The organism is Kitasatospora sp. NPDC003701, assembly GCF_053587085.1.
In genome coordinates this window covers 1-111,767 of record NZ_JBSFNM010000002.1, presented here as the reverse complement: position 1 = coordinate 111,767, position 111,767 = coordinate 1, and the positions used below count along the sequence as shown (strand labels likewise).

The 111,767-nt window shown below is 73.6% G+C and carries 102 protein-coding genes, 2 tRNA genes and 1 pseudogene (1 of these 105 running past the window's edge); 44 read left to right on the top strand and 61 right to left on the bottom strand.

Annotated elements, in window-relative coordinates; translation table 11 throughout:
- Together ACWDRR_RS02645 and pyk are read left to right on the top strand one after the other, a co-directional pair.
- Positions 1–119 carry the 3' portion of a hypothetical protein gene (locus ACWDRR_RS02645; protein ID WP_449770343.1) on the top strand. Its footprint begins 274 nt before the window's first position, so the window shows 119 of its 393 coding nt (coding positions 275–393); its start codon lies off the left edge, out of view; its stop codon occupies positions 117–119.
- 159 nt (positions 120–278) lie between these two features.
- Positions 279–1,709 (top strand): pyruvate kinase, encoded by a 1,431-nt coding sequence (gene pyk / locus ACWDRR_RS02640; RefSeq protein ID WP_449770342.1) that lies wholly within the window; start codon positions 279–281, stop codon positions 1,707–1,709.
- A gap of 66 nt (positions 1,710–1,775) precedes the next feature.
- Here the strand turns inward: pyk and ACWDRR_RS02635 are convergent, their stop codons facing one another.
- Together ACWDRR_RS02635 and ACWDRR_RS02630 are read right to left on the bottom strand one after the other, a co-directional pair.
- Positions 1,776–3,098, bottom strand: coding sequence for a hypothetical protein (locus tag ACWDRR_RS02635; protein ID WP_449770341.1), 1,323 nt, complete (start codon positions 3,096–3,098; stop codon positions 1,776–1,778).
- Between the two features lie 11 nt (positions 3,099–3,109).
- Positions 3,110–3,871: a hypothetical protein gene (locus tag ACWDRR_RS02630; protein WP_449770340.1), complete on the bottom strand. Its 762-nt coding sequence runs from the start codon at positions 3,869–3,871 to the stop codon at positions 3,110–3,112.
- A gap of 60 nt (positions 3,872–3,931) precedes the next feature.
- On the opposite strand from ACWDRR_RS02630, the gene ACWDRR_RS02625 reads away from it, so the two are divergent.
- Complete coding sequence (locus ACWDRR_RS02625) at positions 3,932–4,762, top strand: glycosyltransferase family 2 protein (protein ID WP_449770531.1); 831 nt, start codon at positions 3,932–3,934, stop codon at positions 4,760–4,762.
- Here the strand turns inward: ACWDRR_RS02625 and ACWDRR_RS02620 are convergent.
- Entirely contained in the window at positions 4,759–6,255 is a 1,497-nt protein-coding gene (locus ACWDRR_RS02620) for an NAD-dependent epimerase/dehydratase family protein (RefSeq protein WP_449770339.1), read from the bottom strand. The two genes, ACWDRR_RS02625 and ACWDRR_RS02620, sit on opposite strands and share 4 nt — an antisense overlap.
- Positions 6,256–6,395: 140 nt before the next feature.
- On the opposite strand from ACWDRR_RS02620, the gene ACWDRR_RS02615 reads away from it, so the two are divergent.
- Both ACWDRR_RS02615 and ACWDRR_RS02610 read left to right on the top strand, forming a co-directional pair.
- Positions 6,396–7,622 (top strand): helix-turn-helix domain-containing protein, encoded by a 1,227-nt coding sequence (locus ACWDRR_RS02615; protein ID WP_449770338.1) that lies wholly within the window; start codon positions 6,396–6,398, stop codon positions 7,620–7,622.
- A gap of 8 nt (positions 7,623–7,630) precedes the next feature.
- Complete coding sequence (locus ACWDRR_RS02610; protein ID WP_449770337.1) at positions 7,631–8,101, top strand: hypothetical protein; 471 nt, start codon at positions 7,631–7,633, stop codon at positions 8,099–8,101.
- 203 nt (positions 8,102–8,304) lie between these two features.
- Here ACWDRR_RS02610 and ACWDRR_RS02605 read toward each other — a convergent pair whose 3' ends face one another.
- Both ACWDRR_RS02605 and ACWDRR_RS02600 read right to left on the bottom strand, forming a co-directional pair.
- Positions 8,305–9,081: a transcriptional regulator gene (locus ACWDRR_RS02605; protein ID WP_449770336.1), complete on the bottom strand. Its 777-nt coding sequence runs from the start codon at positions 9,079–9,081 to the stop codon at positions 8,305–8,307.
- A gap of 120 nt (positions 9,082–9,201) precedes the next feature.
- A tRNA-Leu gene (locus tag ACWDRR_RS02600) sits at positions 9,202–9,274 on the bottom strand.
- Positions 9,275–9,344: 70 nt separating this feature from the next.
- Between ACWDRR_RS02600 and ACWDRR_RS02595 the strand changes: the two genes are divergently transcribed.
- Positions 9,345–10,034, top strand: coding sequence for an ANTAR domain-containing response regulator (locus ACWDRR_RS02595; RefSeq protein ID WP_449770335.1), 690 nt, complete (start codon positions 9,345–9,347; stop codon positions 10,032–10,034).
- 86 nt (positions 10,035–10,120) lie between these two features.
- On the opposite strand, the gene ACWDRR_RS02590 is transcribed toward ACWDRR_RS02595, so the two are convergent.
- The 6 genes from ACWDRR_RS02590 to ACWDRR_RS02565 form a co-directional block, all read right to left on the bottom strand.
- A complete protein-coding gene (locus ACWDRR_RS02590; RefSeq protein WP_360633189.1) occupies positions 10,121–10,837 on the bottom strand; it encodes an ABC transporter ATP-binding protein in 717 nt (238 codons plus the stop codon).
- On the bottom strand, positions 10,834–11,679 hold the full coding sequence (locus ACWDRR_RS02585) for an ABC transporter ATP-binding protein (RefSeq protein WP_449770530.1): 846 nt from the start codon (positions 11,677–11,679) through the stop codon (positions 10,834–10,836). Before ACWDRR_RS02585 ends, ACWDRR_RS02590 begins: the two co-directional genes overlap by 4 nt.
- 8 nt (positions 11,680–11,687) lie before the next feature.
- Positions 11,688–13,622: a branched-chain amino acid ABC transporter permease gene (locus tag ACWDRR_RS02580; protein ID WP_449770334.1), complete on the bottom strand. Its 1,935-nt coding sequence runs from the start codon at positions 13,620–13,622 to the stop codon at positions 11,688–11,690.
- Between the two features lie 5 nt (positions 13,623–13,627).
- On the bottom strand, positions 13,628–14,557 hold the full coding sequence (locus ACWDRR_RS02575) for a branched-chain amino acid ABC transporter permease (RefSeq protein ID WP_360633186.1): 930 nt from the start codon (positions 14,555–14,557) through the stop codon (positions 13,628–13,630).
- A gap of 158 nt (positions 14,558–14,715) precedes the next feature.
- On the bottom strand, positions 14,716–15,945 hold the full coding sequence (locus ACWDRR_RS02570) for a branched-chain amino acid ABC transporter substrate-binding protein (protein WP_449770333.1): 1,230 nt from the start codon (positions 15,943–15,945) through the stop codon (positions 14,716–14,718).
- Positions 15,946–16,531: 586 nt separating this feature from the next.
- Positions 16,532–17,011: a PaaI family thioesterase gene (locus tag ACWDRR_RS02565; RefSeq protein ID WP_449770332.1), complete on the bottom strand. Its 480-nt coding sequence runs from the start codon at positions 17,009–17,011 to the stop codon at positions 16,532–16,534.
- Between the two features lie 376 nt (positions 17,012–17,387).
- Between ACWDRR_RS02565 and polA the strand changes: the two genes are divergently transcribed.
- The 4 genes from polA to ACWDRR_RS02545 all read left to right on the top strand — a co-directional run bounded on the left by polA (position 17,388) and on the right by ACWDRR_RS02545 (position 23,174).
- On the top strand, positions 17,388–20,087 hold the full coding sequence (gene polA, locus ACWDRR_RS02560; protein ID WP_449770529.1) for a DNA polymerase I: 2,700 nt from the start codon (positions 17,388–17,390) through the stop codon (positions 20,085–20,087).
- Positions 20,088–20,175: 88 nt separating this feature from the next.
- On the top strand, positions 20,176–20,868 hold the full coding sequence (locus ACWDRR_RS02555; RefSeq protein WP_449770331.1) for a hypothetical protein: 693 nt from the start codon (positions 20,176–20,178) through the stop codon (positions 20,866–20,868).
- 291 nt (positions 20,869–21,159) lie between these two features.
- On the top strand, positions 21,160–22,296 hold the full coding sequence (locus ACWDRR_RS02550; protein WP_449770330.1) for a DUF3103 family protein: 1,137 nt from the start codon (positions 21,160–21,162) through the stop codon (positions 22,294–22,296).
- A 116-nt stretch (positions 22,297–22,412) separates the two neighbouring features.
- A complete protein-coding gene (locus tag ACWDRR_RS02545; RefSeq protein ID WP_449770329.1) occupies positions 22,413–23,174 on the top strand; it encodes a GNAT family N-acetyltransferase in 762 nt (253 codons plus the stop codon).
- Positions 23,175–23,311: 137 nt separating this feature from the next.
- On the opposite strand, the gene ACWDRR_RS02540 is transcribed toward ACWDRR_RS02545, so the two are convergent.
- The 3 genes from ACWDRR_RS02540 to ACWDRR_RS02530 all read right to left on the bottom strand — a co-directional run bounded on the left by ACWDRR_RS02540 (position 23,312) and on the right by ACWDRR_RS02530 (position 27,355).
- Positions 23,312–23,788, bottom strand: coding sequence for a DUF7919 family protein (locus ACWDRR_RS02540; protein WP_449770328.1), 477 nt, complete (start codon positions 23,786–23,788; stop codon positions 23,312–23,314).
- Positions 23,789–23,844: 56 nt separating this feature from the next.
- Positions 23,845–26,394, bottom strand: a complete 2,550-nt coding sequence (hrpB, locus tag ACWDRR_RS02535) for an ATP-dependent helicase HrpB (RefSeq protein WP_449770327.1) — start codon at positions 26,392–26,394, stop codon at positions 23,845–23,847.
- A gap of 106 nt (positions 26,395–26,500) precedes the next feature.
- Entirely contained in the window at positions 26,501–27,355 is an 855-nt protein-coding gene (locus ACWDRR_RS02530) for a class I SAM-dependent methyltransferase (RefSeq protein WP_449770326.1), read from the bottom strand.
- Positions 27,356–27,769: 414 nt separating this feature from the next.
- Here ACWDRR_RS02530 and rpsA point away from each other — a divergent pair, with 414 nt between their 5' ends.
- Together rpsA and ACWDRR_RS02520 are read left to right on the top strand one after the other, a co-directional pair.
- Positions 27,770–29,260, top strand: coding sequence for a 30S ribosomal protein S1 (rpsA, locus tag ACWDRR_RS02525; RefSeq protein ID WP_329487183.1), 1,491 nt, complete (start codon positions 27,770–27,772; stop codon positions 29,258–29,260).
- 234 nt (positions 29,261–29,494) lie between these two features.
- Positions 29,495–31,729, top strand: a complete 2,235-nt coding sequence (locus ACWDRR_RS02520) for an MMPL family transporter (RefSeq protein WP_449770325.1) — start codon at positions 29,495–29,497, stop codon at positions 31,727–31,729.
- Between the two features lie 80 nt (positions 31,730–31,809).
- On the opposite strand, the gene zapE is transcribed toward ACWDRR_RS02520, so the two are convergent.
- Positions 31,810–32,871 (bottom strand): cell division protein ZapE, encoded by a 1,062-nt coding sequence (zapE, locus tag ACWDRR_RS02515; RefSeq protein ID WP_449770324.1) that lies wholly within the window; start codon positions 32,869–32,871, stop codon positions 31,810–31,812.
- Between the two features lie 116 nt (positions 32,872–32,987).
- Positions 32,988–33,473 (bottom strand): MarR family winged helix-turn-helix transcriptional regulator, encoded by a 486-nt coding sequence (locus tag ACWDRR_RS02510; protein WP_449770323.1) that lies wholly within the window; start codon positions 33,471–33,473, stop codon positions 32,988–32,990.
- 61 nt (positions 33,474–33,534) lie between these two features.
- Between ACWDRR_RS02510 and ACWDRR_RS02505 the strand changes: the two genes are divergently transcribed.
- From ACWDRR_RS02505 to ACWDRR_RS02495, 3 genes are read left to right on the top strand one after another with little or no spacing between them, the layout of a single operon-like run.
- Positions 33,535–34,176, top strand: coding sequence for an MBL fold metallo-hydrolase (locus tag ACWDRR_RS02505; protein ID WP_449770322.1), 642 nt, complete (start codon positions 33,535–33,537; stop codon positions 34,174–34,176).
- 48 nt (positions 34,177–34,224) lie between these two features.
- A complete protein-coding gene (coaE, locus tag ACWDRR_RS02500) occupies positions 34,225–34,821 on the top strand; it encodes a dephospho-CoA kinase (protein WP_449770321.1) in 597 nt (198 codons plus the stop codon).
- A gap of 38 nt (positions 34,822–34,859) precedes the next feature.
- A complete protein-coding gene (locus ACWDRR_RS02495; RefSeq protein WP_449770320.1) occupies positions 34,860–35,390 on the top strand; it encodes a GNAT family N-acetyltransferase in 531 nt (176 codons plus the stop codon).
- 68 nt (positions 35,391–35,458) lie between these two features.
- On the opposite strand, the gene ACWDRR_RS02490 is transcribed toward ACWDRR_RS02495, so the two are convergent.
- Positions 35,459–36,196: a CTP synthase C-terminal region-related (seleno)protein gene (locus ACWDRR_RS02490; RefSeq protein WP_449770319.1), complete on the bottom strand. Its 738-nt coding sequence runs from the start codon at positions 36,194–36,196 to the stop codon at positions 35,459–35,461.
- Between the two features lie 76 nt (positions 36,197–36,272).
- On the opposite strand from ACWDRR_RS02490, the gene ACWDRR_RS02485 reads away from it, so the two are divergent.
- Positions 36,273–37,154 (top strand): LysR family transcriptional regulator, encoded by an 882-nt coding sequence (locus tag ACWDRR_RS02485; protein ID WP_449770318.1) that lies wholly within the window; start codon positions 36,273–36,275, stop codon positions 37,152–37,154.
- A 47-nt stretch (positions 37,155–37,201) separates the two neighbouring features.
- Here ACWDRR_RS02485 and ACWDRR_RS02480 read toward each other — a convergent pair whose 3' ends face one another.
- The gene (locus ACWDRR_RS02480) at positions 37,202–37,618 is read right to left on the bottom strand and encodes a hypothetical protein (RefSeq protein WP_449770317.1); all 417 of its coding nucleotides are present in this window, start codon (positions 37,616–37,618) and stop codon (positions 37,202–37,204) included.
- A gap of 189 nt (positions 37,619–37,807) precedes the next feature.
- On the opposite strand from ACWDRR_RS02480, the gene ACWDRR_RS02475 reads away from it, so the two are divergent.
- Together ACWDRR_RS02475 and ACWDRR_RS02470 are read left to right on the top strand one after the other, a co-directional pair.
- Positions 37,808–38,074 (top strand): hypothetical protein, encoded by a 267-nt coding sequence (locus ACWDRR_RS02475; RefSeq protein ID WP_449770316.1) that lies wholly within the window; start codon positions 37,808–37,810, stop codon positions 38,072–38,074.
- Between the two features lie 182 nt (positions 38,075–38,256).
- Entirely contained in the window at positions 38,257–39,684 is a 1,428-nt protein-coding gene (locus tag ACWDRR_RS02470) for a hypothetical protein (protein ID WP_449770315.1), read from the top strand.
- A gap of 76 nt (positions 39,685–39,760) precedes the next feature.
- Here ACWDRR_RS02470 and ACWDRR_RS02465 read toward each other — a convergent pair whose 3' ends face one another.
- The gene (locus ACWDRR_RS02465) at positions 39,761–40,147 is read right to left on the bottom strand and encodes a hypothetical protein (protein WP_449770314.1); all 387 of its coding nucleotides are present in this window, start codon (positions 40,145–40,147) and stop codon (positions 39,761–39,763) included.
- A gap of 97 nt (positions 40,148–40,244) precedes the next feature.
- Between ACWDRR_RS02465 and ACWDRR_RS02460 the strand changes: the two genes are divergently transcribed.
- Positions 40,245–40,724 (top strand): MarR family transcriptional regulator, encoded by a 480-nt coding sequence (locus ACWDRR_RS02460; protein WP_449770313.1) that lies wholly within the window; start codon positions 40,245–40,247, stop codon positions 40,722–40,724.
- Positions 40,725–40,832: 108 nt separating this feature from the next.
- On the opposite strand, the gene ACWDRR_RS02455 is transcribed toward ACWDRR_RS02460, so the two are convergent.
- The 5 genes from ACWDRR_RS02455 to ACWDRR_RS02435 form a co-directional block, all read right to left on the bottom strand.
- On the bottom strand, positions 40,833–41,561 hold the full coding sequence (locus ACWDRR_RS02455; RefSeq protein WP_449770312.1) for a class I SAM-dependent methyltransferase: 729 nt from the start codon (positions 41,559–41,561) through the stop codon (positions 40,833–40,835).
- A 281-nt stretch (positions 41,562–41,842) separates the two neighbouring features.
- The gene (locus tag ACWDRR_RS02450; protein ID WP_449770311.1) at positions 41,843–42,502 is read right to left on the bottom strand and encodes an HAD family hydrolase; all 660 of its coding nucleotides are present in this window, start codon (positions 42,500–42,502) and stop codon (positions 41,843–41,845) included.
- Positions 42,503–42,571: 69 nt separating this feature from the next.
- Positions 42,572–42,775 (bottom strand): DUF397 domain-containing protein, encoded by a 204-nt coding sequence (locus ACWDRR_RS02445; RefSeq protein ID WP_449770310.1) that lies wholly within the window; start codon positions 42,773–42,775, stop codon positions 42,572–42,574.
- Positions 42,765–43,625, bottom strand: coding sequence for a helix-turn-helix domain-containing protein (locus tag ACWDRR_RS02440; RefSeq protein WP_449770309.1), 861 nt, complete (start codon positions 43,623–43,625; stop codon positions 42,765–42,767). The genes ACWDRR_RS02445 and ACWDRR_RS02440 overlap by 11 nt, the downstream gene beginning before the upstream one ends.
- Positions 43,626–43,694: 69 nt before the next feature.
- Entirely contained in the window at positions 43,695–44,135 is a 441-nt protein-coding gene (locus ACWDRR_RS02435) for a hypothetical protein (RefSeq protein WP_449770308.1), read from the bottom strand.
- A 96-nt stretch (positions 44,136–44,231) separates the two neighbouring features.
- On the opposite strand from ACWDRR_RS02435, the gene ACWDRR_RS02430 reads away from it, so the two are divergent.
- Entirely contained in the window at positions 44,232–45,152 is a 921-nt protein-coding gene (locus tag ACWDRR_RS02430) for a PfkB family carbohydrate kinase (protein ID WP_449770307.1), read from the top strand.
- Positions 45,153–45,182: 30 nt separating this feature from the next.
- Here the strand turns inward: ACWDRR_RS02430 and soxR are convergent, their stop codons facing one another.
- Positions 45,183–45,779: a redox-sensitive transcriptional activator SoxR gene (gene soxR, locus ACWDRR_RS02425; RefSeq protein WP_449770306.1), complete on the bottom strand. Its 597-nt coding sequence runs from the start codon at positions 45,777–45,779 to the stop codon at positions 45,183–45,185.
- A 56-nt stretch (positions 45,780–45,835) separates the two neighbouring features.
- On the opposite strand from soxR, the gene ACWDRR_RS02420 reads away from it, so the two are divergent.
- Together ACWDRR_RS02420 and ACWDRR_RS02415 are read left to right on the top strand one after the other, a co-directional pair.
- Entirely contained in the window at positions 45,836–46,537 is a 702-nt protein-coding gene (locus ACWDRR_RS02420) for a transketolase (RefSeq protein ID WP_449770305.1), read from the top strand.
- 123 nt (positions 46,538–46,660) lie between these two features.
- Positions 46,661–47,554, top strand: a complete 894-nt coding sequence (locus tag ACWDRR_RS02415) for a transketolase family protein (RefSeq protein ID WP_449770304.1) — start codon at positions 46,661–46,663, stop codon at positions 47,552–47,554.
- A 25-nt stretch (positions 47,555–47,579) separates the two neighbouring features.
- On the opposite strand, the gene treZ is transcribed toward ACWDRR_RS02415, so the two are convergent.
- From treZ to glgX, 3 genes are all read right to left on the bottom strand, one after another.
- Complete coding sequence (gene treZ, locus ACWDRR_RS02410; protein WP_449770303.1) at positions 47,580–49,325, bottom strand: malto-oligosyltrehalose trehalohydrolase; 1,746 nt, start codon at positions 49,323–49,325, stop codon at positions 47,580–47,582.
- The gene (gene treY, locus ACWDRR_RS02405) at positions 49,322–51,769 is read right to left on the bottom strand and encodes a malto-oligosyltrehalose synthase (protein ID WP_449770302.1); all 2,448 of its coding nucleotides are present in this window, start codon (positions 51,767–51,769) and stop codon (positions 49,322–49,324) included. The genes treZ and treY overlap by 4 nt, the downstream gene beginning before the upstream one ends.
- An 81-nt stretch (positions 51,770–51,850) precedes the next feature.
- Positions 51,851–53,983, bottom strand: a complete 2,133-nt coding sequence (glgX, locus tag ACWDRR_RS02400; RefSeq protein WP_449770301.1) for a glycogen debranching protein GlgX — start codon at positions 53,981–53,983, stop codon at positions 51,851–51,853.
- A 469-nt stretch (positions 53,984–54,452) separates the two neighbouring features.
- On the opposite strand from glgX, the gene ACWDRR_RS02395 reads away from it, so the two are divergent.
- The 4 genes from ACWDRR_RS02395 (at position 54,453) to ACWDRR_RS02380 (ending at position 59,102) form a co-directional block, all read left to right on the top strand.
- Entirely contained in the window at positions 54,453–55,730 is a 1,278-nt protein-coding gene (locus tag ACWDRR_RS02395) for an SAV2148 family HEPN domain-containing protein (RefSeq protein WP_449770300.1), read from the top strand.
- A 117-nt stretch (positions 55,731–55,847) separates the two neighbouring features.
- On the top strand, positions 55,848–56,876 hold the full coding sequence (locus tag ACWDRR_RS02390) for an N-acetyltransferase family protein (RefSeq protein ID WP_449770299.1): 1,029 nt from the start codon (positions 55,848–55,850) through the stop codon (positions 56,874–56,876).
- Between the two features lie 162 nt (positions 56,877–57,038).
- On the top strand, positions 57,039–58,307 hold the full coding sequence (locus ACWDRR_RS02385) for a Dyp-type peroxidase (protein ID WP_449770298.1): 1,269 nt from the start codon (positions 57,039–57,041) through the stop codon (positions 58,305–58,307).
- 93 nt (positions 58,308–58,400) lie between these two features.
- Positions 58,401–59,102, top strand: a complete 702-nt coding sequence (locus ACWDRR_RS02380; RefSeq protein WP_449770297.1) for an exonuclease domain-containing protein — start codon at positions 58,401–58,403, stop codon at positions 59,100–59,102.
- A 139-nt stretch (positions 59,103–59,241) separates the two neighbouring features.
- Here ACWDRR_RS02380 and ACWDRR_RS02375 read toward each other — a convergent pair.
- The 5 genes from ACWDRR_RS02375 to ACWDRR_RS02355 form a co-directional block, all read right to left on the bottom strand.
- Positions 59,242–59,314: transfer RNA gene (locus ACWDRR_RS02375), tRNA-Gln, on the bottom strand.
- Between the two features lie 78 nt (positions 59,315–59,392).
- On the bottom strand, positions 59,393–60,766 hold the full coding sequence (locus ACWDRR_RS02370) for a hypothetical protein (RefSeq protein WP_449770296.1): 1,374 nt from the start codon (positions 60,764–60,766) through the stop codon (positions 59,393–59,395).
- A gap of 101 nt (positions 60,767–60,867) precedes the next feature.
- Complete coding sequence (locus ACWDRR_RS02365) at positions 60,868–61,938, bottom strand: polysaccharide deacetylase family protein (protein WP_449770295.1); 1,071 nt, start codon at positions 61,936–61,938, stop codon at positions 60,868–60,870.
- Between the two features lie 135 nt (positions 61,939–62,073).
- Positions 62,074–62,967 carry a phosphotransferase enzyme family protein gene (locus ACWDRR_RS02360; RefSeq protein ID WP_449770294.1) on the bottom strand — a complete coding sequence of 298 codons (894 nt, stop codon included), beginning with the start codon at positions 62,965–62,967 and terminating at the stop codon, positions 62,074–62,076.
- 116 nt (positions 62,968–63,083) lie between these two features.
- On the bottom strand, positions 63,084–65,330 hold the full coding sequence (locus tag ACWDRR_RS02355) for an MMPL family transporter (protein ID WP_449770528.1): 2,247 nt from the start codon (positions 65,328–65,330) through the stop codon (positions 63,084–63,086).
- A 534-nt stretch (positions 65,331–65,864) separates the two neighbouring features.
- Here ACWDRR_RS02355 and ACWDRR_RS02350 point away from each other — a divergent pair.
- The 4 genes from ACWDRR_RS02350 (at position 65,865) to ACWDRR_RS02335 (ending at position 70,594) form a co-directional block, all read left to right on the top strand.
- Entirely contained in the window at positions 65,865–68,039 is a 2,175-nt protein-coding gene (locus ACWDRR_RS02350) for an MMPL family transporter (protein WP_449770293.1), read from the top strand.
- Positions 68,040–68,336: 297 nt separating this feature from the next.
- A complete protein-coding gene (locus ACWDRR_RS02345) occupies positions 68,337–68,540 on the top strand; it encodes a cold-shock protein (protein WP_329487154.1) in 204 nt (67 codons plus the stop codon).
- Between the two features lie 157 nt (positions 68,541–68,697).
- Positions 68,698–70,371 (top strand): DEAD/DEAH box helicase, encoded by a 1,674-nt coding sequence (locus tag ACWDRR_RS02340; protein ID WP_449770292.1) that lies wholly within the window; start codon positions 68,698–68,700, stop codon positions 70,369–70,371.
- A gap of 55 nt (positions 70,372–70,426) precedes the next feature.
- Positions 70,427–70,594, top strand: a complete 168-nt coding sequence (locus ACWDRR_RS02335) for a hypothetical protein (RefSeq protein WP_449770291.1) — start codon at positions 70,427–70,429, stop codon at positions 70,592–70,594.
- A gap of 24 nt (positions 70,595–70,618) precedes the next feature.
- Here ACWDRR_RS02335 and ACWDRR_RS02330 read toward each other — a convergent pair whose 3' ends face one another.
- The 11 genes from ACWDRR_RS02330 to ACWDRR_RS02280 form a co-directional block, all read right to left on the bottom strand.
- Positions 70,619–71,395, bottom strand: a complete 777-nt coding sequence (locus ACWDRR_RS02330) for a sirohydrochlorin chelatase (RefSeq protein WP_449770290.1) — start codon at positions 71,393–71,395, stop codon at positions 70,619–70,621.
- Positions 71,396–71,405: 10 nt separating this feature from the next.
- Entirely contained in the window at positions 71,406–72,308 is a 903-nt protein-coding gene (locus ACWDRR_RS02325) for an ABC transporter permease (RefSeq protein ID WP_449770289.1), read from the bottom strand.
- Positions 72,295–73,098, bottom strand: a complete 804-nt coding sequence (locus ACWDRR_RS02320; RefSeq protein WP_449770527.1) for an ABC transporter ATP-binding protein — start codon at positions 73,096–73,098, stop codon at positions 72,295–72,297. Before ACWDRR_RS02320 ends, ACWDRR_RS02325 begins: the two co-directional genes overlap by 14 nt.
- A gap of 202 nt (positions 73,099–73,300) precedes the next feature.
- Entirely contained in the window at positions 73,301–74,458 is a 1,158-nt protein-coding gene (locus ACWDRR_RS02315; RefSeq protein WP_449770288.1) for an aliphatic sulfonate ABC transporter substrate-binding protein, read from the bottom strand.
- 270 nt (positions 74,459–74,728) lie between these two features.
- On the bottom strand, positions 74,729–76,072 hold the full coding sequence (locus ACWDRR_RS02310; protein ID WP_449770287.1) for a sulfate adenylyltransferase subunit 1: 1,344 nt from the start codon (positions 76,070–76,072) through the stop codon (positions 74,729–74,731).
- Positions 76,073–77,005, bottom strand: a complete 933-nt coding sequence (gene cysD, locus ACWDRR_RS02305; RefSeq protein WP_449770526.1) for a sulfate adenylyltransferase subunit CysD — start codon at positions 77,003–77,005, stop codon at positions 76,073–76,075.
- A gap of 17 nt (positions 77,006–77,022) precedes the next feature.
- The gene (cysC, locus tag ACWDRR_RS02300; RefSeq protein ID WP_449770525.1) at positions 77,023–77,604 is read right to left on the bottom strand and encodes an adenylyl-sulfate kinase; all 582 of its coding nucleotides are present in this window, start codon (positions 77,602–77,604) and stop codon (positions 77,023–77,025) included.
- Between the two features lie 67 nt (positions 77,605–77,671).
- Positions 77,672–78,373 (bottom strand): phosphoadenylyl-sulfate reductase, encoded by a 702-nt coding sequence (locus ACWDRR_RS02295; RefSeq protein WP_449770286.1) that lies wholly within the window; start codon positions 78,371–78,373, stop codon positions 77,672–77,674.
- On the bottom strand, positions 78,354–78,551 hold the full coding sequence (locus ACWDRR_RS02290) for a hypothetical protein (protein ID WP_449770285.1): 198 nt from the start codon (positions 78,549–78,551) through the stop codon (positions 78,354–78,356). Before ACWDRR_RS02290 ends, ACWDRR_RS02295 begins: the two co-directional genes overlap by 20 nt.
- Before the next feature lie 150 nt (positions 78,552–78,701).
- A complete protein-coding gene (locus tag ACWDRR_RS02285; protein WP_449770284.1) occupies positions 78,702–80,426 on the bottom strand; it encodes a nitrite/sulfite reductase in 1,725 nt (574 codons plus the stop codon).
- A 198-nt stretch (positions 80,427–80,624) separates the two neighbouring features.
- Positions 80,625–80,708: a putative leader peptide gene (locus ACWDRR_RS02280; protein WP_329492070.1), complete on the bottom strand. Its 84-nt coding sequence runs from the start codon at positions 80,706–80,708 to the stop codon at positions 80,625–80,627.
- 177 nt (positions 80,709–80,885) lie between these two features.
- Between ACWDRR_RS02280 and ACWDRR_RS02275 the strand changes: the two genes are divergently transcribed.
- From ACWDRR_RS02275 to ACWDRR_RS02265, 3 genes are all read left to right on the top strand, one after another.
- A complete protein-coding gene (locus ACWDRR_RS02275; RefSeq protein ID WP_449770283.1) occupies positions 80,886–82,175 on the top strand; it encodes a YihY/virulence factor BrkB family protein in 1,290 nt (429 codons plus the stop codon).
- Positions 82,176–82,533: 358 nt separating this feature from the next.
- The gene (rsgA, locus tag ACWDRR_RS02270) at positions 82,534–83,664 is read left to right on the top strand and encodes a ribosome small subunit-dependent GTPase A (RefSeq protein WP_449770282.1); all 1,131 of its coding nucleotides are present in this window, start codon (positions 82,534–82,536) and stop codon (positions 83,662–83,664) included.
- Positions 83,665–83,773: 109 nt separating this feature from the next.
- Positions 83,774–84,352: a YdeI/OmpD-associated family protein gene (locus ACWDRR_RS02265; RefSeq protein WP_449770281.1), complete on the top strand. Its 579-nt coding sequence runs from the start codon at positions 83,774–83,776 to the stop codon at positions 84,350–84,352.
- A gap of 76 nt (positions 84,353–84,428) precedes the next feature.
- On the opposite strand, the gene ACWDRR_RS02260 is transcribed toward ACWDRR_RS02265, so the two are convergent.
- Complete coding sequence (locus ACWDRR_RS02260) at positions 84,429–84,884, bottom strand: ASCH domain-containing protein (protein ID WP_449770280.1); 456 nt, start codon at positions 84,882–84,884, stop codon at positions 84,429–84,431.
- A 299-nt stretch (positions 84,885–85,183) separates the two neighbouring features.
- Between ACWDRR_RS02260 and ACWDRR_RS02255 the strand changes: the two genes are divergently transcribed.
- Both ACWDRR_RS02255 and ACWDRR_RS02250 read left to right on the top strand, forming a co-directional pair.
- Positions 85,184–86,704 (top strand): DNA-3-methyladenine glycosylase 2 family protein, encoded by a 1,521-nt coding sequence (locus ACWDRR_RS02255; RefSeq protein WP_449770279.1) that lies wholly within the window; start codon positions 85,184–85,186, stop codon positions 86,702–86,704.
- Entirely contained in the window at positions 86,701–87,210 is a 510-nt protein-coding gene (locus ACWDRR_RS02250; protein WP_449770278.1) for a methylated-DNA--[protein]-cysteine S-methyltransferase, read from the top strand. Before ACWDRR_RS02255 ends, ACWDRR_RS02250 begins: the two co-directional genes overlap by 4 nt.
- 59 nt (positions 87,211–87,269) lie before the next feature.
- Here ACWDRR_RS02250 and ACWDRR_RS02245 read toward each other — a convergent pair whose 3' ends face one another.
- Both ACWDRR_RS02245 and ACWDRR_RS02240 read right to left on the bottom strand, forming a co-directional pair.
- Positions 87,270–87,803, bottom strand: a complete 534-nt coding sequence (locus ACWDRR_RS02245) for a GNAT family N-acetyltransferase (RefSeq protein ID WP_449770277.1) — start codon at positions 87,801–87,803, stop codon at positions 87,270–87,272.
- A gap of 53 nt (positions 87,804–87,856) precedes the next feature.
- Positions 87,857–88,435 (bottom strand): MarR family winged helix-turn-helix transcriptional regulator, encoded by a 579-nt coding sequence (locus tag ACWDRR_RS02240; protein WP_449770276.1) that lies wholly within the window; start codon positions 88,433–88,435, stop codon positions 87,857–87,859.
- Between the two features lie 322 nt (positions 88,436–88,757).
- On the opposite strand from ACWDRR_RS02240, the gene ACWDRR_RS02235 reads away from it, so the two are divergent.
- Positions 88,758–90,194, top strand: a complete 1,437-nt coding sequence (locus ACWDRR_RS02235; protein ID WP_449770275.1) for an MFS transporter — start codon at positions 88,758–88,760, stop codon at positions 90,192–90,194.
- A 61-nt stretch (positions 90,195–90,255) separates the two neighbouring features.
- On the opposite strand, the gene ACWDRR_RS02230 is transcribed toward ACWDRR_RS02235, so the two are convergent.
- The gene (locus ACWDRR_RS02230; protein WP_449770274.1) at positions 90,256–90,975 is read right to left on the bottom strand and encodes a response regulator; all 720 of its coding nucleotides are present in this window, start codon (positions 90,973–90,975) and stop codon (positions 90,256–90,258) included.
- On the bottom strand, positions 90,972–92,198 hold the full coding sequence (locus tag ACWDRR_RS02225) for a sensor histidine kinase (protein WP_449770273.1): 1,227 nt from the start codon (positions 92,196–92,198) through the stop codon (positions 90,972–90,974). Before ACWDRR_RS02225 ends, ACWDRR_RS02230 begins: the two co-directional genes overlap by 4 nt.
- Positions 92,199–92,501: 303 nt before the next feature.
- On the opposite strand from ACWDRR_RS02225, the gene ACWDRR_RS02220 reads away from it, so the two are divergent.
- Positions 92,502–94,712, top strand: coding sequence for an MMPL family transporter (locus ACWDRR_RS02220; protein WP_449770272.1), 2,211 nt, complete (start codon positions 92,502–92,504; stop codon positions 94,710–94,712).
- A gap of 98 nt (positions 94,713–94,810) precedes the next feature.
- Here the strand turns inward: ACWDRR_RS02220 and ACWDRR_RS02215 are convergent, their stop codons facing one another.
- The 3 genes from ACWDRR_RS02215 to ACWDRR_RS02205 all read right to left on the bottom strand — a co-directional run bounded on the left by ACWDRR_RS02215 (position 94,811) and on the right by ACWDRR_RS02205 (position 96,823).
- Complete coding sequence (locus tag ACWDRR_RS02215; protein WP_449770524.1) at positions 94,811–95,425, bottom strand: DUF305 domain-containing protein; 615 nt, start codon at positions 95,423–95,425, stop codon at positions 94,811–94,813.
- Between the two features lie 101 nt (positions 95,426–95,526).
- Positions 95,527–96,192 carry a DUF3105 domain-containing protein gene (locus ACWDRR_RS02210; RefSeq protein ID WP_449770271.1) on the bottom strand — a complete coding sequence of 222 codons (666 nt, stop codon included), beginning with the start codon at positions 96,190–96,192 and terminating at the stop codon, positions 95,527–95,529.
- A gap of 133 nt (positions 96,193–96,325) precedes the next feature.
- The gene (locus tag ACWDRR_RS02205; RefSeq protein ID WP_449770270.1) at positions 96,326–96,823 is read right to left on the bottom strand and encodes a hypothetical protein; all 498 of its coding nucleotides are present in this window, start codon (positions 96,821–96,823) and stop codon (positions 96,326–96,328) included.
- 342 nt (positions 96,824–97,165) lie between these two features.
- On the opposite strand from ACWDRR_RS02205, the gene ACWDRR_RS02200 reads away from it, so the two are divergent.
- Complete coding sequence (locus tag ACWDRR_RS02200; protein ID WP_449770269.1) at positions 97,166–98,761, top strand: protein phosphatase 2C domain-containing protein; 1,596 nt, start codon at positions 97,166–97,168, stop codon at positions 98,759–98,761.
- Positions 98,762–98,782: 21 nt separating this feature from the next.
- Here ACWDRR_RS02200 and ACWDRR_RS02195 read toward each other — a convergent pair whose 3' ends face one another.
- From ACWDRR_RS02195 to ACWDRR_RS02185, 3 genes are all read right to left on the bottom strand, one after another.
- Positions 98,783–99,439 carry a TetR family transcriptional regulator C-terminal domain-containing protein gene (locus ACWDRR_RS02195; RefSeq protein ID WP_449770268.1) on the bottom strand — a complete coding sequence of 219 codons (657 nt, stop codon included), beginning with the start codon at positions 99,437–99,439 and terminating at the stop codon, positions 98,783–98,785.
- A 491-nt stretch (positions 99,440–99,930) separates the two neighbouring features.
- Entirely contained in the window at positions 99,931–100,131 is a 201-nt protein-coding gene (locus ACWDRR_RS02190; RefSeq protein ID WP_449770267.1) for a hypothetical protein, read from the bottom strand.
- A gap of 19 nt (positions 100,132–100,150) precedes the next feature.
- Positions 100,151–100,354 (bottom strand): transposase, encoded by a 204-nt coding sequence (locus tag ACWDRR_RS02185; RefSeq protein WP_449770266.1) that lies wholly within the window; start codon positions 100,352–100,354, stop codon positions 100,151–100,153.
- Between ACWDRR_RS02185 and ACWDRR_RS02180 the strand changes: the two genes are divergently transcribed.
- Entirely contained in the window at positions 100,344–100,850 is a 507-nt protein-coding gene (locus ACWDRR_RS02180; protein ID WP_449770265.1) for a helix-turn-helix domain-containing protein, read from the top strand. The two genes, ACWDRR_RS02185 and ACWDRR_RS02180, sit on opposite strands and share 11 nt — an antisense overlap.
- 42 nt (positions 100,851–100,892) lie before the next feature.
- The gene (locus ACWDRR_RS02175) at positions 100,893–101,555 is read left to right on the top strand and encodes an HAD family hydrolase (RefSeq protein WP_449770264.1); all 663 of its coding nucleotides are present in this window, start codon (positions 100,893–100,895) and stop codon (positions 101,553–101,555) included.
- On the opposite strand, the gene ACWDRR_RS02170 is transcribed toward ACWDRR_RS02175, so the two are convergent.
- Positions 101,536–102,804 (bottom strand): transcriptional regulator, encoded by a 1,269-nt coding sequence (locus tag ACWDRR_RS02170; protein WP_449770263.1) that lies wholly within the window; start codon positions 102,802–102,804, stop codon positions 101,536–101,538. The two genes, ACWDRR_RS02175 and ACWDRR_RS02170, sit on opposite strands and share 20 nt — an antisense overlap.
- Positions 102,805–103,011: 207 nt before the next feature.
- Between ACWDRR_RS02170 and ACWDRR_RS02165 the strand changes: the two genes are divergently transcribed.
- Together ACWDRR_RS02165 and ACWDRR_RS02160 are read left to right on the top strand one after the other, a co-directional pair.
- Positions 103,012–103,197, top strand: a complete 186-nt coding sequence (locus tag ACWDRR_RS02165) for a hypothetical protein (RefSeq protein ID WP_449770262.1) — start codon at positions 103,012–103,014, stop codon at positions 103,195–103,197.
- Positions 103,194–103,409 (top strand): hypothetical protein, encoded by a 216-nt coding sequence (locus ACWDRR_RS02160; RefSeq protein WP_449770261.1) that lies wholly within the window; start codon positions 103,194–103,196, stop codon positions 103,407–103,409. Before ACWDRR_RS02165 ends, ACWDRR_RS02160 begins: the two co-directional genes overlap by 4 nt.
- 40 nt (positions 103,410–103,449) lie before the next feature.
- Here the strand turns inward: ACWDRR_RS02160 and ACWDRR_RS02155 are convergent, their stop codons facing one another.
- The 5 genes and pseudogenes from ACWDRR_RS02155 to ACWDRR_RS02135 form a co-directional block, all read right to left on the bottom strand.
- Entirely contained in the window at positions 103,450–103,845 is a 396-nt protein-coding gene (locus ACWDRR_RS02155) for a UTRA domain-containing protein (protein ID WP_449770523.1), read from the bottom strand.
- Positions 103,846–103,899: 54 nt separating this feature from the next.
- Positions 103,900–104,067 (bottom strand): annotated as a pseudogene (locus ACWDRR_RS02150) (GntR family transcriptional regulator); the annotation flags it as partial.
- A gap of 505 nt (positions 104,068–104,572) precedes the next feature.
- The gene (locus ACWDRR_RS02145; protein WP_449770260.1) at positions 104,573–105,616 is read right to left on the bottom strand and encodes an agmatine deiminase family protein; all 1,044 of its coding nucleotides are present in this window, start codon (positions 105,614–105,616) and stop codon (positions 104,573–104,575) included.
- Positions 105,617–105,648: 32 nt separating this feature from the next.
- Entirely contained in the window at positions 105,649–107,355 is a 1,707-nt protein-coding gene (locus ACWDRR_RS02140) for an urease subunit alpha (protein WP_449770522.1), read from the bottom strand.
- Positions 107,349–108,059, bottom strand: a complete 711-nt coding sequence (locus ACWDRR_RS02135) for an urease subunit gamma (protein WP_449770259.1) — start codon at positions 108,057–108,059, stop codon at positions 107,349–107,351. Before ACWDRR_RS02135 ends, ACWDRR_RS02140 begins: the two co-directional genes overlap by 7 nt.
- A gap of 335 nt (positions 108,060–108,394) precedes the next feature.
- Here ACWDRR_RS02135 and ACWDRR_RS02130 point away from each other — a divergent pair, with 335 nt between their 5' ends.
- Both ACWDRR_RS02130 and ACWDRR_RS02125 read left to right on the top strand, forming a co-directional pair.
- Complete coding sequence (locus tag ACWDRR_RS02130; RefSeq protein ID WP_449770258.1) at positions 108,395–108,928, top strand: ATP-binding protein; 534 nt, start codon at positions 108,395–108,397, stop codon at positions 108,926–108,928.
- 453 nt (positions 108,929–109,381) lie between these two features.
- Positions 109,382–111,631, top strand: coding sequence for a SpoIIE family protein phosphatase (locus tag ACWDRR_RS02125; protein WP_449770257.1), 2,250 nt, complete (start codon positions 109,382–109,384; stop codon positions 111,629–111,631).
- The last annotated feature ends 136 nt before the right edge of the window (positions 111,632–111,767 follow it).

The following is a 111,767-nucleotide window of genomic DNA, read 5'->3' as shown; positions in this document are numbered from 1 at the left end:
ACCAGTTCGACGACTGCGCGATCGACGCCCGGCAGTTCGAGGGGATCCTGGAACGCCTCACCGCCTTCCTCGACGACGACGGGCCGCGGCACCCCGGAACCGGGCGCCGGCCGGCCTGACGACCGGCCGCCGCGTCAACCGGCCGGGCCTTCCGTCGCCCGCCCGGGAGGGTGCGGGCGACGATGTGTCAGATTGTTCAACTCGCCTTCCTGCAAAGGTCATCCCGCCGGCTGGACGGAGGTCGATGTTACGCGCCGGTAATGCCTACCCTCAGCAGTATGCGCCGAGCAAAAATCGTCTGTACTCTCGGGCCAGCCACCGACTCGTACGACCAGATCAAGGCCCTGGTCGACGCCGGGATGGACATCGCCCGCTTCAATCTGAGCCACGGCTCCCACGTCGAGCACGAGGAGCGCTACCGCCGGGTCCGCAAGGCCGCCGACGAGAGCGGCCGCAGCGTCGGCGTGCTCGCCGACCTTCAAGGCCCGAAGATCCGCCTGGAGACCTTCGCCGAAGGACCGGTACTTCTCGAACGCGGCGACACGTTCACCATCTCCACCGACAAGGGCGTCGTGGGAGACCAGAACATCTGCGGCACCACCTACCCGGGCCTCGCCGCCGACGTCACCAGCGGCGAACGGATCCTCGTCGACGACGGCCGGGTCACCCTGGAGGTCGTCGAGGTGGCCGGCCCGCTGGTCCGCTGCACCGTCGTCGAGGGCGGCCTGGTCTCCGACCACAAGGGCCTCAACCTCCCCGGCGTCGCCGTCTCCGTCCCCGCGCTCAGCGACAAGGACGTCGCCGACCTGCGCTGGGCCCTGCGGACCGGCGCCGACCTGATCGCGCTCTCCTTCGTCCGCAGCGGCCGCGACATCGAGGACGTCCACCGCGTGATGGCCGAGGAGGGGCGCTTCGTCCCCGTCATCGCCAAGGTGGAGAAGCCGCAGGCGGTCGACAACCTGGAATCCATCGTCGACGCCTTCGACGGCGTCATGGTGGCCCGCGGCGACCTGGGCGTGGAGATGCCCCTCGAACAGGTCCCGATGGTCCAGAAGCGCGCCATCAAGCTGGCCAAGCGCAACGCCAAGCCGGTCATCGTCGCCACCCAGATGCTCGACTCGATGATCAACGCCTCCCGCCCCACCCGGGCCGAGGCCTCCGACGTGGCCAACGCCGTCCTCGACGGCAGCGACGCCGTGATGCTCTCCGGCGAGACCTCCGTCGGCAAGTACCCCGTCGAGACCGTCCGCACCATGGGCCGCATCATCGAGGCCGCCGAACAGGACATCCTCTCCGCCGGCCTCCCGCCGCTCACCGCCGGCACCAAGCCGCGCACCCAGGGCGGCGCCGTCGCCCGCGCGGCCGCCGAGATCGGCGACTTCCTCGGCGCCAAGTACCTGATCGCCTTCACCCAGTCCGGCGACACCGCCCGCCGCCTCACCCGCTCCCGCTCGCCGATCCCCGTGCTCGCCTTCACCTACGAACCCGCCGTCCGCAGCCAACTCGCCCTCACCTGGGGCGTGGAGACCTTCCTCGGCCCCTTCGCCGCCACCACGGACGAGATGGTCGAACAGGTCGACGCCGCGCTGCTCTCCCTCGGCCGCTGCCAGAAGGGCGACATCGTCGTCATCACCGCCGGCTCCCCGCCCGGCCTCGCCGGCTCCACCAACCTCGTCCGCGTCCACCACGTGGGAACGCTGGACAACTGACCGACACCCCGCGCTGCGGCGGAAGGGCGGCGGCTCCTTACGAGGGAGCCGCCGCCCGAAGCACAGTCACCCCCGGTGCCCTGCGGCCTTCCCGTTCTCGTCCCGCCGCATGGCGGTCATCCCAAGATCGGCAAGACGCGGCACAAGGGCCACTTCGAGCTGCTCCACCGGGTGCAGCAGACCCCGCTCGCACCTCTCCGCCACCCACACGGTGCACCCGGCGCGGGGATAGGCCGGATTGATTCCGATCTCCCCCTTGGGGATGGTCCCGTTGAACGGCGTCGGAATCCCCTCGGTGTTCCAGTAACTCCACGCCTCCAGAGCTTTAGCCTGCTCGAAGCAGGAGTAGAGCTGCGGATAGCGGTCGATCACGCGCATCTCGCGGAAGACGAGCTGCCCAAGGAGACCTGGTGCCGTCACGCTGAGCGCATCGAAGTCCGTCCCGTGGAAGCTCACGGAGGGCGCGTCCTGGAACCCGGCGAGCGCCACACAGGCGAACAGGTGCGAGAGCCGCCGCCTGAGGTACGGGGCGGCCCCTCGCACCAGCCCCGGCTCGATCTGTCCGAGAAGTTCGCGGAGGCGGTCGTGACCAGGACTGAAGCGGGACAAGTCGAAGAGCCTCTCCATGCCCTGCACGGCCGAGAACGCCAGCCGCTTGTAGAGGCGGTTGCTCATCTCGCCCAGCTCCGCGTGGGCTTTGGTCTCGGGCGCGGCCGAGTGGAGCATCAGGTACTCGGAGAGGACCTCGAAGTAGAGGTAGCCAAGGAACGGGAGGCTCGGTACGGCGACGGCGAGCCGATCCATGAACTCGACGTCCGGCGTCGGCTTTCCGAAAGCGTTGGCAAGGAGGAGGTCGAGGAATGGAGCCGCGGCTCGGACGCGGTTCATCACGGCACGGCGGAGCTGGGTGTCTTCGTGCTCGGTGAGGAAGTTGCGGTGGGTGAGGTAGGTCCGCAGGTGGACGGCGCCGAGGCGGAGGTAGTCGATGCCCTTGGGCGGGATCGGGGCGTCGGGGGTGATCTCGAAGACGAGGGTGCGGGTGTGCCTCTTGGTCTCCAGGAGGTAGGAGCCGAGGTTGTGAGGGCGCAGGCCTGCAGGCTCGGGGGTGAGGGGCGCACAGTAGAGGGCGGCCACGAGGCAACCGGTGGAGGCGTAGAGGTGCCCGCTGGCGCGGATGGCGTCGAGGGCGACGGTGGTGTGCATCAGGTGGATGGGACGGCCGGAGACCAGCGTCTCGGCCATGGCGTTCGCGCGTAGCAGCCAGCCGTTGGGGGTCTCGTGTTCGAGGTAGCCACGCCAGTCGGCTTCGGTCTCGATGAGGCCGGAAGGGCCCTGGCGGGCGGGACTAGTGGTGTGGTCGGTGTGGGCGTCGTCCCACTCGGCGTGCATCGGATGGCCTCCTACTGCGCGGGGTCGAGGATCTGGCGGGCGTGGATGAGCGCTCCGTGGTTGCTGGCGCCGTCGAGGCGGGCCCGTTCGCTGCGGACGACCAGAGCGTGGGCGACGGAATGGAGCCAGTCGGGCGGCACGATCCGCAGATGGGACGGGTCGGGCCACCAACGGGCGAGGGGCAGCCGGTAGCGGTCCAGGCAGTCGGCGGCCTTGAGTAGGTCGATCAGGTGCGGTGCTCGCTGGTAGACGCGGTTCTGCTGCACGGTGAAGCGGTCATACGGAACGTCGTGGAGGCTGATCGCGGTGGCAGCCTGCACGAGGACGCCCTGCGGCAGCTCCCGTCCCACCAGGCTGGTGATGGCGGCCGAATTGCGGGTGAACCAGGCCGCTGCCCGCCGGCCGTGGCCGGGATCGTCCCGGTCGTTGCAGCGCTGGCAGTCGTGGACCGCTGCGGCGGCGCACAGCGCGGCCCTGTGGTCGCGGTCGAGTCCGTACTCCTGGGCGAGGATCGACGAGAGCAGCGAGACGCGGGCGTTGTGCCGGACGCCGTGGATGGAGTCGGCGCACCGGGGCTCCGCGAACCAGGTGACGTCCGGTACCAGCATGAGCGGCGGGTGTGGCAGGGTGGGCGTCGCGGCGGAGACCTCGGGCCGCATCCCGGCGATCCAGTTCAGTGTGGGCTGGTCCATGGCCTGGTGGTCCGGAAGCATCCGGTTCTCGGCGAGTTCTCTGAGCGACGCGGTGCCCGAGCGGTGCGTTCGTCGGGTCATGTCTGCTTCCTCGAAGGGATGAGTTCGGTGGGCGTCAAGCTGGGCGTGGCGGTCCTGACCATGGGCACGCGGCCGGAGGAACTGGCCGAGCTGCTGGCCTCGGTGGAGATGCAGACCGTCAAGCCGGTGCGGACGGTGGTGGTCGCCCAGGGCTGCCCGCTGCCGGAGCTGCCGGCGTGGGTGGAGGGCGTCGAGCTGGCCGAGAACCTCGGGGTGACCGGCGGCCGGAACGTGGCTCTGGAGCACCTGCGTGACGTGGACGTGGTGATCGACCTGGACGACGACGGTCTGCTCGTGGCCGACGACGTGTTTGCGAGGATCGAGGCCCTGTACGAGGCGGACCCCCGGCTGGGCATCGTGTCCTTCCGGATCGCCGACGAGACCGGGCTGACCCAGCGCCGCCACGTTCCCCGGCTGCGGGCCGGCGATCCGATGCGCGGTGGCGAGGTGACGAGCTTCCTCGGCGGCGGCCATGCGCTGTCGACGAGGATGCTGCAGGAGGTCGGGGACTGGCCGGACGCGTTCTTCTTCGCTCACGAGGAGACCGACATGGCCTGGCGGGCGCTCGACGCCGACTGGCGGGTGCTGTACGTGCCGGAGCTCTTGCTCCAGCACCCGCGCACGTCCCCGACCCGCCACTCGTTCTTCTACCGGGTGAACGCCCGGAACCGCGTGTACCTCGCACGCCGCCACCTGCCCGCCGTGCTGGTACCGGTCTACCTCGGCGTGTGGGTGGCGCTCACCGTCGCCCGCATCCGGAACGCCGCCGGGCTGAAGGCCTGGTTCTCGGGCTTCGCCGAGGGCTGGCGCACACCGTGCGGTCGGCGCAAGCCGATGCGCTGGGGCACGGTGTGGACCATGACCCGGCTCGGCCGGCCCCCGATCATCTAGGCCGCAGCCGCCCGGCGCATCCACTCCGGGATCGCGCCGGGGTTCGCCCGCAGCCAGGCCGCGTAGCGGGCGATGCCCTCCTCGATGCTGGTGGCCGGCCGCCAACCCAGCAGCTCCTCCATCCGCTCCACGGAGGCGTACCCGCCTTCGGGGTCGCCGGGCGGCATCGGTGTCTCGACGAGTCGCGTGTCGGGGTAGTGGGCGCGGACCAGTTCGGCGACCTGCCGGATCGACGTGCCGGTGCCCGTACCGATGTTCACCGTCTCGTTGTGCGCGCGGGGCGAGGTCAGCGCATGCAGGGTGCCGGTGGCGATGTCGTCGACGTGGACCAGGTCACGGATCTGGTGGCCGCCACCGTTGAGCTGCAGCGGCAGGCCGAGCGCGGCCCGCATGGCGAACCAGGCGACCACCCAGGAGTGGCTGTTCTCCTTCACGATCTGGGGGTCGCCGTAGACCGAGAAGTACCGCACGATCGCGTAGGAGCGGTCGGCCTTTCCGAGTACGGCGGCGGTCTGGTACTCGCCCCAGACCTTGCTGTTCCCGTACACCGACACCGGCGAGACGGCCGCGCCCTCGACGAACTGCGGGCTGCCGTTGCCGTAGACGCTGGCCGAGGAGACGAACACCAGCCGCCGCACCCGCTCCGAGGCGGCGACGGCGTCCAACACGTGCTGGGTGCCGATGATGTTGGCGCCGATGGCATCCAGCGGACGGCGCGTGCAGGCGGCGACGTCGGCCAGCGCGGCGGCGTGGATCACGTAGTCGCACTCGGTGATCACGCGCTTCATCAGGCCCGGTTCGGCGATGTCGCCGACGATGAAGTCCGGGTCGGAGGTATCGATGCCGAAGCGCTCGCGGTACACCTCGGGCGGGTACGCGTCGAGCTTGCACACCGAGACGGGGCGCGCTCCGAGCCGACGCAGCCGGGCCGTGATGCGGCTGCCGATGAGGCCCCCGGCTCCGGTGACCAGCACGGTCCTTCCTGAAAGCTCTTCCAGGGACAATTGATTTACTCCTCTCGTGACAGAAATCCGCTCGTTGGAGCTGAGTACGCAGTCAGTCGCGGGCAGGTCGGGACGGATGGTGAACCACACGGTCTTGCCGACCGCGGACGGCTGCCACCCCCATGCGTGCGAGAACGCCGCAACGAGCTCCAGACCGCGCCCGCCCTCGTCGTCCTCGGCCGCGCCCGTCAACTCGGGCGGCTCCGCCGACGAATCCCACACCTCGACCCGAAGCAGGTTTCCCGTCCACAACAGGCTGATTCTGCACCTGCCGTTGGTGTGCTCGACGGCGTTGGCGATCACCTCGGTCACGCACAGCTTGAGGTCCCCGAGAACGCTGCCCGACATGGGAACGTGCCACCTGGAGACGACTTCCAGCAGTACCCTCCGGGCCCGGACGACGTCCTTGGGCGTGGGATCCACCTCGTACTCGTAACGGCTGGCGGGAAAGGCCGCAACCGTTGAACCGCTGATTGGACCGCATGACATGAGGCCTCCCGGGCTGCCTGCTCGCCCTTCCGGATCTATGTGACCGACAGTCAACATCTGCTCACTGATGTGGGACCATCGCTGATGCACCGCGCGCATCGGGATATGCGCACGGCGCATAGGGGCACCGATCTGCGGGGGTGGCGCTGGTGGACTGGCGGCGGGAGATCCAGGCGGCGTCACGCGCCGGTGACTATGGACGGGTCATCGAGTTGGCGCGCAGGGGGAAGCGGTTGACCCAGCTCCAGCTTGGGGAGGCGCTGGGGCTGTCGCAGCCGGCGATCTCACGGCTGGAGAAGCGTGGAACCGTCGGAGCCTATGACATGGTGATCCTTGGTCGGGCAGCGGCTCATCTGAACATCCCCGCCGGGCTGTTGGGCCTGGCGGGCGGCTCGACAGGGGTGGAGGCAGTGGAGCGAAGGGGCTTTCTGGGCGGCGTGGCCGCGATCGCGGCCACGCCGGTACTCGCTGCCCTACCGGGGGATGCCGATGCCGGACAGGCAGCCGCGCTGCGACTCGGCACGGCGGCGTACCGGCGGTTGGACGGCTCGACGTCCTCGCGGGACCTCGTCGATGCCGTCCGGGGGCATATTCAGCTGATCCAGCGGCTCGGCAACGGTGGTCGAGACCGGGCAAGGCTCGCGGCGGTAGGCAGCGAAGCGGCGTCGCTGGCTGGATGGTTGTCATGGGACATGGGCGACAACGGCTCCGCGCGGTCCTGGTATGGGCAGGCCATCAGGGCGGCGAGGGCGGCCAATGAGCCGCTCCTGGTGGCGTACCAGATCGGCTCCTTGGCCCAGTTCGAGGCGCATGCCGGAGGTGCTGCACAGGCACTGAGCCTCGCCGGGACGGCTCGGCGCTCCCTGGGGGGCGAACGGCCAGGGGTGGCCGACGCCTGGCTCTCCTCGGTGGAAGCCCTGGCGTACGCGGCTTCCGGTGACCAGCGCAGAGCCGACGAGGCTCTGACGCACAGCTGGCAGGTCGCGATGAGGCTTGATCGTGAGGAACCCCCGCCATGGCCGTGGGTGTTCGTCTTTGACGAAGCCAAGGTGGCGGCGGCCCGGATCACCTGCGGGGCACGGCTCGGTTTGCCGCAGTGGGTCCGGACAGGCGACACCAGGGCGTTGGCGACGGGGCACGTGAAGCAGAGGGCTCTCCTCGCACTGGACGTCGCGGCCGGCCACCTTGCGGCCGGCCGCGTCGAGGCGGCGTTCGCCCTTGCGTCAGACGCTGTGGGGGTCGGTCAGGAGTTCCGTTCTGGGCGGATCGTGGAGCGGGCGCGCGCGGTTCGGCGTTCCTTTGTCACCGCATCGCTGCCGAAGGCGGTCCGGGAGTTCGACGAGCGCCTTTACGACGTCTACCTGTAGGAGGAGTCATGCGGGTCGGTATCACCGGACACCGGGGATTGGACGAGGTCGTGGAGTGCCAGGTACGGCAGCTCCTGGACGAGGCGGTACGCGGGCTGGGCGCGGGCCTGGTGGCTGTGTCGTGCATCGCCGATGGGCCGGACGCCTGGTTCGCGGAGCTGGTGTTGGAGCACGGCGGGCAGCTGGTCGTCGTCATTCCTGCGGAGCAGTACCGGGAGTCCCTTCCCGAGGACCACCACGCACTGTACGACCGACTGTTGAGCCGGGCGTCCGAGGTTCACCGCACGGGGATGACAGAGTCCGACTCGGTCGCACACATGGCGGGCAGCGAGATCTTGGTGGACTTGGTGGACGAGGTGCTGGCGGTGTGGGACGGCAAGCCGGCCCGTGGCTACGGCGGGACCGCAGACGTCGTCGCGTACGCCGAGGGGTGCGGCGTTCCGGTACGGGTGCTCTGGCCCGAGGGCGCTGAGCGGTAGGCGGCCGGAAGAGATGGAGAACGGAAGCGGGCACATGTCCTGGCAGGCGATGCGTTGGGAGATTCTGAACCGTCCGGGTGCCGGCGAGGCATACAAGGCGGCCCGGGGCCGGTTCGAACTGGGGGAGGCCGCGCGCAGCAGCGGTGAGGCCCCGGGGTGCCGGTCCGTGACGGACCCGCAGCCGCCGGAGACGGCGAGCTGAGTCAGTACGTGGGCCCGATGTGGGCGTCCATGAGGGCGACGGACTCCTTGCGGGCGACGGAGACGTTGACCTGGCCGGTCGGGCGCGGGATCGAGGCCTTCCACCGCACGCCGACGGCGTCGAGGGTGTCGGTGAAGAGCCGGATGATGTCGGTCGAGGTGTTGGTGAAGAAGTAGCGCGGGTACTCGTAGCGCTTCCGGACGCCACCGACCGTGCGCGTGGTCCAGTTGGTGATCCGGCAGCCGTCGGAGTGGATCAGGCCCCGGAGGAACTCCCAGGGGTGAGCGTCGACGATCTCCTGCTGCCAGGGCTCCAGGGCGATCCGACGTAGGTGCTTCGGGCCCGGGCCGTGCTGGGGGAAGAGGCAGGGCCAGTGCTTGCTCGTGCTGACTACGCTGGTGCACCCCGCGGCCCGCACGCGCTGGACCTTGTTGTGCGGCATGACTGCGGCGACTGCCCGTGCGCACTCGTCGATGAGCCCGGGCCATGCGTCCCCGCACGCTATGCGGAGGGCGTGGACGTTGCGGCGGCCCTCACTGATGCAGCCGTCACCGAGGTAGAGGCCCAGCAGGTACGCGTAGTCGGGGCGCGGACGCTGCGGTTCCAGATCGTTGTGGAGTACCGGACAGTCGGCTGTCGGGCGAGTGGCGAACACCGTGCCCGTCGCCCACTCGCGGATCGCGAAGCGGGAGATGCCGGTGGCGCGGCTGACCTGGCTGAAGGTCAGCCCGGATGCGTGGAGGTCGACTGCTCGCTGCCGTGTGGTCGTGTCGTACATACCGGCGAGCCTGCGGTACGCGTTGGCACGACAGGCCGAAAGTCGTGCGAATCTTCATTCGAAATAATGAAGATCGCCAACTGTTCTGCGATTTAGGCGACCTTGGAATTGAAGGAAAAGTACCCCGGGTGGGATTCGAACCCACGCTGTATGGTGTTTGAGACCATTGCCTCTTCCGCTGGGCTACCGGGGCAACCGCTGAATCGAAGGTTGCCCCCGACCCTGCTTGGTCTCAAACATACCGTGTCTAGGTACCCTCGTGCATGCAGTACCCCGCCGGAACGAGGAGCCCCGTGAGCACCGCCGACGAGCAGGCAGAGCCGCTTGAGACCGACATGCCCCAGATCACCCGAATTGTGATCGCCGAGGACGAGGCGTTGATCCGCCTCGACCTGAAGGAGATGCTCGAAGAGGAGGGGTACATCGTCGTCGGCGAGGCCGGTGACGGGGCCACGGCGGTGAAGCTGGTCCAGGACCTGAAGCCCGACCTGGCGATCCTGGACGTGAAGATGCCCGTCCTGGACGGGCTCTCCGCCGCCGAGCAGATCCACGAGGCGCACCTGGCGCCGGTCCTGATGCTGACCGCGTTCTCGCAGCGCGAACTGGTGGACCGGGCGCGGGACGCGGGCGCGATGGCGTACATCGTGAAGCCGTTCTCCAAGAGCGACCTGGTGCCCGCGATCGAGATGGCGGTCTCCCGCTACACCGAGATGCGGACGCTGGAGGAGGAGATCGCGGATCTCACCCAGCGGCTGGAGACCCGCAAGCTGGTGGACCGGGCGAAGAGCGTGCTGCAGACCAAGTTCGGTCTGAACGAGCCGGCCGCGTTCCGGTGGATCCAGAAGACCTCGATGGACCGTCGGATGACGATGGCCGCGGTCGCGGAGGCCGTGATCGAGGAGGGCGAGGCGCAGGACAAGAAGAAGGCCGACGAGGGCAAGCCCGAGGCCTGAAGCGGTCCTGGGCGGCTCTGAGCAGTCCTGAGGCGCACGACAGGGGCCCCGTCCGACCGGACGGGGCCCCTGGTCGTTCGGGCGGGTCAGTCCTCGCCGAGGTAGGCCTTGCGGACGGACTCGTCGTGCAGCAGGTCGGCGCCGGTGCCCTTGAGGACGATGCGGCCGGTCTCCATCACGTAGCCGTGGTCGGAGAGCGAGAGCGCGGCCTGGGCGTTCTGCTCGACCAGCAGGATGGTCGTCCCGCCGGCCTTGAGTTCCACGATGGTCGCCATGATCTTCTGCATCATCAGCGGCGAGAGGCCCATCGAGGGCTCGTCGAGCATCAGCAGCTTCGGCTGGGACATCAGCGCGCGCCCCATGGCGAGCATCTGCTGCTCGCCGCCGGACAGGGTGCCGGCGGCCTGCTTGCGCCGCTCCCCGAGGATGGGGAACAGGCCGTAGGCGCGCTCGACGTCCGCGGCGATCCCGGCCGTGTCGCTGCGCAGGAAGGCGCCGAGGAGCAGGTTCTCCTCGATGGTCATGCGCGGGAAGATGTGCCGGCCCTCGGGGGAGTGGGCGAGCCCGAGCGCGACGATCTTGTGGGCGGGGACGGTGGTGAGGGGCTGCCCGTCGAAGGTGACCGTGCCGCCGGTGGGCTTGAGCAGGCCGGAGAGGGTGCGCAGGGTGGTGGTCTTGCCGGCGCCGTTGGTGCCGATCAGGGTGGTGACCTCGCCCTGGTTGACGGTGAAGCTGATGCCCTTGACGGCTTCGATCTTGCCGTAGGCGACGCGGAGGTCCTTGACCTCGAGGAGTGCGGTCACTGGTCGGTCTCCGTTGCTGCGGGGGCGGTGCCTTCGAGCGGTGCGCCGAGGTAGGCGGTGATGACGCGTTCGTCGCTCTGGACGGTCTCGCGGTCGCCTTCGACGATCTTCTGGCCCTGGACCAGGACGGCGGTGCGGTCGCACAGGTTGAAGATGAACCGCATGTCGTGCTCGATGACGAGGATGGAGACGCCCTTGTCACGGATGGCGAAGACCAGTTCCTCGGCGGCCCGGGTCTCCTGCGGGTTCATGCCGGCGGTGGGCTCGTCGAGGAGCAGCAGGCCGGGGTCGGAGGCGAGGGCCCGGGCGATCTCCAGCTTGCGCTGCTCGCCGTAGGGGAGGTTGCGGGCGAGGTGCTCGGCCTTGTCGGCGAGGCCGGTGAACTGGAGGAGGTCCATGGCGCGGGCGCGGCTCTCGGCCTCGGCGCGGTGGTAGCCGGGGCCGCGCAGGATGGCGGAGAAGATGCCTTCCTTGGTGCGGCTGTGCCGGCCGACGAGGACGTTCTCCAGGACGGTCATGTTGGAGAAGAGCCGGATGTTCTGGAAGGTGCGGGCGATGCCGGCCTGGGTGACGAGGTGGGGCTTGGGGGGCAGGACGGTGCCGCGGTAGGCGACGCGTCCCTCGGTGGGGACGTAGAGGCCGGTGAGGCAGTTGAAGAAGGTGGTCTTGCCGGCGCCGTTGGGGCCGATCAGGCCGATGATCTCGCCCTCGCCGACGGTGAGGGAGACGTCGTTGACGGCGGTGAGGCCGCCGAAGCGCATGGTGACGCCGGAGACTTCGAGCAGGGGCTTGGCGGGGCCGGGGCGGTCGGAGACCGGTGCGGGGGCGTCGGTGGTGGTCATCTGGCTGGTCACGCCCCTGCCTTGGTGAGGGCGACGGTGTCGCCGTTGAGCTGTGTGGGGATCGTGGCCTCGTGGAACTCCAGCTGGCGGCGCCGGTTGGGGATGAGCCCTTCGGGGCGGACGCGCATCAGCACGATGAGGGCGATGCCGAAGGCGAGCAGCTGGTAGTTGGAGAGGAACTCGAGCTTCTTCGGGACGAGGAAGAGGAGGGTGGCGCCGGCCAGGGGGCCGCTGATGGTGCCCATGCCGCCGAGGATGACGGCGGCGAGCAGGAAGGCGGAGTTGGGCGGCAGGGCCTCGGCGAAGGTGTACTGGTCGGGGGTGACGGTGTAGCTGACGTGGGCCTGGACGGTGCCGGCGAGGCCGGCGAGGCAGGCGCCGAGGGCGAAGGCGAGGAGCTTGAGCCGGAAGCCGTTGATGCCCATGGCTTCGGCGGCGGTCTCGTCCTCGCGGATGGCGACCCAGGCGCGGCCGATGCGGGAGTTGCCGACCCGGGCGAAGACCAGCACGACCAGGGCGGTGACCAGGAGCATCAGCAGGTAGTAGTTGGAGAACCGGCCGAGTTCGACGCCGAGGACGGTGTGCGGCTTGCCGAGGTCGAAGCCGAGGATCTGGAGGTCGGGGATCCGCGGGATGCCGTTGGAGCCGTTGGTGATCTTGGGGCCGGTGGTGCCGTTGAGGTTGAGCATGGTGATGCGGAAGATCTCGCCGAACCCGAGGGTGACGATGGCGAGGTAGTCGCCGCGCAACCGCAGGGTGGGGGCGCCGATCAGGACGCCGAAGATCATCGAGACCACGGCGCCGGTCAGCATCGCGGCCCAGAAGGGGAACTGGACGTGGATGGGCGAGGCGGGGGAGCCGGAGACCAGGGCGGCGGCGTAGGCGCCGACGCCGAGGAAGGCGACGTACCCGAGGTCGAGCAGACCGGCCAGGCCGACGACGATGTTGAGGCCGAGGGCGACGGTGGCGAAGATCAGGATGTTGGCGGCGACCGAGGTGTACTGGTCGCTGGTCTGGGTGAACGGGAAGCCCGCGGCGGCGGCGAAGGCGGCGCCGGTGGTGACCGGGCGGTGCTTGACGGTCAGCGCGCGCAGCCGGGCCAGCAGGCCGGCCTTGCCGAGGGCGGCGATCACGGCGGCGGCGAGCAGCAGGTAGGCGATGAAGAGCTCGCCGTACTCGGTGTCGATGCCGAAGGTGATCGCGAACAGGCCGACGGCGAAGGCCGCGACGATGAGCAGGACCTCGGCCCAGGAGGGCAGTTCGCGGGCGGCGGGCAGCGGCCGTTCGACGGTGCCGAGCCGGAGCCCGCTGTTGGCGAGGTGGCCCAGCTGGAGCAGCAGGACGGCGCCGGTGGCGATCACGAGGGCGCCGGCCAGGGCGGTCAGCACCGGGGCGACGGGCTTGTCCTCGGGGATGGCGTGGGTGGCGAACCAGGCGATCGGGGCGGCGGGGACGAGCAGGAAGAGCCGCCGGTCGAGGATCCGCAGCGGGACGCGGGTGCGCCGGTCGAGCGGGAGGCCGAGGGTGCCGGCGAGGGCGAGCAGGGAGCCGAGCGCGGCGACCCAGCCGCCGGGGTCGAGGTTGGCGAGGCCGCCGAGGTCGACCGCGATGGCGATGACGGAGAACCAGCTGACGGCGAAGGCGCCGGCGGCGGCGAGCAGGACGGCGTTGTTGCTGCGGGCGGGGGCGATCCAGCGCAGGCCGGGGACGCCCTGGGTGGCGAGCAGCACGGCGAGGGTGAGCAGGCCGGCGGTGAGGGCGAGCCACTGGAGGCCGGCGGGGGAGCCGTAGTAGGTGAGGTCGCCGGGGAACTCGTCGGTCCAGGTCCAGGACATCAGGGCGGAGGCGGCGGTGGTGACGGCGCCCAGGCCGGTGAGGAGTACGGCGGCGCGGGACGGCAGCGGGATGACCGGGGTGGTCTCGGTGTTCGAGGTGGTGGTCATGGTGCTCACGCCCTGTCCGCGACGCGTTCGCCGAGCAGGCCCTGAGGTCGGACGAGCAGGACGAGGATGAGGAGTACGAAGGCCCAGACGTCCTTCCAGGCGCCGCCTCCGAAGAGGTGCATGCCGGGCAGGTGCTGGATGTAGCCGGTGGCGAGGGCTTCGGCGAGGCCGAGGGCGACGCCGCCGAGCATGGCGCCGTAGATGTTGCCGATGCCGCCGAGGACGGCGGCGGTGAAGGCCTTGAGGCCGAGGATGAAGCCCATCCGGAAGTCGACCTGGCCGCTGCGCAGGCCGTAGGCGACGGCGGCGACGGCGGCGAAGGCGGCGCCGATGGCGAAGGCCATGACGATGATCCGGTCGGTGTCGATGCCCATGAGCTTGGCGGTGTCGGGGTCCTGGCTGGTGGCCTGCATGGCGCGGCCGGAGCGGGTGCGGGTGACGAACCAGCCGAGGGCGAGCATGCACAGCGGGGCGGCGATGATCAGGAAGATGTCGCTGCGCTGGATGGTGACGGAGCCGAGCTCGAAGGGGTCACCGGGGATCTTGGGGAAGACCCGGGCCTTCTTCGCGTCGGGGTAGAACGAGAAGACCAGCTGCTGGAGGACGATCGACAGGCCGATCGCGGTGATCAGCGGGGCGAGCCGGGGGGCGCTGCGCAGCGGCCGGTAGGCGAAGCGCTCGGCGGCGACGGCGGTGAGGGTGGAGACCAGGATGCCGGCGATCAGCATCAGCGGTAGGGCCAGCCAGAGTGTGGTGCCGCCGGGGAGGGCGAGGTAGGCGGTCAGGGCGCCGAAGCCGCCGACCATGACGATCTCGCCGTGGGCGAAGTTGATGAGCTGGACGATGCCGTAGACCATCGTGTAGCCGATCGCGACGAGCCCGTAGAGGGCGCCGAGGATCAGGCCGTTGGCCAGCTGCTGCGGTAGGTCGTGCACCGCTGGGCCTCCGTTGTGCGTGTGGTGGGTCCGCGTGGGTGGTGGATGTGGGGGCGCGCGGGGGCACTCGTGGCGCCCCCGCGCGGTTGTTCCGACGTGCTGTGGCGTTGCCGACGTGCGGTCGGCTCAGCCGTTCGACGTGCGGGTGTCCGGTCGGGTCAGCCGCTGAAGGTGCCGGACTTCTCCACGGCCCACTTGCCGTCCTTGACGGTGTAGACGGTGAGCTGCTTGTTGGTGGTGTCGCCGAACTCGTCGAACGAGACCTTGCCGGTGACGCCGTCGAAGGAGACCTTCTGGACGGCCTCGACGACCTTGGCGCGGGGGCTGTCGGGGAGCTTGCCGCTGTTGGCGCTCACGACGGCCTTGACGCCCTGGATGATGGCCCAGGCGCTGTCGTAGGAGTAGCCGCCGTAGGTCTCGTAGGCGTCCTTGTAGCCGGCCGTCTTGTAGTCGGCGATGAACTTGGCGGCGGTGGGGAGCGCCTCGACGGGCAGGCCGACGGCGGTGGCGTAGTCGCCCTGGCTCTTGGGGTTGAGCTTGATGAAGTCGCCGCTCTGGATGCCGTCGCCGCCCATCAGCGGGATGTTGACGCCGGCGTCCTTGAGCTGGAGCGAGAGCGGGCCCGCGGCGGGGTACTCGCCGCCGTAGTAGACGGCCTCGGCGCCGGAGGTCCTGACCTTGGTGACGATGGCGGCGAAGTCGCGGTCGTCGGGGTTGACGTGCTCCTCGCCGACGATGCTGCCGCCCTGCTTGGTGAACTCGCCCTTGAAGGTGGCGGCGAGGCCGGCGCCGTAGGTCTTCTGGTCGTCGATGAGGAAGACCTTGGTCTTCTTGGCGTCCTTCGCCAGGAACTGGGCGGCGAAGGGGCCCTGGACGGCGTCGGTGGTGGCGGTGCGGAAGTAGGACTTGAAGGGGCGGGCCTTGGTGCCGCTGGCCCACTTCTCGCCCTGGCTGAGGGCGACGCCGGTGTTGGCGGGGGAGATCTGGACGAGGTTGGCGTCGTTGAAGATCTGCTGCATGGACTGGGCGACGCTGGAGTTCAGCGGGCCGACGACGCCGATGACGTTCTTGTCGGCGACCAGCTGGGTGGCGTTCTGCTGGCCCGGGGCGGGCTTGGCGGTGTCGTCCAGGGCCTTGATCTCGAACTTGACGCCCGGGACCTCGTTCTTCTCGTTGGCCTGCTTGACGGCGAGCTCGACGGAGTTGCGGATGCCGAGGCCGAGGGCGGAGAGGTCGCCGGTGAGGGGGGCGTCGACGCCGATGGTGACGGTGGTGGTCGCCCCGGCGTTGCCGTCCCCGGACTTCTTCTCGCCGCGGGATCCGCAGGCGCTGATGCTGAGGGCGCCGATCACGGCAATGCTCACGACAACTGCTGAACGGTGACGCACAGGGGTCCCCTTCGGTTCAGGAGGGCGCCGCGCCTGAGTGGCGGGAGCCGGGATGCGCGGTGGGCCTGGCCCACTCCGGTGGCGCGGTGACTGGCCGTGACTCTAGATGCCCCTGGGCGGCTCGGGCAGTGGTGCGGCGAGGCTGTGATTCTCTTGTTATGAGCACACGGAGCGACCGTCTCACTATGTGGTCGTTCTGGTTCGATCGATCCCGCACCGTCGGGCATTTACTCGCCGGTAGGTGCATGTAAGGGCCAGAAATGCAGGTGACTCCTGGCTGCACCGATAATCGGACACGACTGTCCGCAGTGCTGGAGTCGGGCGTGTGCGTCCGAATATCGGACATCCGAGGGGATGACGAAGAGCCCCCGGGGCGATGTGGCCCCGGAAGCGGTCGAAAACTCGGAATTCCTACTTGTTACGCAGTGTTACATCCTTGAAAGTGCGTGGAAACGCAGCCGCCCCCTTGTCTGGACCAACGCCTGCCCAGGGCAGTCGAAGGTCAAACAAGGGGGCGGGCAAGGGAATTGATGATCGGTCGGCCCGGTGGGCGGGCCATTGGCAGGCCGGCCGGGCCGACGGGGTGTCAGAGGTCGCGGAGCATGCAGGTCAGGCGGCAGCTGGTGACCCGCTTGCCGGTGTCGTCGGTGATCGCGATCTCGTACGTGGCGGCGGTGCGCCCCTTGAACACGGCGGTGGCGACCCCGGTGATCAGGCCGGAGGTGGCCGAGCGGTGGTGGGTGGCGTTCAGGTCCACGCCCACCGCGTACCGGCCGGGGCCGGCGTGCAGCATCGCGCCGACCGAGCCGAGGGTCTCGGCCAGCGCGGCCGAGGCGCCGCCGTGCAGCAGGCCGTACGGCTGCTGGTTGCCCTCGACGGGCATGGTGCCGACCACCCGGTCACCGGAGGCCTCGACGACCCGGATGCCGAGCTTGTCGCCGAGGCGGCCGCCGGAGAAGGTGGCCGGGTCCACGCCGAGCTTCGCGAAGTGGTCCAGCACCTCCTGCGGGATGTTCAGGGCGGGGGCCGCGTCGGGGGTGGTCGCGCCGGGGGCCGCTTCGGTCATGGGGGAGCTCCTGCCGCTCGGGGTCACGTCGTCGTGCTGCCTGTGATCGTACGACCGTCCTACTCGGCGGTAGCGCTCGCGTCGGGAGGTTGGCGTGGCGCTCCCGCCCCGGCCCTCGTGCCCGACGGCGCCCCGGCCCTCGCGCCCGACGGCGCCCCCGGCCCTCGCGCCCGCCGGTGCGCCCGCCCGTACGCGTGGGCGTGCGGGCGCCCGTGTGCGCGGGCGCCCGGCGCCCGGGCTGTGCGGCGCCCCTTTTGTCGGTGCCGGGCCATAGGATCGGTGGCCGGTAGTGGAATCGGCAGGAACGGACGTTGACGTGGCTACGCAGAGTACGGACAAGGGCGCGGCGGGTGGCGGCGGGGCGCGGCCCCGGCTGATGCTGCTCGACGGGCACTCGATGGCCTACCGGGCGTTCTACGCGCTGCCCGTGGAGAACTTCAACACCTCCACCGGCCAGCCCACCAACGCGGTGTACGGCTTCGCCTCGATGCTCGCCAACACCGTCCGGGACGAGGCGCCCACCCACCTCGCGGTGGCCTTCGACCTCTCCCGGCAGACGTTCCGCTCCGTCGAGTTCCCCGACTACAAGGCCAACCGGGCCAAGACGCCCGACGAGTTCCGCAGCCAGGTCCCCCTGATCGGCGAACTCCTGGACGCCATGCGGGTGCCGCGGATGACGGTCGAGGGCTTCGAGGCCGACGACATCATCGCCACCCTCGCCACCGCCGCCGAGGCGGCCGGCTTCGACGTCGACATCGTCACCGGCGACCGCGACTCGCTCCAGCTGGTCACCGACCACATCACCGTCCTCTACCCGACCAAGGGCGTCTCCGAGCTCACCCGCTACACCCCGGAGAAGGTCGCCGAGAAGTACGGCGTCACCCCCCGCCAGTACCCCGACCTCGCGGCCCTGCGCGGGGACCCGTCCGACAACCTGCCCGGCATCCCGGGCGTGGGCGAGAAGACGGCCGCCAAGTGGGTCAACCAGTTCGGCTCCTTCGACGAACTCGTCGCCCGCGCCGACGAGGTGAAGGGCAAGATCGGCGAGAAGCTGCGGGACAACCTGGACTCGGTGAAGCGCAACCGCGTCCTCACCGAGCTGGTCCGCGACGTCGAACTCCCGCTCGGCGTCGCCGACCTGGGCCGCGCCGCGTTCGACCGCGAGGCCGTCGCCGCCCTGATGGAGTCGCTGGAGTTCCGCAACGGCAACTTCCGCGACCGGGTCTTCGGCATCGACCCGGCCGCGGCCGAGCCCGAGGCCGCCGCCGAACTCGCCCCCGGCGTCGAGGTGGACGGCGAGCTGCTCACCGACCCGGGCACGCTGGCCGAGTGGCTGCGGCAGCACGCCGGCGGCAAGGCCCCGGTCGCGCTGGCCGCCGTCTACCAGTGGGCGCTCGGCACCGGCGAGGTCACCGAGATCGCGCTGGCCGTCGGCGAGTCCGCCGCCTGGTTCGACCCGGCGCTGCTCGCCGAGGAGGACGAACGCGCCCTCGCCGCCTGGCTGGCCGACCCGGCCGCCCCCAAGGCCCTGCACATCGCCAAGCAGGTGATGCGCGCCTTCGCCGAGCGCGGCTGGATGATCGAGGGCGTCGTCGCCGACACCGCCCTCGCCGCCTACCTGGAGAAGCCCGGCCGCCGCACCTTCACCCTGGAGGTGCTCGCCGAGGAGTACCTGGCCCGCTCGCTCGCCCCGGCCCCGGTGGCCGAGAGCGGCCAGCTCGCCTTCGACGCCCCGGAGGAGGGCGACGGGGTCGACGCCACCGCTGCCCGCGCCCAGGCGCTGATGCTCCAGGCCCGCGCCGTGCTCGACCTCGCCGCGCTCTTCGAGACCCGCCTCGCCGAGGTCGGCGCCACCGAGCTGCTGCGCGACATGGAGCTGCCGATCGCCGCCCTGCTGGCCCGGATGGAGCGCACCGGCATCGCCGCCGACCGCCCCTGGCTCACCGGTCTGGAGGCCCAGTTCGCCGCCGAGATCCAGCGCGTGGTGGAGGAGGCGCACGCCGCCGCCGGCCACGAGTTCAACCTGGGCTCGCCCAAGCAGCTCCAGGAGATCCTCTTCGGCGAGCTGGCCCTGCCCAAGACCAAGAAGATCAAGACCGGCTACACCACCGACGCCGACGCGCTCACCTGGCTGGCCACCCAGACCGACAACGAGCTGCCGGTCATCCTGCTCCGCCACCGCGACCAGGCCAAGCTGCGCACCACCGTCGAGGGCCTGCTCAAGACGGTCTCGCCGGCCGGGCGCATCCACACCACGTTCAACCAGATGGTCGCCGCCACCGGCCGGCTCTCCTCGCAGGACCCGAACCTGCAGAACATCCCCGTCCGCACCGAGGAGGGCCGGGCCATCCGCCGCGCCTTCGTCGTCGGCGCGGGCCACGAGTCGCTGCTGACGGCCGACTACTCCCAGATCGAGCTGCGCATCATGGCCCACCTCTCCGAGGACGAGGCCCTGCTCGAGGCCTTCGCCACCGGCGAGGACCTGCACACCACCGTCGCCTCCCAGGTCTTCGAGGTCCCCGGCGACGCCGTGGACGCCGAGATGCGCCGCAAGATCAAGGCGATGTCCTACGGCCTGGCGTACGGGCTCTCCGCGTACGGGCTCTCCCAGCAGCTCGGCATCAAGCCCGCCGAGGCCCAGGGCCTGATGGACACCTACTTCGAGCGCTTCGGCGGTGTGCGCGACTACCTGCGCCGGGTCGTCGACGAGGCCCGCGCCACCGGCTACACCGAGACCCTGCTCGGCCGCCGCCGCTACCTGCCGGACCTCAACAGCGACAACCGCCAGCGCCGTGAGATGGCCGAGCGGATGGCCCTCAACGCCCCGATCCAGGGCTCGGCCGCCGACATCGTCAAGATCGCCATGCTGCGGGTGGACGAGGCGCTGACCGCCGCCGGCCTCACCTCCCGGATGCTGCTCCAGGTGCACGACGAAATCGTGCTGGAGCTGGCCCCCGGCGAGCGCGAGCGGGTCGAGGCGATCGTCCGCGAGCAGATGGCCGGCGCCTACCCGCTGCGCGCCCCGCTCGACGTCTCGGTGGGCGTCGGCGTGAACTGGGAGGCCGCCGCGCACTGACGTGCCGTCAGCAGGCCCCGGGCAGCGCCTTGTCGAGGCGGCGCCCGGGGCCTTCTCGGCGCCGGGGAGCGGTCCTACCCTGGCGGGTATGCCTGCCGATGAGCTGATCCGCCGCGGTCGTGACGACAGCACCGTCGACCTGGTCTTCGAGTCCGGTGGGGGTTCCTGGCCCGCCGCCGCGCGCCTGGTGCTGCGCATGCTCGCCGTCCTGCTCGCCGTGGGCGTCGTCCTCCTCCCCGCCGGCCTGCTGCTCGTGGAAGTCGCGGTGATCATCGGCGCCACCTTCGTGGGCGCGGTGACCGTCGGCGCGGTGCTGTGGGTGTCCGCGGTGCTGGTCCTGTGGCCGTTCGTCTCGGCCGGCGAGCTGCGGACCGTCCGCCGGGTGCAGTTCGCCCCGGCCCGGAACCCGGCCGAACTGCGATTCGTCCGGGGCGCCCGCGCCGACGCCTGGGCCCCGATCTCCGGACTGCGGCGCATCCAACTGGACGAGACCGTGGAGGAGCCCTACGAGGGCGACCCCGCGCCGGCCGGCCGCACCCTCGACATCACGGTGGTGACCCTGACCGGCGACGACGGCCGTCCGCACCGGGCGCCGGACGGGACCGACGTCGACGCGCTCCAGCGCTCCCTGGAGGAGCTGCTCGGCCCGGCCGGCGTTCCCGTCCTGCGCCGCACCGAACGTCGTGTCCGCCGCAAGCCCCGGCCCTCCTCCGGCGGCGGCTGGAGCTACGGCGGCTCGGGCTCGGCCAATTCCGGCGGAGGCTTCTCCGGCGGCGGGTGAGCCGGGGGCGGGTGAGCCGGTGCCCCGCCCACCGGTGCCCCGCCCGCCGCCGTGCCGCCGGAGCAGCGGTCCTGGGCGCCGGCAGCAGCTCGCGGACCGCCGGGCCGCCGTCCGCGTGCCCGGCGGGGCGGGGTACGCCGGGATCCGCCGCTCCATCGCGGTGGCTCCGGGGGGTTGATACCGGGTCAGGGAGCCTCTTCACTTGTCATGGCGCCGCCGTCCTTGATCGTGGACGCGGCACCACCGCTCCGATGCTCCGACGCCTCACCCGACGAGTCTGGAGATCCCCTCATGTCCCAGTCCCGCCTGCGGCGCGCCGTTGTCGCGCTGACGGCCCTGCCCCTGCTCGCGCTCGGGGCGGGCCAGGCCGTGGCCGCCCCGGCCCCGACCCCGGCCCCCGCTCCCGCTGCCGCCTCCAAGGTGACCGCGATCGAGGACGAGGTCGCCCGCGCCCTGGCCGCCTCCCTCGCCGACCCCGCCCTGCGCGAGCGGCTGCGCACGGCGACCGCCGCCGCGCCCGCCGGCGCCGAACTCGCCCCGCTGGCCGCCGGACTGTCCGGCGCCACCGCCCGCGGACTCGCCGCCGCGACCGCCCGCGCGGACCGCGCGGTGGCCACCGCCAAGGGCCTCGGCGACCTCGGCCCGCTGCTGCGGGTCCAGCTGGCCGACCCGTCGATGCGGGCCGCCCTGGAGGCCGGTACCGAGCCGCTGGTGGCGATCGCCGGCACCGACGAGCACGCCCGCACCGTCCGCGCCTACGACACCGCCGGCCGGGTCCGCGGCCTGGACGCCGCCACCCTGCCCACCCGCCCGGTCTACCTGGTCGACATCGACACGGCCAAGGCCCTGACCGCCGGGATCGACCTGCTCCAGCGCGAGCTGGCCGCCCGCGGGATCGCCCCGGCCGCCCCGCAGTCCTCCGCGGCCCAGGCTGCGGCCGGCTGGTGGGGCACCAAGATCACCTCGGTCGAGGTGAACGACGACGAGGAGCCCTGGTTCAAGGGCGCCGCCGAGATGTTCAGCCTGGTGAGCGGCTTCGGCCAGGACGGCAAGGTCCGGGTCGACTCGGTCGCCATGCCGTACCTGCAGTACGACGGCACGGTGTACTACCCCAACCAGATCCTGGTGAACTGGTCGAACTACAAGTACAACCTGGCCGACGTCGTGCTGATGGAGGACGACGGCGACACCAACTACCTGGCCCTCGCCCAGGCCGTGGCCGCCGTCCTGCTCACCATCGCCGACCAGGGCGCCTACATCCCGCTGGTGAACGCCGTCCTGGCGGCGCTGCCCGCCTCCTGGTGGGTCGACGACCCGGACTACGTCGAGTCCTGGTACACCCTCGCCCGCACCAGCACCGGCCGCCTCAACGGCGCCCGGGGCAACGGCTGGATGACCGTCGAGCCGTACTGGGTCGGCCAGCTCTGACCGTCCCGACCCGGCCGGGTCGGCGCCGCGCGTCGCCGCGCCCCGTCGGCCCGGCCCGGTCGGGCACAGTCGATCAACCCCGGTGACGGGGGCAATTTCGTACTACCGTAAGCCCGATGACAACGGAATCCCCTTCGACCGACCGGCCCACCTCCCTGGCCGAGGCACCCACGCTCCAGGCCCGCAACTCCGCCGCCTTCTGGACCGCGACCGCCCGGAGTCGTGGGCACGAGGTGATCCGGCGCCGCGGGTTCGTCGCCGCCGACGGCGACGAGCGTGCGGGCCAGCGGATCCTGGTCCAGGAGGCCGACCTCGGCCCGGACGAAGTGGCCGAGGTGAGCGAGCTGACCCGCCGGGCCGCCGGCCCGGTGATCGTCGAGGACCCGTTCGGCGCGACCGACCTGAGCCACCTGGGCATGCGCAGCTGGCAGATGCCGGTCATGCTGCGCCTGCCCGGGCCCGTCGCCGACCCGGCGCTGGACGTGATCCGGGTCCGGCGGCCCGAGGACCTCCGCGCGGCCGAGCGGGTCGTGATCGAGGGCTTCGAGCTGGACGGCTTCGAGCCCTACCGCCCCGGCGAGCTCTTCCCGACGTCGCTGATCGAACAGCCGGGCGTGGACGTGTTCATCGCCTCCGTCGACGGCGTGGCGGCGGGAGCCGGCGTGAGCGTCCTGGCCGACGGCGTCGGCAGCCACTACTGGATCGCCACCTCCTCGGCCTTCCGCTCACGCGGCGCGGGCCGGGCGGTCATGCTCGGCGCCCTCGCCCACCTGGCGGACCTCCCGGCCACCCTCACCGCCTCGAAGCTGGGCAGGCCGCTGTACGAGTCGCTGGGGTACACGGTCGCGGCCCAGTCGACCTGGTGGGCCTCCTCCTGACCGACGGCGCGGTGCGCGGGAAGTCGGGCGGGCCGACTTCCCGCGCGCGGCTGTTCAGTCGGTGACGGGTGACGGCCGGCGCCCGGGGGCGGAACCCGTGGTGCGCCGGTCGGACTGGGCGATGAGGTTCCCCCGCCTCACTCCAGCAGGCGTTCCACGTCGTCGGGAACCCACGGGAAGGGGACGTCGGGCCACCGTGCGGCAGCCCATGTGTCGAGATCGACGGCGAGGACGGCGTCGATGAAGACCTGGGGCGGCCGATAGCCGTGAGCGGTGATGTAGTGCGTGATCAGGAACGGGGCGGCGTAGGCGATGCCGGGCTCCCCCGGGATCCGCACTTCCCCGTTCCCTTCGGGAGCCACTTCCTCGGGGCACAGGCCGCAGTCGTGCCAGCCGAGGCAGACGTTCATCCACTGGACCTCCTGGACGGCTTTCAGCTTCTCCACGAAGTGAGCGGGAACCGGCCCGGTCGAGTACGTCCTGCCGGCCTCCAGCCATCCCACGTTCAAGCGGGTGTACGCCGGCCGGTACCAGAGCGCGTAGAAGCCCGATTCCTCGTCCGTGAACGAGTCGTCGACCTGGTAGTCGTACTCGCTGAGATCTTCATAGAACACCTGGACAGTTTCGCCGATGCGCCGATGTCGCCGATGCCTCCGCCGACACCTGAGGGTCACTTCCGGGCGTTGGTGCGCTTGGTGGGTTCTGCCGTGGTCGGGTCCTCGGGCCAGGGGTGGCGGGGGTAGCGGCCCCTCAGATCCGCGCGGACGGCGTGGTAGCCGTTGTGCCAGAAGCCCTCCAGGTCGCCGGTGACGGCGGCGGGGCGGCCGGCGGGGGAGAGCAGCTGCACGGTGAGCGGTACTCGGCCGCCGGCCAGGGCGGGGGCGGCTGTCCAGCCGAAGAGTTCCTGCAACTTGACGGCCAGTACCGGGCGTTCGGTGCTGTAGTCGACCCGGATCCGCGAACCGGACGGCACGGTGATGCGTTCGGGGGCCAGCTCGTCGAGGCGGCCGGCCTGTCCGCTCGCCCAGGGGAGCAGGCGTTGCAGGGCGGACGTGGTGTCGATCCGGGCGAGGTCGGCGCGGCGGCGGGCGCGGGAGAGTTCGGGTTCCAGCCACTCCTCGGCGCGTTCGAGGAGGGCCTCGTCGCCGACCTCGGGCCAGGGGTCGCCGATCGCCGCGCGGAGGAAGGCGAGGCGTTCGCGAAGGTTGGACGGGAAGGTCAGGAGGGTGCTGACGCCCTCGCGGGTGAGGCCTTCGAGGACGGCGGCGCGGACGAGGGACGCGTCGGGGCGGGGCAGCGGCTTCTCGGCGAGTTCGACGGCGCCGAGCGATTCGACGCGACGGGCGACGACCTCGCCCCGCCGGGTGTCCCAGTGGACCTCCTCGCGGGCGGTCAGCAGGGACGCGCCTGCGAACAGGGCGGTGTCCTCGTCGAGCGCCGCGGCGTGCAGCACCCGCGCGGAGTGCGCCCCCGCCGGGCGGTCGGCCGCCGCGACGGCGAGCCAGGGCAGCGCGCCCAGCGAGGTGCCCGGGGCGAGTTCGGCCGCCGTGCCCGAGGCCATCAGGTAGGGGCTGCGCTCGCCCGGGGCGGGCCGCTCGACCCGGGCGCGGGCGATGCGTTCGGGGAAGGCGAGGGCGACGACGAGGCCGACGGCGGTGGTGTCGGGCAGTGCGGTGGCGGGTTCGTCGGAGGTGGCGCGCCGCAGGCGGCGGACTTCGTCGCGCCAGCGCCCGGCGTAGGGGTCGCGGGAGTGCTTCACCCCGCGCCACACCGCGGCGAGGTCGTCCCCCAGCGCGCGCGGCGGCTCCTCGGAGAGCAGTGCGACCACCTCGGCCGCCCGGCGGGCGCCCACGGCGGGAGCGCCGTCGACGAGCGCGCGCCCCAGCCGCGGGTGCAGCCCGGTGGGGGTCAGCCGGACGCCGCGCGCGGTGGCCCGGCCGTCGGAGTCCACCGCGCCGAGCGCCAGCAGGGTCTGCCGGGCGGCGGCCATCGCCCCGGCCGGCGGGCGGTCGGGCAGCGCCAGCCCGGTGGCGTCCGGGTCGCCCCAGCAGGAGGCCTGCAGGGCGAACGGGGTCAGGTCGGCGAGCGCGATCTCGGGCGTCGGGTAGCGGGCGGCGAGGGCGTCCTCGGCCTCCGCCCAGCAGCGGTAGACGGCGCCCGGCGCCTCGCGCCCGGCCCGCCCGGCCCGCTGCCGGGCGGCGGCCAGCGAGGCCCGGACGGTCACCAGGGCGGCCAGGCCGCGCGCGTGGTCGGTGCGCGGCTCGCGGGCCAGGCCGGCGTCCACCACGACGCGCACCCCCGGCACGGTCAGCGAGGACTCGGCGACGGCGGTGGCCAGCACCACCCGGCGGCCGTCGCCCGCCGAGAGCGCCGCGTCCTGCACCGCCTGCGGGGCCCGGCCGTGCAGTTGCAGGACCTGCGCCGGGGCGTCCGCCAGCAGCCCGGCGACCCGGGCGATCTCGCCGACGCCGGGCAGGAAGCAGAGCACGTCGCCCTGGCGCTCGGTCAGCGCCCGCCGGACGGTGGCGGCGACGTGCTCCAGCAGCGCCGGGTCGACCCGGGTGCCGTGCGCGGGGCGGACGGCCCGGGGCGGCGGCGCCCACACCACCTCGACCGGGTGGGAGACGCCGTGCGCCTCGACCACGGGCGCCGGACCCTCGGCGTCGCCGAGCAGCTCCGCCCAGGCCGCCGTGTCCGAGGTCGCCGAGGCGCAGACGATCCGCAGCTCCGGCCGCAGCGCCGCCCGGACGTCCAGCAGGAAGGCGAGCGCGGTGTCGGCGTCCAGGTGCCGCTCGTGGCACTCGTCCAGCACCACCACGTCGACGCCGGGCAGCTCCTGGTCGCGCTGGAGCCGCTGGAGCAGGACGCCGGTGGTCACCACCTCGACCACCGTCCCGGGCCCGACCCGGCGCTCGCCGCGCACGGTGTGGCCGACCACGTCCCCCACGGTGGAGCCGAGCAGCCAGGCCATCCGCCGGGCGGCCGCCCGGACCGCCAGCCGGCGCGGCTCGGCGACCAGCACCCGGCGGACCGGGCGGGCGCCGTCCTCGGTGAGCAGCCCGGCCAGGGCCAGCGGCACCAGCGTGGTCTTGCCGGTGCCGGGCGGGGCGGCCAGCACGGCCACCCCGCGCCGGTCGAGCGCGTGGTGCAGGGCCGGCAGGGCGGTACGGACGGGCAGTTCGCGCCAGGCGGGGTTCACCCGCACAGTCTCCCCGATCACCGGCACGGTCTCCCCGGTCACCGGCACCGGGCCGCGGCCCCGACCCGGCCGCTCCGGCGTCGACCCGGCCCGCGCCCCGCCCCGTGCCCCGGCGTCGGCCCCCGGCTCAGTCCCGCTCGGAGACGAAGATCGCCGTGCCCGGGATCAGCCGCCCGCGCAGCGGCGACCAGCCGCCCCACTCCTGGTCGAGCCCGGCCGGCCACTGCGGCTCCACCAGGTCCAGCAGCCGGAACCCGGCGCCGACCAGCTCGCGCACCCGGTCCCCGACCGTCCGGTGGTGCTCGACGTAGGTGGCCCGGCCCTGCTCGTCCTGCTCGACGTAGGGGGTGCGGTCGAAGTACGAGGAGGTGGCGGTCAGCCCCTCGACGCCCGGCTCGTCGGGGAACGCCCAGCGGATCGGGTGGGTCACCGAGAACACCCAGCGCCCGCCGGGCCGCAGGACCCGGTGCACCTCGCGCATCAGTGCGGCGGTGTCGGCGCTGAACGGCACCGCCCCGTACGCCGAGCAGGCCAGGTCGAAGGAGCCGTCGGCGAACGGCAGCACCGCCGCGTCGGCCTGGACCACCGGGACGGGTGCGCCGCCGCGGGCCAGGTCGATCCGGCGGGAGTGCTGGAGCTGGCGGTGGGAGATGTCCAGCGCGACCGGCCGGGCGCCCCGGGCGGCCAGCCAGCGCGAGCACTGGGCGGCGCCGGCGCCGATCTCCAGGACGCTGCGGCCGGCGACCTCCCCGAGCAGCCGGGCGTCCGCCTCGTCCAGGCCCTCCGGGCACCAGGTGAAGCGGTCGTCGCCGAGGAACTCGCCGTGCTCGTCCTGGTATTCGTCCGCGTTGCGGTCCCACCAGTGCCGGCTGGCCCGGCTGCTCTCGCCGGCCTCGGCCTCGCGCCTTAGCGCGTCGTCGCCGTCGTCGTCAAGATCATGCGGGTCGGACAGGGGGGTGGTGGCCACGGTGATAGAGCCCATCGCGTAGGGTGTGGTCTGCGGAAGCGCCGCTGCCGCGACCCGGCCCGTCAGGGCCCGGATCCAGGCGGTGGCATCCGGGGAAAGGCTTCCTGCGGCCGCCACCATGAGGTGCGCAATCGGAGGATATGGCCTGATCCATACCGGCCTCCACCGTCTTGACGCCCTTGGCGTTGACCGTGCCTGGCCGTCCCCGTATGCTACAAGTTGCGCTGCGGGCCTGCGCGCCTCGGACGGAGCAGGTCGCGCTCGCATCTGTCGAAGACCCCACGGTCGCAAGACGGACACCGAATTTCTCGCTGTGCGAGATGTTTCGGTGCGCCGTGTTCTTGGCTGTCCGGCTTTCGGTGGGAGCGATACGGGCCCTCCGCGTGGCATTACCTACGACTTCATGTCCGTACCGGAGCCCTTTTCCTAATGACGAGCCCCACCGACTCCTCCCTCAGCACCACCCCGCAGGTCGCGGTCAACGACATCGGCGACGCTGAGGCGTTCCTCGCCGCGATCGACGAGACCATCAAGTACTTCAACGATGGCGACATCGTCGAGGGCGTCATCGTGAAGGTCGACCGTGACGAGGTGCTCCTCGACATCGGTTACAAGACCGAGGGCGTCATCCCGTCCCGTGAGCTCTCGATCAAGCACGACGTCGACCCGCACGAGGTCGTCTCCGTCGGGGACAACATCGAGGCCCTGGTTCTCCAGAAGGAGGACAAGGAGGGTCGTCTCATCCTGTCCAAGAAGCGCGCTCAGTACGAGCGTGCCTGGGGCACGATCGAGAAGATCAAGGAAGAGGACGGCATCGTCACCGGTACCGTCATCGAGGTCGTCAAGGGTGGTCTCATCCTCGACATCGGCCTCCGTGGCTTCCTGCCGGCCTCGCTCGTCGAGATGCGCCGCGTCCGCGACCTCCAGCCCTACGTGGGCAAGGAGCTCGAGGCCAAGATCATCGAGCTGGACAAGAACCGCAACAACGTGGTCCTGTCCCGCCGTGCCTGGCTGGAGCAGACCCAGAGCGAGGTCCGCCAGACCTTCCTCACCACCCTGCAGAAGGGTCAGGTCCGCTCCGGCGTCGTTTCCTCGATCGTCAACTTCGGTGCGTTCGTGGACCTCGGCGGCGTCGACGGTCTGGTTCACGTCTCCGAGCTGTCCTGGAAGCACATCGACCACCCGTCCGAGGTTGTCGAGGTCGGCCAGGAGGTCACCGTCGAGGTTCTCGACGTTGACATGGACCGCGAGCGCGTCTCCCTGTCGCTGAAGGCGACCCAGGAGGACCCGTGGCAGCAGTTCGCCCGTACCCACCAGATCGGCCAGGTCGTTCCGGGTAAGGTCACCAAGCTGGTTCCGTTCGGTGCGTTCGTCCGCGTGGACGAGGGCATCGAGGGTCTGGTCCACATCTCCGAGCTGGCCGAGCGCCACGTCGAGATCCCGGAGCAGGTCGTCCAGGTCGGCGACGAGATCTTCGTCAAGGTCATCGACATCGACCTCGAGCGTCGTCGCATCAGCCTCTCGCTGAAGCAGGCCAACGAGGCCCTCGGTGCCAACCCGGCCGAGGTCGAGTTCGACCCGACCCTGTACGGCATGGCCGCTTCGTACGACGACCAGGGCAACTACATCTACCCGGAGGGCTTCGACCCCGAGGCGAACGACTGGCTGCCCGGCTTCGAGAAGCAGCGTGAGGAGTGGGAGCGCCAGTACGCCGAGGCGCAGTCCCGCTTCGAGCAGCACCAGGCCCAGGTCATCAAGAGCCGCGAGGCCGACGCCGAGGCCGCTGCCGAGGGTGGCGACGCTGTTGCCGCCGCCGCCGGTGGCTCGTACTCCTCCAGCAGCGACGAGGGCTCCGGCGCTCTCGCTTCGGACGAGGCCCTGGCTGCCCTGCGCGAGAAGCTGGCGGGCGGCCAGAGCTGAGCTCTCGCCCCTCGCTAGTGCCCTGCGCATAGCCGCTTGATCGATGAGCCCCACCCGGAATTCCGGGTGGGGCTCATTGTTTTGGGCATTCACTTATTTGTTCCTTATCCACTGGATTTTTGTGATAAGGGGCTCATCGGGTGGCTATGGGTGATTCAGGACCAAGGCCCTACCTTGGGATGAGTTGCCCGACGGGTCGGTCACCCGGCCCCACACGCTAGGCACCCCCCGCACATGCGCCGTAGCACCGCAGTGACTCCCCCCGCCGCCACGTCCACCGGCCGGAAGGTCGACGGGCGTCTTGCCGCCCTCGGCCGGTTCTGCTTCCGGCACCGGCGCTGGGTTCTCGGCCTCTGGGCCGTCGTCCTGGTGGTCGGGGTCCTGATCGGTGGCCGGGTCTTCGAGGGATCCGTGGCCGGCGCCTCCTCGGCCAGTTCCGAGGCCGACCGCGGCGGCGCGGTGGTCACCGCGGCCGATCCGGCCCGGGGCACCGTCACCGCGGTGGTCGACGGCCGGCCCGTCGACGACCGGGGCGTCCGGGACGCCGTCACCCGTGCCACCGCCGAGATCGCCGCGCTGCCCGGGGTCTCCTCGGTCACCGACGCCTACGGCTCCGGCCCGGCCGGCGCCGCGCTGCGCTCGGCCGACGGCAGCGCCGGCCTGGTCTCGGTCCGGATGGCCGACGCCAGCACCGGCGCGCAGACCGACGCCGTCACCCAGCGCCTCGCCGGGATCCGGGCCGACGGGGCCCGGGTCACCGTCGGCGGCGACCTCGTGCTGGAGCAGGAGGTCAAGAAGCAGACCGAGAGGGACACCCGCTTCGGCGAGATCGTCACCCTGCCGCTCACCCTGGTCGTCATGGTGCTGGTCTTCGGCGGCCTGGCCGCCGCCAGCCTGCCGGTGATCGGAGCCGTCGCCTCGGTGGGCGGTGCGCTGCTGGCCATGTTCGGGTTCAGCAAGATCATGGACATCGATACCAGTGTGCTGCCGATCGCCACCGTGCTGGGGCTGGGCCTCTCGATCGACTACGCGCTGCTCATGGTGAATCGTTTCCGCGAGGAACGCGGCCACGGCGCGGGCATCGCCGCCGCCGTCGAACGGACCGCCGCCACCGCCGGCCGGACCGTCGCCTTCTCCGGGCTGACCGTCGCCGTGGCGCTCTCCGGCCTCTTCGTCTTCACCAGTCCGGTGCTCGGCGCGGTCGCCGCCGCCGGGGTGAGCGTGGTGGTGATCGCCGTCGCCGCCGCGCTGACCCTGATCCCCGCACTGCTCGGCTTCGCCGGGGGCCGGATCAGGGCGCCCGCCGCGCCCGTCCCCGACGAGGGCTTCTTCAGCCGCACCGTCCGCCGGGTGCGCAAGCGGGCCGTCCCCGTCGCGCTCGCCTGCACCGCGCTGCTGATGGCCGCCGGGGCGCCGTTCCTGCACGCCGACATGCGCACCTCCGGCGCCGCCGTGCTGCCCGCCTCCTCGGCCGGCCGGCAGGTCGCCGAGACCATCGACCAGCGCTTCCCGCAGGCCGCGCAGGCGCCGATCACCGTGGTCGTCGAGGGCGGCGCGGCGGTGGCCCAGGCGTACGCGGACGAGGTGGTCGCCAAGCTGCCCGGGGTCGACGGCGTCCGGGCGGTGACGCCGGTCGGGGAGAAGCTCTCCACCGTCGACGTCCTGGTGCACGGCGATCCCCAGGGCGGCGAGGCCAAGCAGGTGGTCAAGGAACTGCGCGCCGACCGGGGCGGGCTCACCACCTATGTGACCGGCGGGGCCGCCTCGGTGGTCGACTTCCAGCACGAACTGCTCACCCGGGGGCCGATCGCGCTCGGCCTGGTCGCGCTCGGGACGCTGATCCTGCTCTTCCTGATGACCGGTTCGGTGGTGATGCCGGTCAAGGCCCTGCTGATGAACCTGCTCTCGCTGGGCGCCTCGCTGGGCGCGCTCACCCTGGTCTTCCAGGACGGCTGGTTCAGCGGCCTGCTCGGCTTCAGCCCCGCCGGCGGGCTGGAGACGTTCATACCGGTCCTGGTCTTCGCCTTCGCGTTCGGCCTCTCGATGGACTACGAGGTGTTCCTGCTCGCCCGGATCAAGGAGCTGCGGGACAAGGGCCACAGCTGCACCCGGGCGGTCGAACTCGGCGTCCAGCGCAGCGGGAAGATCATCACCTCGGCGGCCCTGCTGATGGTGATCGTCTTCGCCGGATTCGCGCTCGGGGACATGCTGATGGTCAAGCAGATGGGCATCGCGCTGGCCGTCGCCGTGGCGGTGGACGCCACCGTGGTCCGCTGTCTGCTCGTCCCCGCCGCGATGAGCCTCTTCGGCGAGTTCAACTGGTGGGCCCCGGCCCCGCTGCGGCGGCTGCACCGGCGGTTCGGCCTGAGCGAGCACGTCGAACTGCCGACCATCGAGCCGGCCGTGCTGCCGGTGCCGCGGGCCCCGGTCCACGACCTGACGGGTGCCGGGGCGGGCGCGAGCAGCTGAGTCCCCGGCCGGCCCGGCGGCTTCGGCCGGCCGGGTCCGCCGCTTCGACCGGACGGGCCCCCGGTGCCGGACGCTGCGGCTCAGCCGGGCCGACGGAGCAGGGCGAGCCGGCTGGCGGTGCGGTCGAGGTCGCGCAGGAGAGCCGAGCCGGCGGGCAGCCCGGCCAGCGGGTCGGCGCCGATCAGCACCAGGCGGGTGTCGCGGTCGCAGCAGACGTCGACCAGGTTGGCGAAGCGCTGCCGGGCGTCGGGGGAGGCGTCGGCCAGCGGTGGCACCCCGTCCAGGACGAGGGTGGGGAAGCGCTCGGCGAGCACGAGGTAGTCCGGTACCGCCGTGCGGCCCTCGCACAGGTCATCGAAGCCGAACCAGACCAGACCGTCGCGGACCGCCCGGGCCGGCAGCTCGCGGTGGTGCGCCGCGACCGGGCCGGCCTCCTCGGGCCCGGGCGGGGTGAGACCCGCGGCCTCCTCCGCCCCGGTGGCCAGCCGGGCGCCCAGCGTGAAGCGCGTCCGCGCGCCGTCCGCTCGCGGCTGACGCCGGAAGTCCACCGCCCCGGAGACGTCCAGGACGTCCATCCGCGCCTCGATCAGCCTGATCGTCGGCTCGAAGAGGTGGTGGTGGATCGGATCGGGCATCAGCCCGGCGGGCGGGTAGTTGGAGGTGGTGACCAGGGTGATCCGGCGGTTCAACAGCGTGGTGAAGAGCCGGGCGACGAGCATGGCGTCGCCCGCGTCGTGGGCGTGGAACTCGTCGAACACGAGGAGCCGGCAGTCGCCGAGCAGCTCGTCGACGGCCCGGTCGACCGCCGAGCCCTCCTGGTGGGCGTGCGACTCCCGCGCGACGCCCTCGTGCAGCCGGCGGAAGAAGTCGTGGAAGTGCAGCCGCCGCTTGCGCGGGGTGGGCAGGCCGTCGAGGAAGGTGTCCACCAGCCAGCTCTTGCCGCGGCCGACCGGTCCCCAGAGGTACAGGTGGCGCGGCGGCCGGCGCTGCCGCCAGGCCGGGTGGGCCAGCTCGCCCGCGAGCCGGCTGAGCCGTTCGACCGGCGGCTCCTGCGCGGGGTCGAGCGTGAATCCGCGCTGCTCGGCCGCCCGGTGGAAGTGGCCGCGCATGGCCTCGTACTGTTTCCGCGCCCTGTCCGTCACGGGTTCGGACCCTAGCAGGGCGTCAGGAGCGGTCCGGAGCTGGGGAGTTGCCTCGCGCGGCCCGGCGCCCCCGGCCGGTTCACGCCGGCCGGTTCGCCCCGGCCGGTTCGCGCCGGTCAGGGCAGGCGGCGCAGCAGGGCGACGCCGCGGCGCAGGGTCTCCTGCTCCTCGGGGGTGAGGCGGGCCTCGATGACGGCGGCGATCCGGGCCTCCCGGCGGGCGCGTTGCTCGGCCAGGGCGGCGCGGCCGGCCTCGGTGGGGGTGATCAGGAGCTTGCGGCCGTCCGTGGCGTGCGGCTCCTGGGTGACCAGGCCGGCGCCGGTGAGCAGGGTGACGGTGCGGGCCATCGACTGATGGCGGACGCGCTGGCGGGCGGCCAGCTCGCTGACGGTCAGGGCGCGTCCGTCGCGGATCAGCAGGCCGAGGACGCCGGCCTGGTTCTGCGGGAGGGTGTCGCCGGGGCGGATCGCGCGGACCAGGTCGCCGACGGCGGCGCGGAGGTCGGCGGCGAGTTCGAGGGTCTCCGGGTGCGGGACCGGGCCGGTGTCGCTGGTGTCGCTGGTGTCGCCGGTGTCTTTGGTGTCGCTGGTGTCGCTGGTCATGGGAGAAGCCTATCGCCATGATGTACAGCGAAACTGCACAGCCTTGCTGTATGGTTTCCCCATGCGAATCACCAAGTTCGGACATGCCTGCGTCCGTCTGGAGCACGGCGACACCACCGTCGTCGTCGACCCCGGGATGTTCACCGACCCCGCCGCCTTCGCCGGCGCGGACGCGGTGCTGATCACCCACGAGCACGTGGACCACTTCGAGGAGGCCCGGCTGCGCGCCGCCCTGGCGGCGGACCGGGCGCTGCGGGTCTGGACCAACAGCGCGGTCGCCGCCCAGCTGGACGGCGTCGCGCAGCGGGTGGCCGTGGTCGGTGAGGGCGACGCCTTCGAGATCGGCGGGATCGACGTATCCGTGCACGGCGAGTGGCACGCGGTGATCCACCCGGACATCCCGCAGGTGAAGAACATCGGCTTCCTCCTCGACGGGCGGCTCTTCCACCCCGGCGACGCGCTCACCGTGCCGCCGCACGTGGTGGAGACGCTGCTGCTGCCGATCGCCGGGCCGTGGACCAAGGTGTCCGAGCTGGTCGACTACGTCCGGGAGGCGGGCCCGCGCCGGGCGCTGCCGATCCATGACGCGGTGCTCAGCCCGGCGGGCCTGGCGGTGCACACCCGCCTGGTCGGCCCCGGCGGCCCGGGCACCGGCGCCGAGCTGCTCACCCTGGGGGAGGGCGAGAGCCTCGACCTGGGCTGAGTCCGGGCGGGGCTGACCGCGACCGCCGAGCGCCGGTAGCCTGACGCCATGCTGAAGATCGGACTGACGGGTGGCATCGGCGCCGGCAAGAGCGAGGTGTCGCGGCTGCTCGCCGCCCACGGCGCCGTGATCGTGGACTCGGACGTGATCGCCCGCGAGGTGGTCGCTCCCGGCACGGAGGGCCTCAAGGCCGTGGTGGCCGAGTTCGGCGAGGGCGTGCTGCGGCCGGACGGTTCGCTGGACCGGCCCGCGCTCGGCGCCGTCGTCTTCGCCGACCCCGAGCGGCTGCGGGCGCTGAACGCGATCGTCCACCCGCTGGTCCGGGCCCGCTCCGCCGAGCTGGAGGCGGCCGCGGCCCCGGACGCGGTGGTGGTGCACGACGTCCCGCTGCTGGCGGAGAACGGCCTCGCCCCGCTGTACGACCTGGTGCTGGTGGTCGACGCCGAGGACGGGGTGCGGATCGACCGGCTGGTCCGGCTGCGCGGGATGACCGAGCAGGAGGCCCGGGCCCGGATGGCCGCGCAGGCCACCCGGGCCGACCGGCTGGCCGTCGCGGGCCTCGTCATCGACAACAGCGGCCCGCTGGAGGCGCTGGCCCCCCGGGTCGACGAGGTCTGGGGCGAGCTGAAGTCCCGTCAGGGCTGACCTGGCCGGATCGCGCCCGCGACGGCGATCATGGGGCCATGGTTGATCACACGGTTCCCGCAGTCGTCCGCCTCGCCGAGTACGGCCGGGCCCAGCAGACCGAGATACTCGGCGACGGCCCCGATCCGTACGGCGTCGCGGACACCGGGCTGACCTTCCTCCCCAAGGAGATCCACTTCGGAGTCCACGGCGAGGACGGCCGGCTGGTCGCCCACACCGGCCTGCTGCGGCTGCCCCTGACGGTGGGTGGCGTGGACGTCGAGGCGATGGGCGTCGGCGGGGTGGCCGTCGCCCCCGACGCCCGGGGGCGCGGTCTGGCCCGGACGGTGGTCGGCGCGGCGCTGGAGCACGCGCGGACGCTGGGCCCGCGGTACGCGCTGCTGTTCTGCCGGCCGCCGCTGGTCGCGCTCTACGAGCGGCTCGGCTGGCGGGAGCTCGCGGGTGAGGTACTGGTGGAGCAGTCCGGCGACCGGGTGGTGGCGATGCCGCTGCGCACCATGTGGACGCCGTTGGCGGTGGGCGCCGCGTGGCCCGAGGGGCCGGTGCGGCTGCGTTCGCTGCCCATGTGAGGCCCCGGGCGCCGCGGCCGGGCCGGGCGGGTGACAGTCCCCCGGGGCGCCGGGGGTGCCCCGGCCGGTCAGTCCCGGGCCGGCGCCGGCTGTCCGGCCGCCGCCGCGTGCGAGACCGCGGCGGCGGCCAGCGCGCGGAGGATCGGGTGGGCGAGGGTGCCGTCGCCGGCCAGCTCGGGCTGGAACAGCGAGGCGAGGAAGAACGGGTGCCCGGGGAGTTCGAGCACCCGCAGGCCGCCCTCGTCGTCGACGCCGCTGAACCGCAGGCCGCCCGCGCGCAGCCGGTCCAGGTAGGCGGGGTTCAGCCCGTAGGCGCAGTGGTAGCGCTCCAGCGTGCGGGTGGCGCCGAGGACGCGCTCGGCGAGCGAACCCGGCGTGATCTCCACCGCGCCCTCGTGCCCGACCAGCGAGCAGCTGAGCGGCACGATCACCAGGTCGTCCTCCTCCGGGTGGCTCTCGCCGTGCGCGGCGCCGCCGATCCCGCAGACGTTGCGGGCGTACTCCAGCACCGCGTGCTGGAAGCCGGCGCAGGTGCCGAGGAACGGGATGCCGTGCTCGCGGGCGGTGCGGACGGCGGCCACGGCGCCCGCCTCGCTGCGGTACGGGCTGCCCGGGAGCAGCCAGACCGCGTCGAAGCCGTCGAGGGCGCCGGGCGCCCCGGCGTCCTCGGTGGGGATCCAGTAGGCGTCCAGCACGAGCTGGTCGCGGGTGGCGAGGGCGTCGAGCAGGCCGGGGATGCGGGCGTGCGAGCGGACGGCGGGGGAGCGGTCGCCGACGAGGGCGATGCGCGGGGTCGGGTAGGTCATGCGGCTATCCTGACCCCGCGTTGGCCATCAGCGCCAACGATGATTTCTGACCCTTCGATCAGAGGATCTGATACTCGTGGATCCGCAGCAGCTGCGCACCTTCGTCACCGTGGTCCGCCTCGGATCCTTCTCCGAGGCGGCCCGCGACCTCGGCTACACCCAGTCCGCCGTCTCGCAGCAGATCGCGGCCCTGGAGGCGGACCTCGGCACCGGCCTGCTGCTCCGCCGCCCGGTCGGCCCGACCGAGGCCGGCGCGCGGCTGCTGGAGCACGCCGGGCCGCTGCTCGTCCGGCTGGACGCGGCGCGCGCGGACGTCGCACGCCTGGCCGGCGCCCCCAGCGCCCGTCTGACGGTCGGTGCCACCCCGCTGGCGCTCGGGGCGACGCTCGGGCGCGCGCTGGCGGACGTGCGACGGGCCCACCCCCGGGTCGACCTCGTGGTCCGGACGGTGGCGCAGCAGGCACTGCCCGCCCTGGTCGCCACCGGCGAGGTGGACCTCGCCCTGATCGACGGCCTCGCCGCCCCCAGCGACCCGCTGCCGCTGCCGGACGTCGGCCCGCTGAGCACGGTCGCGGTGGACGAGCAGCCGCCGGCCGTCGCGCTCCCCGCCGGTCACCCGCTGGCCGGTCGCCGGGGCCTGGCGCTGGCCGACCTCTCCGCCGCGCGCTGGCTGGAGGCCCCCGACCTCGCGCCCACCGCCGCCCGGCTGCGCGCCGCCACCGCCGTCGACGGCTTCCGGCCCGCCGTCCGCTACCTGGGGACCGACGTGCGGGGGCTGCTCGCGCTGGTCGCGGCCGGGCACGGGCTGGCGGTGCTGCCCGCGGCGGTGGCGGCGGGTGCGCCGGGCGTGGTCGCGGTGCCGGTCCGGGAGCCGCGGCTGGTGCACCGGACGGAGCTGGTGCACGGCAGCCTGCCGGAGGGCCCGGCGGCGCTGCTGGCCCGGCTGCTGAGCGGCTGACGGCCGGTCGGGCACCCCGGCCGGCGCCCGGCCGGGGTGCCCGTGGTTCAGCCGACGATCGCCGCGCCGTGGCAGCACGGCCCGTCGAGCTGGTAGCAGACGTACTGCAGGCAGCCGAGGCAGATCGAGAGGTTCTCCAGCCGCCAGCGCTCGCCGTGGCAGGAGCAGTGCTCCCGGCGGCCCAGGACGGCGTTCCAGCCGGCCGCGCCGCCGATCGCCCGGTGGGCGCTCTCCACGTACGCCGTGGTGGCCGCGTCGTGCCGGCTGCCGCTGCGGGAGGTCTGCAGGTGCCAGCAGTACAGCGCGAAGAACGCTCTGCCGGTCACCAGCCGGCCCTCGTCCCGGCCGTCGGCCTCCCAGGCCCGCACGAGCTCGCCGACCCGGTCGGCGAACGGCCTCCCGGCGGCGCGCAGCTGTGAATCCGCCTGCGCCGAAGTCGAGTTCGGCATCTGAGCATCGGTCATGTCCCACCCCTCCGGCGCCCACCGTAGGCCATCGGCGGCGGGAGCGGGCCCGCGGGTGCGGCCTACCGTTCCGGCGGCCGTGCCGGAGCACCGGCCCCGTGTCGGCTCCCCGGTGCCCGCCGACGGCCCGGCCCGTCGCCTCCTCGGCACCGCCCGGCGGTCGACGGAGGAGCTCCACTGGAGCCGGCGGTGCTGCGGGGCACCGTCGACGGCCGGGGTCTCGTCACCGGCGCCCTCGGCGAGCCCGTGACCGGCGTGCCCGCCGGACCGGACGGGCACGTGCGCGCGGGCCCGGTCGGCAGCACCCACCCGGGCACCGTCCTGCTCCGACTCGTCGGCGAGCAGCAGGTCGGCCGGGGCGGCCCCCTCGCGCGCCGGCTGCCCGAGGTTCCGCACGCCGACCGGACCACGCTGCGCGGGCTCGGCGACTCCCCTCCCGCCTCGCGGACCCGGTGACCCCGCCCGCCCGGCGGAGGCCGTCGTGCGGGCGAGCCGCCCGCGCCGTTCGCCGGCCGGACCCGGCTCGACCCCGGGACGCCCGGGCTCCCCGGGCCCGCCGCGACCCCTCCGGAGACCGTCCGCCGCCCGGACTCCAACGCCGGGGCGCGGCACTCCGGGCCCGGTGCGGTCGCGGTGACGTGGTACGGAACCCGTCCTTCGTCGGCCACGCCGCCGTCCGGGCCGGTCCGTCGGCCGACCGGAGCGCCATCGCCGTCACCACGACCGAGGAGTGGGAGGCCCCCGGGGGCGACGAGGCCGGCGCCGTCGGCAAGCGCAGCGCGGCGGCCCTCGCCCCGACCGCCCGCCGGGCCGACCGCGGCCGCGCCGCGTGCCCCGGTTTCGGGTCCGGCTACCCTGGGCCCGAAACCGAACGGGTGGAGGTGGGGGGCATGACGCCCTTGCGCAGGGCTGTCCTGGCGGCGGCCGCCGTGCCGCTGCTGGCGCTGACGGCATGCCAGAGCGGTGGCGGGGGCACGGGGGAGGCCACGGCCAGTGCCACGGCGGCCACGAGCGGGCCGGCGACCGGGGTGCGGTTCCCGGAGAAGGTGCTCCTCGACGCGCTGCCCGCCGCCACCGAGGCCAAGGGGCTGGTGCTCTCGGTGAGCACGCACACGGGGACGCCGGAGGAGCGCTGCGTCCTGGTCGCCGTCGGCGCGGACGGCGCGGCGTCGAAGGTGCGCAGCTTCGCGGTCGACAACGGGCTCGCCAAGCCGCCGACCAACTTCCGCGGCTGCGCGGCCCCGGCGGGCTTCACCGCCGGCTTCACCGGCATGGTCGGCACCGCGCAGTACGGGTTCCAGGACGCGGCCCACCCCGGTGAGCCGCACGTCTCCGTGCTCGGCCAGGGCGGCCCGACCGACCTCAAGGACATCTCCGGCCTGCCGGCCGCCGGCGCGGGCACCCGCCAGAGCGCCCCGGTGGTCGACCCGGTGAGCGGTGAGGTCGTGCACTGGTCCGAGTCGAGCGGTCCGACGCCGGACGGCCGCCTGCGGGCCGTCCGGCCGGACGGCACCGGTGAGCACCCGGTCGAGGGGATCGGCGTGCGGGCCCCCGAGGCGCTGGCCTTCCTCGGCGGCCGGGTGGTGTCCGCGCAGGCGGCGAAGCGGGCGGTGGCGAACGCCGACGGCTCGCTGACCGTCGCCGCGGACGAGCAGCGGACGGTCCGCGTCGGCCCGGTGGCCACGCTCGCCGCCAACCCGGTCGCGGAGGTGAGCGGCGGAGTGCTCAGCCCCAAGGCGTTGGTGGGTGACCGTCAGGTCCTCAGCGCCGACGGGCGGGAGCTCGCGCTCGCCACGGTGGACACCGCCGACCCGGCCCACCCGCGCGTGGCGCTCAAGCCGCTCGCCACGATTCCCGAGCAGCTGTGGGGGGCCGCCGTCCAGGAGGAGGCGTTCGTGGTGGACCGTGCCGGCAACGCGGCGTACACCACGATCCAGCACGGCTCGGAGAACCAGGGGCACCGGGTGCTGGTCCTGAAGGTCGACCTCGCGACCGGCGCCGTGAGCGCGGTGGCGACGCTGCTGACCGACGGCGGGCGCGTGATGCCGCTCGCCTTCGTGGCGTAGCGGACCGGCGAGCGCCAGAGCGGTGCGGGTGCGGCGGCCGGGGCCCGGCCGCCGCACCCCGCTGTTCGGGCCGCGCTCAGGCGGCCGGCTCGCCGCCCGCGCCGGAGCGGCCCCGCGGGACGCCCACGACGGTGACGACGGTCTGCCGGCGGATCCCCTCGCCGAGGACGCCGGCGAGGGCGTCGTAGGTGGCGGCGATGAGGCGGGCGGGCGCGTCCGGGACGGCGTCCAGGTGGAAGGCGGCCTCGCGCATGCTGAAGGTGACCTCCGGGGCGTCCCGGTCGGTCGGCACGCCGCCGATGCCCCGGCGGTTCTGCGGAACGCCGATCAGCTCCACGCCGACGAGCGGCCGGACGCCCTCGCCGAAGACGCTGACGACGGCGTCGGTGAGGGCCCCGATGAGCCGGGTTTCGATCGTCCCGTCGAGGGCTTCCTCGCGGATGTGCAGGCTGTAGTGCGGCATGGCGGAGCTCCGTTCGGATCGGTTCGTACCATGGGCGTGCATTCGCTTTGCACGTAAATCATCTTTGATAGCAAAGGTATAGGGAGAGGGGTGCGTGATGTCAACGCCGAAGGCGGGCGCGGGCGGTGACGACAGCGGGGTCGACGACGCGGTCCGGGCGTTGCTGCTGCTCATGCCGCGGATGGTCGGCCGGGTGAAGAGGATTCCGCTGCCCGAGGCGCTGCAGTCCTTCGCCCTGGCGCCCCGGCACCTGTCGCTGCTCTCCTACCTGCTCTTCGACGGGCCGATGACCGTCAACGAGCTGGCCGGCCGCCTGGAGGTCGCGCCCACCACGGTGAGCCTGATGGTCGGTGAGCTGAACCGCCAGGGGATCCTGGAGCGGCGCGAGGACGAGGCCGACCGCCGCCGCCGGATCGTCGCCATCGCCCCGGACCAGCAGCCCGCCATCGCCGGCTGGCTCGCCCCGGGGGCGGCGGCCTGGCGCACCGCGCTGGCCCCGCTGACCCCGGAGCAGCGGCGGATGTTCGTGGACACCCTCCTCGCCTACGAGGCCGCGGTCACGGCCGACGGGCGGTAGGCCCGGTCGGGTCGGGGCGGGGCGGGGGCGAGGACGTGGGTCGGCACGGCCTGCCGCCGAGGGGGTCGGCGGCAGGCCGTGCCGGCGTGGACCGTCGTGCCGACCCGGCTACCGGGCCGGGCGGCGGAACAGCGCGCTCAGCAGCACCGGGATGCCGAAGAGCGGCGAGTCGGCGCCCTGCGGCTCCATCGGTCGGATCTCGATCTCGGTGAACTCCGAGAAGAGGTACCGCAGTTCGTCGGGCGTGTAGGCGAGGCCGCCGTCGAGCCGGCCGTTGCGGTAGAGCTCCTCGTCGGGGAGCTCGGAGCCCATCGCGCCGGCCGCGAAGGCGTTGACGACGAGGTGGCCGCCGGGCCTCAACACGCGCTCCAGCAGGGCGAGGTAGCTGATCCGGCGGTGCGGCGGGAGGTGGTGCAGGCAGCCGGAGTCGTACACCACGTCGTACTGCCCGGGCGGGAGTTCGACGTCGAAGATGGTGCCGCAGTGGAAGCGGACGTCGACACCGGCCTCGCGGGCCCGTTCCTCGGCCCAGGCGACGGCGGTGGGGGAGAGGTCGACGGCATCCACCTCGAAGCCGCGCGAGGCGAGGTGGACGGCGTTGCGTCCGGGGCCGGCGCCGAGGTCCAGGGCGCGGCCGGGGGCGAGCAGGCCGCGGTCCAGGTAGGAGACGAGGTTCTCGTCCGGCTTGGGGACGAAGAAGGGGCGGGGCGCGGACCGGTCCGCGTAGAACCGGTCCCACCAGTCGGAGGCGTTCTCCGTCCACCGGTCGGCGTCGGGGAGGAAGAGCCGGTCCAGCATGCGCAGGACGTCTTCGGGGGTGCGGATGTCGCGGTGCAATCGAGTCCTCTCCACAGGCGGACGGGCTGCCGTCCGCTCCCCTGGATTCTAGTCGCCGCAGAGGGGAAAGTGGCTGGTCAGAGGCCATGTTCCGGGTCGGTGGGGAGGGGGTGGGAAGCCCTTCGGGGCGGTGCCCGCACCCGTCGGACGACCCCTGGGCCCCGCCCCTTCAACCCCGGTGCGTCCGCCCGGCGGCGGGGCCTCCGGGGGCCGTCGAGAGGGCTTTCCGGGGGCCGGCGGGGGGTGGCGTTTCCCAGCAGGAGGTAAAGCTTTCCGGGGCGTCACGGGGCCGGGGACGGGCCGTCGATGGCGTGGCCGATCGCGGTGGCGACGTCCTCGGCGACCAGGGTGGGCCGGTACGCGTCCTGCGCCCACGGCCGGCCGGCCGACACCCAGACGCTCCGCAGGCCGAGCGCGTGCGCGCCCGCGATGTCGGCGTGCGCCGAGTCGCCGACCATCCAGGCGCCGGCGAGGGGCTGCCCGGCCGCCTCGGCCGCGGCCCGGAAGATCTCCGGCCCGGGCTTCTTGTGGCCGACGGCCTCGGAGACCACCCAGCCCTGGACGATCCGGTCGAGCCCGGTGCGGCGGATCTTCGCCTCCTGCTGCACGGTGGTGCCGTTGGTGACGATGACGCACGTCCACCCGCCGGCCCGCGCCCGGGCCAGGGCCCGGCGGGTGGACTCGGCCAGCACCACGAGATCGGCGCCGCCGTTGTCGAGCAGGGCGTCGACGGCGCTCGTGGGCGCCGAACTCCCGTACCGCTCGGCGATGGCCGCGGCCATCCGGTCGTTCGGCGTGTACCCGCTCGCGTCGAGTTCCGCGATCCAGCCGAGGTCCCCGGCGGGCAGGCGGTGCTCGGTCAGGAACGCCCGGACGGCGGCGAGGAAGGCGGCGTCGCGGTCGATCAGGGTGTTGTCGAGATCCAGCATCAGCAGCGGCATGACCGGCAGTAGATCACAGCGGGTGCGGGCGCCCGCAGGCTCGGCCGGGCTCCCGCCGCGCGCCGAGTGTCAGGAGTGGACGGGGAGTTCGCCGGTGCGGAGGGCGGCGAGGAAGGACCGCCAGGCGTCGGCGGTGAAGGCGAGCGCGGGCCCGTGCGGGTCCTTGCTGTCCCGGACCGGAACCGTGCCGGGGGCGCCGTCCGCGACCTCGACGCAGTTCCCGCCTTCGCTGCCGCTGAAGCTGCTCTTGCGCCATGTCAGGTCAGTCGTCATGTCCGTACCCCTCGGTAGCCAGCTCGTGCATCCAGGACAGGGAATCCTCGGCGTTCATCGCGGTCGCCGCGAGCTGGTCGAACACGAGCGCATGGCGGGCGATGTCCGACTCTTTCTCTATGTACAGGCTGCTCGTCAAGGCCTCGACGTAGACGATCTCGCCGGGTACGTCGGCGAAGGAGAGGATGTGGAAGGCCATGCTCATGGAGGGGTGCGTGCCGGTGCTGAACGGAAGCACCTGGAGCTCGACGCTCGGCTTCTGCGCCAACTCGACCAGGTGGTTCACCTGCGCGCGCATGACGTCCGCCCCGCCGACCTGGCGGCGCAGGACGGACTCGTTGAGAATCGCCCGGACGACCGGCGGGTCGGGGCGTTGGAAGACCTCCTGGCGCTGGATCCGGAGCCTGACGCGACGTTCGACCTCTGCCGGCCCGTGTCCCGACGGCGCGGTCCGGAACAGGGCACGGGCGTAGTCCCGCGTCTGCAGCAGGCCGGGGACCAACTCGGTCTCGTAGGCCCGGATTCGCGCGGCGTCGGCCTCCAGGCCGACATAGGTCTGGAACCAGTCGGGGAGGGCGTCGCCGTAGTCGTGCCACCAACCCCGCTGGGTGCTGCGGCGGGTCAGTGAGATGAACTGCCGCCGCTCGAACTCGTCGCTGACGCCGTACAGTTCGAGCAGCGCCCGGACGTCCGACTCCTTCAGGGTGGTCTGCCCCGACTCTATTCGGGAGACCTTCGCCGCGCTGAATCCGAGGGTGTCGGCGACGGCCTTCGCCTGGAGCCCGGTCTGCTCGCGCAGGCGGCGAAACTCGGAGCCGAGCCTACGCCGGAGCACGGTCGGGCTGTCCACTCTGGCCGCTCCTTGTCAGTTGACGTCGCGTCACAGTGTGCCACCTCCCCCGCGGCGGCCCGGCCGGTGTCAGCGGTGGTCGTCCGCCCTGCCGGCGGCGCGGAGGCCTCCGACGATCGCCGTGCCGAGGAAGAGCACGAACACGGTGTCCCAGAGCAGGGGCGCGCCGAGGATCATCGGCAGCCACAGCACGACGCTCACGACGGACAGCAGGGCGCCGGCCCAGGCGTGGCCGTCGCCGTTCAGGCCGCCGCGGATCCGGCGGAAGGCGGCGAGCCAGAGCGTCGCCAGGGCGCCCCCGGCGAGCACGAGGGCGCCGGCGAGCAGCCTCGCGAAGGTGTACCCGATGAGGTCGTCGCTGTCCTTCCCGGCGGCCTCATCGGCGCTCGGGCCGTACGTCAGGGCGAAGGCGCCCCAGCAGAGTGCGCTCGCGGCCCAGAGGGAGGCGAGTGCGAGTGCGGCTCGCCCGGCCGGGGCGAGTCGGCCGGGGCGGGTGTCGGTCGCGGTCATGGCGATCATGGTAGGGGGCGCCGCAAGGGCATCGGCCGGGCCCCCGCGGCGGGCCGGGGCGTGGCGATCCGGCGCCCGACCGTCTAGACAGGAGGGGTGAGCACACACTCTCCCGGCCGTGTCGTGGCCGTCGGTTCGGTGAACGCCGACCGGATCCTGCGCTGTCCCGTCCTGCCCGCGCCCGGTGAGACGGTGCTGGTGACCTCCGCCGCCGAGGGGTTCGGCGGCAAGGGCGCCAACCAGGCCGTCGCCGCCGCCGGACTGGGCGCGGCCACCCATCTGGTCGCCAGGGTCGGCGCGGACGCCGCCGGGCGCCGGGCGCTCGCCGAGCTGCACTCCCGCGCGGTGGGCACCGCCACGGTGGGCACCGACGGCTCGGCCGAGACCGGGCAGGCGATCGTCATGGTGGATCCCGGCGGCGAGAACAGCATCCTCGTCCTGCCGGGCGCGAACGCCCTGCTCTCGGCCGGCGATGTCGCCGACGCCCTGGCCGCCCTGCGGCTGCGCACCGGTGACGTGGTGCTGACCAGCGGCGAAGTCCCACCCCCGTGCCTCGATGCGGCGGCCCGGGCCGCCGGGGCGGTGGCCGGCGTGCGATGGGTCCACAACGCCGCGCCCGCCGGGACGCTCCCGGCCGGCGCCGCCGAACACCGGGCGCTGCTCGTCGTCAACGCCGTCGAGGCCCACCAGCTCACCGGCATCGGCGATCCGGCCGGGGCGGCGTCGGCGCTGGCCGCGCTCGGGGCGGCCGCGGTGGTCACCCTCGGTGGTGACGGCGCGCTGGTCGCCGAGGACGGCCGCGTCGAGCGCCTCGCGGCCCCGCAGGTGACCGTCGTCGACACCACCGGCGCCGGCGACGTCTTCTGCGGCGCGCTCGCCGCCGAACTCGCCCGCGGCGCCGCCCTCGTCCGGGCGGCGGCCACCGCCGTCGCCGCCGGGGCCTTCGCGGTCACCGCGCTCGGTGCCCGCGGCGCGGTGCCGCACCGCGCCGACCTCGACCGCCTGCTCGCACGCTGAGGGCCCGCTCCGGCGGCGGCCCGGGGGCGGTCAGCGGCCGGTGGGCCGCGGCTCGTCGGGGGCCGGCTCGGGGCCGGTGGCCGGGTCGCGGGTGAGCAGGTAGCGGGCGCCGGGGCCGGCGGCCGCGGCGCGGTCGGCGGCGTTGTACAGGGTGCAGCGGGAGAGCGAGAGGCAGCCGCAGCCGATGCAGCCGGTGAGCTTGGCCTTGAGCCGCTCCAACTCGGCGATCTGCTCGTCGATCCGGCTCTGCCAGGACCGGGCGACGCCGTCCCACTCGGCGCCGGTGGGGGCGCGGTGCTCGGGGAGGCGGTCCAGGGCGACCCTGGCCTCGTCGAGGGAGAGGCCGACGCGCTGGGCGGCGCGGATGAAGGCGACCCGGCGCAGCGTGGCGCGGGTGTAGCGGCGCTGGCCCCCGGTGGTGCGGGTGGCGTGGATCAGGTCGAGCTTCTCGTAGTAGCGCAGTGCGGAGGTGGCGAGGCCGCTGCGCTCGGAGAGCTGGCCGATCGTGAGCAGGTCGTGCCGGCTCGGTCCGGCGGAGGCACCGGCGGAGGTGCCGGCGGAGGTGCCGCCGGAGCTGCTGCCGGAGGCACCGGTGGCCTCGCCGCGGGCGGATGCGGGAGCGGTCATGCCGCACACTGTAGCCGCTTGACTTCAAGTCGACTTCAAGTTGCACCATCGTGGGCATGACGACGAACACCCGCACCGCCACCGCCTTCGAGGAGCTCACCGGCCTGATGGGCCTGATGACCGGCGCCGAGAAGCACGGCCCCGCCGCCACCTCCACGCTGGACGTCCTCTGGGTGCTCTACGACCGCGTCCTGCGCGTCACCCCGGCCACCGCGGATGACCAGGAGCGCGACCGCTTCCTGCTCTCCAAGGGCCACGGCCCGATGGCGTACTACGCGGTGCTGGCGGCCAAGGGCTTCATCGACCCGGAGCTGCTCCCGAGCTTCGGCGCCTACGACTCGCCGCTCGGCCACCACCCGGACCGCACGCTGATCCCCGGGGTGGAGATCAGCGCCGGCTCGCTCGGGCACGGTCTGCCGCTGGCGGTCGGCTCGGCGCTCGGGCTGCGCGCCCAGGGGTTGACCGACCCGGCGGTCTGGGTCCTGCTCGGGGACGCGGAGTTCGACGAGGGGTCGAACCACGAGGCGGTGGCCTTCGCGGGTGCGTACGGGCTGGACCGGCTGCACGCCGTCGTCATCGACAACTCCTCGGCCACGCACGGGTGGCAGGGCGGCATCGCGGCGCGCTTCGCCGCCGAGGGCTGGTCGGCCGCGACCGTGGACGGACGCGACCACGAGGCGCTGTACGCGGCGTTCACGGCCGAGCACCCGGGGCGTCCGCGGGTGGTGGTCGCCCGGGTGGAGCCCAAGGGCAACTGAGCACCAGGGCACCGAGTACCGGGGCCGCCGAGTGCCGGGGCAACCCGGTACCGGGGCGGCCGAGTGACGTGCCCGCCCCCGACGACCACCAAGACCTCCGACCAGTAAGGGACTTCACCACCCATGGACACCATGCGCGAGCGCTTCCTCGACGTCACCACCCGGCTGCTCGAGGACGACCCCCGGCTGGCCGTGGTGCTGGCCGACATCAGTGCCGCCGGCTTCGCCCCCGCCGCCGAGCGCCACCCCGACCGGGTGGTCAACGTCGGCATCCGCGAGCAGCTGCTGATCGGCGCGGCCGGCGGCCTGGCACTCGCCGGGATGCGGCCGATCGCCCACACCTTCGCCAGCTTCCTGATCGAACGACCCTTCGAGCAGGTCAAGTTGGACCTCGTCCACCAGGGCGTCGGCGCGGTGCTGGTGAGCGCCGCCGGTTCCTACGACTGGCCCGCCGGCGGCCGGACCCACATGGCGCCGGGCGATGTCGCGCTGCTGGACACCCTGCCGGACTGGACGGTCCACGTGCCGGGCCACCCGGACGAGGCGGAGCGGTTGCTGCGGCACGCGGTGGCCGACGGCGACCGCAATGTGTACGTGCGCCTGTCCGAGCACCGGAACGCGGCGGCGGTGCCCGTTGAGGCGGGCCGCTTCACCGTGGTGCGCCGGGGTTCGAAGGGCGTGGTGCTCGCGGTCGGCCCGATGCTGGACGCCGTGCTGGCGGCCACCGAGGGCCTGGACGTGTCCGTGCTGTACGCGGCCACCGTGCGGCCGTTCGACGCGGCCGGGCTCCGGGCGGGCGCGACCGGGCGCGCGGACGTGGTGCTGGTCGAGCCCTACCTGGCCGGGACGTCCGCCGGTGAGGTGCACGCGGCGCTGGCGGACCGGCCGCACCGGGTGCTCGCCCTCGGGGTGCCGCGCGAGGAGCACCGGCACTACGGCTCGATCGCGGAGCACCTGACCGCCTACGGCCTGGACGCGCCCGCACTGCGGGAGCGGATCGGCACCTTCCTCCGGTGACCCGCCCGGCGGGTCGCACCACGGGTCACAGGCCGACCACGGCGACGGCGTCCGGCCCCAGCCGCACCGCCGAGCCGTCGAGCGCGCACTCCCCGAAGGACGCCACCACCTCCCGCCCCGGCGCCCCGAGCGGCAGTGCGGCGGCGTGCTTGCCCAGGTTGACGGCCACCCGGAGGGCCCCCCGGTGCAGCACCAGCCACCGGTCCGCTTCGTCGTACTCGACCCGGACGGCCGCGAGGTCCGGGTCGGTGAGCTCCGGCCGGGTGCGCCGCAGCCGGATCAACGCCCGGTACCAGGCGAGCAGTTCGGCGTGCGGGGCGCGCCTCGGCTCGGTCCAGTCGAGGACGGAGCGCAGCACGGTGGCCGGTTCCTGGGGGTCCGGTACCGCGTCCGCCCGCCAGCCGTGCTCGGCGAACTCCCGCCGGCGGCCCTGGCGGACGGCCTCGGCGAGGTTCGGGTCGGTGTGGTCGGTGAAGTACTGCCAGGGGGTGGCCGCGCCCCACTCCTCGCCCATGAACAGCATCGGGGTGAACGGCGAGGTGAGCACCAGCGCCGCCCCGCAGGCGAGCCGGCCGGGGGAGAGGCCGGGGGAGAGCCGGTCGCCCAGCGCCCGGTTGCCGATCTGGTCGTGGGTCTGCAGGTAGCCGAGCAGCCGGTGGCCGTGGGCGGCCGGGAAGGGGCGGCCGTGGCTGCGGCCCCGGAACGACGACCAGCCGCCGTCGTGGAAGAAGCCCCGGGTGAGCGCCTTGGCCACGGCGGCCAGCGGCGCGCGGGCGAAGTCGCCGTAGTAGCCCTGGGATTCGCCGGTGAGCGCGGTGTGCAGCGCGTGGTGGAAGTCGTCGCTCCACTGGGCGGTGAGGCCCTGGCCGCCGGCCTCGCGCGGGGTGGTGGCGCGCGGGGAGTTGAGGTCGGACTCGGCGACCAGGAACAGCGGCCGGTTGGTGGCGACGGCCAACCGGTCAACCTCGCCGGAGAGTTCCTCCAGGAAGTGGACGGCGCGGTCGTCCGCGAGGGCGTGCACGGCGTCCAGTCGCAGGCCGTCGATCCGGTAGTCGCGCAGCCAGGCCAGCGCGCTGCCGATCAGGTAGCGGCGCACCTCGTCCGAGCCGGGGGCGTCCAGGTTGACGGCCGAGCCCCACGGCGTGTGGTGCCGGTCGGTGAAGTACGGGCCGAAGGCGGGCAGGTAGTTGCCGGACGGGCCGAGGTGGTTGTGCACCACGTCGAGGACGACGCCGAGGCCCTTGCGGTGCGCGGCGTCCACGAAGCGCTTCAGCCCGTCCGGGCCGCCGTAGGGCTCGTGCACGGCCCAGAGCGAGACGCCGTCGTAGCCCCAGCCGTGCCGGCCGGGGAACGGGCAGACCGGCAGCAGTTCGACGAAGTCGACGCCCAACTCGACCAGGTGGTCCAGGTGTTCGGCGGCTGCTTCGAAGGTGCCGGCGGCGGTGAAGGTGCCGATGTGCAGCTCGTACAGGACGGCGCCGGGCAGCGGGCGGCCGCGCCAGCCGGTCTGCGACCAGTGGAACGCGGCGTGGTCGACGGCCCGGCTGGGGCCGTCCGGCCCGTGCGGCTGCCGGGGCGAGCGCGGATCGGGCAGCGGGCGGCCGCCGTCCAGCCGGAACGCGTAGTCCCCGGCCGGCGCCTCGCCGTGCCACCACCCGGCCCGCCCGCCGTCCCGGGCCAGCGGGTGCCGGCCGCCGTCGACCTCCACCTCGACCCGTTCGGCGGCGGCCGGGGCCCACACCTCGTACGTTCGGACCTCGTGCGTCGTCACGCCCCGCCCTCCCTGGTCAGCAGCGCCACCGGGTGCGTCGCCAGCAGCTCCGCCACCGCCACCGCGCCCGCCGTGAACCGGCGCCCGGTCAGCTCGTCGGTCCAGGCCCCGCCGGCCGGCAGGTCCAGTTCGGCGCCCTGCCAGCCGCCGGCGCGGGCGAGCCCGTACGGCAGCCGGGTGACCGCCGTGATCACGTCGTCGCCGCGGGCGAAGGCGAGCAGGTGGTCGGCGCTCCGGCCGCGGGCGGCCAGCGGCCGGTAGGCGCCCAGCGGCCGGCGGCGGCGCAGGTGCAGCGCCGTCGTGGTCAGGTGCAGCTTCTCCCGGGCGAGGTCGCCCGGTCGCGGGGTGGCCGAGTCGGTCAGCCGGACGGCGAGCGCGCCGAGGTCGACCACGCCCCGGTTGTCCGGGTCGACCAGGGTGTACAGCGGCTCCTCGCTGCCCTGGTAGAGGTCCGGCACGCCGGGCACGGTCAGGTGCAGCAGCGCGGCGGAGAGGGTGTTGGCCCGGGCGTACGGTGCCAGGGCGTGCACGAAGCCCTCGATCCGGGGGAGCAGCCCCGGGTTGCCGTGGACGGCCCGGGCGCGGTCCGCCAGGGCCTCCTCGAAGCGGGCGTCGGGGGCCGTCCAGGAGGTCTGCTGCTTGGCCTCGCGGGCGGCCTTGAGGAGGGCGGGGACGAGCCGCTCCGGGGTGATCGGCCAGGCCGCGACCAGGGTCTGCCAGAGCAGCCAGTCGCTGTTCGGGTCGCCCCCGGGGCCGGCGGCGGTGGACCAGGCGGCGGCTTCGGCGGCCCAGCCGTCCGGCTGTTCGGCCAGCACGGCGAGGCGGGCGCGGGCGTCGGCGCTGCGCTTGGTGTCGTGGGTGGAGAGCACGGTCATGGTGGCCGGCCAGTGCGCCTCCACGTAGCGGCACCAGTCGTGGAACGCGGCGGGCGCGAGCCCCGGCCGGGCCGGCTCGCCGCCCACCTCGTTGAGGGCGAGCAACGCGTTCCACCGGTAGAAGGCGGTGTCCTCGACGCCCTTGGCGGCGACGGCGGCGGCGGTCTGCGCGAAGCGGACGCAGAACTCGTCCTTCTCGGGGCCGCCGCCGAGCCGCCCGAGGGCGAGGTCGGCGACCAGCCGCCCGGTGGCGTCCTCGGAGCCGTCGAGCGCGGCGCGGAGCTGCTGCTCGGAGACGGCCGGGGCGGGCTCGCCGGGGCGCACGTACGGGCGGTACGCCGGGTAACCGGTGAGCACCCGTCGCAGGGCGTCCCGCAGCTGCCAGGGCGCGTGGTCGGCGTGGGCCGGTTCGGCGGCGCCGATCCGTACGGCGAGCCGGACCAGCCGCTCGACCTCGGCGGCGAGCTCGCCCTGCGGACCGGTCATGTCGGAGCGCCCGCGCCGGGCGGCGACGACGGCCGGGTGCGGGTCGGCGCAGGGCTCGCCGGGGACGCCGCTGCCCGTCCCGTGGACCGCGTGCTCGTAGGCGCCCGCCAGCCGGCCGGCGCCGGGGTGGTCGGTGAGCACGCCGTCGATGCGCAGCAGCGCGTCGTACCCGGTGGTGCCGGCGCACGGCCAGTCCCCGGGGAGGCGCTCCTCGCCGGTGAGGATCTTCTCCACCACCGTGTAGGCGCCGCCGGTGGCCCCGGCGAGCCGGCGCAGGTAGCCGCGCGGGTCGGCCAGACCGTCCGGGTGGTCGATCCGGAACCCGTCCAGGACGCCCTCGCGGTGCAGCCGCAGCAGTACGCCGTGCGTCGCCTCGAACACCTCGGGGACTTCGACCCGGACGGCGATCAGCTCGTTGACGGTGAAGAACCGCCGGTAGTTCAGCTCGGTGCGGGCCAGCCGCCACCAGGCGAGCCGGTACCACTGCCGGGCGAGCAGCTCCGGCAGGGGGAGGCCGGCGGTGCCGGGCCGCAGCGGGAGGGCGTGGTCGTGGTAGCGGAGCTCCTCGCCGTCGACGACGAGGTCGCCGAGGACGGCCCCGAGCCGGTCGCCGAGCAGCGGCAGCAGCACCCGGCCGCGCCCGGGGGCGTCGGTGGGCCCCGGCTGGGCGGCCCAGTCGATGTCGAACCAGGGCGCGTACGGCGAGTCGGGGCCGTCCCGCAGGACGTGCCAGAGCGGCCGGTTCAGGCGCTCGGGGACGGGGACGGCCATGTGGTTGGGCACCACGTCGGCGATCAGCCGCAGGCGGTGCCGGTGGGCCTCGGCGGCCAGCGCGCGCAGCGCCGGCTCGCCGCCGAGCTGGGCGCTGATCCGGCCGTGGTCGACGGTGTCGTAGCCGTGGGTGGAGCCGGGGGCGGCCTCCAGCAGCGGGGAGAGGTGCAGGTGCGACACGCCGAGGGCGGCCAGGTAGGGCACGGCGGCGGTGGCGTCGCGCAGGGTGAAGCCGGGCTGGAGCTGGAGGCGGTAGGTGGCGGACGGTACTGCGGCCGGGCGGGGCTGCGCGGGCTCGGCGGCGTAGGTCATGTGTCCATGAGTACCCGTGCGAGCCCGCGGCCAAGACCCGTTGCTGATCCGAACAGGTGAACGCGCCGGGAGCGGCACCCGCTACGCCGGCCGCTGGAGCACCATCAGCGAGCGGTCGACGAGCGAGAGGGCGTCCCCCGCCTTGACCCGGGCGCCGGAGCCGGGGGCGGGCAGCCGGGGCTGGGCGGTGTCGACCACGACCTGCCACTCCTGCCCGTGGTCGGCCGGGACGGTGAACTCCAGCGGTTCGAAGTGGGCGTTGAACATCAGCAGGAAGGAGTCGTCGACGATCCGCCCGCCGCGCCGGTCCGGCTCCGAGATGGCGTAGCCGTTGAGGAAGACGGTGAGCGACTTGGCGTAGCTGGCGCCCCAGTTGCGCTTGGTCATCTCCTCCCCGCTGGGGGTGAACCAGGCGATGTCGGTGAGGTCCTCGTAGCTGCTGGCGGCGGGGCGGCCGGAGACCGGGCGGCCGTGGAAGAAGCGGCGCCGCCGGAAGACGGGGTGGTCGCGGCGGAGCCAGATCATGCCCTGGGTGAACTCCAGCAGCCGGGCCTCCGGGCCGTCCCCCTCGGGCCAGTGCACCCAGGCGAGCTCGTTGTCCTGGCAGTAGGCGTTGTTGTTGCCCTGCTGGGTGCGGCCGAGTTCGTCGCCGTGCGAGAGCATCGGCACGCCCTGGGAGAGCATCAGGGTGGCGATCAGGTTCCGCTGCTGGCGGGCGCGCAGCTCCTCGACGGCCGGGTCGGTGGTCGGGCCCTCGGCGCCGCAGTTCCAGGAGCGGTTGAAGGACTCGCCGTCCCGGTTGTCCTCGCCGTTGGCCGCGTTGTGCTTGTCGTTGTAGGAGACCAGGTCGCGCAGGGTGAAGCCGTCGTGGCAGGTGACGAAGTTGATCGAGGCGATCGGGCGGCGGCCGTCGTCCTGGTAGAGGTCGGAGGAGCCGGTGAGCCGGGAGCCGAACTCGGCGAGCGTGGCGTTCTCGCCGCGCCACAGGTCGCGCACGGTGTCCCGGTACATGCCGTTCCACTCCGTCCACAGCGGCGGGAAGTTGCCCACCTGGTAGCCGCCCTCGCCGAGGTCCCAGGGCTCGGCGATCAGCTTGGCCTGGGAGACCACCGGGTCCTGCTGGACGAGGTCGAAGAACGAGGAGAGCCGGTCCACCTCGTGGAACTGCCGGGCGAGCGTGGCGGCGAGGTCGAAGCGGAAGCCGTCGACGTGCATCTCGGTGACCCAGTAGCGCAGCGAGTCCATGATCAGCTGGAGGACGTGCGGGCTGCGCATCAGCAGGCTGTTGCCGGTGCCCGTGGTGTCCTCGTAGAACCGCTGGTCCTGGGCGAGCCGGTAGTAGGAGACGTTGTCCAGGCCGCGCAGCGAGAGGGTGGGGCCGAGGTGGTTGCCCTCGGCGGTGTGGTTGTAGACGACGTCCAGGATCACCTCGATGCCGGCCGCGTGCAGCGCCTTCACCATCGACTTGAACTCCTGCACCTGCTGGCCTCTGTCCCCGGTGGAGGAGTAGGAGGAGTGCGGGGCGAAGAAGCCGACGGTGTTGTAGCCCCAGTAGTTGGACAGGCCGAGGTCGCGCAGCCGGTGGTCGCGGACGAACTGGTGCACCGGCATCAGCTCGATCGCGGTGACGCCGAGCTTGGCCAGGTGCTCGATCACCGCGGGGTGGGCCAGGCCCGCGTAGGTGCCGCGGATCTCCTCGGGGATGCCCGGGTGGAGCCTGGTGAGGCCCTTCACGTGGGCCTCGTAGACCACCGTGCGGTGGTAGTCGGTGCGCGGCGGCCGGTCGGTGCCCCAGTCGAAGTACGGATTGACCACCACCGAGTGCATGGTGTGCGGGGCGGAGTCCAGGTCGTTGCGGCGCTCGGGGGCGCCGAAGTGGTAGCCGTAGACCGACTCGTCCCAGTCGATGTTCCCGCTCATCGCCTTGGCGTACGGGTCCAGCAGCAGTTTGGCGCTGTTGTGCCGCTGGCCGAGGCCCGGGTTGTACGGTCCGTGGACGCGGAAGCCGTACCGCTGGCCGGGCTGGACCCCGGGGAGGTAGGCGTGCCGGACGAAGGCGTCCGTCTCGCGCAGCTCGACGGCCGTCTCCGACCCGTCCTCGTCGAGCAGGCAGAGCTCGATCCGGTCGGCGCTCTCGGAGAACACCGCGAAGTTGGTGCCGGCCCCGTCGAAGGTGGCACCGAGGGGGTAGGGCTTCCCTGGCCAGACCTGCATGAGTCCTCAACTTCCTTGTATAGGAGGGAAACTGACAGGTAGTCCGACTATCAGCCCGGACCCCGACGCTCTCTTCCCGGCCGGGCGGCCGGGCATGTGCGGCGGTCGCGCACCGTGACGCACGGCACAGTCCGCATACTCCCCGACGGCGTCCCCGACAGCGGGGCCATTCGCCGCGTGTTCGCCCGAACGGGTGTCCGGCGGGTGCTCCCGGGGCTGCCGGGGTGCACGGGGCGGCCGGGGCGCGCGCACTCCCCTCGGCCAACCGGCTGCGGGCTCCTCGCGGCGGGCAGTACCCTTGATCGTCCGGCCGCCCGCGCCGTGGCGGTCCATCAGGGGGCGCGGCGGCAGCGGCCGCAGAGGAACCGACGGACCCGAGCGGCAGCACCCGACCGACAGACCCGACCGAAGATCCGACAGACGATCCGGCAGACGCACCGGCTCCGGCAGCAATCAGGTGAGGTGGCGCATGGTGTACCCCGCCGGCGGCCGTGGCGGTGGGCCCGGCGGCCCCGACCGGGGCGGCGCCCGCAGCGAGGCCCCGACGGTCGTCATGCGCCCCACCCTGACCGGCCGGGCCGTGGTGCCCGCCCAGGGCGGCCCGGTCGAGATACCGGCCCTCGCGTGGTCCGGCGGCGAGTGGGAGGACGCCTACCAGCGGGTCCGGCTGGCCGGGCGGGCCTACGTCTGGCTCAACCTGGTCGAGCAGCGGCTGCGCTCCCTCGTCGACGAGGTGCTCTACCCCATCTACGCGCCCGCCCACGGCGAGGACTGGGTGACGGCCGCGGCCGGCCCGGCCGGCGAGGAGTGGGCCCACCGGGCCGGCGCCGTCCGCGAGGTCAGCCGCCGCAAGGGCTACCTGCTCGACCCGGCCGACGACGACCCGCTGGTCTTCCTCACCCTGCCCCAGCTGCGCGAGCTGATGGTCCAGCACTGGCCCTGCTTCGAGCCGTACCTGGCCGACCGCCGGGAGATAGAGCTGGCGCTGGACGAGCTGGAGGTCGCCCGGCACGTCGTCTCCCGCAACCGCGTCCTCACCCAGACCGTGCTCGCCCAGACCGAACGCGCCGCCGCCCGGCTGCTCGCCCTGCTGGACGGCGGCACCGGCGGCGTGCCCGCCGACGTCGTCGAATCCCTGGTGGCCGGCCGGTACGCGGACGTGGTCGCGGTGCACGCCGACCGCGTCCGGCTCCAGCGCGACCTGCCGGTGGAGGACCTGCTGGACGGTGCCCGGCGGCTGGACGCGCTCGGCATCGGCCTCGGCATGCTCTGCCAGAACTACACCGGCAAGCGCCTGGTCCGCCTCGCCACCGACGGCTGCCGGGTCCGGCTGCTCTTCCTCAACCCGGCGAGCAGCGCCGTCCGCCGCCGCGAGCGCGAACTGGGCCTCGGGCGCGGCGAACTGGCCCGCTCGATCGAGATGAACATCATGCACGTGCGCCGGGTCCGGGCCCGGCTGCGCGACCAGGGCGGCTTCGAGATCCGGGTCTTCGACGAGACCCCGCGCTTCACCGCCTACCTGGTCGAGGGCCCGCGTCCGGCCGGCCAGACCGGCGGGCCCCGCCGGCAGACCCGCGACCTCGGCGTCGTCCAGCCCTACCTGCGCCGGGCCCGCGGCATGGAGTCGCCCGCCCTGGTGCTGCGCGGCGGCGCCGGCCAGCAACCGGGCGGCACGGACGCCGGGCTGCTGGAGGTCTACCGCGAGGAGTTCGAGGGCATCTGGGGGGACTCCCGGCCGGTCTCCTGAGCGGGCCGGGGGTCCGGGCGCCCTCCCGGGCGGCCGGCGGGCCTGGGCGGGCGGTCCTCGGGCGGGCTCCCGGAAACGCGCTGGTCCCAGCGCCCGGGCCGCTGGAAGACTGCCCGGGTGAACACCACCCCCGCCTGGAGCCTGCGCGCCGCCGAGGCCGCCGACGTCGACCCCGTGGCCGAGCTGCGCGCCGTGGTGCTGCGCCCCGACCTCGAACGGCTCGGCCGCTACGACGAGGACCGGGTCCGCCGGCGGCTGCGCGACTCCTTCTCCACCCGCTGGACGTCGATCGTGCTGGTCGACGGAGCCTTCGCGGGCTCCGTCACCGTCCGCCCCGCCGAGCAGGGCGGCCGGCTGCTGGAGCACTTCTACCTCGCCCCGCGGCACCAGGGCCGGGGCCTCGGCTCGGCCGTGCTGCGGCGGGCCCTGGCGGAGGCCGACGCCGCGGGCGACCCGGTCCGCCTGAACGTCCTCCGGGGCAGCCCCGCCCGCCGCCTCTACGAGCGGCACGGCTTCGTCCTGGAGACGGAGGACCCGGTGGACGTCTTCCTGCTCCGCCCGCCCGTCACCTCGCCCGCCGCCGCGCGGCTGCAGGACCGGGCCCTGCTCTGGGGCACCGGAGAGCTGCGGGCCCGCGAGGTGGTGGAGGCGGCCTGCGAGGCGCTGGTCGCCGGGCTCGACACACCGGCCCTGCGGATCCTCGCCGCCTGCGCCTACGGCGAGGCGGAGGACTGCGTCGCCGACCTCCTGCCGCCCGCGCTGGCGGAGCTCGGGCTGGTCTTCCACCCGCTGGACAGCCGCTGTGCCGAGGAGGCGGGCCTGGCGGCCCTGGCCGGCCGGCTGCTCACCGGCGAGCTGACGCCGAGGGAGCTGGCCGACGCCGTCCACCGCCGGTACGGGCACGAGTCCGAGGCGGCCGAGGTGCTCGCCCAGCTCGACGACGACTACGGCGTGCTGGAGTACATCAACCGGACGGAGGGCGAGGTCGACGCCGAGGTGTGGGCCGAGGCCCGCCGGCTGACCGCGTACGCCGGGCCGCCGCGCTGGTCGTTCCGTAGGCCGGACGGATGGCGACCGGCCGGTATTCAGCCGATGGGCGGTCAGCCGGGGCGCCCGGGCGGGCGCGGGGCACGTGGGCCTTGCTAGCGTCGATTTCATGATCAGCAGACCGGTTCAGGGTCGCTGACCGGGATCTCCCCACCGCTGGAGCTGCCGCCGGGGCTCCCCCCGGCCTGCCCGCCCGCCGCCCCGGCGCCGTCCGGGCCCGCTCCCGCCGCCGCCCCGCCCGACGACCTGGAAGGCCCGCCGTTGACCAGTCAGTACACGACCGGACCGGGCGCACCCGCCGCCGCCTCGCGCCGCAGCTTCGTGCGCACCGCCCTCGGCGCCGGCACCGCCGGGGCGCTCGCCCTCGGCACCGCCCGCCCCGCCCAGGCCGGCCCGCCGGCCGCCGCCCCCCGCTCGGCCACCGGCCGGATCCCCTTCCACGGCGTCCACCAGGCCGGCATCACCAACCCGCCGCCCGGCTACGGCACCTTCGCCGCCCTCACCGTCCAGGCCCCCGACCGCAAGGCGCTGGAGACGCTGCTGCGCACCCTCACCGACCGGATCCGCTTCCTCACCGCCGGCGGCACCCCGCCCGACCTCGGCCCCGCCACCGCCCCCGCCGACAGCGGCACCCTCGGGCCGACCCTGCCCACCGACGACCTGACCGTCACCGTGGCCGTCGGCGCCTCCCTCTTCGACGACCGCTACGGCCTCGCCGCCCTCAGGCCCAAGCGCCTGAGGGCCATGCCCGCCTTCCCCGACGACGGCCTGCGCCCCGCCGAGTGCCACGGCGACCTCTCGCTGCAGATCTGCGCCACCAGCCGCGACACCGTCCAGCACGCCCTGCGCGACCTGCTGCGCAGTACGAAGGGTGCGCTGCGCCCGCGCTGGCAGCTCGACGGCTTCCAGAACCGCGCCCGCCCCACCGGAGCCGCCCGCAACCCGCTCGGCTTCAAGGACGGCATCGAGAACCCCGACACCGGGTCCGCCGGCCAGATGGACGAGCTGGTCTGGGTCGGCGAGAACAGCGGCGAACCGCTCTGGGCGGTCGGCGGCAGCTACCAGGTGATCCGCGCCATCCGCACCCTGGTCGGCCCCTGGGACGAGGTCGCGCTCCAGCGGCAGGAGCGGATCATCGGCCGCCGCAAGGCCGACGGCGCCCCGCTCGGCCGCACCAACGAGACCGACGCCCCCGACTTCGGGCACGATCCGGACGGCGCCGTGATCGCCCTCGACTCCCACATCCGGCTCGCCAACCCGCGCACCGACGCCACCCGCGCCGAGCGCATCCTGCGCCGCGCCTTCACCTACGACCGGGGCCTCGACGAGCAGGGCGAACCCGAGCTCGGCCTGGCCTTCTGCTGCTACCAGCAGGACGTGGCCCGCCAGTTCGAGGCCGTCCAGACCCGCCTCGCCGACGAGCCGCTGGCCCGCTTCCTGCGCCCCACCGGGGGCGGCTACTTCTACGTCCTGCCCGGGGTCCAGGACACCGCCGACTGGCTGGGCCGGAGCCTGCTCGCGGGGGCCTGAGCGCGGTGCCCGCCCGCCCCACCGGCGGCGTTGTCGGTGGGGCGGGCGATGATAGGGGCTGTTTCGACCAGCAGGACGGAAGGACACACCCCTATGAGCTGGTGGCAGCAGCCACTGGTCGGCTTCGACCTGGAGACCACGGGCACCGACCCGGCCGTGGACCGCATCGTCACGGCCGCCCTCGTGGACACCGTCGGAGCCCGCCGGCTGAGCGCCACCGAGTGGCTGCTCGACCCGGGTGTCCCGATCCCCGCCGAGGCCGCGGCGATCCACGGCATCGGCGACGACCTCGCCCGCAGCAAGGGCCGCCCGGCCAAGGGGGCGGTGGACGAGATAGCCACCGCCCTGTGCGAGCGGCTCGCCGCCGGCCACCCGGTGGTCGCCTTCAACGCCCCCTTCGACCTCTCGCTGCTCGATGCCGAGCTGCGCCGCCACGGCCTGGCCCCCCTGGCCGAGCGCCTCGGCGGCCCGGTCGCGCCCGTCCTCGACGCCCTGGTCATCGACCGGGCCGTGGACAAGTACCGCAAGGGCTCGCGCACCCTCCAGCGGGTCTGCGAGGTGTACGGGGTCGAGCTGACCGACGCCCACGAGGCCGGCAGCGACGCCCTCGCCGCCGTCCGGGTCGCCGTCGCCCTCGCCGAGCGCTACCGGGCCGAGGTCGGCGACGTCCCGCTCGCGGTGCTGCACACCCGCCAGATCGACTGGCACCGCACCTGGGCGGAGAGCCTGGAGGCCTGGCTCCGCCGCGGCAAGGACCCGCAGGCCGTCATCGACCCGCGCTGGCCGCTGCGCTGAGCGTCGCCACGTCACCGGCCGGGGGCGGCGGTCAGCTGTGGGCGATGCGCTCGACCTCGTACGGCTGGGCGGCGCCGAGCCGGCCCTCCGCCAGGGAGGGCAGCCGGGGACAGGCAAGGGCGACGAGGGCAAGGAAGGGCGACGAGGGCAGGATTCGAACCTGCGTCCACCCGGGATCAGAGCCGGGCGCTCCTCCACAGAGCTTCCTCGTCGCCACGGTGATCCTCGCGGGGCGTCACGGCGGGGTCAACGGATTTACCGGGGCGGGCACGGGCGGCAACCGCCGTCGCTCAGAGCCACTCCCGGGCGGCGGCACGCTTGTCCTTGCCGGAGAAGATCCCCGCGGACCGCATGGCGCCGGCCATCAGCGGGTCGGCGACGGCGACTCCGTGGACCAGCTCGGGCGTCCGTCGGAAGGGGACGGGCCGGGCGGCCGGCCTGGGGGCGGTCCAGCCCCCGGCCACCGGATCCACCCCGTGCCGTGCGCAGGCTGCTTCGACCAGCGGGCGCGGGCACTCCCGCTCGCCCCGGAGCACCTCCCAGGGCAGGGGCAGCTCCGCCCAGACATAGGTGTCCGGGTGCAGTCCGCCGCCGCTGACACGGTGCCAGTACGCCACGTCGGCCGCCATCAGGCGGGGCACCTTGCCGGGGCAGAAGCGGTCCAGGATCTCCTCCTGGCCCAGTTCGGTGACCAGCGCGAGCCAGTGGGCCCGCGCCGTGTTCCAGGCCTGTGCGGCCTGGTTCCACGTCGAGGAGTCGTTGCCGCGGCGCACGATCATCGTGTCGCGCTCGAGCGGCTTCCGGTCCCAGGCGTCCGCCAGCAGGTCGGCCGCCCGGCGCAGGACGCCGTTCCACCGCAGCAGGAGCCGTTCGATGTCCTGGTCGGAGAGGTGGGCCAGCACGTCGGCCGTGGGGTGCACCTGGGCGACCGCGAACCAGCAGGTCTGCTCCGGGCGGGCCCGGAGGCGCTGGAACAGGGCCTCGGCGATCTCGTCGTGGACCTGGCGCTGCCGGCCGTTGGTGAAGACGCTGCGCATGTAGCCGCGCGCCGTGACGTAGGCGATGAAGGCCGCCGCGTCCGGGTCCGCGGCGAACACCTCGTACGGCAGGGTGTGGGCGAGTGCGCCCTTGCCGGTCATGGTCAGTTCGCGCCGGCGCTGCTCGTGGATCAGCCGCGCCAGTTTGGCCTCCATCCGGCGCAGCAGGCGGAAGCGCTTGTTGTACTGCCGTTTGGAGATCTCGCCCAGGCCCGCCGCGGTGCGTTCGGCCCGGTCGAGGCGGTCCGTGCCGAAGTCGTTCTGCCCGTAGGCGCGGCAGATCTCCTCGCCGGCCCGGCGGATCACCGCCTCGATCCGGGCCGGATCGTCCCCGGCGCCGTCCGGCAGTGCCGGCACGCTCGCGAACAGGGTGGCCGCCCGGGCGAGTTGGCGCTGTGCGCCGACCGGTCGGGCGAACTCCTCCAGCATGGAGGTGTAGCCGTGCCAGAGCTTGCGCAGCGAGTGCTCGGCGGCCTTCGCGAGGGCCGCCCCGGTCGCCGGATCGAGGTGGGTGCCCCGGGCGCCGTACAGCTCCTGGATGAGCCCGGCCACATCCTCCGGACGCCTGCGCAGTGCGAGCGAGTCATGGAGTTCACGGAGCAGCTGCTCGACTGTGGGCGACGGCATGGGCCTCACCCTGGCAGCGGCGCGACCGGATCTCCACCGATTATCGGCGCGCCGCCGCCGACCCGGCGGCGTCCGTCAACGGGCCCCGGACGCCGCCGGGTTCAGCGCGCGGGGAAGTCGAAGCGGTAGCCCTGGGCGACCAGCCAGGGGAGCAGCTGCTTCAGCGCGGCGACGGTCTGGCTGCGGTCGCCGCCGCCGTCGTGCAGCAGGATCACGCCACCGGGCCTGAGTTGGCTCTGCACGGTGGAGACGATCGAGGCGACGCCCGGTCGGGACCAGTCGCGCGGGTCGACCGACCAGCCGAGCGGGCGCAGGCCGTGGTCGGCGGCGATGCGCTGGTTGTCGGCGGTGAACCCGCCGCCGGGGGCGCGGAACCAGGGGACCTCGGTGCCCGGGCCGCCGGCCTGGACGATCATGTCCCGGGCGGCGGAGACCTCGTACACGGCCTTGTCGTGCGGGAGCGAGGCGAACGGCTGCGGGTGGGTCACGCTGTGGTCGCAGAGCCGGTGGCCGGCGGCCCGGATCCGCTTGACCACGGCGGGGTCGGCGGCGGCCTGCCGGCCGATCTGGCAGAACGTCGCCTTGACGCCGTACCGGGCCAGCAGGTCCAGGACCTCGCCGGTGGCGGGCCCCGGTCCGTCGTCGAAGGTGAGCGCCACCGTCCGCCCGCCGGAGGCGGTGGAGCGGACGACCGCGGTGGACACGCCGCTCGCGGGCGGAGCGGGCGGAGCGGGCGGAGCGGTCGGGGCGGGCTGTGCTGTCGTGGCCGGGGCGCTCGGCGGGGCGGTGGACGGCGGCGGTGGTGGCTTGGGGGTGGGCGTGGCGGCCCTGGGAGTCGTCGGTCGAGGGGTGGCGGACTTCGAGGTCGGGCGCGCGCTGCCCGGGCCGGCGGAGGCGGGAGCGCCGCTCGACGGCGCCGCCGACGGGGAGGGCGGCCCGGACGGCGACGCAGCGGCCGGCGCGGACGCCGACGGAGCAGCGGGCGCGGAGGTCGGCGCCGGGGCGAGGGTGACCGGCGCGGTGGTGGTGCTCGGTTCGGGCCGGAGCGCGCCGTTGGCGGTGCCGCAGGCGGCCAGGGCCAGCGAGGCGGCCACCGCGACGCAGCCCGCGAGCAGCCGGTGGCGGTGCCGGGTGGAGGGCGAGGAACGCTGCGAGGTGGTGTGCTCCGGCATGGCGGCGGCTCCTGAGGTACTGGTGCGGGTACCGATCCTCGGTCAGGGCGACTGCCCTGCAAGACGCCGATCGGGCCGCCCCCGGTTGCGCGCCGAACCCGGCCGGGCATCACCGGGAGCGGGGCCGAGGCAGGCTCAGAACGGGTACCAGCGGACCTCGGTGGCGCCCTCGCGCAGCGAGTCGACCCGCCGGCGGAACTCCGCCAGCGCGGCCGGGTTGCCCGGCACCTGCTGCGCCACCCAGGAGGCGCTCGCCGTCTCGCGGGCCCCGCGGAGCACCGCGAAGCCGGTCCACTCCCGGACGTCCCAGCCGTACGCCTCGGTGAACGCCCGGTACTCCTCGGCCGGGACGCCGTACCGGTCGTGGCTGAGCGCCAGCACCACCAGGTCGTGCTCGCGCAGATCGTGCGAGGCGTACTCCAGGTCGAGCAGTACCGGGCCGTCCGGCCCGACGTGGACGTTGCGCGGCAGCGCGTCGCCGTGGATCACGCCGGCCGGCAGGTGCGCGGGCAGCTCGGGCAGCGCGGCGGCGAAGCCGTCGCGGCGGTCCCGGAGGAAGGCGGCGTCGGCGGGGTCGACGTGTCCGTCGGCGGAGGCCAGCCAGCGTTCGACGGGCGCGAGCAGGTCGCGCCGGGCGAGCGGGAAGGGCGGCGGCGGCAGCCGGTGCAGGGCGCGCAGCAGCGGCGCGAGGTCCACCGGGCGGGCGGGCCGCTCGGCGGGTGCGAGCCGGTGCCAGAAGGTGACGGGGTGTCCGTCGACGACCTGCGGCTCGGGCGCGACGGCGCCGTAGGGGCGGACCACCGGGATGCCCCGGTCGGCGAGCCAGTGGGCGACGGCGAGTTCCCGGCCGGCCCGGTCGGACAGTTCGGGGCCGCGGCCGACCTTGGCGACCACAGCCGGGTCGCCGAGGTCGAAGACGGCGTTCTCGCCCAGGGCGAGCAGCCGGGCGTCGCCGGGGTCGGGCAGGCCGGCGGACGCGCAGGCCCGGGCGAGCAGCAGCCGGGCGCGGCCCTCGTCGAAGGGGATCATGGGGGGCTGCTCCGTTCCGCGGGGACGCCAGGACGGTGATCATCATGACGCACGCGGGCCGGGCCCCGCGTGATGCGGGGCCCGGCCGCGGCCGGTGGCCGGTGGGGAAGGGGGTGTCAGACCCCGACCCGGCGGTGCCGGGCCCGGTCCGCCAGGCTCCGGTCGGCCGCGGTCCGGTCGGCGGCGGCCCCGGCACCCCGCACCGTCCCGCCGTGCGAGAGGTCGGGCAGCCACCGCAGCCAGCTGGGCAGGTACCAGTTGCGCTCGCCGAGCAGGGTCATCACCGCGGGCAGCAGCACCGCGCGGATCAGCGTCGCGTCGATCAGCACGGCGACCGCGAGGCCGACGCCCATCTGCTTCATCGCCTGCATGGAGAGGGTGCCGAAGACCGCGAACACCGCGACCATGATCACTGCGGCGCTGGTGACCACTCCGGCGGTGGAGCGGATGCCGTGCGCGACGGCGTCCCGGGTCGGCAGGCCCAGGTCGCGGGCCTCCTTGATCCGGGAGACCACGAAGACGTGGTAGTCCATCGAGAGGCCGAAGAGGATCACGAAGAGGAAGAGCGGCACCCAGGACTCGACCGCGCCGACCCCGGCGGTGCCCAGCAGGGCGGCGCCCACGCCGTGCTGGAAGACCAGCGTCAGCACCCCGTACGCGGCGCCGACCGAGAGCAGGTTGAGCACCACGGCGGTGGCGGCCACGGCCGGGGAGCGGAACGTGGTCAGCATCAGCAGGAAGGCGAAGGCCACCACGAAGCCGAGGACCAGCGGCATCGAGCCGGTCATCCGCTCGTTGAAGTCGTGCGAGCCGGCCGTCCGCCCGGTGACCGGCGCCTCGGTGCCGGGCACCCGCAGCACCGTGGCGGGCACCAGCTCCTCGCGCAGGCTCTTCAGCGCGGCATTGCTGGTGGCGTCGTTGCCGCTGCCGTTGAGCGGGATGTCGACGGTGGCGACGTTCTGCCCGGGGTGCACGGTGACGTCCACCGGCCCGTGCATCCGCCCGTCGGCCAGCGCCCTCGCCCGGAGGTCGGCGATCGCGGCGGTCATCGCCGGCGAGTCGATGTCGGTGGCCCTGATCACCACCGAGGCCGGCGCGGGGCTGCCGGGGAAGGCCGCCTCGATCTTCTCCGAGACGGCGACCAGCGCGTTGCCCTCGGGCAGCTGCTGGCGGAAGGTGAGGTTGGCGGTGTGCATGGTCAGCAGCGGCGCGGCCAGGCCGAGCAGCACGGTGGTGACCAGCACGGTGGCGGCCAGCGGGCGGCGCAGCACCGGGGTGAGGACGGCGTTCCAGAACCGGCCGCCGGTGGCGGCGGTGCCGGGGCGGCGCAGCCGGCCGAGCAGCGGGACGCGGCCCTTCTGGACGCGGTCGCCCAGGACGGACAGCAGGGCGGGCAGCACGGTGAGCGAGCCGAGCACGGCGGTGACGACGACCAGGATGGTGGCGTAGGCCATGGCCTCGAACTCGGCGATGCCGGTGAGGAACATGCCGGCCATGGCGACCACCACGGTGACCCCGGAGACCAGGACGGCCCGGCCGCTGGTGGCGGCGGCGACCTTCAGCGCGGTCTCCAGGTCCCGTCCGGCGGCCCGTTCCTCGCGCTCGCGGCGCAGGTAGAAGAGGCAGTAGTCGACGCCGACGGCCAGGCCGACCAGCAGCATCACCGAGCCGGCGCTGTCCGTGGTGTGCAGGACGCCGCTGCTGAGCGCGACCAGTCCGCCGGCCGCGACGAAGGCGGTGACGGCGAGGACGACCGGCAGGACGGCGGCGACCAGCGCGCCGAAGGCGATCAGCAGGATGCCCAGCGCCAGCGGGACGGCCGTCCACTCGGCGCGGGTGAAGTCGCTGGAGAACTGCTCGTCGATCCACTTGCCGGAGCTGGCGTCGCCGAGCTCGGCGACGGTGAGGTCCGGGTGCTGCCGCTGGACGGCGGCGACGGCGTCCAGGACGGCCGTGACGTTCTCCGCCGCCTCCTCCCGGTCGCCCTTGACGTCGAGCTGGACGAGGACGGAGCGACGGTCCGCCGAGACCGCCCCGGTGTCGTACGGGGAGCGGACGTCGGTGGCCCGGCCGGTGCCGGTCACGCCGGCGACCACCTGCTCGACGGCGGCCCGGAAGGCCGGGGCGTCGGCGGTCGCGGTGGCAGTCTGGATCAGGACGGTCTCGCTCGCGGGGGCCTTGAGCCCGGCCTCGTCGAGGATCCGCGCGGCGCGGGAGACCTGGCCGGGCATCGCCTCGGAGTCGGCGACCTCCGTACTGCCGTGCAGTCCGCCGAGGAACGCGGAGAGGACGACGAAGAGCAGCCAGCCGAAGATGGCCGTCCGTCTGTGCCGGGCGCTCCAGGCGCCCATCGCGGCAGCCATGCCGAGCTTGGTTTTCACGGAAGTCCCCCTGGGAGAGCGGCGGTCGTCGCCGGGTGAGCGCGGAGCCGGCGAGCGGGCCGCCGGAATCGGGCGCCGGCTGCGCGTCCGGCGTCGCAACCGACAGTAGGGAAGCGGCTGTTGGGCAGGTATCCGGCTGGCGGGGGAGTTGCCCCGGGGGGCTCCCAGGGGTCGGGGGTGGGGTTATCCCTACCGGGGAACCCTGATTTCTCCTCCCTCAGGGTGGGTGCGAACTCCACCCTGAGGGGGAGCTGTCTCCACCCGGAGCACGAGGTGGGCGGGCCGGTCGACGGGTGAAAATGGTCCGGGGCCGCTGTTCGGCGTCCCCACGGGGGCCGGCTTACGGGGGGTTGCTTGCCGGGCGGCAAGCAAGTTCTCGTAGGATGATGTCCTCATCTCACTTACCTGCCGACCGGCTAGGGGCGGGCCTCGTCGCCATGCCCTGCCGGTCCTCCGTCGCCCGACGTCCCGTCCCCCAAGGGCTGCGGTGAACCATGCCCAGGAGGCATCACGAGCATGTTCCACCGACTAGGACACTTCGTCGTCCGTCGCGCCTGGTGGGTGATCGCGGCATGGGTTGTCGCGATGATCGCGATCGTGGCCGGTGCGCCGACGATCACGGCCCAGACCGACGAGGCTTCCTTCCTCCCCAAGCACTACGAGTCCATCCAGGCCTCGGCGCTCCAGGAGAAGGCGTTCCCGGCCAGCTTCACGCCCTCCGCACTGGCGCTCTTCGAGCGCAATGACGGCGGCGCGATGAACGACGCCGACAAGGCCGCCATGGCCAAGATCGTCCAGGGTCTCACGGACAAGAAGATCGCGGACGTCGAGAAGATCATCCCGGTCAGCGAGCAGACGACGTCCAAGGACGCCAAGTACGCGCTCGCCCCGATCGCCATCGACAAGGCGAAGCAGCAGTCCGAGGACTTCGGCGAGGCCGCCAAGCACCTCCGGGAGGAGGGCAAGTCGCTCGCCTCGGGGACGGACCTGAAGTTCCAGCTCGGTGGCGCCGCCGCCCAGGCCCTGGACCAGAAGGAGTCCTCCGGCTCGGCCGACGCCCTCATCGCGATGTCGACGGTCCTGCTGGTCGCGATCATCGTCGGGATCATCTTCCGCAGCATCCTGGCCGGAATCCTGCCGGTGCTGATCTCGCTGGTGGTCGCCATGCCGACGGCCAACGGCGTGATCGCGTACGCGACCAAGGCGTTCGGCCTGGAGAGCACCCCGGTGCTGTCGGCGATCCTGATCGTCGTCGTGCTCGGCGTCGGCACCGACTACTTCCTCTTCCTGGCGTTCCGCTACCGCGAGCGGCTGCGGGCCGGTGACGACCGCAAGGAGGCCGTGGCCAACGCCGTCGGCCGGGTCGGCGAGGCGATCGCCTCGGCGGCCGGCGCCGTCACCGTCGCCTTCGCGGTGCTGGTGCTCTCCAGCCTCGGCATGTTCAAGGCCCTCGGCCCGGCCCTGGCCATCGCGGTGGTCGTCACCGCGTTCGCCTCGCTCACCCTGGCCCCGGCCGTGCTCGCGGTCATCCCGGCGCGCGGTGTGTTCTGGCCGGGCAAGAAGTGGATGAACGAGCCGAGCAACGCGCGGTTCGCCGCGCTCGGCCGGATGGTGGAGAAGCGCCCCGCCCTGGTGGCCCTGGCCTCCGGCGGTGTGCTGGTGGCCCTGTCGGCCGGCGCCCTGGGCTACAACGGCACCTTCGACCTGGCGGGCAGCTCCATGCCCAAGGACAAGGAGTCGATGGTCGTCCAGGACAAGCTGATGAACGGCTTCTCGGCCGGCGCGGCCGACCCGAGCCACGTCTACCTGACCAGCACCGCGGGCGCCAAGCTCGACCCGGCCGCCTTCGAGAGCTACGCGGCCAAGCTCAGCACGGTGTCCGGGGTGTCCCCGGTCGCGGCGAAGCCCCAGCTCAGTGAGGACGGCACGACGGCCGACTTCACCGTCCTGCTCAAGAACGAGCCGTCCAGCAACGCGGCGATCGACTCGCTCACCGACCTGCGGGAGGTCGCGCACAGCCAGGCGCCGGCCGGCACCGAGGCGAAGGTCGGCGGTCTGACCGCCGTCTACAAGGACATCAACCTCGCGATGACCCACGACTACAAGTTGGTCTTCCCGATCGCGGGTCTGCTGATCCTGCTCATCCTCGGCCTGCAGCTGCGCAGCGTGGTCGCCCCGTGGTACCTGATGGTCTCCGTCGGCCTCGGCTTCACGGCCACCCTCGGTGCCGCCACCCTGCTCTTCCAGCAGATCGGCAGCGAGACCGGTCTGATGTTCATGCTGCCGATCCTCATCTACCTCTTCGTGGTGGCGATCGGGACGGACTACAACATCCTGATCATCGCCCGTCTGCGGGAGGAGGCCCGCGCGGGCCGCAACCCGCGTGAGGCGGCCCGTGAGGCGCTGCGCCACGGCGGTCCGACGGTCGCGGCGGCCGGGTTCATCCTGGCGGCGTCCTTCGCGACCTTCATGCTCGCGGGCAACGTCTTCATGCTGGAGTTCGGCTTCGCGATGGCCTTCGGCATCGCCCTGGCGGCCTTCGTGATGGCGCTCTTCTTCACCCCGGCGCTCACCGCGCTGATCGGCCGTGCCGCCTGGTGGCCCGGCCACGGTGCGGACGACGAGCACCGGTCGGGTGCGGCCCCGGTGGCCGGTTCGCACGGCGTGCCGGAGCCGGCCGGGCGGCGCTGACCGCCCCCTCGCCCCGCACAGCACGCGGCGTCCGCTTCGGCGGGCGCCGCGTGCCCGTTCCGGCGCGGCGCCAAACGTGACGTGCCAGGCAAAAAGTCCCCGGTCAATCGGGGTGTCGCCGTGCTACAGTCGACTCAGTTGCAGTTTTGGTTCCCATGAACGTTTGTGTGCGCCTGCTGGTTCAACCCAACAGGCGCATTTGTTTTGTCCGGTGTTTCAGTCTCCGGATGGGGATCGCGGCTACTTGGGGTCCACGAAGTGTGGGCTCTGATGCCCCAGTTTTTTGAGGAGACGGTTATGGCTACCGGCACCGTGAAGTGGTTCAACAGCGAAAAGGGCTTCGGCTTCATCGAGCAGGATGGTGGCGGCGCTGACGTGTTCGCCCACTACTCGAACATCAGCGCTCAGGGCTTCCGTGAGCTCGTCGAGGGCCAGAAGGTCGAGTTCGACGTCACGCAGGGCCAGAAGGGCCCGCAGGCCGAGAACATCCGCGTCATCTGAGTCCAGCTTCCGAGCTGACTCGCGATCTCGCGTAGCGAGGGCCCGTACCGCACGGTGCGGGCCCTCGTGCATGCCGCCGAACGGCCGGGGCGGCGAACTCCTTCCCGACGGCCGACCAGCCCCGACCGGGCTGTGCCTCCCATCGGATGGAGAATCCGTGACCACCCCTGCCCGCTCGCCCCGTGACGGCGACCGCACCAACGACCGCGGCGGCGACCGCTCGCGCAAGCCCCGCACCGGCGGCGGCGCCCGCAACGGCGGCGCACCCCGCGCCTCCCGCGGCGGCGCCCCCCGCAACAGCGCCCCGCGCGCCGCCCAGGCGCCCGCCGACTTCACCGTCGTCCAGGGCACCCCCTCGCGGCCCCCGGCGGCGACCTTCGCCGAGCTGGAGCTGCCCAAGGGCCTCCTCAACACGCTGACCCGCGAGGGCGTCACCGCGCCGTTCCCGATCCAGGGCGCCACCCTGCCGGACTCCATCGCGGGCCGCGACGTGCTCGGCCGCGGCCGCACCGGCTCCGGCAAGACGCTCGCCTTCGGCCTGTCGCTGCTGGCCCGCACGGCCGGCAAGCGCGCCGACTCCCGGCACCCGCTGGCCCTCGTCCTGGTGCCCACCCGTGAGCTGGCCCAGCAGGTCACCGACGCGCTCACCCCGTACGCCACCGCCGTCAACCTGCGGATCGCCACCGTCGTCGGCGGTATGTCGATCACCCGGCAGGCCAACGCCGTGCGCCGTGGCGCCGAGGTCCTGGTCGCCACCCCGGGCCGGCTGGACGACCTGATCAACCGCGGTGACGTCCGACTGGGCGACGTGGCCATCACCGTCCTCGACGAGGCCGACCAGATGGCCGACATGGGCTTCCTGCCGCAGGTCACCAAGCTGCTGGAGCAGGTCGCCGAGGGCGGGCAGCGGATGCTGTTCTCCGCCACCCTGGACCGCAACGTGGACCGGCTGGTCAAGCGCTTCCTGACCGACCCGGTGACCCACTCGGTCGACCCGTCGGCCGGCGCGGTGACCACCATGGACCACCACGTGCTCCAGCTGGACCCGGCCGACAAGGCCTCCGCCACCGCGCACATCGCCTCGCGCGACGGTCGCGTGATCATGTTCGTGCACACCAAGCACGGCGCCGACCGCCTCGCCAAGCAGCTGCTGGCCAACGGCGTGAAGGCGGCGGCCCTGCACGGCGGCAAGTCCCAGCCCCAGCGCAACCGGGTGCTCGACCAGTTCCGCGACGGCCTGGTGACCGCGCTGATCGCCACCAACGTCGCCGCCCGCGGCATCCACATCGAGGGCCTCGACCTGGTCGTCAACGTGGACCCGCCGATCGACCACAAGGACTACCTGCACCGCGGCGGCCGCACCGCCCGGGCCGGCGAGTCCGGCACGGTCGTCACCCTGGTCCTGCCCGACCAGCGGCGCGAGGTCAACCGGCTGATGACGGTGGCCGGCATCCGCCCGACCACGACGAAGATCCGCCCGGGCGACGCCGAGCTCACCCGGATCACCGGCGCCCGCACTCCCAGCGGCGTGCCCGTCGCCGTGGTCGTCCCGGCCCCGGCCGCCGCCCCGGCCGCCGAGGCGAAGGCCGGCGCACCCCGCCGCCGCCCCGCCAAGCGCTCCGGTCTGCCCGCCGACGTCGACATGAACGGCAACCCGCGCCGCCCCCGTCCCAAGCAGCGCCTCGGCGGTGCCGGCGGTGGCCAGGGCGGTGGCGGCAGCCGCCAGGCCGCCGGCTTCATCGGCCGCTCCTCCGGCCGTCCGCAGCCCGGCTCCGGCTCCAAGACCGGCGGCAACTACGGCACCGGCCGCCAGCGCCGCAAGGCCGACTGAGTCCTCCCGGACGAACGGCCCGGCTCCCCCGCATCGGGGGAGCCGGGCCGTTCGCATGGTGGCTCTCGCCGGACAGCACCGGAGTGCCTCGGCCGGCGACCTCGTGGTCGCCTCGACCGCGGCGTACCGCGGGCTCGTCGTGCTCCACGACGATGCGGACCACCGCACGGTGGCCCGGCACGCCCCCGACCTCCGGGAGCACGGCGTCCTGGACCACGCCTGAGCCGTGGGCGTCGGCGCGCCGCGTTCAGGCGGTGAGTGCGGGGGCCGTCCGGGCCCGCGCGCCGGCGGCGTCGTAGCGCTCCAGCAGCAGGGCGGCGACCTCGGGGGCGGGGCCGAGGACGTCGGCGAGGAGGTCGGCGCCCGCGGCGGCCTCGGCGATCCGGTCGGGGAGCCGGCCCGGGGCCAGCAGGTACGGCGCGACGGCGACCCGGGCGGCGCCGGCGGCGCGCAGGGCGGCCACGGCCTCGGGCACGCGGGGGCCGGCCGCCGAGGCGTACGCGACCTCGACGGCGGCCCAGCCCCGGGTGCGGCGCCACTTGGCGGCGACCGCGCGGGTGGCGGCGTCGGCGGCCGGGTCGGAGGAGCCGGCGGCGGCGAGGACGAGGCCGGTGCGGGCGCGGACGGCGGGGGAGGAGACGTCCAGCCCGGCCTCGGCGAGCCGCCGGTCCAGGGCGGCGAGCAGCAACGGGGAGGGGCCGAGCACGTCCGCGACCGGCAGGCCGGCGCCGGCCGAGCGCAAGGCGGCGGGGACGTCGTGCTTGGCGTGGAAGGCCCGGTTGAGGAGCAGCGGGACGGCGACCGCGCGGGCGCCGAGCCGGCCGGCCACCTGCGGGATCCGCGGCGCGCAGTGGTCCAGGTAGGCGGTGGCGAGCTCCAGCCCGGGGCGCAGCACCCGGACCTCCTCGGCCAGGGCGGCCACCGTGGCGGCGTGCCGGGGGTCGCGACTGCCGTGCGCGATCAGCAGCAGGGCGGGGCGGTCCGCCGCCGGGGTGGCGGCGGCGGACAACCGGCGTTCGAGCATCGGAGGAGCCTTACTTGACGGAGGCCAGCAGGCCGCGGTTGCGCAGCACCCGGCGCTCCAGCGGAGCGAAGAGCAGGAGGTCGATGGCGATGCCGACGAACAGGATGAGGACGATGCCGAGGAGGACGCCGGACATGTTGGACGACTCGCGCTGGTTCTCCAGGAACCGGCCCAGGCCCAGGCCCAGGTCGGGGGAGGAGGCGACGAGTTCGGCGGCCATCAGCGAGCGCCAGGAGAACGCCCAGCCCTGCTTGAGGCCGGCCAGGTAGCCGGGGAGGGCGGCCGGCAGCAGGATGTGGCGGGCGTTCGACACGCCGGTGGCACCCAGGGTGCGGCCGGCCCGGAGGAAGAGCGGCGGCACCTGGTCGATGCCGGCCACCAGGCCGTTGGCGATGGAGGGGACGGCGCCGAGCAGGATGACGGCGTACATCATCGTGTCGTTGATGCCGAGCCAGATGACGGCGGCCGGCACCCAGGCGACCGAGGGCAGCGACTGGAGGCCGGAGAGCACCGGTCCGAGGGCGGCCCGGACCGGCTTGACCCGGGCGACCAGCAGGCCGATCGGGGTGCCGATCACGACGGCGATCAGGAAGCCCGATATGCCGCGCCAGACGCTCGTCCAGACGATGCTGAGGAGCGTCCCGGCCTCCCAGAGCTCGACCAGCGAGTCCCAGACGTCGGCGGGGCTCGGCAGCTTGTAGGAGGAGGTCAGTTCGAGGCTGTAGGCGCCCTGCCAGACCGCCAGCACGAGCAGCAGCCCCAGCAGCGGGGGCAGTGCCTTCTTCCGCAGGATCTCGCCGAGCGGCACGCGCCGTACCTGGACGGCGTCCAGCGCGTCGAGTCCGGCGCCGACGTCGGCGATGTCCTCCGGCCGGTCCTTGGCCAGGGTGATGGTGCTGTCAGTGCTGGCCATGGCGGCGGATCTCCCCACGAAGTTCTTCGGTGATCTCGATGGACAGGTCGGCGACGCCGGAGGACTCGATGCGACGCGGCTGTGGCAGGTCGATCCGCCACTCGCGGGCGACCCGGCCGGGGCGGGAGGAGAGCAGCACCACGCGCTGGGCGAGCCGGACGGCCTCCCGCACGTTGTGCGTGACGAACAGGACGGAGAGCTTGTGCTCGGCCCAGATCCGGGTGATCTCGTCGTGCAGGACGTCCCGGGTGATGGCGTCGAGCGCGGCGAACGGCTCGTCCATCAGCAGGACCGAGGCGCCCTGGGCGAGCGCGCGGGCCAGCGCGACGCGCTGGCGCATGCCGCCGGAGAGCTCGTGCACGCGCTTGCCGTAGGAGCCGCCCAGGCGGACGAGTTCGAGCAGCCGCTCGGCCTCGGGCCGGCGCTCGGGGCGGGCCACCCCGGCGAGCTTGAGCGCGAGTTCGATGTTCTTCCCGGCGGTGAGCCAGGGGAACAGCGCGTGCTCCTGGAACATCAGCGCGGGGCGACCCCCGGTCACCTCGATCGAGCCCGCGGTGGGCTTGTCGAGACCGGCGACCAGGTTGAGCAGGGTGGACTTGCCACAGCCCGAGGCACCGAGCAGCGTGACGAACTCGCCGGGTGCGACATCGAGGGTGATGTCGTCCAGGACGTGCGTCTGCGCGCCGGGGCGGCCGAAGGACTTGTGCACGTGCGAGATCCGGACGGCGGGCGAGCCGTCGCGGGTGCCGACGCCGGCGGCGTCGTCCGAGGTGGTCAGTGCCGGGGACATCCGGGCACCTCCTGCAGGTGTGGTCATGGGCCCCTCCTCGGCCGTCGGCGGGTGAGGAGGGAGGGTGGCGAACTCTCGGAGCCGGGGTCCGGGCCCCGCCCGTCCCGTGAGCTGGGGGCATCGACTGGGCATCGATCGGGCGGGCGGGGGTCCGGACCTCGGGGCTTGGTCGCGGCAGCGCCCGAGGGTGCCGCGGGGTGTGCTACTTGGTGCCGAGCCCGGCGTCCGCCACGGGGCTCTGGCCCTTCTCCTTGAGCACCTTGTTGAGCAGCGTCAGGTCGTAGATCCCGGCCAGGTTCGGCTTCTTGAGCAGGCCGGCGGTGACGGCGTGGTCGGCCTCGGCCTGGAGGGTGTTGGCCAGCGGGTCGTCCAGGAAGTCGATGTCGGCCCAGGCCGGGTCGAGGATCTCCGGCGGCAGCGCGTTGCCGGCCTCCTTCTTGATGGCCTCGTTGGCGTCGGCCTTGGCCTTGTCCGGGTTGGCCTTGATGAAGGCGTTGGTGTTCACCGAGGCGCGCAGCACGGCCTCCACGACGTCCGCGTGCTCCTTGAGGAACTTCTGCGAGACGATGATGTTGGTGATCACGAACTTCTTGTCCGGCCAGACGTCCTTCTCGTTGAGCAGGACCTTCGCGCCGAGGGTGACCAGCTTGGACGCGGTCGGCTCCGGCACCCAGGCGCCGTCGATCGCGCCGGAGCTGTAGGCGTCCGGGGTGACCTTGTTGTCGGTCCGCACGACGGAGACGTCGCCGGCGCCGGTGTCGGGGTTGACCTTCAGCCCCTTGCCCGCCAGGTAGTTGAGCAGCGCCACGTCCTGGGTGTTGCCGCGCTGGGGGGTGGCGATCTTCTTGCCCTTGAGGTCGTCCAGGCTCTGGACCTTCTCGGGGTTGACCACCAGCTTGACGCCACCGGAGGCCGAACCGCTGATGATCTTCAGCGACTCGCCGTTGGACTGGGTGTAGCCGTTGATCGCGGGGGAGGGGCCGATCCAGCCGATGTCGATGGAGCCGGCGTTCAGCGCCTCGATCTCGGCCGGGCCCGCGTTGAAGACCTGGGGCTTGATCTGGGTGGCGCCCAGCTCCTTCTGGAAGAGGCCCTCCTGGATGCCGACCAGCGGGGTGCCGTGGGTCAGGTTGGCGAAGTAGCCGATCTTGACCGTGTCGGCGGAGAGCTTCACGCCGGAGGCGGAACCACCGGCGGCGGCCGGGGTGTTGGACTTGTTGTCCTCGCTCTTCGAGCCGTAGCCGCAGGCGGAGAGCAGGGCCACGGCGGTGAGGCCGGCGGCGGCGGCCGCGGCGGCGCGTCTGATCCGGCCGGCGGCGGGGCGTGCGGGGCTATGCGGGAGTGCCTGGTGCGGTGCCATGGGCGGAGTCCTGTTCACGGACGGACCGTCGCGGGGACGGTCCCGGGCGGGAAGTCGGTCGGTCGTGCTTGCGGCACCGGGGGGATGCCGGGCAAGCCGGGTCGGTGTGCTGTACCAGCTGTGGGGTGGGACAGCGGCCGGCCCGGTGACAGGGCTGGGGTCAGCCCTGTCGGCCCACACATCGGGTCAGGCCGCCCTGGCCGCTGCCGAGGACGCCGCTGCCGATGCGGCCGCCTTCCTTGTCCATGCCCGAGAACGCCTCGCTGGGCATCAGACCCAGTCCTCCTCTTCGGGTACGCGGGGTGCGTCGGTGCGTACGGTGTCGAAGGCCTCGCCCGCCATGCCGGCGGTGAGGGTGGTGCCGTCGGCCGGGTCGATCAGCAGGAACGAGCCGGTCCGGCGGTTCTCGCTGTAGCCGTCGAGCACCAGCGGCTCGGCGGTGCGCAGCACCACGTGGCCGATGTCGTTGACGTTCAACCCCTCGGCGCCGGAGCGCTGTTCGAGGCCGCCCTCGCTGATCGGCGAGGTGATGTCGATCCGGTAGGAGATCTCCTTGACCAGCGCGCGCACGGTGCGGGTGGTGTGCTTGAGCAGCACCTTGTCACCGGCGCGCAGCGGGCGCTCGCTGAGGTGGCTGACGGTGGCCTCGATGTCCTTGGTGGGCACCGGGGCCTCGCCGGCCGCGATCAGGTCGCCGCGGGAGACGTCGATGTCGTCGGCGAGGCGGACGGTGACCGACTGCGGGGCCCAGGCGAGGTCCACCTCCCGGCCGAGCGCGTCGATGCCGGCGACGGTGGTGGTGTGGCCGGACGGCAGCACCGTCACCCGGTCGCCGACCCGCAGCACGCCGGAGGCCAGCTGCCCCGCGTAGCCGCGGTAGTCGGGGTGCTCGTCGCTCTGCGGGCGGATCACGTACTGGACCGGGAAGCGGGCCGGCCGCAGGCTCGGGTCGCTGCCGACCGGCACGGTCTCCAGGTGCTCCAGCAGGGTCGGGCCGCCGTACCAGTCCATGTGGGCGGACGGCTCGACCACGTTGTCGCCGGCGAGGGCGGAGATCGGGACGGCGACCACGTCCTTGACCCCGAGCGAGGCCGCGTAGGCGGTGAACTCCTCGGCGATGGCGGCGAAGACGGGCTCGGCGTACTCGACCAGGTCCATCTTGTTGACGGCCAGCACGACGTGCGGCACGCGCAGCAGCGCGGCGACGGCGGCGTGCCGGCGGGTCTGCTCGACCACGCCGTTGCGGGCGTCCACCAGCACGACGGCGAGTTCGGCGGTGGAGGCGCCGGTCACCATGTTGCGGGTGTACTGCACGTGCCCGGGGGTGTCGGCGAGGATGAACCGCCGGCGGGGCGTGGCGAAGTAGCGGTACGCGACGTCGATGGTGATGCCCTGCTCGCGCTCGGCGCGCAGGCCGTCGGTGAGCAGCGCGAGGTCGGGGGCCTCCTGGCCGCGGCTCAGGGAGGCGCGCTCGACGGCCTCCAGCTGGTCGGCGAGCACCGACTTGGAGTCGTGCAGCAGCCGGCCGACCAGGGTGGACTTGCCGTCGTCGACGGAGCCGGCGGTGGCGAAGCGCAGCAGGGAGGTGGCGCTGTTCTCGGTGGTGGTGCTCATTTAGAAGTATCCCTCGCGCTTGCGGTCTTCCATCGCGGCCTCGGAGAGCTTGTCGTCGGCCCGGGTGGCGCCGCGTTCGGTGAGGCGGCTGGCGGCGATCTCGGCGATGACGGCCCGGATGTCGGTGGCGTCGGAGTCGACGGCGCCGGTGCAGGACATGTCGCCGACCGTGCGGTAGCGGATCAGGCGCCGCTCGACCGGCTCGTGCTCCTTGGGGCCGCCCCACTCGCCGGCGGTCAGCCACATGCCGCTGCGGGAGAAGACGTCGCGCTCGTGCGCGTAGTAGATCTCGGGGAGCTCGATGCCCTCGCGCTCGATGTACTGCCAGACGTCCAGCTCGGTCCAGTTGGAGAGCGGGAAGACGCGGACGTGCTCGCCGACCGCGTGCCGGCCGTTGTACAGCGACCAGAGCTCGGGGCGCTGGCGGCGCGGGTCCCAGGCGCCGAACTCGTCGCGCAGGGAGAAGACGCGCTCCTTGGCGCGGGCCTTCTCCTCGTCGCGGCGGCCGCCGCCGAAGACGGCGTCGAAGCGGTTGCGCTCGATGGCGTCCAGCAGCGGGACGGTCTGCAGCGGGTTGCGGGTGCCGTCGGGGCGCTCGCGCAGCCGGCCGTCGTCGATGAAGTCCTGGACGTGGGCGACGTGCAGGCGCAGGTTGTGCTTCGCGGCCACCCGGTCGCGGTACTCGATGACCTCGGGGAAGTTGTGCCCGGTGTCGACGTGCAGCAGCGAGAAGGGGACGGCGGCCGGCCAGAAGGCCTTGAGCGCCAGGTGCAGCATGACGATCGAGTCCTTGCCACCGGAGAACAGGATCACCGGGCGCTCGAACTCCCCCGCGACCTCGCGGAAGATGTGCACCGACTCGGCCTCCAGCGCGTCCAGGTGGGACAGCGCGAAGGGCCCCCCGGAGTTGCCGGGGTCGTCGGTGTGGACCAGGTTGTCGGTCGCGGTGGTCACGCGAGACCCCTCTCGGTCAGGAAGGCGTGGAGTTCGGCGGCGCTCTCGGCCACCTCGCGGCCCTGGGTCTGCAGTCGCAGCTCGGGGTCGGCGGGGGCCTCGTACGGGTCGTCGACGCCGGTCAGGCCGGAGATCTCACCGGCCGCCTGCTTGGCGTACAGCCCCTTGACGTCACGCTCGGCGCAGAGCTCGACCGGGGTGGCGACGTGGATCTCCAGGAAGTCGGTGCCCCGGGCGGTGTGCCGTTCGCGGACCGCCGCGCGAGAGTCCGCGTACGGGGCGATCACCGGGGCGAGCACCTTGACGCCGTTGGCGGCGAGCTTCTCGGCGACGAAGCCGATCCGGGTGACGTTGGTGTGCCGGTCCTCGCGGGTGAAGCCGAGGCCCTTGGAGAGGAACTCGCGGATCTCGTCGCCGTCCAGGACCTCGACCTTGTGGCCCTCGGCGCGCAGCCGCTCGGCCAGGGCGAAGGCGAGCGTGGTCTTGCCGGCGCTCGGGAGCCCGGTCAGCCACACGGTGGCGCCGCGCTCGCAGGGGGCGGCCGCGGGGGCCGCCTCTGCGGCTCCGTCGGCTGCCAGGGTGGTGGCTGTGCTCACGGTGGGATCTCCAGACGGGTAGTGACGGTGGATCAGATGTGACGGCGGGTCAGAGGTGGATGCCGCACTCGGTCTTGCCGGAGCCGGACCAGCGGCCGGCCCGGGCGTCCTCGCCCTCCTCGGGCTTGCGGGTGCACGACAGCGGCGAGCAGCCGACCGACGTGTAGCCCTCCCACAGCAGCGGGTTGAGCAGGACGCCGTTGGCGTTGACGTAGGCGTCCACGTCCTCCTGCGTCCAGCGGGCGATCGGGGCGATCTTGACCTTGCGGCGCTTGGCGTCCCAGGCGACCACCGGGGTGCCGGCCCGGGTGGGCGACTCGTCGCGGCGCAGCCCGGTGGCCCAGGCGTCGTAGCCGGCGAGGCCGCGGCCCAGCGGCTCGACCTTCCGCAGCGAGCAGCAGAGGTCCGGGTCGCGGTCGTGCAGGGCGGGCCCGTACTGGGCGTCCTGCTCGGCCACCGTCTGCAGCGGCTTGAGGGTGATGAGGTTGACCGGCATCACCGCGGCCACCGCGTCGCGGGTGCCGATGGTCTCCGGGAAGTGGTAGCCGGTGTCCAGGAACACCACGTCCACGCCGGGGAAGACCGAGGAGGCGAGGTGGGCGACCACCGCGTCCTCCATCGAGGAGGTGACGCAGAACCGCTCGCCGAAGGTCTCGGCGGCCCAGGTCAGGATCTCCTGCGGGGTCGCCTCCTCCAGCTCGCGGCCGGCGGCGGTCGCGATCGCCTCGTAGTCAGTCGTCGTGCCGGTCATCAGACGTACCCCCGTGAGTCGCCGTACTTCCGTTGGCCGCCGACAGCAGGCCCAGGAACTTCAACTGGAAGGCCCGGCGGCAGCCGTGGCATTCCCAGGAGCCGTGCCCGGTCTCGGACGGACGCAGGTCCTCGTCACCGCAGTAGGGGCAGAAGAAGGGTGCCGCTCGCTCACTCATCGCCCACCTCGCTCCGCTCGGCGTCCGCTTCGCGAGACACGCCCCTGCTTGCCGGTTCGCTCGCTCCGCTCGCTCATTGCCCACCTCGCTCCGCTCGGCGTCCGCTGCGCGAGACACGCCCCTGCTTGCCGGTTCGCTCGCTCCGCTCGCTCACGACAGCTCCTCCTCGCTCGCCCGGGCCGCCCACTGGGCGAAGCGCTCGCCCTCGGTGCGGCCGGCCTGGTAGCGGGTCAGCACGCGCTCGACGTAGTCCGGCAGGCCGTCCTTGGTGACCTTGAGGCCGCGGACCTTGCGGCCGAAGCCGGCCTCCAGTCCGAGCGCGCCGCCCAGGTGCACCTGGTAGCCCTCGACCTGCCTGCCGTCGGTGTCGGTCACCAGCTGGCCCTTGAGGCCGATGTCGGCGACCTGGATGCGGGCGCAGGCGTTCGGGCAGCCGTTGATGTTGATGGTCAGCGGCTCCTCGAAGTCCGGCAGGCGCTTCTCCAGCTCGTCGATGAGCGTGCGGCCGCGCTCCTTGGTCTCGACGATGGCGAGCTTGCAGTACTCGATGCCGGTGCAGGCCATGGTGCCGCGGCGGAACGGCGAGGGGGTGACGCGCAGGTCCAGCGCCTCCAGGCCGGCCACCAGCGACTCGACCCGGTCCTCGGCGATGTCCAGGACGAGCATCTTCTGCTCGGCGGTGGTGCGCAGCCGGTCGCTGCCGTGGGCGGCGGCGAGGTCGGCGATCTGCCCGAGCAGGGCGCCGTTCACCCGGCCGACCCGCGGCGCGAAGCCGACGTAGTACTTGCCGTCCTTCTGCCGGTGCACGCCGACGTGGTCGCGCCAGCGGCCGCTGGGCTCCTTCGGCGCGGGCCCGTCGACCAGCTGGTACTTGAGGTACTCCTCCTCCAGCACCTGGCGGAACTTCGCCACGCCCCAGTCGGCGACCAGGAACTTCAGCCGGGCGCGGTTGCGCAGCCGGCGGTAGCCGTAGTCGCGGAAGATGCCGATGACGCCGCCGTAGACGTCCGCGACCTCGTCCAGCGGGACCCACGCGCCCAGGCGGACACCGAGCTTGGGGTTGGTGGAGAGGCCGCCGCCGACCCAGAGGTCGAAGCCGGGGCCGTGCTCGGGGTGCTCGACACCGACGAAGGCGATGTCGTTGATCTCGTGCGCGACGTCCAGCAGCGGGGAGCCGGAGACGGCGGACTTGAACTTGCGCGGCAGGTTGGAGAAGTCCTTGTTGCCGATGAAGCGGCGCTGGATCTCGTCGATGGCGGGGGTGCCGTCGATGATCTCGTCCTCGGCGATGCCGGCCACCGGGGAGCCGAGGATGACGCGCGGGGTGTCGCCGCAGGCCTCGGTGGTGGACAGGCCGACGGCCTCCAGCTTCTCCCAGATCGCGGGCACGTCCTCGATCCGGATCCAGTGGTACTGGACGTTCTGCCGGTCGGTCAGGTCGGCGGTGCCCCGGCCGTACAGCTCGGAGACCTCGGCGATCGCCTTGAGCTGGGCGACGGTCAGCCGGCCGCCGTCGATGCGGACGCGGAGCATGAAGAACTCGGCGTCCAGCTCGTGCGGGTCCAGGATCGCGGTCTTGCCGCCGTCGATGCCTTCCTTGCGCTGGGTGTAGAGGCCCCACCAGCGCATCCGGCCGCGCAGGTCGGCGGGGTCGATCGAGTCGAAGCCGCGCTTCGCGTAGATCGTCTCAATACGTGTCCGCACATTGAGACCGTCGTCGTCCTTCTTGAACTGCTCGTTGGCGTTCAGAGGAGTGAAGTGGCCCATGCCCCACTGACCCTCACCGCGGTGACGGGTCACCTTGCGAGGCGCGGCGGGGCGGCGCGCCTCGGCGCGGTCGGCCGTGGGCTCGGCGGTCTCGGGGGTGGTGGCCATGGTGAAGTCCTTCGGGGCAGGTGGCTCTGACGCCGGGTGGGTCGCTGGGCGTGTCCGGCCCGGTGCTACTGCTGTGACCTGCGGGTTTCTCAAGGCCGGGAGAGCAGTGACCGTGGCCGGGCGGGCGCCTGCGCATCCTCTGTGGCGGGGATGGCGAGGTGGTGGCGCCGGGTGCGGTGGGTGGCGGCGGGGTTGGGCTCAGATCACCGGACAGATGGCGCTGGACACGCGAAGGAGATCGACGTGGAGTCGACCTACTAGGGTGGTTCCGGCGCTAGGCATGGCAAGAGATTCGCACGGCGCACGACACGAGGTCCACTAACGTCCGTATTGTGGACGCAAAGGTTTCGCATTCCGAGATGCTGCGGCGTTCCCGCCGCTCCCCGGATCGGACCCCCGTCGACCGGTCCGCGACACGGGAGATCAACGGACCTGCCCCGGCCCGATACCGTTAGCCCTGTGCAAGCAGCAGGCGAAACGACGAGACCCAACCCGGAACGGCCCTCCCGTCGTCGGGGCAAGGGCTCACGGCGGGCGGCCAAGCAGGTCACCTGGCGCAGTACGGCCTGGGCGCTGGTCAAGGACACCACCAACACCTGTGTCGAGTACCGGGTCACCGGCCTCGCGGCGGAGGCGGCGTTCTTCACCCTGTTGTCCATTCCGCCGCTGCTGCTCTGCCTGGCCGGCACCCTCGGGTACCTGGACGAGTTCCTCGGCGCGGGCACGATCGACAAGCTGAAGTCGGACATCGTCTCGGCAGCCGGGACGGTGCTCTCGGACTCGTCGATCAAGCAGGTGGTGGTGCCGCTGCTGAACGACGTGTTCGACCACACCCGGCCCGACCTGATCTCGATCGGCTTCCTGCTCTCGCTCTGGTCCGGCTCGCGGGCGCTCTACATCTTCATCGACACCATCACGGTGATGTACGGGCTCGACGGCAAGCGCGGCATCGTCAAGACCAGGCTTATGTCGCTCGGCCTCTACCTCGGCGCCCTGGTGATCGGCTCGCTGGTGCTGCCGCTGCTGATGGCCGGGCCCGGGCTGGTGCAGAACGCCGTGCCGGACCTCGCGACGCTGGTCAACGCCGCCTACTGGCCGGTGGCGATCCTGCTGCTGATCGTCTTCCTGACGACCCTGTACCACCTCGCCGTGCCCGTCTCCACGCCCTGGCGGGAGGACATCCCGGGCGCGCTGGTCGCGCTGGTGGTGCTGGTCTTCTGCAGCGTGGCCCTGCGGCTCTACCTGGTCAGCTCGGTCGAGGGCCCCTCGGTGTACGGCTCGCTGGCCGCGCCGGTGGCCGTGCTGCTCTGGATCTTCGTGGTCGCGCTCGCGGTGCTGATCGGCGCCGCGATGAACGCGGCCATAGACCGGCGCTGGCCCACCCTGGAGACCGCCGACGCCCGTGCCGAGAACGAGCGCGCGCACGAGGAGGCCGCCGCCGCGGTGGTTCGCGAGGTGGCCGCCCGCCGCGCCGTCGAGCGGGCCCGGCGGGCGCGCGAACTCGGCCTCGCCGAGGGCGCCGAGGAGGAGTACGCCGAGGAGGGCGAGGACATCGACGTGCCCTCCGAGTACCCCGAGCGCTGGGCCGACGTGCTCGCCGCCGACAACGTCCGGGCCCGGCTCACCACCCGGGGCGGCCCGCACCACCGGCCGGCCCCGCCGCCGCCGGACAGCGACCGGCCGACCGCGCCGCCCCCCGAGCGCACGCTGCCCAGCCACCCGCCGCGGCCGCCGTGGGACCAGCGCTGACGCGGTGCGGGCGGGTCGGAGCTCCGGGGCCCGGGTCGGAGCCACCGGGCCGGACTCCGGGTCGGAACCCCGGTCGGATCCCGGGGCCGGCCGGGGTCGGGCGGCCGTGTCGGCGCAGGTGAAAAACCGGTTGGCAGGGTCGGGGGCGGCCGCTACGGTGTGAGCAGTTCGGTTCGGGGGCCGCTTTGCCGGCCCATGGAGAAGCAGGAGGTGGGTCTCGTGGCTGTCATTGCCGTCACGGCTGCCCTGGGCAGCGCTCGCATACACCACCTCTCCCTCCCGGCCGCCGGCTGACGACGCCTCTTCGCGCGCAGCCGTAGCCCGGCGGGATCACTTTCCTCCCGAAGGGCCCACCGCGTTGTTCAACGCTGCCTCCGTTCCGTCGTTCTCCCTCTCTTCTTCCGACTCCCTCCACTCCTTCGACCTCCCGCTGGCCGGCTACGGCTGGACGGCCGAGTTCGAGGAGTACTTCACCCCGCTCGCCGAGGCCGGGCTGACCCCTGCCCGGATCGTCCGGGTCGACCGGGGCCAGTGCGACGTCGTCCTGGCCGACCCGGAGACCGGTGAGCCGCGCACCGTCCGGGCCGACACCCGGTCGGTCGGCGACGCCGACATGATCAACTGCCCCTGCACCGGCGACTGGGCGGCCGTGGACCTCGCGGCCGAGCCGATGCCGTCCGTCGCGGCCCTACTGCCGCGTTCCACCGCGATCATCCGCAAGGTGGCCGGCAAGCGTTCGGACGGTCAGGTGCTGGCGGCCAACGTCGACACCGTGCTGATCGCCGCCTCGCTCGCCGCCGAGCCCGACCTCGGCCGGATCGAGCGCTTCCTCGCCCTGGCCTGGGAGTCCGGCGCCGAGCCGGTGGTCGTGCTCACCAAGGCCGACCTGGTGGACGACGCCGATTTCATCCGGGCCGACGTCGAGTCCATCGCGCCCGGCGTCACGGTGCTGGTGGTCAGCGCCGAGACCGGCGAGGGGGTGGACGTCCTGCGCGCCTGCACGCCCGGCACCACCGCGGTGATCGGGCAGTCCGGCGTCGGCAAGTCCACCCTGACCAACGTGCTGGCCGGCGCCGAGGTGATGGCCGTTCAGCAGGCCCGCGCGGTCGACCAGAAGGGCCGCCACACCACGACCACCCGTGAGCTGACCCTGCTGCCCGGCGGCGGTGTGCTGATCGACACGCCCGGCCTGCGCGAGGTCGGCCTCTACGGCGGCGAGGGTGTGGCGATGGCCTTCTCCGACATCGAGGAGCTGGCCGAGGAATGCCGCTTCCACGACTGCGGCCACCACACCGAGCCCGGCTGCGCGGTGCAGGCCGCGCTGGCCGACGGCACGCTCCCGCAGCGGCGGATGGAGAGCTACCTCAAGCTCCAGCGCGAGAGCGAGTGGATCGCCTCCCGCTCGGACGCCCGGTTGGCCGCCGCCCGGCTGAAGAAGTGGAAGGTCATCACCAAGTCCGTGCGTGCCCGGGGCACCGTGAAGCACTGACGGCGGACCGGCCGGGGTGGCGGGCGCGCGGTGCGTCGGCCCGTCGCCCGGCCGGGCTGTTCGCCGGTCCGGGCGGCCGCCTCCGGGGGCGGCCACTACGCTCGACCGCGTGGACGAGATCGACGGGGTGGAGGTGGTCGCCTTCGCGGACGCCCGGGCCTTCGAGGCCTGGCTGGCCGGCAACCACCCGCGCCGCGAGGGCGTGTGGATCAAACTGGCCAAGCGGAAGTCCGGCATCGCGTCGGTCACCGACGACGAACTCGTCGACATCGGGCTCTGCTACGGCTGGGTCTCCGGGCAGCGCCGCTCGCTCGACGCGCGGTACTACCTGCAGAAGTACGTACCGCGCCGGCCCAGGAGCCTCTGGTCGCAGGTGAACGTCGACCGGGTGGCGGCGTTGACGGCCGAGGGCCGGATGCGCGAACCGGGGCTCACCGAGGTGCGTCGGGCCCGGGCGGACGGCCGGTGGGCGGCCGCCTACGCGTCGCAGCGGGCGGCGACGGTCCCGCCCGAGCTCGCGGCGGCGTTCGACGCGGACCCGCGGGCCCGGCAGGCGTTCGAGGCACTCGACCGGACGGCGCGCTACCGGCTCGTCCTGCCGCTGCTCCAGGCGCTCACCCCGCAGGCCCGGCGGGCCCGGCTCGACCGGGCCCTGCGGCAGCTCGCGGGCGGCACCGGCCCGGCGTGACCGGGTGAGCCGCGGCCGGCGCGCCGCGGCCGGTCAACGGAGGCCGGTCAGCGTAGGCCGGTTCAGCGTAGGCCGGTCAGCGGAGGTCGGCCACCAGGCGGAAGCGCTCCAGCACGACGGGCGTGGTGTCGTCCACGGCGAAGCCGGGATCGGCGAGCGCGGCCCGCATCTCCTCGCCGTGCCAGAAGCCCTCGTGGCCGGCGCGCCACTCGGCCACCGTGGTGTGGCCCTCGCCCTCGTCCACGGCGTGCCGCAGGTCGACCTCCGCGAGCGGGACGACCCGGACGTCCGTCGTCTCGGTGACGGCCACCACCCGGCCGTCCGAGTCGATCACCGCCGAGCGGACGCCCACCTGCGGCAGCGGCTCGTTCTCGTGCTCGTACTGGGCGACCAGACCGGTGGTGCTGGTCTTGGCCCCGCCGAGGACGGCCGCGACCAGCCGGTCGCGCAGCGGTCCGGGGAAGCCGAACTGCTCGATCCGCAGCGCGGCGACCCGGGGGTCGTCCGGGCCGGTGTAGGGCTGCTCGGTCACGGGAGGGCTCCTTGTCGCCGGGGCAGGTGGGTAGGTGGGCCAGCAGGTGGTCGGGTGGGCAGGCGGGCCGGCAGGTCGACCGGGTGCGACGGCCGCCCGGCGCGGGCCCCGGCCAGGCTAGCCGTGGCCCGGCCGGACGGCCCGCGGTTTTCCGATCGACCGCGAACGGCGGCCCACCCGGCCCCGCGCCGCTCCGCCCCGGGGTGCCCCGACCGCCCCCGACCGCCCCGGGCGGCCCCTGAACGGCGGTGTCCGATTTCCGCCAGTCATGCCCCGCCGAGTGCCGCAGACTGGACAGCGTGATCGACGACGACATCCGGTACCGAGCCGTGGACAGCCGGGACGCCCGCTTCGACGGCGTCTTCTTCACGGCCGTCACCTCGACCGGCATCTACTGCCGACCGAGCTGCCCCGCCGTGACCCCCAAGCGCGTCAACTGCACCTTCTACCCCAGCGCCGCCGCCGCGCAGGGCGCCGGTTTCCGCGCCTGCCGGCGCTGCCGCCCCGACGCGGTGCCCGGCTCTCCCGAGTGGAACCACCGCGCCGACCTGGTCGGCCGCGCGATGCGGCTGATCGGCGACGGCATCGTGGACCGCGAGGGCGTCGCCGGCCTGGCCCAGCGCCTCGGCTACAGCTCCCGCCAGCTCCAGCGCCAGCTCACCGCCGAACTCGGCGCCGGGCCGATCGCGCTGGCCCGGGCCCGCCGCGCCCAGACCGCCCGGCTGCTGCTGCAGACCACCGAGCTGCCGGTCACCGAGATCGCCTTCGCGGCCGGGTTCGCGTCCGTCCGGCAGTTCAACGACACCGTCCGCGAGGTCTACGACCGCACGCCCAGCGGGCTGCGCGCCGAGGTCGCGGCCGGGCGGCGCACCGCGACCCCGGCCGGTGGCCTCACCCTGCGCCTGGCCTACCGGGGCGCGCTGGACAGCGACCACCTGATCGACTTCCTGGCCCTGCGCGCCGTCCCCGGCGTGGAGGAGGTCGTGCCCGGGCCGCGCCCCGGCGTCCGCACCTACCGCCGGACCCTCGCGCTCCCGTACGGCCACGGCATCGCCGAGGTGGACGGGCTCGCGGCCGACGACCCGAGGACCCGCGGCTGGCTGGACTGCCGCCTCTTCCTGGCCGACCTGCGGGACCTGCCGACCGCCGTCCAGCGGTTGCGGATCCTGTTCGACCTGGACGCCGACCCGGACGCGGTGGACGGCCGGCTCGGCACCGATCCGGTGCTCGGCGCGCTCGTCCGGGCCCGCCCCGGCCTGCGCTCGCCCGGCCACGTCGACCCGCACGAGCTGGCCGTCCGCGCCGTGCTCGGCCAGCAGGTCACCGTCGGCGCCGCCCGCACCCTGGCCGGGCGGCTCGCCGAGAAGTACGGCACGGCGCTGCCGGAGCCGAACGGCGGGCTGCGGCTGCTCTTCCCGACCGCCGGCGCCCTGGCGGTGGCCGATCCCGAGGACTTCGCGATGCCGGCGGCCCGCCGGCGGGCGCTCACCGGCCTCTGCGCCGCCCTGGCCGAGGGCGTCGTCCGGCTCGACAGCGGCGTCGACCGGGAGGAGGCGGCGGCGCAGCTGCTCGCCCTGCCCGGCATCGGCCCCTGGACCGTCGGCTACCTGCGGATGCGGGCCCTCGCCGACCCGGACGTCTTCCTGCCGAGCGACGTCGGCATCCGCCACGGCCTCACCCGGCTCGGCGCCCCCGGCGACCCGAAGTCCGCCGACCGCGCCGCCGAGGCCTGGGCCCCCTGGCGCTCCTACGCCGTCCACCGGCTCTGGGCCGGCGCCGCGAGTGACATCAGCACTGGAACGGAGAACACCCGAGCATGAGCACCACCGTCTTCACCTTCATGGAGAGCCCGTTCGGCCGGCTGCTGCTCAGCGGCCTGCTGCCGGCGGACGGCGGGCCGGCCGCGCTGGCCACCGTCACCGCCCCCGGGCAGAAGTACGCGCTCGCCGAACCCGCCGACGACTGGGTCCACGACCCGGACGCCCTCGTCGAGCCGGTCACCCAGCTCACGGCCTACTTCGCCGGTGAGCGCACCACCTTCGACCTGCCGCTGGCCCCGATCGGCACCGACTTCCGCCGCAGCGTCTGGGCCGCCCTGGACGACATCCCGTACGGCGAGACCGTCACCTACGGCCGGCTCGCCGAGCTGGCCGGGGCCTCGCCGAAGGCCGTCCGCGCGGTGGGCGGCGCCGTCGGTGCCAACCCGCTGCTCATCGTCCGGCCCTGTCACCGCGTCATCGGTGCCGGCGGCTCCCTGACCGGTTTCGCCGCCGGGGTGGACCGCAAGCGCTGGCTGCTGGAGCTGGAGAGCGGCACGCTGTTCTGAGGTCGTGCCGCGCCGGGGGCCGCCGGGGAGCCGCCGGGGTGCCGACCCCCGGCGGCCGGTCACCCGAGGTCCGCGCGGAGGTCGACCCGCCAGTCGTTGCTGCGCATGGGGCGCCCGGGCGGGAACTCGAAGTCGGTCTCGCCGAGCAGGGTGAAGCCGGCCTTGCGGCAGACGGCGTTGGAGGCGGGGTTGGCCACGTCGGGGAAGGCGTGCAGGTGGCGGTGGCGGGCCTCGGCGCGGGCCGCGGCGACGGCGGCCCGGGTGGCGGCGACGGCGATGCCCCGGCCCTGGTGGGGCGGCAGGACGTTCCAGCCCATCTCGTGCACCGTCGCGCCCTGCCACGTCCGGGTGCCGTAGCCGACGGTGCTGACGGGCTCGCCGCCGGGGAGCAGGACGATGCGGTACATGCGGCCGAGGCCCGAGGGGACGAAGTCCAGGTAGCGGCGGTGCCGGGCGAGGAGCTGTTCCTCGCTCTCCGGGCCGCCGACGTGCTTCTTCATCTCCGGGGTGTTGATCCGGCGGAGCAGTGCGAGATCGGCGTCCGTCCAGGGCTCGATCCGCAGGTGGGCGGTGTCCGCGAGGGAGGCTTCCATGCGGGGACGGTAGCCGTTGGCAGGGCCGGCGGCCTCCGAGTTTCCGACCGGGGCTACCGGGGCGCGACGGGTTCGGGTGCGACCTGCTGTTCCGGACCGGCCGGCGAGGCCAGGGCGCGGGCGAGCCGGTCGAGGGCCGGGAGCGCCTGCATGACGGCCTCGCGGTCGGTGGCGGTGAGCGTGCCGAGGGCGGTGGCGATGCGGCGCTCGTGGGCCTGCCGCCAGTCGTCCAGCTGGCGCAGGCCGGCCGGGGTGAGCGCGATCCGGGCGGTCCGGCGGTCGCCGGGGTCGGCCTGGCGGTCGACGAAGCCGGCTTCCAGCAGTTTGCCGACCAGACCGCTGACGGTGTTCGGGGCCAGCCGCTGGCGGGCGGCCAGTTCGCCGACCCGCAGCGGGGCGGCGGCGAGCGTCTGGAGGAGTTCGACCTGCGCCATCGGCAGGGACTCCCACGGGTAGTCGGTACGGATGCTGCTGCGCAGGGCGCGGCGCAGCCGGGTCACCACGTCGGTCAGCCGTCGGGCGCGTTCGATCGCCGGAGCGGGCGGCTCCGCGGGGGCGACCTGGGCCTCGGGATCGGTCGGAGCTTCGGCCGGCTCGGCGGCGGGGTCGGGAACGGGTGGTGACGACGGCATGGCGGACAGCGTAGCGCCTGGTGGCGGCCGCTCCGCCGAGCCGATCGCCCCCTGGGCGCCCCCGGTCGCGCGCCGGGTGGCGCATCGGTCGCGTGCCGACGGTCGGCCGGACGCCGCGCGCCGGCCGGAGGCGGCTCACCGGTCGAACACCGGCCGCCCGCCGCCCGCCGCCCGCCGCCCACCACCCGCCGACTCCCGGCTGCCCGCCGCCCGCCGCTCACCGCCCGCTCGCCGACGGCCGCGCGGGTCTCGTGCCCGGTCGAGGATCGCATGCCGATCAGCTCGTAGAGAGAACATATCTGCATCCGATATATTTCGCCGTATGAACGCCACCGCCCTCGCCACCCGGCTGCTCACCGAGCGGCCCCGGCCGCGCGGCATCGCCGGGTGGCGGCACGCCCACTGGCTGGCCGTCGGCACCGTCTGCCTCGGCGCCTTCCTCGGGCAGCTGACCGCAGGCATCACCGCCCTCGTCCTCCCCGCCCTCGGACGGCACTTCCGGACCGACTTCGCGGCGGTCGAATGGGTAGCCCTGGCGTACCTGCTGGTGCTGGTGGCCCTGCTGGCCCCGGTCGGCCGGCTCTCCGACCTCGTCGGCCGCAAGACCGTGTACCTCGGCGGCTTCGCCGTCTTCGCGCTGGCCTCGCTCGGTGCCGGGTTCGCCGGCGGCCTCTGGGTCCTGGTGGCCTGCCGGGCGGTCCAGGCGGTCGGCGGCGCGATGATGCAGGCCAACAGCGTCGCCCTGGTGGCACGCGGCGTCCCCGGGCACGCGATGCGGCGGGCGCTGGGCATCCAGGCGGCCGCCCAGGGCCTCGGCCTGGCGCTCGGCCCGAGCCTCGGCGGGCTGCTGGTCGAACACGCCTCCTGGCGCTGGGTGTTCTGGATCAATGTGCCGATCGGCCTGTTCGGCATCCTGGCGGGCTGGTTCCTGCTGCCCCGCACCCGTGCCGAGGCCTGGACCCCGCGCGCGGGCGGCGACGGCCGGTTCGACCTGCCCGGACTGCTGCTGCTCACCGGCGCGACCACCGCGCTGCTGCTCGCCCTCTCCACCGCCTCGGGCCTGCCGCTGCCCGGCTGGGCGGCGGCCGGTCTGCTGCTCCTCGCGGTGCTGCTCACCCTCGGCCTGGTCCGTCAGGAGCGGCGGGCGGCGCGGCCGATCCTGGCCCCGGGCCTGGTCAACACCCCGGGCGTGCGGCCCGGCCTGGCCGTCGCGCTGATCGGCTACCTGCTGCTGTTCTGCCCGCTGGTGCTCGGGCCGGTGCTGCTCGCCGAGTCCGGCGTCCCGGTCCTCCGGGCGGGCCTGGTGATCACCCTGCTCCCGGCCGCCTTCGCCCTCAGCGCGACCGCCGGCGGCAGCCTGCTTCCCCGGGCCTGGTCGGACGTCGCCCGGTGCCGGTGCGGCGCGGCCGTCGCGGGCGCCGGGCTGCTGCTCCTGGCGCTGCTGCCGGTGGGTGTCGCGACCGTCGCCGCCCCGCTGCTGGTCACCGGGTACGGGCTCGGCCTGCTGCTGCCCGCCAACAACGCGCTGGTGATGCGGGCGATCCCGGCGGAGTGCTCGGCGGTCGGCGGCGGCATGGTCAACATGGCCCGCAGCCTCGGTACCGCGCTCGGCACCGCGCTGCCCGTCCTGGGTGTCCACCTGGCGGGCGCGGCGTCCGGCGGCCGGACGGTGCTGCTGGCGCTCGCCGCCGTCGCCGGGCTCGCGGTGGCGCTGGTCCGCCCGACCGCGCGGACCGCACGGCGCCCGGTCGCGGGCTGACCACCGCCTCCCCGGCTCCCCCCGACGCCACCGTGCGCCGGGCCGGCCGCCCCGGCCCCGGTCAGCCGGTGCGCCCGTCGCCGGGCGGGCCCCCGGCCGCCGCGCGGGCGGTGACCAGGCCCGATTCGTAGGCGGCGATGACCGCCTGGGCGCGGTCACGGACGGCGAGCTTGTCGAAGATGCTGGTGATGTGGTTCTTGACCGTGGAGAGGCTGAGGTCCAGGTCGCGGGCGATCCCGGCGTTGTCCAGGCCGGTGGCCATCAGGCGCCACACCTCGACCTCGCGGGGGGTGAGGTCGCCCAGGCCGGTGGGGACCGGCCGGGTGTCGCGGGGCGCCCGTACGTAGGTGGAGATCAGCCGGGTGAGCAGGCGCGGTGCGACGACGGCCTCGCCGGCGTGGACGGTGCGGATCGCCGCGCCCAGCTCCTCCGGCGAGCTGTCCTTGGGCAGGAACCCGTACGCCCCGGCGCGCAGGGCGCCCACGACGTACTCGTCGAGGTCGAAGGTGCTGAGGGCCAGGACCCGGCAGCCGGGCGCGGTGGCGGCGAGTTCCGCGGTCGCGTCGACGCCGTCGAGGACGGGCATCCGGATGTCCATCACCACGACGTCGGGGAGCAGCCGGCGTGCCAGGGTGACGGCCTGCGCGCCGTTCTCGGCCTCTCCCACCACCTCGAAGGCCGGGTCGGGGGAGAGGATCAGCGACAGGCCGCGCCGGACCAGCGGCTGGTCGTCCGCGATCAGCACCCGGATCCTCGGCGGCGTCGGGCCGGTCCCGGTCATCGGAGCACTCCCTCGTGCTGGACGGCCGCCTCGGCCGTGTCGTCGGCGGTCAGCGGCAGTTCGGCCAGCACGGCGAAGCCCCCGTCGGCCTGCGGCCCGACGACGAGGGTGCCGCCGTGCAGGGCGACGCGCTCGCGCATGCCGATCAGTCCGTAGCCGCCCGGGCCCGCCGCCGACGACCCCTCCAGCGGCGGCGCGCCCCCGCCGTCGTCCCGCACCTCGACGGTGACCAGGTCCTGACGGTACGTCAGGATGACGCAGGCGCGGGCCGGTCCCGCGTACTTGCGGGCGTTGGTGAGCGCCTCCTGGGCGATCCTGAACACCGTGAGGCCGACGGTCGGCGGCAGCGGGCGCCGCGGCCCGCGGACGCTCAACTCGGTCGGCAGCCCGGCGGCGCAGGACTCGCCGACCAGGCGGTCGAGGTCGTCGGCGCCGGGCTGCGGCAGCGGCGGCGCGGTCTCCGGCTCGTCCCCGGCCCGCAGCACGTCGAGGAGTTGGCGCATCTCGCGCAGCGCGAGCCGCCCGGAGGACTCCAGGGTGACCAGGGCGTCCCGGACCACCTCCGGTCGGGCGAGGTTGGCCCGGGCGCCGCCGGCCATCAGCTGCATGGTGGTGATGTGGTGGGCCACGATGTCGTGCAACTCCCGTGCGATGCGGCGGCGTTCGTCGGCCACCGCGCGATCGGCGAGGAGCTGGCGGTTGGCCGCCACCTGCTGCTGCCAGCGGTTGACCGCCAGGGCGGTGCCGACGACGATCAGGGTGGACAGGGAGGTCGTGAGGGCGGTCTGCGCGTGCGAGAGCCGGCTGCCGGCCTGGCTCAGCATGGTCACCAGCACCGTCGCGGCGGCCGCGACCGCCGTCACCCGACCGGGGCAGGCCCTGGCGACCGAGAACAGGGCGACGACCAGCACGGCGCCGAAGTGGCTGGGCAGCGGGATCGTCACGGCGGCCGTCGCGTCGAGCGCCAGGACGGCGGCGAGGGCCGCCACGGGGTGGCTGCGCCGGGCGAGCAGCGGCACGGCCCCGAGCGCGACGAGGAGGAACCCGACCGCGCTGACCTCGTGCGGCCCCTCGGGGTCGTCGAAGAACGCGTAGCTGAGCAGGTTCAGCGCGCAGGCCCCGCCGGCCACGAGCGCGTCGTTGCGGGACCGCGGCGGCTCGACGCCCCCGACGGCCAGCGGATCCCGGGCGTCGCCGGGCCCGTCGTCTCGACTGCTGGGCATCTCTTCCCCCTGTGTTCGGCCTCCCGGCCCCTCGGGCTGCGGACTCCTCGGCCTCCCGGGGACAGGGTCGCACAGCAGCCGCGCCGCAAGCACCGCCGACCGGTGCTCCGCGCCCTGTTCCGGACGTCGGTCGGGGCCGGGACCAGGACCACGGTCCTGGTCCCGGCGCGGGGAAGGACCCAGGGCCCCGGTCCTGATCATCCGTTGCCACGACGCCCGCCCACCCCTCGCGGTGATGGTCTGGAGACCGGCCGGGAACCCCCGGCAGACGCCCGCAGTCGAGCCCGTCCGCCGGAGGACACCGTGATCCGCGCCCTGACCGGATACTCCACCAGACACCCGTGGAAGATCATCGCCCTCTGGGGGGTGCTGGGTGTCGTCCTGATCGGCCTGGGACCGACCCTGATCGCCCGGGTCACCCAGAGCCAGACCGGGGACTTCCTGCCCCGCAGCTACGACTCGGCCGCCGCGCTGCAGATCGCCCAGGAGCGGTTCGGGGCGGACCCCGACGCCACCACGGTGACGGTGCTGGTCGCCCGGTCCGACGGCAAGGCCCTCGGCGACGCCGACCGGCAGCGGATCGGGGCCGAGGCGGCGAAGCTGGCCCAGCGCCGGGTGGTCATGCCCAGGGAGGACGACGGCCCGGAGTTCCTGATCCCGGACCGCTCCCAGACGCCCCGGGTCGCCCCGGCGATGACGGCGCCCGACCGGAGCTTCGAACTGCTCGCCGTCCAGCTGATCGGGAACCCCGTGGACAAGGGCGTCCAGGGCGTCTACCGGGCCTTCCGGGACGCCGCCCGGACGCAGTTCGCCGAGGCGGGGATGCGCACCGGCTTCACCGGCGGCCTCGCCGAGACCGTCGACACCACCGACGCCCACGAGACCGCGGCGAAGGTCGGGAGCGCCCTCGTCCTGGGGTTCATCGTCCTGCTCAACGTGCTGGTCTTCCGCAGCGTGCTGGCGGCCGTGCTGCCGCTGATCGCGGTCACCATGATCGGCGGCGTGGCGGTGGGAGCCGTCGGGGTCGCCGCGCTGCTCACCGGGCGCAAGCTCGACGCGGGCACCCCGGGGCTGATCAACGTGGTCCTGCTCGGCATCGGCATCGACTACCTGCTGTTCCTGCTGTTCCGCTACCGCGAGCACCTGCGCGCCCGGCCCGAGCAGCCCGCCCGGGAGGCGGCCGCGCAGGTCTCCGCCCGGGTGGGCACCGCGATCACCTCGGCGGCGCTGACCATCGTGGCCGCGTTCGCCACGCTGGGCCTGGCCACCTTCGGGCAGTTCCGCTCGCTGGGCCCCGCGATCGCCGTCGCTGTCCTGGTGATGCTGTTCGGCAGCCTCACCCTGCTGCCGGCGCTGCTCGCGGCCGCCGGGCGCAAGATGTTCTGGCCCTCCAAGTCCCTGCGCCGCGAGCCCCGCGAAGGCCGGGCGGCCCGCTTCGGCGCACTGGTCACGCGCCGACCGCTGACGATGCTGACCGCCTCCGTCGTCGTCCTCGCCGCGCTGGCCGCCGGGCTGATCGGCATCCGCATGGACTACGGCCGGGGCGGCTCCGGCGACGGGACACCCGCCGCGGCCACCGCGGTCGAGATCTCCCGGGCGCTGCCGGCCGGCGTGTCCGACCCGACGAGCGTCTTCGTCACCCGCACGGACGGCGCCGCCCTGACCACCGCCGGACTCGACGAGCTCTCCCGCGCGCTCACCGTGGTCGACGGTGTGGGCCAGGTCGCGCCGACCGTCCTGAACGAGGACCACCGGGCCGCCCGGATCGACCTCTACCCGACCGCGGACCCGCAGAGCCAGCAGGCCCGCGACCTGGTCGCCGGACCGATCCGGGCCGCGGTCGCCCAGCACACGCCCGCCGGGACGACGGCCCACGTGGGCGGCACGGCGGCGATCTTCGCCGACGTCTCGACCGCCGTCGACCACGACCTCAGGATCGTGTTCCCGGTCGCGGCCGCGCTGATCGCGCTGATCCTGCTGATGCTCCTGCGCAGCCTGCTGGCACCGGTCGTCCTGATGCTCTCCGTCGGGCTCGGCTTCGCCGCCACCCTCGGCGCCGCCACGCTGCTGTTCCAGCACGGCCTCGGCGAGCCGGGCGTCGGCTTCACCCTGCCGCTGGTGCTCTTCCTGTTCGTGGTGGCCCTGGGCACCGACTACAACATCCTGATCACCGACCGGATCCGGGAGGAGATGCGGCGACCGGGTCCGGCCCGCGCCGCCGTGGCCCGCGCGGTGCGGCACACCACGCCGGCCGTCGCGACGGCCGGGCTGGTGCTGGCCGGCTCCTTCGCCACGCTCGCCACGACCCCGGGGAGCGAACAGGTCGCCTTCGCGATGGCGCTCGGCATCATGCTCTCGGCACTCGTCCTGTCGCTGGTCCTGGTCCCCGCCGTGGCGGCCCTCCTCGGCCGGAGCATGTGGTGGCCGGTCCGCCCGCGGCCCGCCGCGGGCGCCCACCCGCAGCCCCGGGCGGCCGCACCCGCCCCGGAACCCGAGCAGGTCAGGGCGTACTGAGACCCGGACCGCCGGGCGCACGGGCCCGGTGACAGCAGGACGGCCGGGGGCGGTGGACGAGTTTCCGTCCACCGCCCCCGGCCGTTCGTGCGGGTCGGTCAGGAGGCGGGCACACCAGGGGCCGCGCCGCGCTCGGTGAGCATGTCGGTGATCAGCTGGATCTCCGAGGTCTGCCCGACCACCATCGACTGGGCGAGCCGCTTCTCCGACTCGTTCCTGGCCAGGTCGACGTAGCCCTGGGCCATCTCCACCCCGCCCTTGTGGTGCTCCAGCATCAGCTGCAGGTAGTACACCTCGGCGTCGCGCCCGCTGAGCGAACCCAGCCTGGCGAGCTGGGCGTTGGTGGCCATGCCCGGCATCAGCGAGCCGTCGTGCGCCTCGTAGGTGTGGTTCATCCGCATCCACGTCATCGGCTTGGCCGCCGAGTGCTGCGGGAGCCCCCACTGGTCGAGCCAGCCCATCATCATCCCGCGCTGGTTGGCCTGGGTGTTGATGATGTCGAAGGCGAGGGTGCGCACCGGCGCGTCGTCGGTCCGGTCACGGACGATGAACGACAGGTCGACGGCCTGCTGGTGGTGGGTCGCCATGTCGCGGGCGAACCCCGCCTCGGGCGAGTCGTCCGCCGGGGCCGTCAGCGAGGACGAGCCGGAGGCCGACGTCCCGCTCGCGACCAGCGCGGGTACCCCGAGCGCGAGGGCGAGCGCGGCGGCCAGGGCCGCCGGCCACCAGAGCCGCCGGCGGCCGGGACGCGGTGCCTCGTCCGACGAGTCGTCCCGGGCCTCGCCCCGCGCGTCGGGTGTCGCCGCGTCGGCGGTCACATCGCCCCCATGGTGCAGGACGCGCCCGGCTCCTGCGTCTGCTTGCCCTGCACGTACTTGGTGAAGAACTCGGCCACCCGGGGGTCCTTGGCGCTGTCCACGACCAGCTGGGTGCTCCAGGCGCTGAGGGTGATCGTGCCCTTCTCGTCCGGGTACGGGCTCATCAGCGAGTACGGGGTGGCCTTCACCTTGTCGGAGAGGGTCGTGATGTCCTCCGGCGTGGCCTTGCCGTTGTACGTCACCCAGACCGCGCCGTGCTCCAGCGAGTGGACGGCGCGCTCGTTCTCGACCGGCTGGTCGTAGACGTGGCCCATGCAGTCCAGCCAGACCGCGTTGTGGTCGCCGCCGACCGGCGGGGTCTGCGGGTAGGTGACCTTCTCCTTGACGTGGTTGCGGCTCAGGTCGCCGAAGGTCTGGACACCGTCGATCGGCGCGGCGGCCGCGGCCTCCTTGGCCTTCTTGTCCTGGTTGGCGTCGATCACGATCCAGGTGCCGGTGGCGATCGCGGCGATCACCAGGGTGCCGGCGACCACCGAGGCGATGATCTTGTTCCGGCGGTCGCGGCGCTGCTCGGCGGCGCGCAGCTCGGCTATCCGGGCGCGACGGTCGAGGCCGGCCTGCTTGCCGCTCGGCTTGTTGGACTGCTTCGAGGCGGAACCCATGAGGTGTCCTTGTCCCCGCCGCGCGCTTGGGGCGCGGCGGTCTGATGAGAGGGCGGAGGGGCGGATCCGCCGGCGCCGCCCCGGCCGCCGTCCGCTCGGACGGGCAGGGGGGAGGGCCGGCGGTGGGTTCCGCTCAGGACCGGTGAACTTGGAGTTCGTGCAGGTCGGGTGCCGGGCGCGGACCGTCCAGGAGCCCGCTGGGCACCACCCGGGGCTGGGCCTCGGGGGTCTCCGGGCGGGCCGTCACGGCGGGCTGCGGATGCGGCGGCGGGTTGGGCAGCTGGGCGTCCTGGGCGCAGTACGGGTGGCCGGAGCAGCCGTTGTTGCGATGCGGCGGCTCGCCGTCGGCGGAGCACCACGTCCAGTGCCGCTTCTCCTCGGCGTGCGACCGGTCGGACAGCGCGACGGCCGGGCCGGTGCGCGGGGCCCCGGCCTGCCGGGACGCGCGCTCCACGCCGGGCGCCCGCGGTGCCCCGGTCATGGGGGAGGCCGCGGCGACGGGGCCGACGACGGTGCTCTCCGGAACGGCGGCGGCCTGGGCGGACCGGTCCGCCGAGACCGCCTGGGCCTGGCCCGCGCACGGGAGCGCCGTCAGCAGCCCGACCAGCAGGAGGAACCACAGGGCACCCACCGGGCGGTCCGCGAGTACGGCCCTCCCCGGTCGGGGCGATCTGGGGGCCGACGCGGTCATGCGCACATTTAATCAGCCGAACGAGTGAAGCGATGCCCCTCCTCGGCCCCCATTTTCGGCGCCCGAACCTACCGAACACCCCGGAAACGCCCTGCTCCGGGCAGTTCCGGCAAGCACGGACGGAACGGAAGCGAAACATGGGGCGAACCCGGTGATCGGGATCATCCGATCAGTGTGCGGTTGTCGCCGAAACCCGGACAGCGTCGTTGCACTCGGAGACAATGACGTCGAGTCCGGCCCCGCCGGGGGCGGCGCGACCACGGACCGACCAGGAGCCGCCAGATGAGCAAAAAGGGTGCACCCGCACAGCAGCACCGGCCGGGCGACGGTTGGTGGGAAACGGTCTACGAAGGGCCGGCGGGCACCCTCCCCGACACCCCGGACGCGGTACCGGGGGAGGAGAGCGTCGACGACTGGTTCGAGACGGCGGCCGGGCTGATCGGGCAGCAGCGCACGGGCGGGGCGGAGCCGGAGCAGGCGGTGGTGGACGAGGCGGAGCCCGCGGCGGAGTCTGCGGCGGTGGAGCCCGGGCCGGCGCCCGGGGCCCCGGGGCGGGACAGCATCGACGACTGGTTCGACACCGCGGTCGGTGTGATCGGGCAGCAGCGCGGGCCGGAGGAGACGCACAGGTTCCCGGCCCCGGCCTGGGCGGCGGCCGAGCCCGAGCCCGTGCCGGCGCCCGAGCCCGAGCCCGAGCCCGTGACGGAGCCGGTGCCGGTGGTGGCGCCCGAGCCCGAGCCGGCGCCCGTTCTTCGGAAGGAGCCGGACCCGGAAGCCGTGGCGGAGCCCGAGCCCGAGCCCGTACCCGAACGCGAACCCGAGCCCGCCGCGGAGTCCGAAGCCCCCGGGCCCGCCCCCGAACCGGACCCCGAACCGGATCCCGCCCCCGCCCCCTCGGCGGTGCCCGCGGCCCGCCCCGCACCCCGGTCGGTGCTCGCCGACGCCGGGCCCGCCGTCCCGCACGTCGGCGAGCGCCCGCCCACCTACGGCCCCGAGCCGACCGCCGTGCCGGAGGCGGACCCGGGCTCGCTCGGCGCCGTCGTGCCGGACACCGTCCTGGAGGGGGCCCAGTACGCCACCGCGACCCTGCGAGCCGTCTCGGTCCGCGGCGACTCCGCCCGCTACCGCGGCGAGCCCCGCCGGGACGCCCTGCTGGTGACCAGGTTCGGCGAGGGCGCGGACGGCCTGCTGCTCGCCGCCCTCGGCGGCTTCGACCGCACCGGCGCGGGTGCCTCCGAGGCCCTCGCCGACGCCGGGGCCACCCCCGAGGCGATGGCGACCGCCGCCGCCGAGTCCTGCCGCCAGCTCGCCGCCGCGATCGGCCGCAGCCGGGCCGGTCTCGCCGCCGACCTGCGCGACGGTGCGCGGGACCGCCTCCGCTACGGCCTCCAGCGGCTGGTCACGGCCGCCGCCGCCCCGCTGCGCGCCCTCACCCCCCGGGTGGCGGGCGACGACCCGGCCGCCCCCGCCTCGCTGCACTGCCTGCTGCTCTCGCTCGACCCGGTGGCCTCCTACCGGGCGGCCTTCGGGGTCGGCCCGGGCGGGCTGTACCTGCTGCGCTCCGGTCACTGGATCGACGCCTACGCGGCTCGACTGCTGCACCACCCGGACGGGCAACCGCCGGTGCCGGACGGCCCGGTGCCGGACCCGCGCCCGTTCCGCTTCCGGATGGTCCCGGCGACCCCGGGCGACATCCTGCTGCTCTGCACCCCGGGCCTGGCCCGGCCGATCGCCGACGAGCCGGCCGTCGCGCACTTCCTGGCCGCCCACTGGGCGCACCCGCACCCGCCGGGCACCGTGGACTTCCTGCGCCAGGTGCAGGTCCGCGCCAAGGGCTATGCCGACGACCGCACGGCGGCCGCGATCTGGACGGAGTGACGGGCCCGCCGGGCGGTGTCCTCAGGCGGGCGCCAGCAAGGTCCGGCAGGCCGATTCCGCGAGGTGCAGCGCCCTCGTGCGGCGCGCGCCGGGCAGGCCGAGCGCGAGCGGCACGGCGAGACCGTCCAGCAGGGCGCGGATCTGGGCGGCGCGCTCGGTGGCGGCGTCGCCGGGTTGATCAGCTGCAGCTGCGCCGGAAGGTTCCGCCGCTCCCGCCGCTCCCGCGGTGAAGGAACCGGAGGCCGCCCCTTCGTCGAGCAGGGCGACGAGGTCGGCGTCCCAGGGCGCCTCGATCTCCAACTGCCCCTGCCGGAGCTCCTCGCTGGCGGGGGAGCGCCCCCACACCTCCACCCAGAGGATCCAGCGCGGATCGCCCGGGCCCTCGGGCAGGTAGAGCCGGGTGTAGTCGGCCAGCCGCTCCCAGACGTCCCGCCCGCCGTCGGTCAGGGCGGCGCTGCGGCGGGCCCCGAGCTGCTCCTCGCTCCAGCGCAGCGTCTCCAGCAGCAGCTGGTCCTTGCTGCCGAAGTAGTAGAGCAGGTGCCCGGCGCTCATCTGCAGCTGCTTCCCGAGCCCCGCCATGGTGAGCTTGGCGAGCCCGTGCTCGGCGATGGCGGCCCGCGCGGTGGCGAAGACCTCCTCGCGGGGGCGCGCCGGCCGGCGCGGGCGGGCGTCCGCCATGTGCTGCTCTCCTCCGTGCTGCGGCGGCTGCGCCGCTCCGGTCCCACGATACTGGCCGTGCCCGAAGGGCCACGGAGCGGGAGACCGACGGGCTCGACACCCCACCGCTGCGGGTACGTGCCGAATGCCGCGCGGTTATTCGGACGACCCCGACCTGAGGGGGTGGCCCGCGGCCGCACTCATCGCCCTGGCCGACTGCGTGACCGGCCCGGCGGTCCACCTGCACCTCGATCGCCATGCACAGCACCCACGGCCTCACCACCGACGACCTCGGCCGCCACCCGCACGACCCGTCACCGCAACGGTGATGCCGAATGACGAGGCTTGCCCGGTCGGCAGAACTCGGCGCATCCAGTCAGGAGTTCCGACACCCGTGAAGGCATTCGACGCACGGCGGTGATCACAGGACTGCACGCCTACTGCTGCCCGGACGGACGACCACCGGGCGACCACGCCCCGCCCGAACTTCCGGGCGGGGCGCTTCGTCGTGCTCAGCGGAAGGGCAGTACCGCCGTGCTGCCGCCGGCGAGGACGCGTGCGTACTCGTCCTTGCCGCCGAGGGGGCGGTAGTTGACCACGGGGTCCCCGGCGCGCACGAGGGTGGTCGCGCATCCGAGGCACCACGGCGCCGGCGGCTGCGCGTCGAGGTCCTCGATCACCGCAGGAGCGGCGCACTGCGCACACGTCACCATCGGGTCCTCCCCGGGGGTCTCAGGCCCAGGTGGAGCCGCAGGAGGTGCAGCCCCATCGGCCGTCCATGGTCTGGTAGGTGGCGCCCGATCCGCAGACCGGGCAGGTGCGGGCGTCCGGCTCGCGGGCCCGCTCCAGCAGGGTACTGGCTGCCGGGGTGGTGGCGGGGTGCTTCTCGGCGGGCCGGGCCCCGGTGCGGGGCTTGTCGAGCGGGATGGCGCTCATGGCGTCGTCTCCTCGGTGTGGAGTGGCAGAGGTGCGCCGGCCGGGCATCACCAGCGAACCGGGCGGAGGCCCGGCTGTGGGATGGCATCGGGGTGCTCTCGCACGCCGTGTGCGTGCCCCGCACACCCCGTGCACGCCCTGCCTGTGGGCGCCGTCGGGTCGATACGGTGGACAGCCCGTGCAGCCGAAGGGCGGAACCGTGCATCAGCGTCAGCTCGGGACGGTCATCAGGGCCGCCCGGTGTGCACAGCGGATGACCCAGGCCCAGCTGGGCCTGGCGTGCGGCTACTCGGCGTCCGCGATCAGCCGCGTCGAGGCCGGCCTGCTGCGCCCGGCCGAGCACTCGCTCCGGCTGCAGCTGGGAGTGCTACGACCAGGACCGCACGACGGTCGAGGAGCAGGACGCGATGCTCGATGCGGCACCCGACGCGCATGGGGCTGGCACCGGGCGAGCGCGTCGACGACGGCGACTGACGGGCTTGTCGCCATCGCATGAGAGGACCTGAACGGGACGTCCTCCCACCGCTAGGCTGCGAGGATGACGATCACTGCTGTCGTGTTCGATGTTGGCGAGTGCCTCGTGGACGAGACCCGGGAGTACGGCACCTGGGCGGACTGGCTGAACGTGCCGAGGCATACCTTCGTCTCGGCCTTCGGTGCGACGATCGCCCAGGGCGAGGACTACAGGCAGACGTTCCAGATCTTCCGGCCGGGCTTCGACCTGTACGAGGAGCGCGAGAAGCGCGCCGCCGCCGGTCTGCCGGAGACCTTCGGTGAGGAGGACCTCTACCCGGACGTCCGGCCGGCGCTGGCCCAGCTCCGGGCCGACGGCCTGTGGCTGGCCATCGCGGGCAACCAGACGGTCCGCGCCGGGGGGATCCTCCGCGAGCTGTTCACCGCTGACGTCGACCTGATCGGCACCTCGGACGACTGGGGCGCGAGCAAGCCGGACCCCGAGTTCTTCCGCCGGGTCGCCGAGGTGGTCCCGGCTGAACCGGCCGAGATCCTGTACGTCGGTGACCGTCTCGATAACGACGTGCTCCCCGCCCGGGCGGCGGGGATGCAGACGGCGCTGATCCGGCGCGGCCCATGGGGCTGGATCCAGCAGCACGACCTGGCCGCCGAGCAGGCGACGTTCCGGATCGACTCCCTCGCGGAGCTGCCGGAGCTGATCGCGAAGGCTAACGCTGCAGCGAGCTGAGCGTCGCGGCCCACGAGTAGAGGCGGTCGTCCACGCGCCGGACGGCCGCCGACTCCTGCCAAGGGGCGAGCGCCCGCCGGGCATCGCGGACACGCTCCGCGCCAGTCGCGTACCAGGTGATGTCCAGCTGGTCGAGCGCCTGCTCCAGCAGAGCGCACGCTTCGTCAGGGCGCCGCGCGGCAGCCTCGACGGCGGCCAGGTCCGCGAGCACGACGGTGCGCTGTTTGCCGTCGGTCTCTGGCAGCTCGGCGAGCGTCTGCTCCAGGGTGGTTCGTGCCTGCGGGATCAGGCCGGCCAACAGCTCCGTGTTGCCGCGGAAGGCATGCAGCCTGACTCGCGAGAACCAGGTGAACCAGTCGGGCGCCGGCATGCTGCCGCCTGCCGCGAGCACGTCCTCTGCATGGCGGAGCAGGGCGAGCGCCCCGCGGTGGTCGCCGCAACGAGTCAGGCATTCGGCCTCGACAGCGTCGAGCCATGCCAGCACCTCGACCGCCACGGCCGGTGCACGGCGGGCGTAGGTGCGGGCGGCCTGAATCCGCTCGCGGGCCTCGGGTAGCCGGCCGTCCCAGCCTGGGACGAAAGCGCTGTGAGCGAGGATGGCCGCGCCGAGCAGGCTGTCGTCTGCCTCGCTGGCCGCCTGGAGCGCGCGGACGAGCGTGGCGTCTGCGGCGTCGGGCTGCCGCAGGTCGAAGAACTCGATCCGGCCGAGCAGTAGGAGGCTCTCGCCAAGCGCCGAGGCCAGGACGCGTCGCACGATCCCGGAGGTTTCGCCGAGGAGCGCGGTGCCGAGGCTGGCATGCTCGGCGACGGCGCGGTGAAGGACCGCGGGGCCGACGGAGAGGTAGAGCCGGCGGTGCGCTTCGGTGACTATCGCGTAGTCGGCGCCGACCGTACCGGGCTGGACCGCCCGGCCTGCCGGTCGAGGGAGCGCGCCGCGCAATGCGGTGGGCGACGTCGAGGTCGCCGGCGCCAGGGTGTTCGCGGCCGCTGAGGGACGGACAGTTCGGTCCCATGGCGGTCGGAGCCCGAGGTCCTCAACAGGCTGGCGAAGTACGTGGGTGAGAAGCCGCTGGTAGTCCTCTTGCGGCCAAGGCGGGGTATCGGATTCCCAGCGCCGGACTTGGCGGACGCTGACGACGATCCCTGGCAGGCCGAGGTGGCGGGCGGCGGTGCTGAGGGCCTCGGCGAGCGCCTGCTGGCTGGGGTAGCCGGCTGACTGGCGGGCCGCCTTCAGCGCGAGGTTGGGCACGGTGTCCTCCGCGGGTGCCGATGGTGTCTCAACCCTACGGCGTGACGGGCCTCTTGGGGGACTGCTCGCGCGGATGCTCGGACACTAAGTCCTCAAAGAGTCCTGAAAGAGTCCTCTGTAAGGCCTTCAGGACGTCCGCTCAGGGGACGACGATTACTCCTGTCGCCGACCGGCGCCACCAACCTACCGAGAGTAGGGGACGCCGCCGTGCGCCCAGCACCGACGCCGTTCACCCGGGCCCAACGCGACGGCCGCGCCTGCGTTGGCTGCGAGGGCGAGGACGGCGAGCTGATCGACGCCGGCCACGTCGACTTGCCCGACCTGCCTGGACACGGCTGGGCGGTCGTCGCACACCCCGCCTGCCGCTCTACCGCCCCCGAGGAGGACCCGTGAGCGACCGCACCATCTCATCGCCCGAGCAGCCCGAGGCCGAGACCGGGTCGAGCGGCTACTGCCGCGACTGCGACGACTACGGGGTTGGCACGTACGACGGCATCCGGACCAGCCTCACGGACTGGATCACCGAGCACCGGGGCTGCCGCCTGGCGACCGCGCCCGCGGCCGAGTCTCGGCCGGCCCGCGAGCCCGGCGACATCTGGGCCTGATGCTCCCTGGCCGGCTGTACGGCGGTGCCGCCGGCCAGGGCTACCGCAGTCGCACCCGCCACCGGTCAGCAGGGAGGACCATGTCCGCGGTCTCGACCGGTCGGCCGGTGCTGCTGTACCGGGTGCGCTGGATCAGCCACGCCGGGACCCCACTGGGCAGGCCGAGCTGGTCGCCCTCGTCTGGGGTGACCTGGTGGAGGCTCGCCTCGGCTACGGCCCGAGCCCAGCGTTCCTGCCTCTCGCCCACCCACCAGGTGGTGATGAGGTGGCTGGGTCGGGAGTCCGGGTCGAGGCACTCCTCCCGGCGCCAGCGCAGCCGGGACCGCGGGGCCACGCCGAGCCGGCTGGCGAGGTCGGCGTCTGCCCGGCAGCTGCCGAGCGCGCCCTCGCCGAGGAGGAATGGCCAGTCCCGGTCTGAGTCGAGAAGTGTGCGCACAGCGGGAGGATGCGCCACCCAGAGCCTGGTGCGCTGGGTCCCTTCGAGCTCGCCGGTGCGTCGTAGGGCGGCCATGCCAAGGCGGGCGGCCGCATCCGATACGCCGAGTTCGGCAGCAAGTCGCGCACGCGACGGCAGTTGATGCCCGGGTGGCCATAGGCCGGAGGTGATGCGCCGGCGGATCTCAGAGGCGACGTACTGATACGGCGCGACCGGCGGCATGTGCATCCCTGCGAGGTTCGGTTACCGAGCGTGAACCGTTGTGCAACGGCCATCTCGTCATGCTGGGGATATGTCGGAATCTTGGGCGCCAAGGTGTAGTCATGAGGGCGCTGACCTCGGACGATCAGTGTGCCGCCCGCTCTGCTGATGGATCCGTGCACGTTGCAGGGCGTGGTCACGAAGTGGACGAAGGGGGCCGGAAGGGTAAGCCATTGCATGCAGACGAACGGTGGTAGATCATGTGTTCGATTATGTGGACGCATTGATTCCGTTTGTGGTGACCGAGTGGGCGGGGCGGAGTGGAGTCCCCGTAAACACAGACGGCCGGAGTCGAGCTGAAACCAGGCACCCCCAAGAGGGTGCGGCAGCTCGACTCCGGCTCTTTCAAGCAAGATCAAGTGGGAGAGAGTGGGAGATGATCTACGGGTGCATCTGCTATCTCCTGCCAGCTTCCAGCATCCAGCTGGACGGCTTGTCCGCAGGTCAGCGGCCCTGGCCTCGCAACTTATGCGGCCTTCGGCTGCTGCTGGGTGATGCAGTGGATGCCGCCGCCGTTGGCGAAGATCTCGCGGGCGTCGACGAGTTCGACCGTGCGGCCGGGGTAGGCGCGGCCGAGGACGGCGGCGGCCTCCTGGTCGCGCGGGTCGTCGAAGGCGCAGAGCACCACGGCGCCGTTGGCCACGTAGTGGTTGATGTAGGAGTAGTCGACCGGCTCGCCGTCCTCGTCCAGCAGGACGGTGGGGGCGGGCAGTTCGATGACCTCCAGCTGCCGGCCCCGGGCGTCGGTGGAGGCGCGCAGGATCGCCACCAGCTCCTGGCAGACCTGGTGGTCGGGGTGGGCCGGGTCCGGCTGGACGTGGGCGACCACGACGCCGGGGCGGACGAAGGAGGCGACGATGTCGATGTGGCCGCGGGTGCCGAACTCGTCGTAGTCGCGGGTGAGTCCGCGCGGCAGCCAGATCGCCTTGGTGGTGCCGAGGTGGGCGTGCAGCTCGGCCTCGACCTCCTCGCGGGTCCAGTCGGAGTTGCGCCCCTCGCCGAGCTGCACGGTGTCGGTGACGAGCACGGTGCCCTCGCCGTCGACGTGGATGCCGCCGCCCTCGTTGATCAGGCGGGAGGCGAAGCGCTGAACACCCGTCAACTCGCTGATGTGCTCGGCGATGTGCTGGTCGTTGTCCCAGCGGGCCCAGGACTGCGCGCCCCAGCCGTTGAAGATCCAGTCGGCGGCGGCCAGCGAGCCCTTGCCGTCGATCAGGAAGGACGGGCCGATGTCGCGCATCCAGGCGTCGTCCAGCGGGCGCTCGACGATCTCGACCTCGGGGGCGACGTACTTGCGCGCCTGCTCGGTCTCGCCGGTGTTGACCACCAGCGTCACCGGCTCGTACCGGACGATGGTGTTGGCCACCGCGGCCCAGGCCTCGCGCCCGGCGTGCAGGTGCTCCGGGCTGTCGAAGGTCGGGTTGGTGGTCGGGAACGCCATCCAGGTGCGCTCGTGCGGGTGCCATTCGGCGGGCATCCGGTAGCCGAGCGAGGCGGGGGTGGGGGTCATCTTCGGTTCCTTGGAGAGAAAGTGAGGGCGGGTCAGAGGAAGTAGAGGCGGCTGAGCGAGACGCTGTCGGCGGGCTCGGAGCGCAGCGGCGAGCCGTCCAGCGAGACCAGGCCGGTCTCGGTGACCTGGACGTCGCCGAGGCGGGCGTTGCGGACCATGTCGCGCGGGCCGATGCCGCGCGTGCCGCGCACCGCGACCCGGCGGCGCCTGGTCGGCATCGCGTCCCCGTTGTCCAGCGCCGCCCGGGCGACGAAGGCGACGGAGAGGTCGGCGGCGGTGGCGCCGTGAGCGCCGAACTGGGGGCCGAGGACGAGGGGTTCGCAGCGGTCGGTGGAGGCGTTGGGGTCGCCGACGACGCCGTAGGCGGGGAAGCCGGCCTTGAGGACGAGCTGGGGCTTGGCGCCGAAGTGGTCGGGGCGCCACAGGACGATGTCGGCGAGTTTGCCGATCTCGATGGAGCCGACCTCGTGGGCCAGGCCGTGGGCGATGGCGGGGTTGATGGTGAGTTTGGCGATGTAGCGCAGGACGCGCTCGTTGTCGTCGCCGCCGTCGGTGGTGCCGTAGGAGCCGGTGCCGTCGAGGGGGCCGAGTTCGGCCTTCATCTTGCCGGCCATGGCGAAGGTGCGGCGCACGGTCTCGCCGGCGCGGCCCATGCCCTGGGCGTCGGAGGAGGTGATGCCGATGACGCCGAGGTCGTGCAGGACGTCCTCGGCGCCCATGGTGCCGGCGCGGATGCGGTCGCGGGCCATGGCGGCGTCGCCGGGGAGGTCGACCTTGAGGTCGTGGGCGGAGACGATCATGCCGAAGTGTTCGCCGAGGGCGTCGCGGCCGAAGGGCAGAGTGGGGTTGGTGGAGGAGCCGATGACGTTCTCGACGCCGGCCATCTTGAGGACGTTGGGGACGTGCCCGCCGCCGCAGCCCTCGATGTGGAAGGCGTGGATGGTGCGGCCGTCGAGGACCTTGAGGGTGTCCTCGACGGAGAGGCACTCGTTGAGGCCGTCGGTGTGCAGGGCGACCTGGACGTCGTGGTCCTCGGCGACGCGCAGGGCGGTGTCCAGGGCGCGGGTGTGGGCGCCCATGTCCTCGTGGACCTTGAACCCGGAGGCGCCGCCCTCGGCGAGGGCCTCCACCAGCGGGGCCGGGTCGGAGGAGGAGCCGCGGCCGAGGAAGCCGATGTTGACCGGCCAGGCGTCGAAGGCGTTGAAGGCGTGCCGCAGCGCCCAGGGCGAGTTGACCCCGACGCCCCAGACCGGGCCGAACTCCTGGCCGATGACCGTGGTGACGCCGGAGGCGAGCGAGGCCTCCATGATGCGGGGCGAGAGCAGGTGGACGTGGGTGTCGACGGCGCCGGCGGTGGCGATCATGCCCTCGCCGGAGACGATCGTCGTCCCGGTGCCGACGACCACGTCCACACCGTCCAGGGTGTCCGGGTTGCCGGCCCGGCCGATGGAGGCGATCCGGCCGTCGATCAGGCCGATCGAGGTCTTGCGGATGCCCTGGACCGCGTCGATCACCAGGACGTTGCTGATCACCACGTCGCAGGTGTCGCGGACGGCGGCGGCCTTGAGGTGCAGGCCGTCCCGGGCGGTCTTGCCGAAGCCCGCCAGGAACTCCTCGCCGGGCGCCTGCGAGTCGGACTCGACCCGGACGATCAGGCCGCTGTCGCCGAGCCGGACCCGGTCCCCGGCGCGCGGGCCGTGCACCGAGATGTAGTCGTGCGGGGTGATGGAGCTCACGATTCCACCTCGGCGTCGTCGAAGCCGGTCAGGTAGCCGGTCGCGCGGGCCTTGGCCAGGGCGGCCTCCTTGGCGCCGGGCGCGTCCAGCGGGCCGTCCACCAGACCGGCGAAGCCGATCGCGACCCGGGTGCCGCCGATCGGTACCAGGCCGACCTCGACGGTGGCGCCCGGGTCGAAGCGCACCGAGGAGCCGGCCGGCACCGCGAGGTGGGTGCCGTAGGCGGCGGCGCGGTCGAAGGCCAGGCGCGGGTTGGCCTCGAAGAAGTGGAAGTGCGAGGTGACCGAGATCGGCACCTCGGAGGTGTTGTGGACGGGGAGCACCACCGTCTCCTCGATCGGGTCGTAGCCCGTGCCGGCGCCGAGCAGCGCGCCGCCGGGGGCGTCGTCGCCGAGCGAGCCGGCCCCCTTGAACGGGTCGTTCACCACGGCCAGCCGGGTGCCGTCGTCGAAGACCGCCTCGACCTGGACGACGGTGACGACGTCCGGGACGCCGGGGAGCACGTCGTCGGCGGTGAGCACGCTGCGGCCGGCCTCGACGGCCTCGGCGAGGCGCCGGCCGTCGCGGGCGGCCTCGCAGACGGTGTCGGCGATCAGGGCGTGCGCCTCGGGGATGTTGAGGCGTACGCCTCGGGCGCGCCGGGCGCGGGCCAGCTCGGCTGCCGTGAAGATCAGCAGCCGGTCCCGCTCGGTGGGGGTCAGTCGCACGGTTCCTCGCTCGCGGTCGCCGGGGGGTGCCGGTGGGTGCCGGTGGGCCGGGGATGAAGTTAGAACGGCGTTCAAACGTCTCGGGTCATTGAACCCGGACCCGGGCGCTCTGTCCAGCGTTGCCCGAAAACGGCTCGTACGCATCGCAAACCTGTCCGGTGCGGGCAGTTGGATCACGAGGACCGCGCCGTGCCCCTTTCACCCCAGGTGATCGGACGCACACTGTTCCAAACGCCGAAAGCTGGGCATGAGGATGGTGGTCAGAACGAGGCGGCCACCCGACCGGCGGGGGATCCGGCAGCGGGTGCCCGGATTGAGGGCGGGGGCATGTGGTGATGGACGGTCAGTCGCGATTCCCGCGGCAGCGGACGGGCTCGGGGGATGCCTTCCGGTCCAGGCCCCAGGGCGGCGCACCGGGTGCGTCCGGGGTCACCGGCACGTCGGGCCAGGCGCTGCCGAGCACTCCGGCGCCGGGCTGTGCCCTGCACCGCCGGCTGCACCTGGCGGTCGACGCGGCCGATCTGGTCGCGGTCGGCGCGGTCCGGCGGCGGCTGCGCTCCGCGCTCGGCCACTGGGGGGTGCCCGAGCTGGCCGACACGGCCGAGCTGCTCTCCTCCGAGCTGGTCACCAACGCACTGCTGCACACCGGTCAGGGCGCGGTCTTCGACGCGGTGCTCACGGCGGACCTGCGGCTGCGGATCGAGGTCCAGGACGGCGTCACCCGGCTGCCCGGCCGCCGCCGGGACCCGGACGCCGAGTACGCCACCTCGGGGCGCGGGCTGATGCTGGTCGAGGCGCTGGCGGACTCCTGGGGCGTGCAGCTGCGCGGGGACGGCAAGGTCACCTGGTTCGAGCTGGTCACCGCCTGATCGCCGCCCGTCCCCTGTCCCGCATCCTCCGCGGCCCCCGCGGCCCCCGCGGCCCCTGTCGTCCCGCACCCGTCCCGCACCCGTCCGTCGCGCGGCGGTCGCCGTCCCGGCCGTCGCCGCCGTCGCCCGGTGGCCCCGGCGCCACCCGTTCGGCGCAGTCCCCGGACGCCGGCCGGCCGGACCCCCGGACCGGCGGGACCAGGTCGTTCGCCGCCGAACGGTACCCCTGGGCGAAGGCCGAGCCGAATATTCCCGGCCCGGTGCCATTGCCGCTCGGCCGAACATTGGCCAGGATGGTGGGAATGTGTGTCCACGTGCGGCAAACAGCGGGGAGACCACACCTCGACTGACAACCGCCCGGCGGCACGGTCCGATCGAGCACCACCCACTCACACTGCCACGCGGCCAGGCCGGACAGTCGGCGCGGCCCGTCACGGCAGCGGCAGGAGCAGCATGCCCACTGAGCCCGAGTCACCGGGGCCGGCGCTTCCTCCCGGCCAGTCCACGGCCGGGTCGGGGCGGGCGAGACCACCCGCCCAGGCGGTGCGCAGGCACGCGCTGCGGACGGCACCCGGACTGGCCGCAGGCCGGCTGGCGCCGATGCTCTCGGGTGGCCTGCCCGTCGCCTCGGGGGACTCCACGCCGGACTGGCTGGAGCCCGCGATGGCCGCCAACGGCATCGGCTCCTTCGACTGGGACATCCGCCGCGACGTCCTGGAGGGCGACCAGCGGGCCTGCGCGATCATGGGCCTGGACAACGCCGAACGGGACCGTTTCGACCGCACCTCCGCCTCCTTCCTGGCCCTGCTGCACCCCGAGGACGCGCCCGTGGTGCGCCGCCGGGTCGAGCGCGCGGTCGCCGAGCTCGGCCAGTGCGGCGCCTACTACCGCACCGTCGGACCGAGCGGGGCCATGCGCGCCGTGCGGTTCCGCGGCCGGGTCCTCGCGGACGCCTTCGGCCGGGCCTCGCGGATGGTCGGCTTCATCTGGGACGCCACCGTCGAGCTGCGCAAGCGCGACCGCGCCGACCGGATGGCCCTGCTGCGGGAGGAGCGCTCGCGGTTCATCAAGGAGGCCGCCCGCGCGCTCTCCGAGGCCGTCACCGTCCGTGACGTGGCGCGGGTCTTCACCGAGCTCCCGCTGCCCGGGCTGCCGCCGGACGGGCTGGTGCTGGCCTCCTTCGAGTCCGGCCGGGTGCAGATCCTCGGCGCCTCCGGCTACCGGCCGGAGGAGCTCTCCTTCTGGGACCGCTCGGTGCTGCCCACCGACCACCCGGCGGCCGAGGCGCTGCGCAACCGGGCGCCGGTCTTCATCGCCAGCCGCGAGGAGTTCCTGGAGCGCTACGCGAAGGTGTGGACGCCGACCAGCCGGACCGGCCGCAGCTCCTGGGCGTTCCTGCCGCTGGTCGCCAGCGGCCGGCCGATCGGCGTCTGCCTGGTCAGCTTCGACGACGACCGCCAGCTGGACGCCGACGAGCGCACCCTGCTGTCGACCCTCGGCGGCCTGGTCGCCCAGTCGCTGGCCCGGGCCCGGCTGCACGACGCCGAGCACGAGCTGGCGGCCGGCCTGCAGCGGGTGATGCTGCCGCGCACCGTGCCGTCGGTGCCCGGCGTGACCACCGCCGTCCGGTACCTGGCGGCCGGCTCCGGTCTGCAGATCGGCGGTGACTGGTACGACGTCGTCCCGTTGCCCGGCGGGCACGTCGGGCTGGTGATCGGCGACGTCCAGGGGCACGACGTGCACGCCGCCGGGATCATGGGCCAGCTGCGGATCGCGCTGCGCGCGTACGCGGCCGAGGGCCACCCGCCGGCGGCCGTGATGGCCCGCGCCTCCCGCTTCCTCGCGGACCTGGACACCGACCACTTCGCCACCTGCACCTACGCCGAGGTCAACGTCGACTACGGCGTGGTCTACGCCGTCCGGGCCGGCCACCTCGACCCGGTGGTCCGCCGGGCCGACGGCACCGCCGCCGTGGTCCAGGTCGCCGGCGGCCTGCCGCTGGGCATCGCCCCGGACGAGGAGTACCGGGTCACCCGGTTCAGCCTGGACCCGGGCGAGACGGTGCTGCTCTGCACCGACGGCCTGGTCGAGGCGCGCGGCATGGACCTCGACGACGGCATCGCCCGGCTGACCGAGGTGCTCGCCGGACCGCTCGCCGACCGCGAGGAGGGCCGGGTCGACCCGCTGGAGGAGCTGGCCGACCGGATCTCCTCCCAGGTCGCCGACTCCAGCGAGCGCGAGGACGACATAGCGCTCCTGCTGCTGCGCTGGGACGGGCCGGAGGGCGGCCTGGCCGCCCAGCAGCTGCGCCGCCGGATCGGGCAGGCCGACCTCGCCCGGATCTCCGAGGTGCGGGCCGAGCTGCGCGACGCGCTGCGCCGCTGGGGCGTGGCCGAGCTGGTGGACACCGCCGAGCTGCTCGCCTCCGAGCTGGTCACCAACGCGATCCGGCACACCGACCGGGACGCCATGTTCACCGCCCGGCTCTACCGCGAGTCGGTGGCGGACGGCGGCCGGGCCCGGCTGCGGGTCGAGGTGGAGGACGAGTCCGACCTCTGGCCGACCCGCCGGACGCCGGGGGAGCAGGCCTCCTCCGGGCGCGGGCTGATGCTGGTCGAGGCGCTGGCGGACGGCTGGGGCGTGGAGCCGCGCGGCTCGGGCAAACGGATGTGGTTCGAGCTCACCGCCACGCCGGCGGCCTGACCGGTCGGCGGCGGTCCTGCGGTGGGTCCGACCGGTGTCGGTCCGTCCACGACAACGCCTTCGGCACGGCCCTGCTCGACAAGGTCGCAGCAGGCGCCGGTGGCACCGTGAAGAAGGCCCTGGTGGACCAGGGGTT

What these genes read in the sequence shown, in the direction of transcription:
- pyk (WP_449770342.1), top strand. Translation starts at nt 279, where the DNA reads ATGCGCCGAGCAAAAATCGTCTGTACTCTCGGGCCAGCCACCGACTCG.
- ACWDRR_RS02635 (WP_449770341.1), bottom strand. Translation starts at nt 3,098, where the DNA reads ATGCACGCCGAGTGGGACGACGCCCACACCGACCACACCACTAGTCCC.
- ACWDRR_RS02630 (WP_449770340.1), bottom strand. Translation starts at nt 3,871, where the DNA reads ATGACCCGACGAACGCACCGCTCGGGCACCGCGTCGCTCAGAGAACTC.
- ACWDRR_RS02625 (WP_449770531.1), top strand. Translation starts at nt 3,932, where the DNA reads ATGGGCACGCGGCCGGAGGAACTGGCCGAGCTGCTGGCCTCGGTGGAG.
- ACWDRR_RS02620 (WP_449770339.1), bottom strand. Translation starts at nt 6,255, where the DNA reads ATGTCATGCGGTCCAATCAGCGGTTCAACGGTTGCGGCCTTTCCCGCC.
- ACWDRR_RS02610 (WP_449770337.1), top strand. Translation starts at nt 7,631, where the DNA reads ATGCGGGTCGGTATCACCGGACACCGGGGATTGGACGAGGTCGTGGAG.
- ACWDRR_RS02605 (WP_449770336.1), bottom strand. Translation starts at nt 9,081, where the DNA reads ATGTACGACACGACCACACGGCAGCGAGCAGTCGACCTCCACGCATCC.
- ACWDRR_RS02595 (WP_449770335.1), top strand. Translation starts at nt 9,345, where the DNA reads ATGCAGTACCCCGCCGGAACGAGGAGCCCCGTGAGCACCGCCGACGAG.
- ACWDRR_RS02585 (WP_449770530.1), bottom strand. Translation starts at nt 11,679, where the DNA reads ATGACCACCACCGACGCCCCCGCACCGGTCTCCGACCGCCCCGGCCCC.
- ACWDRR_RS02580 (WP_449770334.1), bottom strand. Translation starts at nt 13,622, where the DNA reads ATGACCACCACCTCGAACACCGAGACCACCCCGGTCATCCCGCTGCCG.
- ACWDRR_RS02565 (WP_449770332.1), bottom strand. Translation starts at nt 17,011, where the DNA reads ATGACCGAAGCGGCCCCCGGCGCGACCACCCCCGACGCGGCCCCCGCC.
- polA (WP_449770529.1), top strand. Translation starts at nt 17,388, where the DNA reads ATGCTGCTCGACGGGCACTCGATGGCCTACCGGGCGTTCTACGCGCTG.
- ACWDRR_RS02555 (WP_449770331.1), top strand. Translation starts at nt 20,176, where the DNA reads ATGCCTGCCGATGAGCTGATCCGCCGCGGTCGTGACGACAGCACCGTC.
- ACWDRR_RS02550 (WP_449770330.1), top strand. Translation starts at nt 21,160, where the DNA reads ATGTCCCAGTCCCGCCTGCGGCGCGCCGTTGTCGCGCTGACGGCCCTG.
- ACWDRR_RS02545 (WP_449770329.1), top strand. Translation starts at nt 22,413, where the DNA reads ATGACAACGGAATCCCCTTCGACCGACCGGCCCACCTCCCTGGCCGAG.
- ACWDRR_RS02530 (WP_449770326.1), bottom strand. Translation starts at nt 27,355, where the DNA reads ATGGGCTCTATCACCGTGGCCACCACCCCCCTGTCCGACCCGCATGAT.
- rpsA (WP_329487183.1), top strand. Translation starts at nt 27,770, where the DNA reads ATGACGAGCCCCACCGACTCCTCCCTCAGCACCACCCCGCAGGTCGCG.
- ACWDRR_RS02520 (WP_449770325.1), top strand. Translation starts at nt 29,495, where the DNA reads ATGCGCCGTAGCACCGCAGTGACTCCCCCCGCCGCCACGTCCACCGGC.
- ACWDRR_RS02510 (WP_449770323.1), bottom strand. Translation starts at nt 33,473, where the DNA reads ATGACCAGCGACACCAGCGACACCAAAGACACCGGCGACACCAGCGAC.
- ACWDRR_RS02505 (WP_449770322.1), top strand. Translation starts at nt 33,535, where the DNA reads ATGCGAATCACCAAGTTCGGACATGCCTGCGTCCGTCTGGAGCACGGC.
- coaE (WP_449770321.1), top strand. Translation starts at nt 34,225, where the DNA reads ATGCTGAAGATCGGACTGACGGGTGGCATCGGCGCCGGCAAGAGCGAG.
- ACWDRR_RS02495 (WP_449770320.1), top strand. Translation starts at nt 34,860, where the DNA reads ATGGTTGATCACACGGTTCCCGCAGTCGTCCGCCTCGCCGAGTACGGC.
- ACWDRR_RS02490 (WP_449770319.1), bottom strand. Translation starts at nt 36,196, where the DNA reads ATGACCTACCCGACCCCGCGCATCGCCCTCGTCGGCGACCGCTCCCCC.
- ACWDRR_RS02480 (WP_449770317.1), bottom strand. Translation starts at nt 37,618, where the DNA reads ATGACCGATGCTCAGATGCCGAACTCGACTTCGGCGCAGGCGGATTCA.
- ACWDRR_RS02465 (WP_449770314.1), bottom strand. Translation starts at nt 40,147, where the DNA reads ATGCCGCACTACAGCCTGCACATCCGCGAGGAAGCCCTCGACGGGACG.
- ACWDRR_RS02460 (WP_449770313.1), top strand. Translation starts at nt 40,245, where the DNA reads ATGTCAACGCCGAAGGCGGGCGCGGGCGGTGACGACAGCGGGGTCGAC.
- ACWDRR_RS02450 (WP_449770311.1), bottom strand. Translation starts at nt 42,502, where the DNA reads ATGCCGCTGCTGATGCTGGATCTCGACAACACCCTGATCGACCGCGAC.
- ACWDRR_RS02445 (WP_449770310.1), bottom strand. Translation starts at nt 42,775, where the DNA reads ATGACGACTGACCTGACATGGCGCAAGAGCAGCTTCAGCGGCAGCGAA.
- ACWDRR_RS02435 (WP_449770308.1), bottom strand. Translation starts at nt 44,135, where the DNA reads ATGACCGCGACCGACACCCGCCCCGGCCGACTCGCCCCGGCCGGGCGA.
- soxR (WP_449770306.1), bottom strand. Translation starts at nt 45,779, where the DNA reads ATGACCGCTCCCGCATCCGCCCGCGGCGAGGCCACCGGTGCCTCCGGC.
- ACWDRR_RS02420 (WP_449770305.1), top strand. Translation starts at nt 45,836, where the DNA reads ATGACGACGAACACCCGCACCGCCACCGCCTTCGAGGAGCTCACCGGC.
- ACWDRR_RS02415 (WP_449770304.1), top strand. Translation starts at nt 46,661, where the DNA reads ATGGACACCATGCGCGAGCGCTTCCTCGACGTCACCACCCGGCTGCTC.
- treY (WP_449770302.1), bottom strand. Translation starts at nt 51,769, where the DNA reads ATGACCTACGCCGCCGAGCCCGCGCAGCCCCGCCCGGCCGCAGTACCG.
- glgX (WP_449770301.1), bottom strand. Translation starts at nt 53,983, where the DNA reads ATGCAGGTCTGGCCAGGGAAGCCCTACCCCCTCGGTGCCACCTTCGAC.
- ACWDRR_RS02395 (WP_449770300.1), top strand. Translation starts at nt 54,453, where the DNA reads ATGGTGTACCCCGCCGGCGGCCGTGGCGGTGGGCCCGGCGGCCCCGAC.
- ACWDRR_RS02380 (WP_449770297.1), top strand. Translation starts at nt 58,401, where the DNA reads ATGAGCTGGTGGCAGCAGCCACTGGTCGGCTTCGACCTGGAGACCACG.
- ACWDRR_RS02370 (WP_449770296.1), bottom strand. Translation starts at nt 60,766, where the DNA reads ATGCCGTCGCCCACAGTCGAGCAGCTGCTCCGTGAACTCCATGACTCG.
- ACWDRR_RS02365 (WP_449770295.1), bottom strand. Translation starts at nt 61,938, where the DNA reads ATGCCGGAGCACACCACCTCGCAGCGTTCCTCGCCCTCCACCCGGCAC.
- ACWDRR_RS02360 (WP_449770294.1), bottom strand. Translation starts at nt 62,967, where the DNA reads ATGATCCCCTTCGACGAGGGCCGCGCCCGGCTGCTGCTCGCCCGGGCC.
- ACWDRR_RS02355 (WP_449770528.1), bottom strand. Translation starts at nt 65,330, where the DNA reads ATGGCTGCCGCGATGGGCGCCTGGAGCGCCCGGCACAGACGGACGGCC.
- ACWDRR_RS02350 (WP_449770293.1), top strand. Translation starts at nt 65,865, where the DNA reads ATGTTCCACCGACTAGGACACTTCGTCGTCCGTCGCGCCTGGTGGGTG.
- ACWDRR_RS02345 (WP_329487154.1), top strand. Translation starts at nt 68,337, where the DNA reads ATGGCTACCGGCACCGTGAAGTGGTTCAACAGCGAAAAGGGCTTCGGC.
- ACWDRR_RS02335 (WP_449770291.1), top strand. Translation starts at nt 70,427, where the DNA reads ATGGTGGCTCTCGCCGGACAGCACCGGAGTGCCTCGGCCGGCGACCTC.
- ACWDRR_RS02330 (WP_449770290.1), bottom strand. Translation starts at nt 71,395, where the DNA reads ATGCTCGAACGCCGGTTGTCCGCCGCCGCCACCCCGGCGGCGGACCGC.
- ACWDRR_RS02325 (WP_449770289.1), bottom strand. Translation starts at nt 72,308, where the DNA reads ATGGCCAGCACTGACAGCACCATCACCCTGGCCAAGGACCGGCCGGAG.
- ACWDRR_RS02320 (WP_449770527.1), bottom strand. Translation starts at nt 73,098, where the DNA reads ATGTCCCCGGCACTGACCACCTCGGACGACGCCGCCGGCGTCGGCACC.
- ACWDRR_RS02315 (WP_449770288.1), bottom strand. Translation starts at nt 74,458, where the DNA reads ATGGCACCGCACCAGGCACTCCCGCATAGCCCCGCACGCCCCGCCGCC.
- ACWDRR_RS02310 (WP_449770287.1), bottom strand. Translation starts at nt 76,072, where the DNA reads ATGAGCACCACCACCGAGAACAGCGCCACCTCCCTGCTGCGCTTCGCC.
- ACWDRR_RS02295 (WP_449770286.1), bottom strand. Translation starts at nt 78,373, where the DNA reads ATGACCGGCACGACGACTGACTACGAGGCGATCGCGACCGCCGCCGGC.
- ACWDRR_RS02290 (WP_449770285.1), bottom strand. Translation starts at nt 78,551, where the DNA reads ATGAGTGAGCGAGCGGCACCCTTCTTCTGCCCCTACTGCGGTGACGAG.
- ACWDRR_RS02285 (WP_449770284.1), bottom strand. Translation starts at nt 80,426, where the DNA reads ATGGCCACCACCCCCGAGACCGCCGAGCCCACGGCCGACCGCGCCGAG.
- ACWDRR_RS02280 (WP_329492070.1), bottom strand. Translation starts at nt 80,708, where the DNA reads ATGCCTAGCGCCGGAACCACCCTAGTAGGTCGACTCCACGTCGATCTC.
- ACWDRR_RS02250 (WP_449770278.1), top strand. Translation starts at nt 86,701, where the DNA reads ATGAGCACCACCGTCTTCACCTTCATGGAGAGCCCGTTCGGCCGGCTG.
- ACWDRR_RS02245 (WP_449770277.1), bottom strand. Translation starts at nt 87,803, where the DNA reads ATGGAAGCCTCCCTCGCGGACACCGCCCACCTGCGGATCGAGCCCTGG.
- ACWDRR_RS02240 (WP_449770276.1), bottom strand. Translation starts at nt 88,435, where the DNA reads ATGCCGTCGTCACCACCCGTTCCCGACCCCGCCGCCGAGCCGGCCGAA.
- ACWDRR_RS02235 (WP_449770275.1), top strand. Translation starts at nt 88,758, where the DNA reads ATGAACGCCACCGCCCTCGCCACCCGGCTGCTCACCGAGCGGCCCCGG.
- ACWDRR_RS02230 (WP_449770274.1), bottom strand. Translation starts at nt 90,975, where the DNA reads ATGACCGGGACCGGCCCGACGCCGCCGAGGATCCGGGTGCTGATCGCG.
- ACWDRR_RS02225 (WP_449770273.1), bottom strand. Translation starts at nt 92,198, where the DNA reads ATGCCCAGCAGTCGAGACGACGGGCCCGGCGACGCCCGGGATCCGCTG.
- ACWDRR_RS02210 (WP_449770271.1), bottom strand. Translation starts at nt 96,192, where the DNA reads ATGGGTTCCGCCTCGAAGCAGTCCAACAAGCCGAGCGGCAAGCAGGCC.
- ACWDRR_RS02200 (WP_449770269.1), top strand. Translation starts at nt 97,166, where the DNA reads ATGAGCAAAAAGGGTGCACCCGCACAGCAGCACCGGCCGGGCGACGGT.
- ACWDRR_RS02195 (WP_449770268.1), bottom strand. Translation starts at nt 99,439, where the DNA reads ATGGCGGACGCCCGCCCGCGCCGGCCGGCGCGCCCCCGCGAGGAGGTC.
- ACWDRR_RS02190 (WP_449770267.1), bottom strand. Translation starts at nt 100,131, where the DNA reads ATGGTGACGTGTGCGCAGTGCGCCGCTCCTGCGGTGATCGAGGACCTC.
- ACWDRR_RS02180 (WP_449770265.1), top strand. Translation starts at nt 100,344, where the DNA reads ATGGCGCTCATGGCGTCGTCTCCTCGGTGTGGAGTGGCAGAGGTGCGC.
- ACWDRR_RS02185 (WP_449770266.1), bottom strand. Translation starts at nt 100,354, where the DNA reads ATGAGCGCCATCCCGCTCGACAAGCCCCGCACCGGGGCCCGGCCCGCC.
- ACWDRR_RS02175 (WP_449770264.1), top strand. Translation starts at nt 100,893, where the DNA reads ATGACGATCACTGCTGTCGTGTTCGATGTTGGCGAGTGCCTCGTGGAC.
- ACWDRR_RS02145 (WP_449770260.1), bottom strand. Translation starts at nt 105,616, where the DNA reads ATGACCCCCACCCCCGCCTCGCTCGGCTACCGGATGCCCGCCGAATGG.
- ACWDRR_RS02130 (WP_449770258.1), top strand. Translation starts at nt 108,395, where the DNA reads ATGGACGGTCAGTCGCGATTCCCGCGGCAGCGGACGGGCTCGGGGGAT.
- ACWDRR_RS02125 (WP_449770257.1), top strand. Translation starts at nt 109,382, where the DNA reads ATGCCCACTGAGCCCGAGTCACCGGGGCCGGCGCTTCCTCCCGGCCAG.